Source organism: uncultured Cedecea sp. (assembly GCF_947498825.1).
Taxonomy (GTDB): Bacteria; Pseudomonadota; Gammaproteobacteria; order Enterobacterales; family Enterobacteriaceae; genus JGM124.
Map to the genome: position 1 here is coordinate 115,343 of NZ_CANMLV010000003.1, position 115,343 is coordinate 230,685.

At 45.0% G+C, this 115,343-nt stretch carries 106 protein-coding genes, 1 tRNA gene, 1 other RNA gene and 4 pseudogenes (2 of these 112 running past the window's edge); 58 read left to right on the top strand and 54 right to left on the bottom strand.

Going from position 1 to position 115,343, the window contains the following annotated elements; all coding sequences use genetic code 11:
- The 7 genes from clpP to Q1A40_RS05585 form a co-directional block, all read left to right on the top strand.
- A protein-coding gene (gene clpP, locus Q1A40_RS05555) for an ATP-dependent Clp endopeptidase proteolytic subunit ClpP (protein WP_299998447.1) crosses the window boundary here: on the top strand, positions 1–501 show its 3' portion. The gene continues 123 nt to the left of window position 1, outside the view; only the last 501 of its 624 coding nucleotides appear in the window; its start codon lies beyond the left edge, outside the window; the stop codon is at positions 499–501.
- A gap of 131 nt (positions 502–632) precedes the next feature.
- On the top strand, positions 633–1,907 hold the full coding sequence (gene clpX, locus Q1A40_RS05560) for an ATP-dependent protease ATP-binding subunit ClpX (RefSeq protein ID WP_299998448.1): 1,275 nt from the start codon (positions 633–635) through the stop codon (positions 1,905–1,907).
- 182 nt (positions 1,908–2,089) lie between these two features.
- Complete coding sequence (lon, locus tag Q1A40_RS05565; protein WP_299998449.1) at positions 2,090–4,444, top strand: endopeptidase La; 2,355 nt, start codon at positions 2,090–2,092, stop codon at positions 4,442–4,444.
- 198 nt (positions 4,445–4,642) lie between these two features.
- Positions 4,643–4,915 (top strand): nucleoid-associated protein HU-beta, encoded by a 273-nt coding sequence (hupB, locus tag Q1A40_RS05570; protein WP_299998450.1) that lies wholly within the window; start codon positions 4,643–4,645, stop codon positions 4,913–4,915.
- Between the two features lie 296 nt (positions 4,916–5,211).
- Complete coding sequence (gene ppiD, locus Q1A40_RS05575; RefSeq protein WP_299998451.1) at positions 5,212–7,080, top strand: peptidylprolyl isomerase; 1,869 nt, start codon at positions 5,212–5,214, stop codon at positions 7,078–7,080.
- A gap of 152 nt (positions 7,081–7,232) precedes the next feature.
- On the top strand, positions 7,233–7,586 hold the full coding sequence (locus Q1A40_RS05580; RefSeq protein WP_299998452.1) for a ComEA family DNA-binding protein: 354 nt from the start codon (positions 7,233–7,235) through the stop codon (positions 7,584–7,586).
- Between the two features lie 129 nt (positions 7,587–7,715).
- On the top strand, positions 7,716–8,114 hold the full coding sequence (locus Q1A40_RS05585; protein WP_299998589.1) for a YbgC/FadM family acyl-CoA thioesterase: 399 nt from the start codon (positions 7,716–7,718) through the stop codon (positions 8,112–8,114).
- Between the two features lie 37 nt (positions 8,115–8,151).
- On the opposite strand, the gene queC is transcribed toward Q1A40_RS05585, so the two are convergent.
- On the bottom strand, positions 8,152–8,847 hold the full coding sequence (gene queC, locus Q1A40_RS05590) for a 7-cyano-7-deazaguanine synthase QueC (RefSeq protein WP_299998453.1): 696 nt from the start codon (positions 8,845–8,847) through the stop codon (positions 8,152–8,154).
- A 213-nt stretch (positions 8,848–9,060) separates the two neighbouring features.
- Here queC and Q1A40_RS05595 point away from each other — a divergent pair, with 213 nt between their 5' ends.
- Entirely contained in the window at positions 9,061–9,543 is a 483-nt protein-coding gene (locus Q1A40_RS05595) for a glutathione peroxidase (protein WP_299998454.1), read from the top strand.
- Positions 9,544–9,556: 13 nt separating this feature from the next.
- On the opposite strand, the gene Q1A40_RS05600 is transcribed toward Q1A40_RS05595, so the two are convergent.
- Positions 9,557–11,260 (bottom strand): SgrR family transcriptional regulator, encoded by a 1,704-nt coding sequence (locus Q1A40_RS05600; RefSeq protein WP_299998455.1) that lies wholly within the window; start codon positions 11,258–11,260, stop codon positions 9,557–9,559.
- A gap of 94 nt (positions 11,261–11,354) precedes the next feature.
- Between Q1A40_RS05600 and cof the strand changes: the two genes are divergently transcribed.
- Positions 11,355–12,179: an HMP-PP phosphatase gene (gene cof / locus Q1A40_RS05605; RefSeq protein ID WP_299998456.1), complete on the top strand. Its 825-nt coding sequence runs from the start codon at positions 11,355–11,357 to the stop codon at positions 12,177–12,179.
- A gap of 33 nt (positions 12,180–12,212) precedes the next feature.
- Here the strand turns inward: cof and Q1A40_RS05610 are convergent, their stop codons facing one another.
- The 4 genes from Q1A40_RS05610 to Q1A40_RS05625 form a co-directional block, all read right to left on the bottom strand.
- On the bottom strand, positions 12,213–12,752 hold the full coding sequence (locus Q1A40_RS05610) for an AAA family ATPase (RefSeq protein ID WP_299998457.1): 540 nt from the start codon (positions 12,750–12,752) through the stop codon (positions 12,213–12,215).
- A 46-nt stretch (positions 12,753–12,798) separates the two neighbouring features.
- Positions 12,799–13,575 (bottom strand): DNA alkylation repair protein, encoded by a 777-nt coding sequence (locus Q1A40_RS05615; RefSeq protein WP_299998458.1) that lies wholly within the window; start codon positions 13,573–13,575, stop codon positions 12,799–12,801.
- Positions 13,572–14,078, bottom strand: coding sequence for a MarR family winged helix-turn-helix transcriptional regulator (locus Q1A40_RS05620; RefSeq protein ID WP_299998459.1), 507 nt, complete (start codon positions 14,076–14,078; stop codon positions 13,572–13,574). The genes Q1A40_RS05615 and Q1A40_RS05620 overlap by 4 nt, the downstream gene beginning before the upstream one ends.
- Positions 14,079–14,214: 136 nt before the next feature.
- Positions 14,215–15,261, bottom strand: coding sequence for a PLP-dependent cysteine synthase family protein (locus tag Q1A40_RS05625; protein ID WP_299998460.1), 1,047 nt, complete (start codon positions 15,259–15,261; stop codon positions 14,215–14,217).
- Positions 15,262–15,376: 115 nt separating this feature from the next.
- Between Q1A40_RS05625 and Q1A40_RS05630 the strand changes: the two genes are divergently transcribed.
- The 5 genes from Q1A40_RS05630 (at position 15,377) to amtB (ending at position 21,356) form a co-directional block, all read left to right on the top strand.
- Positions 15,377–15,835, top strand: a complete 459-nt coding sequence (locus tag Q1A40_RS05630; protein ID WP_299998461.1) for an Lrp/AsnC family transcriptional regulator — start codon at positions 15,377–15,379, stop codon at positions 15,833–15,835.
- Positions 15,836–15,914: 79 nt separating this feature from the next.
- Positions 15,915–17,693 carry a SmdA family multidrug ABC transporter permease/ATP-binding protein gene (locus tag Q1A40_RS05635; RefSeq protein WP_299998462.1) on the top strand — a complete coding sequence of 593 codons (1,779 nt, stop codon included), beginning with the start codon at positions 15,915–15,917 and terminating at the stop codon, positions 17,691–17,693.
- Positions 17,686–19,458, top strand: a complete 1,773-nt coding sequence (locus Q1A40_RS05640) for a SmdB family multidrug efflux ABC transporter permease/ATP-binding protein (protein WP_299998463.1) — start codon at positions 17,686–17,688, stop codon at positions 19,456–19,458. Before Q1A40_RS05635 ends, Q1A40_RS05640 begins: the two co-directional genes overlap by 8 nt.
- A gap of 236 nt (positions 19,459–19,694) precedes the next feature.
- Positions 19,695–20,033: a P-II family nitrogen regulator gene (gene glnK / locus Q1A40_RS05645; RefSeq protein WP_299998464.1), complete on the top strand. Its 339-nt coding sequence runs from the start codon at positions 19,695–19,697 to the stop codon at positions 20,031–20,033.
- A 27-nt stretch (positions 20,034–20,060) separates the two neighbouring features.
- On the top strand, positions 20,061–21,356 hold the full coding sequence (amtB, locus tag Q1A40_RS05650) for an ammonium transporter AmtB (RefSeq protein WP_299998465.1): 1,296 nt from the start codon (positions 20,061–20,063) through the stop codon (positions 21,354–21,356).
- Between the two features lie 52 nt (positions 21,357–21,408).
- Here the strand turns inward: amtB and tesB are convergent, their stop codons facing one another.
- Both tesB and Q1A40_RS05660 read right to left on the bottom strand, forming a co-directional pair.
- Complete coding sequence (tesB, locus tag Q1A40_RS05655; protein WP_299998466.1) at positions 21,409–22,269, bottom strand: acyl-CoA thioesterase II; 861 nt, start codon at positions 22,267–22,269, stop codon at positions 21,409–21,411.
- 139 nt (positions 22,270–22,408) lie between these two features.
- Positions 22,409–22,720 carry an MGMT family protein gene (locus tag Q1A40_RS05660; protein WP_299998467.1) on the bottom strand — a complete coding sequence of 104 codons (312 nt, stop codon included), beginning with the start codon at positions 22,718–22,720 and terminating at the stop codon, positions 22,409–22,411.
- Between the two features lie 166 nt (positions 22,721–22,886).
- On the opposite strand from Q1A40_RS05660, the gene ffs reads away from it, so the two are divergent.
- Positions 22,887–22,983: signal recognition particle sRNA small type (gene ffs, locus Q1A40_RS05665), an RNA gene on the top strand.
- A gap of 388 nt (positions 22,984–23,371) precedes the next feature.
- Here the strand turns inward: ffs and Q1A40_RS05670 are convergent.
- The 3 genes from Q1A40_RS05670 to Q1A40_RS05680 all read right to left on the bottom strand — a co-directional run bounded on the left by Q1A40_RS05670 (position 23,372) and on the right by Q1A40_RS05680 (position 25,903).
- Positions 23,372–23,971 (bottom strand): glutathione S-transferase family protein, encoded by a 600-nt coding sequence (locus Q1A40_RS05670; RefSeq protein ID WP_299998468.1) that lies wholly within the window; start codon positions 23,969–23,971, stop codon positions 23,372–23,374.
- A 56-nt stretch (positions 23,972–24,027) separates the two neighbouring features.
- Entirely contained in the window at positions 24,028–24,726 is a 699-nt protein-coding gene (locus Q1A40_RS05675; RefSeq protein WP_299998469.1) for a YafY family protein, read from the bottom strand.
- 253 nt (positions 24,727–24,979) lie between these two features.
- On the bottom strand, positions 24,980–25,903 hold the full coding sequence (locus Q1A40_RS05680; RefSeq protein ID WP_299998470.1) for a cation diffusion facilitator family transporter: 924 nt from the start codon (positions 25,901–25,903) through the stop codon (positions 24,980–24,982).
- 731 nt (positions 25,904–26,634) lie between these two features.
- Between Q1A40_RS05680 and Q1A40_RS05685 the strand changes: the two genes are divergently transcribed.
- The 3 genes from Q1A40_RS05685 to Q1A40_RS05695 all read left to right on the top strand — a co-directional run bounded on the left by Q1A40_RS05685 (position 26,635) and on the right by Q1A40_RS05695 (position 28,147).
- Positions 26,635–26,865: a hypothetical protein gene (locus Q1A40_RS05685; RefSeq protein ID WP_299998471.1), complete on the top strand. Its 231-nt coding sequence runs from the start codon at positions 26,635–26,637 to the stop codon at positions 26,863–26,865.
- 629 nt (positions 26,866–27,494) lie between these two features.
- A complete protein-coding gene (locus Q1A40_RS05690; RefSeq protein ID WP_299998472.1) occupies positions 27,495–27,644 on the top strand; it encodes a hypothetical protein in 150 nt (49 codons plus the stop codon).
- 233 nt (positions 27,645–27,877) lie between these two features.
- Positions 27,878–28,147, top strand: a complete 270-nt coding sequence (locus Q1A40_RS05695) for a hypothetical protein (protein WP_299998473.1) — start codon at positions 27,878–27,880, stop codon at positions 28,145–28,147.
- Between the two features lie 97 nt (positions 28,148–28,244).
- Here Q1A40_RS05695 and Q1A40_RS05700 read toward each other — a convergent pair whose 3' ends face one another.
- Complete coding sequence (locus Q1A40_RS05700; RefSeq protein WP_299998475.1) at positions 28,245–29,672, bottom strand: PLP-dependent aminotransferase family protein; 1,428 nt, start codon at positions 29,670–29,672, stop codon at positions 28,245–28,247.
- 98 nt (positions 29,673–29,770) lie between these two features.
- Here Q1A40_RS05700 and Q1A40_RS05705 point away from each other — a divergent pair, with 98 nt between their 5' ends.
- Both Q1A40_RS05705 and Q1A40_RS05710 read left to right on the top strand, forming a co-directional pair.
- A complete protein-coding gene (locus Q1A40_RS05705) occupies positions 29,771–30,388 on the top strand; it encodes a hypothetical protein (protein ID WP_299998590.1) in 618 nt (205 codons plus the stop codon).
- 87 nt (positions 30,389–30,475) lie between these two features.
- Complete coding sequence (locus Q1A40_RS05710) at positions 30,476–31,300, top strand: N-acetyltransferase (protein WP_299998477.1); 825 nt, start codon at positions 30,476–30,478, stop codon at positions 31,298–31,300.
- A 118-nt stretch (positions 31,301–31,418) separates the two neighbouring features.
- Here the strand turns inward: Q1A40_RS05710 and gdhA are convergent, their stop codons facing one another.
- Entirely contained in the window at positions 31,419–32,762 is a 1,344-nt protein-coding gene (gene gdhA, locus Q1A40_RS05715) for an NADP-specific glutamate dehydrogenase (protein WP_299998479.1), read from the bottom strand.
- A gap of 891 nt (positions 32,763–33,653) precedes the next feature.
- Here gdhA and ivbL point away from each other — a divergent pair.
- From ivbL to ilvN, 3 genes are all read left to right on the top strand, one after another.
- On the top strand, positions 33,654–33,752 hold the full coding sequence (ivbL, locus tag Q1A40_RS05720; RefSeq protein WP_299998481.1) for an ilvB operon leader peptide IvbL: 99 nt from the start codon (positions 33,654–33,656) through the stop codon (positions 33,750–33,752).
- Between the two features lie 110 nt (positions 33,753–33,862).
- Positions 33,863–35,551, top strand: coding sequence for an acetolactate synthase large subunit (gene ilvB / locus Q1A40_RS05725; protein ID WP_299998482.1), 1,689 nt, complete (start codon positions 33,863–33,865; stop codon positions 35,549–35,551).
- A gap of 2 nt (positions 35,552–35,553) precedes the next feature.
- Positions 35,554–35,835 carry an acetolactate synthase small subunit gene (gene ilvN, locus Q1A40_RS05730; protein WP_299998483.1) on the top strand — a complete coding sequence of 94 codons (282 nt, stop codon included), beginning with the start codon at positions 35,554–35,556 and terminating at the stop codon, positions 35,833–35,835.
- A 57-nt stretch (positions 35,836–35,892) separates the two neighbouring features.
- Here the strand turns inward: ilvN and lldD are convergent, their stop codons facing one another.
- The 4 genes from lldD to Q1A40_RS05750 all read right to left on the bottom strand — a co-directional run bounded on the left by lldD (position 35,893) and on the right by Q1A40_RS05750 (position 39,531).
- Complete coding sequence (lldD, locus tag Q1A40_RS05735) at positions 35,893–37,050, bottom strand: FMN-dependent L-lactate dehydrogenase LldD (protein ID WP_299998485.1); 1,158 nt, start codon at positions 37,048–37,050, stop codon at positions 35,893–35,895.
- The gene (lldR, locus tag Q1A40_RS05740; RefSeq protein WP_299998486.1) at positions 37,047–37,835 is read right to left on the bottom strand and encodes a transcriptional regulator LldR; all 789 of its coding nucleotides are present in this window, start codon (positions 37,833–37,835) and stop codon (positions 37,047–37,049) included. The genes lldD and lldR overlap by 4 nt, the downstream gene beginning before the upstream one ends.
- Positions 37,836–38,057: 222 nt before the next feature.
- The gene (locus tag Q1A40_RS05745) at positions 38,058–38,309 is read right to left on the bottom strand and encodes a DUF1158 domain-containing protein (RefSeq protein ID WP_299998487.1); all 252 of its coding nucleotides are present in this window, start codon (positions 38,307–38,309) and stop codon (positions 38,058–38,060) included.
- 853 nt (positions 38,310–39,162) lie between these two features.
- The gene (locus tag Q1A40_RS05750) at positions 39,163–39,531 is read right to left on the bottom strand and encodes a hypothetical protein (protein WP_299998489.1); all 369 of its coding nucleotides are present in this window, start codon (positions 39,529–39,531) and stop codon (positions 39,163–39,165) included.
- Between the two features lie 389 nt (positions 39,532–39,920).
- On the opposite strand from Q1A40_RS05750, the gene Q1A40_RS05755 reads away from it, so the two are divergent.
- Both Q1A40_RS05755 and Q1A40_RS05760 read left to right on the top strand, forming a co-directional pair.
- Positions 39,921–41,228 (top strand): DUF445 family protein, encoded by a 1,308-nt coding sequence (locus tag Q1A40_RS05755; protein WP_299998591.1) that lies wholly within the window; start codon positions 39,921–39,923, stop codon positions 41,226–41,228.
- Between the two features lie 217 nt (positions 41,229–41,445).
- A complete protein-coding gene (locus Q1A40_RS05760) occupies positions 41,446–42,843 on the top strand; it encodes a glutamate decarboxylase (protein WP_299998491.1) in 1,398 nt (465 codons plus the stop codon).
- A 67-nt stretch (positions 42,844–42,910) separates the two neighbouring features.
- On the opposite strand, the gene Q1A40_RS05765 is transcribed toward Q1A40_RS05760, so the two are convergent.
- The 4 genes from Q1A40_RS05765 to Q1A40_RS05780 form a co-directional block, all read right to left on the bottom strand.
- The gene (locus Q1A40_RS05765; RefSeq protein ID WP_299998493.1) at positions 42,911–43,984 is read right to left on the bottom strand and encodes a DUF1176 domain-containing protein; all 1,074 of its coding nucleotides are present in this window, start codon (positions 43,982–43,984) and stop codon (positions 42,911–42,913) included.
- A gap of 120 nt (positions 43,985–44,104) precedes the next feature.
- Positions 44,105–44,875 (bottom strand): inositol monophosphatase, encoded by a 771-nt coding sequence (locus Q1A40_RS05770; protein WP_299998495.1) that lies wholly within the window; start codon positions 44,873–44,875, stop codon positions 44,105–44,107.
- Between the two features lie 14 nt (positions 44,876–44,889).
- The gene (locus tag Q1A40_RS05775) at positions 44,890–45,906 is read right to left on the bottom strand and encodes a LacI family DNA-binding transcriptional regulator (RefSeq protein WP_299998497.1); all 1,017 of its coding nucleotides are present in this window, start codon (positions 45,904–45,906) and stop codon (positions 44,890–44,892) included.
- Positions 45,903–46,670 carry an MBL fold metallo-hydrolase gene (locus tag Q1A40_RS05780; RefSeq protein WP_299998498.1) on the bottom strand — a complete coding sequence of 256 codons (768 nt, stop codon included), beginning with the start codon at positions 46,668–46,670 and terminating at the stop codon, positions 45,903–45,905. The genes Q1A40_RS05775 and Q1A40_RS05780 overlap by 4 nt, the downstream gene beginning before the upstream one ends.
- Before the next feature lie 159 nt (positions 46,671–46,829).
- On the opposite strand from Q1A40_RS05780, the gene Q1A40_RS05785 reads away from it, so the two are divergent.
- The 5 genes from Q1A40_RS05785 (at position 46,830) to Q1A40_RS05805 (ending at position 51,471) form a co-directional block, all read left to right on the top strand.
- Positions 46,830–47,873: an ABC transporter ATP-binding protein gene (locus tag Q1A40_RS05785; protein WP_299998499.1), complete on the top strand. Its 1,044-nt coding sequence runs from the start codon at positions 46,830–46,832 to the stop codon at positions 47,871–47,873.
- A gap of 28 nt (positions 47,874–47,901) precedes the next feature.
- On the top strand, positions 47,902–49,041 hold the full coding sequence (locus Q1A40_RS05790; RefSeq protein ID WP_299998500.1) for an extracellular solute-binding protein: 1,140 nt from the start codon (positions 47,902–47,904) through the stop codon (positions 49,039–49,041).
- A gap of 69 nt (positions 49,042–49,110) precedes the next feature.
- On the top strand, positions 49,111–49,941 hold the full coding sequence (locus Q1A40_RS05795) for an ABC transporter permease (protein ID WP_299998501.1): 831 nt from the start codon (positions 49,111–49,113) through the stop codon (positions 49,939–49,941).
- A 2-nt stretch (positions 49,942–49,943) separates the two neighbouring features.
- Entirely contained in the window at positions 49,944–50,801 is an 858-nt protein-coding gene (locus tag Q1A40_RS05800) for an ABC transporter permease (RefSeq protein ID WP_299998502.1), read from the top strand.
- Between the two features lie 310 nt (positions 50,802–51,111).
- Positions 51,112–51,471: a hypothetical protein gene (locus Q1A40_RS05805; protein WP_299998503.1), complete on the top strand. Its 360-nt coding sequence runs from the start codon at positions 51,112–51,114 to the stop codon at positions 51,469–51,471.
- Positions 51,472–51,785: 314 nt separating this feature from the next.
- Here Q1A40_RS05805 and Q1A40_RS05810 read toward each other — a convergent pair whose 3' ends face one another.
- The 7 genes from Q1A40_RS05810 to Q1A40_RS05840 form a co-directional block, all read right to left on the bottom strand.
- The gene (locus Q1A40_RS05810; RefSeq protein ID WP_299998592.1) at positions 51,786–52,829 is read right to left on the bottom strand and encodes an alcohol dehydrogenase catalytic domain-containing protein; all 1,044 of its coding nucleotides are present in this window, start codon (positions 52,827–52,829) and stop codon (positions 51,786–51,788) included.
- Positions 52,830–52,901: 72 nt separating this feature from the next.
- A complete protein-coding gene (locus Q1A40_RS05815; RefSeq protein WP_299998504.1) occupies positions 52,902–54,182 on the bottom strand; it encodes a TRAP transporter large permease in 1,281 nt (426 codons plus the stop codon).
- A gap of 25 nt (positions 54,183–54,207) precedes the next feature.
- The gene (locus Q1A40_RS05820; protein WP_299998505.1) at positions 54,208–54,768 is read right to left on the bottom strand and encodes a TRAP transporter small permease; all 561 of its coding nucleotides are present in this window, start codon (positions 54,766–54,768) and stop codon (positions 54,208–54,210) included.
- A 340-nt stretch (positions 54,769–55,108) separates the two neighbouring features.
- On the bottom strand, positions 55,109–56,140 hold the full coding sequence (locus tag Q1A40_RS05825; RefSeq protein ID WP_299998506.1) for a TRAP transporter substrate-binding protein: 1,032 nt from the start codon (positions 56,138–56,140) through the stop codon (positions 55,109–55,111).
- 72 nt (positions 56,141–56,212) lie between these two features.
- The gene (gene dgoD / locus Q1A40_RS05830; RefSeq protein WP_299998507.1) at positions 56,213–57,361 is read right to left on the bottom strand and encodes a galactonate dehydratase; all 1,149 of its coding nucleotides are present in this window, start codon (positions 57,359–57,361) and stop codon (positions 56,213–56,215) included.
- A complete protein-coding gene (locus Q1A40_RS05835; RefSeq protein ID WP_299998508.1) occupies positions 57,358–57,975 on the bottom strand; it encodes a 2-dehydro-3-deoxy-6-phosphogalactonate aldolase in 618 nt (205 codons plus the stop codon). Before Q1A40_RS05835 ends, dgoD begins: the two co-directional genes overlap by 4 nt.
- Complete coding sequence (locus tag Q1A40_RS05840) at positions 57,976–58,998, bottom strand: 2-dehydro-3-deoxygalactonokinase (protein WP_299998509.1); 1,023 nt, start codon at positions 58,996–58,998, stop codon at positions 57,976–57,978.
- A gap of 313 nt (positions 58,999–59,311) precedes the next feature.
- Between Q1A40_RS05840 and Q1A40_RS05845 the strand changes: the two genes are divergently transcribed.
- Positions 59,312–60,088: an IclR family transcriptional regulator gene (locus tag Q1A40_RS05845; protein ID WP_299998510.1), complete on the top strand. Its 777-nt coding sequence runs from the start codon at positions 59,312–59,314 to the stop codon at positions 60,086–60,088.
- 145 nt (positions 60,089–60,233) lie between these two features.
- Here Q1A40_RS05845 and Q1A40_RS05850 read toward each other — a convergent pair whose 3' ends face one another.
- From Q1A40_RS05850 to evgA, 7 genes and pseudogenes are all read right to left on the bottom strand, one after another.
- Entirely contained in the window at positions 60,234–60,938 is a 705-nt protein-coding gene (locus Q1A40_RS05850) for a fimbria/pilus periplasmic chaperone (protein WP_299998511.1), read from the bottom strand.
- The gene (locus Q1A40_RS05855; protein WP_299998512.1) at positions 60,928–62,571 is read right to left on the bottom strand and encodes a hypothetical protein; all 1,644 of its coding nucleotides are present in this window, start codon (positions 62,569–62,571) and stop codon (positions 60,928–60,930) included. The genes Q1A40_RS05850 and Q1A40_RS05855 overlap by 11 nt, the downstream gene beginning before the upstream one ends.
- A pseudogene (locus Q1A40_RS05860) lies at positions 62,561–64,993 on the bottom strand (CS1-pili formation C-terminal domain-containing protein); the annotation flags it as partial. The gene Q1A40_RS05855 and the pseudogene Q1A40_RS05860, both read right to left, overlap by 11 nt.
- A gap of 122 nt (positions 64,994–65,115) precedes the next feature.
- Positions 65,116–65,784, bottom strand: coding sequence for a hypothetical protein (locus tag Q1A40_RS05865; RefSeq protein WP_299998514.1), 669 nt, complete (start codon positions 65,782–65,784; stop codon positions 65,116–65,118).
- Positions 65,785–65,838: 54 nt separating this feature from the next.
- Complete coding sequence (locus tag Q1A40_RS05870; RefSeq protein ID WP_299998515.1) at positions 65,839–66,426, bottom strand: common pilus major fimbrillin subunit EcpA; 588 nt, start codon at positions 66,424–66,426, stop codon at positions 65,839–65,841.
- A gap of 804 nt (positions 66,427–67,230) precedes the next feature.
- Positions 67,231–70,371, bottom strand: coding sequence for a transporter substrate-binding domain-containing protein (locus Q1A40_RS05875; protein ID WP_299998516.1), 3,141 nt, complete (start codon positions 70,369–70,371; stop codon positions 67,231–67,233).
- Between the two features lie 35 nt (positions 70,372–70,406).
- A complete protein-coding gene (gene evgA, locus Q1A40_RS05880; protein WP_299998517.1) occupies positions 70,407–71,042 on the bottom strand; it encodes an acid-sensing system DNA-binding response regulator EvgA in 636 nt (211 codons plus the stop codon).
- Positions 71,043–72,138: 1,096 nt separating this feature from the next.
- On the opposite strand from evgA, the gene Q1A40_RS05885 reads away from it, so the two are divergent.
- Genes Q1A40_RS05885 through Q1A40_RS05895 form a run of 3 tightly spaced genes read left to right on the top strand, consistent with a single transcriptional unit; the run spans position 72,139 to position 76,477 of the window.
- On the top strand, positions 72,139–74,007 hold the full coding sequence (locus Q1A40_RS05885; protein WP_299998518.1) for a glycoside hydrolase family 3 N-terminal domain-containing protein: 1,869 nt from the start codon (positions 72,139–72,141) through the stop codon (positions 74,005–74,007).
- Positions 74,008–74,040: 33 nt separating this feature from the next.
- Positions 74,041–75,132, top strand: coding sequence for a hypothetical protein (locus tag Q1A40_RS05890; RefSeq protein WP_367275732.1), 1,092 nt, complete (start codon positions 74,041–74,043; stop codon positions 75,130–75,132).
- Positions 75,133–75,157: 25 nt separating this feature from the next.
- Positions 75,158–76,477: a DUF1343 domain-containing protein gene (locus Q1A40_RS05895; protein ID WP_299998520.1), complete on the top strand. Its 1,320-nt coding sequence runs from the start codon at positions 75,158–75,160 to the stop codon at positions 76,475–76,477.
- 53 nt (positions 76,478–76,530) lie between these two features.
- Here Q1A40_RS05895 and norR read toward each other — a convergent pair whose 3' ends face one another.
- Positions 76,531–78,066: a nitric oxide reductase transcriptional regulator NorR gene (norR, locus tag Q1A40_RS05900; protein WP_299998593.1), complete on the bottom strand. Its 1,536-nt coding sequence runs from the start codon at positions 78,064–78,066 to the stop codon at positions 76,531–76,533.
- Between the two features lie 160 nt (positions 78,067–78,226).
- On the opposite strand from norR, the gene norV reads away from it, so the two are divergent.
- From norV to Q1A40_RS05935, 7 genes are all read left to right on the top strand, one after another.
- Positions 78,227–79,639, top strand: a complete 1,413-nt coding sequence (gene norV, locus Q1A40_RS05905) for an anaerobic nitric oxide reductase flavorubredoxin (RefSeq protein WP_299998521.1) — start codon at positions 78,227–78,229, stop codon at positions 79,637–79,639.
- A gap of 11 nt (positions 79,640–79,650) precedes the next feature.
- The gene (norW, locus tag Q1A40_RS05910) at positions 79,651–80,784 is read left to right on the top strand and encodes an NADH:flavorubredoxin reductase NorW (RefSeq protein ID WP_299998522.1); all 1,134 of its coding nucleotides are present in this window, start codon (positions 79,651–79,653) and stop codon (positions 80,782–80,784) included.
- 17 nt (positions 80,785–80,801) lie between these two features.
- Entirely contained in the window at positions 80,802–81,668 is an 867-nt protein-coding gene (gene tehB, locus Q1A40_RS05915) for an SAM-dependent methyltransferase TehB (protein WP_299998524.1), read from the top strand.
- Between the two features lie 670 nt (positions 81,669–82,338).
- Positions 82,339–83,163 carry an oligogalacturonate-specific porin KdgM family protein gene (locus tag Q1A40_RS05920; RefSeq protein ID WP_299998526.1) on the top strand — a complete coding sequence of 275 codons (825 nt, stop codon included), beginning with the start codon at positions 82,339–82,341 and terminating at the stop codon, positions 83,161–83,163.
- 23 nt (positions 83,164–83,186) lie between these two features.
- Entirely contained in the window at positions 83,187–83,942 is a 756-nt protein-coding gene (locus Q1A40_RS05925) for an oligogalacturonate-specific porin KdgM family protein (RefSeq protein WP_299998527.1), read from the top strand.
- Between the two features lie 15 nt (positions 83,943–83,957).
- Positions 83,958–85,538, top strand: coding sequence for a rhamnogalacturonan acetylesterase (locus Q1A40_RS05930; protein ID WP_299998528.1), 1,581 nt, complete (start codon positions 83,958–83,960; stop codon positions 85,536–85,538).
- A 159-nt stretch (positions 85,539–85,697) separates the two neighbouring features.
- Positions 85,698–86,042 carry a nitrous oxide-stimulated promoter family protein gene (locus Q1A40_RS05935; RefSeq protein WP_299998529.1) on the top strand — a complete coding sequence of 115 codons (345 nt, stop codon included), beginning with the start codon at positions 85,698–85,700 and terminating at the stop codon, positions 86,040–86,042.
- Between the two features lie 15 nt (positions 86,043–86,057).
- Here the strand turns inward: Q1A40_RS05935 and Q1A40_RS05940 are convergent, their stop codons facing one another.
- The 3 genes and pseudogenes from Q1A40_RS05940 to Q1A40_RS05950 all read right to left on the bottom strand — a co-directional run.
- Complete coding sequence (locus tag Q1A40_RS05940; protein WP_299998530.1) at positions 86,058–87,146, bottom strand: AAA family ATPase; 1,089 nt, start codon at positions 87,144–87,146, stop codon at positions 86,058–86,060.
- An 83-nt stretch (positions 87,147–87,229) separates the two neighbouring features.
- Positions 87,230–87,493 carry a hypothetical protein gene (locus Q1A40_RS05945; RefSeq protein ID WP_299998531.1) on the bottom strand — a complete coding sequence of 88 codons (264 nt, stop codon included), beginning with the start codon at positions 87,491–87,493 and terminating at the stop codon, positions 87,230–87,232.
- Positions 87,494–87,801: 308 nt separating this feature from the next.
- Positions 87,802–87,980 (bottom strand): annotated as a pseudogene (locus Q1A40_RS05950) (transposase); the annotation flags it as partial.
- Between the two features lie 275 nt (positions 87,981–88,255).
- Between Q1A40_RS05950 and Q1A40_RS05955 the strand changes: the two are divergent.
- Genes Q1A40_RS05955 through Q1A40_RS05980 form a run of 6 tightly spaced genes read left to right on the top strand, consistent with a single transcriptional unit; the run spans position 88,256 to position 94,018 of the window.
- Entirely contained in the window at positions 88,256–89,023 is a 768-nt protein-coding gene (locus Q1A40_RS05955) for a class I SAM-dependent methyltransferase (protein ID WP_299998594.1), read from the top strand.
- A 32-nt stretch (positions 89,024–89,055) separates the two neighbouring features.
- The gene (gene nikA, locus Q1A40_RS05960; RefSeq protein WP_299998532.1) at positions 89,056–90,627 is read left to right on the top strand and encodes a nickel ABC transporter substrate-binding protein; all 1,572 of its coding nucleotides are present in this window, start codon (positions 89,056–89,058) and stop codon (positions 90,625–90,627) included.
- Between the two features lie 45 nt (positions 90,628–90,672).
- On the top strand, positions 90,673–91,599 hold the full coding sequence (opp1B, locus tag Q1A40_RS05965) for a nickel/cobalt ABC transporter permease (RefSeq protein ID WP_299998533.1): 927 nt from the start codon (positions 90,673–90,675) through the stop codon (positions 91,597–91,599).
- A 2-nt stretch (positions 91,600–91,601) separates the two neighbouring features.
- Positions 91,602–92,471, top strand: a complete 870-nt coding sequence (opp1C, locus tag Q1A40_RS05970; RefSeq protein WP_299998534.1) for a nickel/cobalt ABC transporter permease — start codon at positions 91,602–91,604, stop codon at positions 92,469–92,471.
- Positions 92,461–93,270 (top strand): ABC transporter ATP-binding protein, encoded by an 810-nt coding sequence (locus Q1A40_RS05975; protein WP_299998535.1) that lies wholly within the window; start codon positions 92,461–92,463, stop codon positions 93,268–93,270. Before opp1C ends, Q1A40_RS05975 begins: the two co-directional genes overlap by 11 nt.
- A gap of 1 nt (position 93,271) precedes the next feature.
- Entirely contained in the window at positions 93,272–94,018 is a 747-nt protein-coding gene (locus tag Q1A40_RS05980; RefSeq protein WP_299998536.1) for an ABC transporter ATP-binding protein, read from the top strand.
- Between the two features lie 611 nt (positions 94,019–94,629).
- Here the strand turns inward: Q1A40_RS05980 and Q1A40_RS05985 are convergent.
- Together Q1A40_RS05985 and add are read right to left on the bottom strand one after the other, a co-directional pair.
- Complete coding sequence (locus Q1A40_RS05985) at positions 94,630–95,595, bottom strand: nucleoside hydrolase (RefSeq protein ID WP_299998537.1); 966 nt, start codon at positions 95,593–95,595, stop codon at positions 94,630–94,632.
- A 7-nt stretch (positions 95,596–95,602) separates the two neighbouring features.
- Positions 95,603–96,640 carry an adenosine deaminase gene (add, locus tag Q1A40_RS05990; protein ID WP_299998538.1) on the bottom strand — a complete coding sequence of 346 codons (1,038 nt, stop codon included), beginning with the start codon at positions 96,638–96,640 and terminating at the stop codon, positions 95,603–95,605.
- 212 nt (positions 96,641–96,852) lie between these two features.
- Between add and Q1A40_RS05995 the strand changes: the two genes are divergently transcribed.
- Together Q1A40_RS05995 and Q1A40_RS06000 are read left to right on the top strand one after the other, a co-directional pair.
- Positions 96,853–97,635: a GntR family transcriptional regulator gene (locus tag Q1A40_RS05995; RefSeq protein ID WP_299998539.1), complete on the top strand. Its 783-nt coding sequence runs from the start codon at positions 96,853–96,855 to the stop codon at positions 97,633–97,635.
- A gap of 157 nt (positions 97,636–97,792) precedes the next feature.
- Positions 97,793–98,116 (top strand): LemA family protein, encoded by a 324-nt coding sequence (locus Q1A40_RS06000; RefSeq protein ID WP_299998540.1) that lies wholly within the window; start codon positions 97,793–97,795, stop codon positions 98,114–98,116.
- A gap of 161 nt (positions 98,117–98,277) precedes the next feature.
- Here the strand turns inward: Q1A40_RS06000 and Q1A40_RS06005 are convergent, their stop codons facing one another.
- Complete coding sequence (locus Q1A40_RS06005) at positions 98,278–98,589, bottom strand: hypothetical protein (RefSeq protein WP_299998541.1); 312 nt, start codon at positions 98,587–98,589, stop codon at positions 98,278–98,280.
- A gap of 236 nt (positions 98,590–98,825) precedes the next feature.
- Between Q1A40_RS06005 and lgt the strand changes: the two genes are divergently transcribed.
- Positions 98,826–99,611, top strand: coding sequence for a prolipoprotein diacylglyceryl transferase (gene lgt, locus Q1A40_RS06010; protein WP_299998542.1), 786 nt, complete (start codon positions 98,826–98,828; stop codon positions 99,609–99,611).
- A gap of 96 nt (positions 99,612–99,707) precedes the next feature.
- Here the strand turns inward: lgt and Q1A40_RS06015 are convergent.
- A pseudogene (locus Q1A40_RS06015) lies at positions 99,708–100,021 on the bottom strand (integrase core domain-containing protein); the annotation flags it as partial.
- Positions 100,022–100,250: 229 nt separating this feature from the next.
- Between Q1A40_RS06015 and Q1A40_RS06020 the strand changes: the two are divergent.
- The gene (locus tag Q1A40_RS06020) at positions 100,251–100,481 is read left to right on the top strand and encodes a hypothetical protein (RefSeq protein ID WP_299998543.1); all 231 of its coding nucleotides are present in this window, start codon (positions 100,251–100,253) and stop codon (positions 100,479–100,481) included.
- A gap of 223 nt (positions 100,482–100,704) precedes the next feature.
- On the opposite strand, the pseudogene Q1A40_RS06025 reads toward Q1A40_RS06020, so the two are convergent.
- Both Q1A40_RS06025 and Q1A40_RS06030 read right to left on the bottom strand, forming a co-directional pair.
- Positions 100,705–100,866, bottom strand: a pseudogene (locus Q1A40_RS06025) (Arm DNA-binding domain-containing protein); the annotation flags it as partial.
- Between the two features lie 195 nt (positions 100,867–101,061).
- A tRNA-Arg gene (locus Q1A40_RS06030) sits at positions 101,062–101,138 on the bottom strand.
- A 205-nt stretch (positions 101,139–101,343) separates the two neighbouring features.
- Here Q1A40_RS06030 and folD point away from each other — a divergent pair.
- From folD to Q1A40_RS06045, 3 genes are all read left to right on the top strand, one after another.
- On the top strand, positions 101,344–102,213 hold the full coding sequence (folD, locus tag Q1A40_RS06035) for a bifunctional methylenetetrahydrofolate dehydrogenase/methenyltetrahydrofolate cyclohydrolase FolD (RefSeq protein WP_299998544.1): 870 nt from the start codon (positions 101,344–101,346) through the stop codon (positions 102,211–102,213).
- Positions 102,213–102,425, top strand: a complete 213-nt coding sequence (gene ybcJ / locus Q1A40_RS06040) for a ribosome-associated protein YbcJ (protein WP_259050093.1) — start codon at positions 102,213–102,215, stop codon at positions 102,423–102,425. Before folD ends, ybcJ begins: the two co-directional genes overlap by 1 nt.
- Positions 102,426–103,573: 1,148 nt before the next feature.
- Positions 103,574–104,818: an autotransporter outer membrane beta-barrel domain-containing protein gene (locus Q1A40_RS06045; protein ID WP_299998545.1), complete on the top strand. Its 1,245-nt coding sequence runs from the start codon at positions 103,574–103,576 to the stop codon at positions 104,816–104,818.
- 224 nt (positions 104,819–105,042) lie between these two features.
- On the opposite strand, the gene rnk is transcribed toward Q1A40_RS06045, so the two are convergent.
- Together rnk and Q1A40_RS06055 are read right to left on the bottom strand one after the other, a co-directional pair.
- On the bottom strand, positions 105,043–105,453 hold the full coding sequence (gene rnk, locus Q1A40_RS06050; RefSeq protein WP_299998546.1) for a nucleoside diphosphate kinase regulator: 411 nt from the start codon (positions 105,451–105,453) through the stop codon (positions 105,043–105,045).
- A 207-nt stretch (positions 105,454–105,660) separates the two neighbouring features.
- On the bottom strand, positions 105,661–106,467 hold the full coding sequence (locus tag Q1A40_RS06055; RefSeq protein ID WP_299998547.1) for a ribonuclease I: 807 nt from the start codon (positions 106,465–106,467) through the stop codon (positions 105,661–105,663).
- Positions 106,468–107,082: 615 nt separating this feature from the next.
- Here Q1A40_RS06055 and pagP point away from each other — a divergent pair.
- Positions 107,083–107,607 (top strand): lipid IV(A) palmitoyltransferase PagP, encoded by a 525-nt coding sequence (gene pagP, locus Q1A40_RS06060; protein ID WP_299998595.1) that lies wholly within the window; start codon positions 107,083–107,085, stop codon positions 107,605–107,607.
- A 200-nt stretch (positions 107,608–107,807) separates the two neighbouring features.
- The gene (cspE, locus tag Q1A40_RS06065; protein ID WP_012542460.1) at positions 107,808–108,017 is read left to right on the top strand and encodes a transcription antiterminator/RNA stability regulator CspE; all 210 of its coding nucleotides are present in this window, start codon (positions 107,808–107,810) and stop codon (positions 108,015–108,017) included.
- 71 nt (positions 108,018–108,088) lie between these two features.
- Here cspE and crcB read toward each other — a convergent pair whose 3' ends face one another.
- Positions 108,089–108,472 carry a fluoride efflux transporter CrcB gene (gene crcB, locus Q1A40_RS06070; RefSeq protein ID WP_299998549.1) on the bottom strand — a complete coding sequence of 128 codons (384 nt, stop codon included), beginning with the start codon at positions 108,470–108,472 and terminating at the stop codon, positions 108,089–108,091.
- Between the two features lie 100 nt (positions 108,473–108,572).
- On the opposite strand from crcB, the gene Q1A40_RS06075 reads away from it, so the two are divergent.
- Positions 108,573–109,385, top strand: coding sequence for a deaminated glutathione amidase (locus Q1A40_RS06075; protein WP_299998550.1), 813 nt, complete (start codon positions 108,573–108,575; stop codon positions 109,383–109,385).
- Between the two features lie 100 nt (positions 109,386–109,485).
- On the top strand, positions 109,486–109,689 hold the full coding sequence (gene tatE / locus Q1A40_RS06080; protein WP_299998551.1) for a twin-arginine translocase subunit TatE: 204 nt from the start codon (positions 109,486–109,488) through the stop codon (positions 109,687–109,689).
- A 70-nt stretch (positions 109,690–109,759) separates the two neighbouring features.
- Here the strand turns inward: tatE and lipA are convergent, their stop codons facing one another.
- From lipA to mrdB, 6 genes are all read right to left on the bottom strand, one after another.
- A complete protein-coding gene (gene lipA, locus Q1A40_RS06085; protein ID WP_299998552.1) occupies positions 109,760–110,725 on the bottom strand; it encodes a lipoyl synthase in 966 nt (321 codons plus the stop codon).
- Between the two features lie 304 nt (positions 110,726–111,029).
- Positions 111,030–111,701, bottom strand: coding sequence for a lipoyl(octanoyl) transferase LipB (gene lipB, locus Q1A40_RS06090; protein ID WP_299998553.1), 672 nt, complete (start codon positions 111,699–111,701; stop codon positions 111,030–111,032).
- Between the two features lie 104 nt (positions 111,702–111,805).
- Positions 111,806–112,069, bottom strand: a complete 264-nt coding sequence (ybeD, locus tag Q1A40_RS06095; protein ID WP_299998554.1) for a DUF493 family protein YbeD — start codon at positions 112,067–112,069, stop codon at positions 111,806–111,808.
- 101 nt (positions 112,070–112,170) lie between these two features.
- Positions 112,171–113,382, bottom strand: coding sequence for a D-alanyl-D-alanine carboxypeptidase DacA (dacA, locus tag Q1A40_RS06100; protein ID WP_299998555.1), 1,212 nt, complete (start codon positions 113,380–113,382; stop codon positions 112,171–112,173).
- Between the two features lie 142 nt (positions 113,383–113,524).
- Positions 113,525–114,625 (bottom strand): endolytic peptidoglycan transglycosylase RlpA, encoded by a 1,101-nt coding sequence (gene rlpA, locus Q1A40_RS06105; protein WP_299998556.1) that lies wholly within the window; start codon positions 114,623–114,625, stop codon positions 113,525–113,527.
- A gap of 16 nt (positions 114,626–114,641) precedes the next feature.
- On the bottom strand, positions 114,642–115,343 hold the 3' portion of the coding sequence (gene mrdB / locus Q1A40_RS06110) for a peptidoglycan glycosyltransferase MrdB (RefSeq protein WP_299998557.1). The gene runs 411 nt beyond the window's last position; 702 of the gene's 1,113 nt are visible here — the last part of the coding sequence; its start codon lies beyond the right edge, outside the window; the stop codon is at positions 114,642–114,644.

The following is a 115,343-nucleotide window of genomic DNA, read 5'->3' on the forward strand; positions in this document are numbered from 1 at the left end:
GTCATTTTTCTGACCGGACAGGTCGAAGATCACATGGCTAACCTGATTGTGGCGCAAATGCTCTTTCTGGAAGCTGAAAATCCGGAAAAAGATATTTATCTGTACATTAACTCACCGGGTGGTGTAATTACTGCCGGGATGTCGATTTATGACACCATGAAATTTATTAAACCAGATGTCAGTACCATCTGTATGGGACAGGCGGCTTCTATGGGGGCATTTCTCCTGACAGCTGGCGCTAAAGGTAAACGTTTTTGCCTGCCAAATTCACGTGTTATGATTCACCAGCCTCTGGGCGGCTATCAGGGGCAGGCAACAGACATAGAGATTCATGCGCGTGAGATTCTGAAAATTAAGGCTCGCATGAATGAATTGATGGCTGAACATACCGGCCAGCCTATCGAAAAAATAGAGAAAGATACTGAGCGCGATCGTTTCCTGTCTGCCAGCGAGGCGGTAGAGTACGGTTTGGTTGACTCAATTCTTACTGAACGTATTTAATGCTACAGATAGTGAGCAGCCTACCTTAGCGGTAGCGCCAGCTCGCGTTTAAGCCCCACCATTAGCTGGGCCCTGGAATGGCACTTGTGCTATCAGTGATAGCGCAAAGAAACAGATAAGAGGTTTTACTGATGACAGATAAACGCAAAGACAGTTCAGGCAAACTGCTGTACTGCTCTTTTTGCGGCAAAAGCCAGCACGAAGTGCGCAAGCTAATCGCCGGGCCGTCAGTGTATATCTGCGATGAGTGTGTCGATTTATGTAACGACATCATCCGCGAAGAAATTAAAGAAATCGCACCTCATCGCGAACGCAGCTCTCTGCCGACACCGCATGAGATACGTAACCACCTTAATGATTACGTGATAGGTCAGGAACAGGCTAAAAAGGTTCTGGCTGTTGCGGTATATAATCACTACAAACGTCTGCGTAACGGTGATAACACCCAAGGTATTGAACTGGGCAAAAGTAACATTCTGCTCATCGGTCCAACGGGAAGCGGCAAAACGCTGCTGGCAGAAACTCTGGCGCGCCTGTTGGATGTTCCTTTCACGATGGCCGATGCAACAACGTTGACCGAAGCGGGTTACGTTGGTGAAGACGTAGAAAACATTATCCAGAAACTATTACAGAAATGTGATTACGACGTGCAGAAAGCACAGCGCGGGATTGTCTATATCGATGAAATTGACAAAATTTCTCGTAAATCAGATAACCCTTCAATCACTCGCGATGTTTCTGGAGAAGGTGTACAGCAAGCGCTGTTGAAGCTTATCGAAGGTACCGTTGCAGCCGTACCTCCGCAAGGGGGCAGAAAACATCCACAGCAGGAATTCTTGCAGGTTGATACTTCCAAGATCCTCTTCATCTGTGGTGGTGCTTTTGCAGGCCTTGATAAAGTCATTTCTAATCGTATTGAAACCGGTTCAGGTATTGGTTTTGGTGCGACAGTGAAAGCAAAATCAGAAAAAGCCAGCGAAGGGCAGTTACTGGGACAGGTAGAGCCGGAAGACTTGATTAAATTCGGATTAATTCCTGAGTTCATCGGTCGTCTGCCTGTAGTGGCAACGCTGAGTGAATTAAGCGAAGAGGCGTTAATCCAGATCCTTAAAGAGCCGAAGAATGCACTGACTAAACAGTATCAGGCATTGTTTAATCTTGAAGGGGTTGATCTTGAGTTCCGCGATGATGCACTGAATGCTATCGCTAAAAAAGCGATGATCCGTAAAACGGGGGCTCGCGGTTTGCGTTCTATTGTTGAAGGTGCGCTGCTGGATACAATGTATGATCTTCCTTCCCTGGAGAGTGTCGAAAAAGTGGTTGTTGATGAGACGGTTATCTCCGGACAGTCAAAACCATTACTGATTTACAGTGAGCCAGAAGCACAACAGGCTTCCGGTGAGTAATTCATAAATTCGCCCGTCATTTAGCAATAAGTGGGAGATTTCATCTCCCACTTATTTTTCCTTAATACCCGCCGTTGAATGTGTAAGAATCATCCCCATATACTTATCTACTTAATTGGTGGGACGCATTATGCATATTACCACCTCATTACCTGGCGGAAATAAAACTAAGAGAGAGCTCTATGAATCCTGAGCGTTCTGAACGCATTGAAATCCCCGTCCTGCCGTTGCGCGATGTGGTGGTTTATCCGCACATGGTTATTCCACTGTTTGTCGGGCGTGAAAAATCCATTCGCTGCCTGGAATCAGCAATGGACCATGATAAAAAAATCATGCTGGTGGCGCAAAAAGAGGCTTCGACGGATGAGCCTGGCGTTAACGACCTGTTCTCTGTGGGAACCGTTGCCTCTATTCTACAAATGCTTAAATTGCCTGATGGTACGGTAAAAGTATTGGTAGAGGGGTTACAGCGTGCGCGTATTACTGCCCTCTCTGATAATGGTGAGCATTTTTCAGCTCAGGCTGAATATCTGAACTCGCCAGCGATTGAAGAGCGCGAGCAGGAAGTGCTGGTGCGTACCGCCATTAATCAGTTTGAAGGCTATATCAAACTGAACAAAAAAATTCCGCCTGAGGTTCTGACGTCGCTGAACAGCATTGACGATCCAGAACGTCTGGCTGATACCATCGCAGCACATATGCCGTTGAAACTTTCTGATAAGCAGTCGGTATTGGAAATGTCAGATATCAACGAACGTCTGGAATATTTGATGGCGATGATGGAGTCTGAAATTGACCTGTTGCAGGTTGAAAAAAGAATCCGTAATCGTGTCAAAAAGCAGATGGAAAAAAGTCAGCGTGAGTACTATCTGAATGAGCAAATGAAAGCGATTCAGAAAGAACTCGGTGAAATGGATGATGCTCCGGACGAAAACGAAGCGTTAAAACGCAAAATCGATTCGGCTAAAATGCCAAAAGAAGCGCGTGAAAAAGCCGAAGCAGAGCTGCAAAAACTTAAAATGATGTCGCCAATGTCTGCGGAAGCGACTGTAGTACGTGGCTACATTGATTGGATGGTGCAGGTTCCATGGAATGCGCGCAGCAAGGTGAAAAAAGATCTGCGTCAGGCGCAGGAAGTGCTGGATACTGACCATTATGGTCTGGAACGCGTCAAAGACCGTATTCTGGAATATCTCGCGGTGCAAACGCGTGTCAGCAAACTCAAAGGACCTATCTTATGTCTGGTGGGGCCTCCAGGTGTAGGTAAAACCTCACTGGGTCAGTCTATCGCGAAAGCAACGGGACGTAAGTATGTACGTATGGCATTAGGTGGCGTGCGTGACGAAGCGGAAATCCGTGGTCACCGCCGGACCTATATTGGTTCAATGCCAGGCAAGCTGATTCAGAAAATGGCAAAAGTTGGTGTGCGTAACCCGCTTTTTCTGTTAGATGAGATCGATAAAATGTCTTCGGACATGCGCGGCGATCCGGCATCAGCTCTTTTAGAAGTGCTTGATCCTGAACAGAACGTAGCATTCAACGATCACTATCTTGAAGTGGATTATGATTTGAGCGATGTGATGTTCGTTGCAACATCTAACTCCATGAATATTCCTGCGCCCTTGTTAGATCGCATGGAAGTTATTCGTCTGTCGGGATATACCGAAGACGAAAAACTGAATATTGCTAAACAGCATTTATTGTCAAAGCAGATAGAACGCAATGCCTTGAAAAAAGGCGAGCTGAAAGTTGAAGACAGTGCATTGATTGGCATTATTCGTTATTACACGCGTGAAGCGGGTGTTCGTAGCCTTGAGCGTGAAATATCCAAACTGTGTCGCAAAGCGGTCAAACAACTCCTGCTTGACAGCTCGCTTAAGCATATTGAAATCAATGGCGATAACCTGAAGGATTTCCTCGGGGTACAGCGCTTTGATTACGGTCGTGCTGATAGTGAAAACCGCGTGGGTCAGGTGACTGGTCTGGCATGGACCGAAGTCGGCGGTGACTTGCTGACCATCGAAACGGCCTGTGTGCCAGGTAAAGGTAAACTTACTTATACCGGTTCCTTGGGTGAAGTGATGCAGGAATCCATCCAGGCAGCGCTGACCGTGGTACGCGCTCGTGCAGAAAAGCTAGGTATTAACAGCGATTTCTATGAAAAACGTGATATTCACGTTCACGTACCGGAAGGGGCAACGCCGAAAGATGGCCCGAGTGCGGGGATCGCGATGTGTACAGCGCTGGTTTCTTGTCTGACAGGCAATCCGGTTCGTGCTGATGTGGCTATGACGGGTGAGATAACCCTGCGCGGTCAGGTTCTGCCGATTGGTGGACTGAAAGAGAAGCTATTAGCTGCTCACCGTGGTGGTATCAAAACTGTCCTGATCCCTGACGATAATAAACGCGATCTGGAAGATATTCCGGCTAATGTTATCGCCGATCTGGAGATCCATCCGGTAAAACGTATTGAAGAGGTTCTGGCCCTTGCTTTACAGAATTCTCCGTACGGTATGCAGGTCATTACTGAAAAATAGTGACTTGCAGCAAAAATAGTCAATAAAATAGGAGCTGGTAAGTCGATTGTCACTTGCCAGCTTTTTTTTGTGCCGTTAAGTTAGATAGCTGCCTTACCTTACCTTGTTGTAAGGGAATGGCATGGATGCTATAAACTGCAAAGCGGTCGCACTTTACAAGGATTGTGCGATATACATGAGAAATAGGGGAAGATTAAAGTGAACAAATCTCAACTGGTCGATCAAATTGCTGCAAGTGCTGATATCTCTAAAGCTGCGGCAGGACGTGCTTTAGATGCTGTTATTGCGGCTGTGACTGAGTCACTCCAGGCAGGAGAAGATGTAGCATTGGTTGGTTTCGGAACCTTTGCCGTAAAAGAACGTGCAGCTCGTACTGGTCGCAATCCACAAACGGGTAAAGAGATAACCATCGCAGCAGCAAAAGTCCCAAGTTTCCGTGCGGGTAAAGTGCTGAAAGACGCGGTTAACTAAATTATCCGCCTTTTCTATCTTCAATCATTCGACCAGGTAACGAAAATCACAGCTGGTTTGCTTGAAACATGATAGATAAAGTGGAAAAAGTCTCTCTAGTATTGCTCTGGCACATCAAATGATGTGCCTTTTTTGTTACCCTGGGTGGATTTTTACTTGCGATTGATGATTTGAAACGCGTTTCTTGTCACAATAGGACTTTGCGCGCAGCATCATGGCATATTTCGTCGACATTGATGCCAGTTTAGCGCCTGCGCAAGCTTACTCATCTTATTACAGCGGAGTGTTGTTACACCATGATGGACAATTTACGTGCGGCGGCCAACCACCTCGTGCTCAAGATAATTTTAGGATTAATTATCGTGTCATTCGTATTGACTGGCGTCGGTGGTTACGTTAGCGGTAACAATAACTATGCCGCAGAAGTGAACGGCCAGGAAATTGGCCGTGGTCAGTTTGAAAATGCGGTAGCCAATGAACGTAATCGTCAGCAACAGCAGATGGGAGATCGTTTCTCTGAACTGGCCGCTAATGATGGTTATATGCAAGCATTGCGTAGTCAGGTACTGAATCAGATGATTGACGAGACACTACTTGATCAGTATGCGAAAACCCTAGGGTTGAATATCAGTGACGAGCAGATCAAACTCGCTATTTTTAAACAACCTGCTTTCCAGAGTGATGGTAAGTTCGATAATGGGCGTTACACCTCGATTATTCGTAATATGGGGCTGACCCCGGAACAATATGCCCAGGCATTGCGTAATCAGCTTGTCACCGAGCAACTGGTCAATGCTATTGTCGGAACTGATTTCATGCTGAAGGGTGAAATGGATGAGCTGACTGCGCTTATTTCACAACAACGCGTTGTCCGTGAAGCGACTATCGACGTTGACGCGTTGGCGGCCACACAAACGGCAACCGAGCAGGAAGTTAGCGAATTCTACGCCCGTAATAAAAATGATTATATTGCACCTGAACAATTTAAAGTCAGCTACATCCTGCTGGATGCGGCAACATTTAAAGAAACCGCCAGTGATGCAGATATTCAGTCTTATTACGATCAGCATATCGGGTCCTTCACTCAGCCCCAGCGCGACCGCTACAGCATTATCCAGACGAAAACAGAAGCAGAGGCACAAGCTATTCTGGATGAACTGAAAGCAGGTGCGGATTTTGCTACCCTGGCAAAAGAAAAATCGGCTGATATTATCTCTGCCCGTAATGGCGGTGATATGGGATGGCTGGAGGCTTCAACCACGCCTGACGAGCTGAAAAATGCCGGCCTTCGTGAGAAGGGCCAGTTATCCGGCGTGATTAAGTCTTCTGTTGGTTTCTTGGTTGCACGTCTTGATGATATTCAGCCAGCACAAGTTAAGCCACTTTCAGAAGTCCGCAATGATATTGTTTCCAAGGTTGAGCAAGAAAAAGCCCTGGATGCTTACTATGCTCTGCAACAGCAAGTGAGTGATGCAGCAAGTAATGACAATGAGTCTCTGGGCAGCGCTGAAAAAGTTGCCGGCGCGAAGGTTGTTGAAACTGACTGGTTTGGTCGTGATAACCTGCCAGAAGCGCTAAACTTTAAGCCGGTTGCTGATATTATTTTTAACGGTGGGCTGGTGGGTCAGAACGGTTCGCCTGGCAGTAACTCGGATATCATCACTGTTGATGGTGACCGCGCATTTGTTCTGCGTATCTCGGCACATAATCCACAGAGTATCAAGCCACTGGATGAGGTTCAGGCGCAGGTTACTGAACAAGTTAAACTGCAAAAAGCAGAGCGTATTGCGAAGCAGGATGCTGATAAATTGCTGGCAGAACTGAAAAAAGGTGACGCAGATGCCGCGATGAAAGCAGCTAATCTGAGCTTTGGCGAGCCGCAAACGCTGAGCCGTGGTACCCAAGGCCCGATCGGTCAGGCTGCTTTTGCTCTGCCGCTGCCTGCGGAAGGTAAACCAAGCTATGGCGTAGCAAATGACAGTAATGGCAATGTTGTCTTACTGGCACTGGATGAAGTTAAACCAGGAGCTGTACCAGAAGCACAGAAAGAAGCGATGGAGCAGGGGATCACCCAGAATAACGCCCAGATAGCGTTTGAAGCTTTAATGGCAAGCCTTCGTCAACAAGCGAAAATTAAAATAGGTGAGTCGCTGGAGATGCAGTAATTAATTTCCATGATGCACCGCACGTTATAGTAACGTGATGCAAAAACAAAAGGCCGCTTTCGCGGCCTTTTCCACATTTAAATAACGACGTTTGTTCTTCCTCCTGGGGGCTTGTAGTGTGACCGGGCTGTCTACATACAAGGAGGAACAGCATGAATAACCGTATCACAAAAATGCTTTTTACTTTTATTCTGGCAAGCTGGATGACTACATTCACCGTACACGCAGCAGAGGTACGTAGCCCGGGAACTTCTGCTCAGACAGAAAAAATGGCTAAACCTGCTGCTGATAAACCTGTCGTTGCAGAAGAGCATGCTGTCGATATTAATACGGCTTCTGCTGAAGAATTATCTGAAGCGATGAATGGTGTCGGTATCAAAAAGGCACAGGCGATTGTAAAGTATCGACAGGAATTTGGTCCTTTTAACAGTATTGAACAATTACAGAATGTGCCTGGTATTGGTCCTTCATTGCTGGAACGTAACCGTGGTCGCATAAAATGGTGAGGTTGAACGATTTTATTTCTATCTGACAGAAAAATTTGTCAGGTTAATTATCAGGTCATACCCGTTTTAAGGTATGACCTGATTGGCCTGATGAGGCAGTGATAACAGTAAAATAAGGGTAATGGTATGATGAAGACGATTATTAAGGTCAGGGGTTATCATTTAGATGTCTACCAGCATGTTAACAATGCTCGTTATCTGGAGTTTCTGGAAGAGGCTCGCTGGGAAGGGCTGGAAAATACCGCTTTTTTTCATTGGATAACCGAAAAGAACATTGCCTTCATCGTGGTGAATATCAATATTAATTACCGCAGCGCGGCGGTATTGGGTGACGTATTGTGTATCACTAGCCAGTTACAGCAGCTGAACCGGAAAAGTGGCGTACTCCAGCAGAGCGTCATCCGGGAACCTGAGGGAACAATAGTGGCCGATGCTCTGATTACCTTTGTTTGTATCGATTTAAATACCAAACAGGTTTTGCCGATTGAGGGGGAACTTAGTACCCGACTTGAGGAGCTAAAAAGTTGATGCGCCAGACAGTCTGATCGCCTGGCGTTTTTAGTAATTAACGTAAACCTGTTTTTTCTTTCATTGAAGCCATAACGGCGGCTTTGTCAGAAAGATAACCATTAAGGCCGTTTGCCCGCAGATTGCAGGCGGCACATTCACCACAGCCTTCACCCTGAATACCGTTATAGCAGGTCAGAGTTTCATGACGAACCAGATCCAGCTGCTGCCAGTAGTCAGCCAAGGCCCAAGTCTCGGCTTTATCCAGCCACATTAACGGGGTTTCAAAACGAATATTCCGTGCCAGACCTAGATTGATCGCAAGGTTCAGGGATTTGACAAACTCATCCCGACAGTCCGGATAGCCAGAGAAATCCGTTTCACATACACCGGTAATCAACGACTCCGCTTCTACTTGCCAGGCATAAATAGCCGCCAGGGTCAGGAACAGAATATTACGTCCCGGAACAAAGGTATTAGGAATACCTTGTTCATCAGGGCGATAATTGGGTACCGGAATATTGTCACGCGTCAGGCTGCTTACTGCCAGTGAGTTAAGCATGGTGGCATCCAGTACTTTATGCGCACAGGCCCCGAGCTGCAGAGCCAGCTTCTGCGCAACTTCAATTTCTGCCCGATGTCGCTGGCCATAATCAAAGGTCACGCAGTGCACCTCATCATACTGTTGCAAGGCCTGAATAAGACAGGTCGTTGAGTCCTGCCCACCACTGAATACGACGACGGTACGTTGCATTGGCATTCCATTACTGATAATTACTGAATATGAGAGGGTATGGTAACTTCCCGGCAATATTCCTTGCAACAGATAAGCCAGCCTGGAGTTGTCAGCACAATGTCTTCTGTGTTGTTTTAACTCATTGATGATTGACAGCCTGCAAGGTGTATTTAACACTCACAGTCAGCGATGATGCTGTTGTTGAACCGTCCAGGCACTGAGGAGTTTGATATGACTTGCTTTCATCAACTGACAGCCACCAGCCTGCGAGGCCAGCCTGTCTCTATGGCTAACTATGAAGGCAAGCTAGTACTGGTGGTGAATACCGCCAGTCATTGTGGTTTTACGCCACAATACGCAGGTCTTGAAGCGCTCTACAAAAAGTATGCCGCCCAAGGGCTGGTCGTGTTGGGTTTTCCCTGTAACCAGTTCGGTAAGCAGGAACCCGGTGGTGCCGATGATATTGCTCAGACCTGCCATATTAACTATGGTGTCAGTTTCCCTGTGTTTGAAAAAGTGGAGGTCAACGGTTCGGCATCACATCCGGTATTTCGTTACCTGAAAAGCGAATTACCCGGCCTGCTGGGAGGGCGGATCATGTGGAATTTCACTAAGTTCCTGATTGGACGCGACGGCAAACCGCTTAAACGCTTTGCGCCTTTCACTACCCCGGAAAAAATGGAGGCCACGATCCGTGATGCGCTTGAAATCTAGCCGTTCCAGCTCCTTAAGTACTCTCCGGTGGTGGAAGCCAGACATCGGAAAAATCAAACCAGCCCCAAGTATTTAATTTCACGCCACGCACGCCGGGTGGAGCGCTTATCTGGTAGCGATAGTTAAACAGGGGGGTGATCACCGCATTCTCCATCAGCGTATGAAACAGAATTTTCAGGTTGTCAGTTCGCTGTAACTCACTGACAGAACATTGGATCTTATTCAGATGAGCTTGCAATCCTGCATACTTTTCAGGGGGAAGTAACGCAGGCCACAGCTTATCCACTCGCAGCCATTGTTCCAAGGTATATTCCGGTTCCTCACCAATCAGTCTGTCCCCCATAATTAAATCGGCTTCTTGTAGCCTTTGGCAGCCACTCCAGTTTTTTGCATTATGAAAAATGATATTCAGTTCGCAGCCACGTGCGGCGAGATGGTGTTTTAACTGCTGCGCCATGGCATGAAGTTCTACCGGCAGGTTATAAATAAGCGTCAGCGTTTTTGGAAGTGCAACCGTCTCAAGTTGTTCCCATTCAGGTGTTTGCCAGCCCGGTAACATACCGGTATTGGGCGTAATCAAGGTGCTGTCGAAGGGTAAAGTGGTGACCATTTCAGTTTCACGCACCATTTTCATCAGCGTTCGGGCCTGTTCCAGAGTCAGTTTCCCATGCTGTTTAATGCTCAGATAGCAAAAACCCAGACTGATTTTGGTCGTTATCGGACGTAAGTCCGTGAGCTGTTCTTGCTGGCCAATGGCGATTTGCACCGGATGCAGGCACCCGGTTCTGGCGGAATCATTAAATAGCTGTGGTGTTATCCAAAGCTCTACTGCTTGCAGCAGTGGGTGGCGCAGATGGTAGTACTCAAAGCTTTCCAGCCTGACCAGATCCTCTTTGAAACTGACAATACGAAAAGGGCCGCAGCCTACATCAGGATGCACAGGGTGAGCGATACGACTACAGTAACTGGCAAGACGATGAGCCAGCCAGTAATCCGGGTTAAAGAGTATAAAACGCAGGCAGCCAGCATGGGGAAGTTCAATCGTTTTGACACTGGCAAACAGCGGTTTTAAGTCCGGAAGTTGTAGAAGACACAGCAGTTGCTGTTGCAACTGAGTTGTATCAATCGGTTCGCCGTTATGCCAGTAAAGTGTCGGATGAATAAAAAAATCCCAGCGCAAGCCATCATCAGAGATTTGCCAGTGATGGGCTAAATCGGGTTGAGGAAGCCTGTGTTCGCGGGTAAAGCGCGTCAGCCCGGAAAATATTTGCCGACTCAGATGCTGTTCCGCGCGTCCGGCTAAAAAACCGGGTTCAATCGGTTCCAGTGGGCGATAATAGGGGATCCTCAATGTGGGGACATTATTTTGCCATTGCCCCCCGAGAAACGGCTGGAGTAGATGACGAAGCTGATCCGGGGCTATTTTCGCCAGATCCAGTGCATTCTGGTGCAAGCCTTTATTCAGCACTTGCTCCATCAACTCTGTACGTACGTTTTCAGGGGTACGCATAAAAATTAGCTGCCCACGTTTGCCTCTGCCCGATTGTGCCTGCCATTGTAACCAGCCCAGATTACTGAGCTGACCCAGCAGAGTACGTATATGGCGTTCACTGCAAAAGCTGCGCGTGGCTAATTCTGCCACGGTTACCTGCTGTGGTTCTCCGGCAGAAGGTTGCCACAGCCGCTGAAACTGATTGAGCTTATTAAGGATACGCATAAGAAACCCGGAACATTTTCTTTTAAGTATTCACTATTAGTTCCGTATATACCAGGCGATACTTTTAACGTCACTTCCCCACTTTGGAGTAAACATGGTTCGTCTGGCTGCATTTGATATGGATGGCACTCTTTTGATGCCTAATCACCATCTTGGTGATGAGACTCTCACCGCCCTGGAGCGTCTGCGTGATGAGCGCCAGGTCACGCTGGTCTTTGCCACCGGACGCCATGTACTCGAAATGCGACATGTGCTTGCTGCCTTTAATCTGGATGCTTATCTGATAACAGGAAATGGCACGCGTATTCATAGTCGTGATGGGGAATTAATGCACGGAAGCGATCTGCCGCCAGAGGTAGCAGAACGTGTTATCCATCGGGAATGGAATACTTCCGCCAGCATGCATGTTTTTAATGACAGGGGCTGGTTTACCGAGCAAGTAACGCCTGAGTTGCTGGCTGCCCATGTTTTTAGTGGTTTTAAACCCCAGGATATCGACTTACGTAGCATTCCGCTTAATGAAGTCACTAAAGTTGTGTTCTGTGGCTCTTATGAGAGCCTGTGCTCTCTCTCCGTTGAACTGGCGGCGGTAGTGGGCGATAGTGCGACTCTTTGCTTCTCAGCGGCAGAATGTCTGGAAGTGTTGCCGTTAGGGGCGAACAAAGGCGCAGCTCTGGATATGCTCAGCAACCATTTAGACATCAGCATGCAGGAATGTATGGCCTTTGGTGATGCCATGAATGACCGGGAAATGCTTTCCTCTGTGGGGCGGGGACTGGTAATGGGTAATGCTATGCCGCAGTTGAAAATCGATTTACCTCACCTGCCTGTTATCGGTCATTGTGCTGACCAGGCGGTGGCGCAGTATTTAACCTCTTGGCTGGACACATCACATCTCACCGATTCCCCAGAATATTGAGATCTTCCGGCACCGGGCAGTATGCCCGGTTTTTTACTCTGATGTTTTCAGGGTTTTCAGTACAAAGTCAGCGCGTTCTTTCACTCCGCATTTTGGTAGCAGCGATATCTCATAGCCGAGTGCTGGATAAGTCCGCTCTAATCGTTCAAATTCAATTCTTGCCGCCGCGATATCATGACGACGATCCGAGTCCTGGACATAGATTTCAGGCCAGGGGGGGGTCAGAAATACTGTTGGATGATAACGATAGTGTTCCCTGAGCATTGCCAATAGTGGCTCCCCGGTTAAGGCTTCAAAAGCTGCGGTAACATCAATTAATCCGCGATCGAAAAATATCCATTTCTTACTGTCAGGCAAAGCGTTCAGATAGTCGTTCTGTGACATTTCAATCGCGCGACACAGGAAAGATGCCATATCAATCCAGGGGACAGCCTGACCATTGGTGAGCAGCTCTTCCTGAATAATTCGCCGTCCGGGTTCAGCGAAGACGGTATAGCCGCGTCTTTCCAGCTCTGCGAGTAGGGTACTTTTCCCGCCGCCTGAACAGCCGGAAATAATAACGAATGGATTCATCAGGTTTACCCTTGTCTTGTGAATATGTAAATCGTCGCCGTTCTCTCTATTTCACATTCCGCAACGCGCGCTGACAAATGCGCCGGGTGGCATCAGTGGGACTATCCAACAACCATTGCTCACAAAGCTGGCTTACCCAGACCGGCTGGTCTTTGGCGGCATCGTTGAGCCAGTTGGCGACGGAGTCCTGGACGTAGACAGAAGGATCAGCGCGTAAGGGGGAAAGAATTGGCAGGGCCTGTTCAGGATGCTGCTTAAACTCGGCAATATGACTGCACCAGACTCCACGCGGACGTATGGATTCACTGGCAAAACGACGCACTCTTTCTGACGGTGAGCGTGTCCATTCGCTCAGACAAGTGACCGTTATCGTTAAATTTGACACCAGATGCGGGCGTACCGCCATCCAGGCCCATTCACGTACGCCAAAATGTTCGTCATCTGCCAGAGGCTGAATAAGGGCTAATCTTGTCTGAAGCGCCAGCCCGGTCTGTGCTCCAATCATAAAACAAGCCCAGCCACGTACGGTATCTGAACCATGTGTCTGGCAGCGGTTAATTCCCTCTGTCCCTGTTTCCTTAAGTAGCAGAGCACTGATGGTTTGCATACGCTTGAGAATACCCAACTGGCAAGCAGCGTTGGCAGCGGCCAGCGTGGATTTTGATAATGCAGGAAAAACAGCCTGTAACAGTTGGGCTTGATTGAGGGCCAGTCCTTCGGTAAGGGTAGCGCTGGGGATCGTGCCTTGTGACAGAGCTTGCAGGATATCAGATGGAATATCAGCAGTGCGGCTAAAGCCCTTACGTGGGAGTGTCTGACTCATTGAGATATCTCCTTTTCTGATTGGTTAAGGCCAGTTGATACCTTGTTCAACAGTATTGCCAGTTGCTCACGTTCTGTCGTAGACAAGCTGCCAAACAGACTGGCAATCCAGCGGCTGTGACTATCAAAAACCTGTTTCGCTGTTTGCCTGCCCTTATCAGTTAGCTGGATGCGCAGGGCGCGACGATCCTGTTTTGCTGCCTGACGTTCGATAAGCGCTTCACGTTCAAGACTGTCAAGGAGCCCTGTTACGGTGGCCCGGGTTACGCCTGCTCGTTCAGCCAGTTCATTAGGAGCCAGCCCTTCTCCGGCAGCGTCGAGTAAAAATAACATCACGAAACGGCCTTCTGACAAGCCATATGGCGCCAGCAATCTGGCGCAGTCATTATCAATCTGTGAAGCCAGAGAAAGAGTTTGAAAGCAGAGTTGAATGCCCTCTGGATCATTAAGCTGACGCTGCCTGGCTTCTTGCAGCAGCGCCTGGTATTTTTGTTCAAGGATCATTTTTGATGTCGCCATATAATATGGTGACTAACTATATCCTGGTGATGAGACTTAACGCTATTTGAGATTTTCAGAATGTGAGCTATCCCACATCATTGGCGAATGATGTGGGAAGGAAGGATAAAACTGACCGTGTCTACTTTACCAGCTCGCTGAGCTGATGTTGCCAGGGTTGTAAGCTACCGATATTCTCTTCAACCCACTGTGGGTTGTAGTAAGTATCCAGATAACGTTCACCGCTATCACAAAGCAGAGTGACGATAGATCCCGCTTGTCCGTTCGCGTGCATTTTCGCGGCAAGCTGAAGTACGCCCCACATATTGGTTCCGGTAGAGGCCCCTACTTTGCGTCCCAACAGGGTCTCCAGCCATTGCATGGTCGCGACACTGGCCCCATCGGGAACACGCATCATGTCGTCAATCACATCGGGAATAAAAGAAGGTTCACAACGCGGGCGACCAATACCTTCTATCTTGCTGCCTGTTGGGCCGGTGAGTCTGCAGTCACGTTGTTGCCAGTAGTCCATAAAAACTGAATGCTGCGGATCAACCACCAGTAACTTCGTTTTATATCCCTGATAACGGATATAGCGTCCGAGTGTGGCAGAGCTGCCGCCCGTACCGGCGCTCATTACAATATAGTCCGGAATAGGATGGGGCTCATGCGTCATCTGGCGGAAAATGCTGTCCGCAATATTGTTATTACCGCGCCAGTCCGTTGCCCGTTCGGCATAGGTAAACTGATCCATATAGTGGCCGTTCAGGTCGCGTGCGAGCTTTTCTGAGGCGGCATAGATTTCAGAGGAGTGATCGACAAAATGGCACTGGCCGCCATAGAAGGCGATTTGTTCTATTTTTCGTCTGGCCGTACAGGCAGGCATCACGGCAATAAAGGGCAGCCCCAACAGGCGGGCAAAATAGGCTTCTGATACGGCAGTGGATCCCGAAGAAGCCTCAATAATGGTCGTCCCTTGTTTTATCCAGCCGTTACACAGGCCATAAAGAAACAAAGAACGGGCCAGACGGTGCTTCAGGCTACCGGTTGGATGGGTACTTTCGTCTTTTAAATAGAGTTGAATTCCCGGAAAAGCGGGTAAAGCAAAACGAATTAAATGGGTATCTGCCGAACGTTGATAATCGGCATTGATTTCGCTGATAGCGTTGTTAACCCAGGCATTGCTCATAGCACATTCTCTTTTATCAATTTGTGCGTAGAATAACGTATAATGAAGATAAAAAAGTTGCTAATTTTCCTTCAAGTGGCTTCTTTTGTAGAAAATTATTCTCTATGGGTAGGGTATGATAGATAAAATAGATCGTCAGCTGCTCACGATGCTACAAGATGACTGTACGCTTTCTTTGCAGACCTTGGCTGATGCCGTTAATCTGACCACCACGCCTTGTTGGAAACGTTTAAAACGCCTGGAAGATGAAGGTTTTATTCGCGGTAAAGTCGCCTTACTGGACCCGGAAAAACTGGGACTAGCGCTGACTGCTTTTGTGCTGATTAAAACCCAGCAACACAGCCGTGAATGGTACAGCCAATTTGTTTCTGTGGTTGAAGTGATGCCAGAAGTTTTAGGGTTTTGGCGTATGGCTGGTGAGTACGACTACCTGATACAAGTGCAGGTGGCTGATATGAAGCAGTATGATGAGTTCTATAAACGGCTTGTTAACGGTATGCCGGGACTTAGCGATGTGACGTCGAGTTTTGCTATGGAACAGATAAAATATACCACTGTATTACCCCTTGTGTAATGCACTCACACTTAATGAATGCTAAACGACCTTTAAGCAGCGTCAGGGCCCGGTAGCTGCAACTCAGGATGTAAATTTCGTGCGATTATTTGCTCAATTAAGCTGGTATTTTACTCGCGAGTGGCGACGCTATCTCGGCGCGGTATCATTATTGATAATCATTGCAGTGCTACAACTGTTCCCGCCTAAACTGGTCGGGGTGATTGTTGACGGTGTTCATCAACAAACGCTGACATCGTCAGAAATTCTGCTGTGGATTGGCACTATTCTGGCGATTGCCATTACTGTCTATCTGTTGCGCTATGTCTGGCGCGTTCTGCTGTTTGGGGCATCCTACCAGTTAGCGATTGAACTGCGCGAAGATTATTACCAGAAGCTGAGCCACCATCACCCTGAGTTCTATCAGCGTTACCGTACCGGAGACTTAATTGCCCGTGCCACTAACGATGTGGACAGAGTGGTATTTGCTGCGGGAGAGGGGGTACTGACGCTGGTCGACTCCTTGGTCATGGGACTTGCTGTCTTGATTGTTATGTCTACCCAGATAAGCTTTCCTCTGACGCTACTGGCACTGTTGCCCATGCCGATTATGGCACTGGTGATTAAGCGTGATGGCGAACGATTACATGAGCGCTTTAAAGTGGCCCAGGCAGCGTTTTCGGTACTTAATAACCGAACTCAGGAAAGTATGACCAGTATCCGGATGATCAAGGCATTCGGACTTGAAAACCGTCAGTCAACACTATTTTCAGATGAAGCCCAGGATGCGGGCGAGAAAAATATGCGCGTGGCGCGTGTTGATGCCCGCTTTAATCCGACTATTTATGTCGCAATTGGGGTGGCTAATTTCCTGGCCATTGGCGGCGGTAGCTGGATGGTGGTTGAAGGTCAGTTAACGCTTGGGCAGTTAACCAGTTTTATGATGTACCTCGGGTTAATGATTTGGCCAATGCTGGCGCTGGCGTGGATGTTTAATATCGTTGAGCGAGGCAGTGCCGCCTACAGTCGTATTCGTTCCCTGCTTGACGAAAAACCTCAGGTGATTGATGGTTCTCTGCCTGTTCCTGCTGGGCGCGCCAGTCTTGATGTTACTGTGAATCGCTTTTGCTATCCGCAAACCGAACAAGCGGTGCTGGAGAACGTCTCTTTGATTCTGAAACCAGGTGAAATGCTTGGACTATGCGGACCTACCGGAAGCGGAAAAAGTACCTTACTGGCATTAATTCAGCGTCACTTTGATGTGAATGAAGGGGAGATCCGCTATCACGATATTCCCCTGAAACAGTTGACCCTTGATAGTTGGCGAAACCGACTTGCCGTGGTGAACCAGACGCCTTTCCTCTTTTCGGACACTGTCGCCAGTAACATTGCTTTAGGTCATCCGGGCGCGAATCAGCAACAAATAGAAGAGGCTGCGCGTCTGGCCTGTGTTCATGAAGATATTCTGCGTCTGCCTCAAGGCTATGAAACTGAAGTCGGGGAGCGTGGCGTTATGCTTTCAGGAGGACAGAAACAACGGATCTCTATTGCACGCGCTTTGTTGCTGGATACTGAGATTTTGATCCTCGACGATGCGCTTTCTGCTGTTGACGGGCGTACTGAACACGACATTCTGGCTAATTTACGCCAATGGGGTGAACAACGCACCGTAATCATCAGCGCTCATCGGCTCTCTGCCCTGACCGAGGCCAGTGAAGTCCTGGTATTACAGCATGGTAATGTCAGCCAGCGCGGAACCCATGATGAATTAGCCGCAGAAACGGGCTGGTATCGGGATATGTACCGCTATCAGCAACTGGAAGCCGCGCTGGATGATTATCAGCAGCCAGAAAGAAGCCAGGGAGAGAGCAATGCGTAAGCAACAATGGCCAACGATAAAACGTCTACTAGCTTATGGCATGCCTTGGCGTAAACCCTTATCCGCGGCAATGATTATTATGTGGATTGCTGCCGGGGCAGAAGTCACCGGTCCGGTTATCGTCAGCTATTTTATTGATAATCTTGTTGCTCAGAACCGTCTGCCATTGGGGCTGGTGGCTGGGCTGGCAACAGCCTACTTAATGCTGGTCTGCCTGGCGGCATTACTCAACTACTACCAGGCCCTCTTGTTTAATACCGCAGCGGTTGGTGTAGTACAAAAATTACGTAGTGATGTGATGGATGCCGCACTTCGTCAGCCGTTGAGCGCTTTTGATACCCAGCCTGTCGGGCAAATCATTTCGCGTATTACCAATGACACGGAAGTGATTCGTGACCTGTATATCACCGTCGTTGCCACGGTTTTGCGCAGTGCTGCACTGATAAGCGCCATGCTGGTGGCGATGTTCAGCCTTGACTGGCGTATGGCTCTGGTGGCTATCACGATGTTTCCGGCAGTATTTACGGTCATGTTTATTTATCAGCGTTACAGTACGCCGATTGTACGCAGAGTCCGTGGATATCTGGCGGATATCAACAATGGTTTTAATGAAGTCATCAATGGTATGGCGATTATTCAGCAGTTTCGCCAGCAAGCGCGTTTTGGTGAGCGTATGGGGCGGGCAAGCCGATCGCATTATCTGGCGCGTATGCAAACCTTACGGCTGGATGGATGGTTGCTCCGTCCATTATTGAGCCTGTTTGCCGCCATGATCCTCTGTGGGCTATTGCTGTTATTTGGTTTTAGCGAACCGGGTATGATTGAGGTCGGAGTGTTGTATGCCTTTATCAACTATCTGAGCCGATTAAACGAACCCTTAATTGAACTGACGACTCAGCAGTCCATTCTGCAACAGGCAGTAGTCGCCGGAGAGCGTGTATTCGAGCTGATGGACGGTAAACGTCAGGATTATGGAAACGATAATCGCCCGCTGGAAAGCGGTAATATCGCGATCAAAAATCTCTCTTTTGCCTACCGCGACGATAATAAAGTGCTGGACGATATCAGTATCGAGATCCCCTCAGGGAATTTTGTTGCGCTGGTGGGACATACCGGGAGCGGAAAAAGTACTTTGGCGAACTTACTGATGGGCTATTACCCGTTAACCGCCGGGGAAATTTTTCTTGACGGGCGAGAACTCAGTACTCTCAGCCACCAGGCGCTTCGCAGCGGTATCGCGATGGTGCAACAAGATCCGGTCGTCACGGCAGACTCGCTCTTTGTCAATGTCACACTGGGGCGGGAGGTAGGCGAAAGTCAGGTCTGGCAGGCACTGGAAACTGTAAAAATGGCCGATTTCGCGCGTGCACTACCTGAGGGCATTCATACCCGGCTCGGTGAGCAAGGTAATAATCTTTCTGTCGGGCAAAAGCAATTGCTGGCCCTGGCGCGTGTGCTGGTGGATGTTCCACGCATTCTTATTCTGGATGAAGCCACCGCGAATATCGATTCGGGAACTGAGCAGGCTATCCAACAGGCGCTGGCAGTGGTGCGGAAAAAAACCACGCTTATCGTTATTGCTCATCGGCTTTCGACTATCACCGATGCAGATACTATTTTGGTGCTTCATCGTGGCCAGGCCGTTGAACGAGGTAAACACAGCGAGCTACTGGCACAGCAGGGACGTTACTGGCAAATGTATCAGCTTCAGTTGGCCGGTGAGGCTTTAGTGGCGACGATTCAGGAAGAAACTGCCCTCGCGTAACATAAAACAGGCCGACTCTTAACATTTTGCACCGAGCTGGCTATCAGATAACGCACCATTGCACTGCAATGGTGCGTTTTTTTTAACCTGTAGTCTGCGGGTTATCCATAACCAGCCTTCCGTGCTTCGCTATTCCCATTTTTGTTACAAAAAAAACGGCTGCTGAATTTTTGGCACGGGACTTGCTTTTAATAACTCCATACAGGTAATGACCTGATCTCAAGAGGAGAGGAACAATGAAGCTGGTTACTGTGGTTATTAAACCATTCAAACTCGAAGACGTACGTGAAGCGCTCTCTTTAATCGGCATTCAAGGGCTAACCGTAACTGAAGTCAAAGGCTTTGGGCGCCAGAAGGGGCATGCCGAGCTGTATCGTGGCGCTGAATATAATGTCAATTTTCTGCCTAAAGTGAAGATTGAAGTGGCTATTACCGATGAGCAACTCGATGAAGTGATTGAGGTAATGAGTAAATCAGCCTGGACTGGAAAAATTGGTGACGGCAAGATTTTTGTGACTGAGTTACAACGCGTAATCCGGATTCGTACCGGTGAAACAGATGAAGACGCCCTGTAATTAATTGACCGCAAACGGACGGAAAACATGAAAAGACTCACTTCATACTTGGTTTTTGGCGGTCTGGCTATGATGCCTGCGCTTGCAATGGCAGCACCTGCTGCTGTGGTGGTGGCTGATAAAGCGGACAACGCTTTTCTGATGATTTGTACTGCGCTGGTCTTATTTATGACCATTCCGGGACTTGCATTATTTTACGGCGGTCTGATCCGCGCGAAAAACGTCCTCTCTATGATGTCACAAATCATTGTCAGTTTTGCGCTGGTTTGTGTCTTGTGGGTAGTCTACGGTTATTCGCTGGCATTCGGCCCCGGTAACAATTTCTTCGGTGATTTTGACTGGGCGATGTTAAGCAATATGGAAATCACCACGGTCACCGGAACGATATATCAATATATCCACGTGGCATTCCAGGGATCCTTTGCTTGTATTACCGTTGCGCTGATTGTCGGGGCTTTGGCTGAGCGTGTTCGCTTCTCTGCGGTGCTTATTTTTGTGGTTGTCTGGTTTACCTTCTCTTACCTGCCAATCGCACATATGGTCTGGGGCGGTGGTTTACTGGCAGCCCATGGTGCGCTGGACTTTGCGGGCGGAACTGTCGTGCATATTAACGCCGCGGTTGCAGGCCTGGTGGGGGCTTACTTCCTTGGGAAACGTACTGGTTTTGGCAAAGAAGCGATTAAACCTCATAACCTGCCAATGGTCTTTACCGGTACTGCGATTCTGTATATCGGCTGGTTTGGCTTCAACGCCGGTTCTGCTGGTGCAGCCGATGAAATTGCCGGACTGGCATTTGTCAACACCGTGGTAGCAACAGCAGCAGGTATTCTGGGTTGGGTATTGGGTGAGTGGATAGTTCGTGGTAAGCCTTCGTTACTGGGTGCCTGTTCGGGGGCGATTGCCGGTCTGGTTGGTATCACCCCAGCTTGTGGTTTCGTCGGTGTTGGTGGTGCAATGATTATTGGTGTGGTTACGGGTGTCGCCGGACTGTGGGGCGTAACGATGCTGAAAAAATGGCTGCGTGTCGATGACCCTTGTGATGTGTTCGGTGTTCATGGGGTATGCGGAATTGTCGGTTGTATCCTGACCGGTGTCTTTGCGGCAACCTCACTGGGCGGTGTTGGATACGCGGATGATATGACAATGGGAGCGCAAGTGCTGGTACAGCTGGAAAGTATCGCTATCACTTTGGTCTGGTCTGGTGTGGTCGCTTATATCGGCTTTAAACTGGCAGACCTCACTGTAGGTGTGCGTGTCAGCGAGGAGCAAGAGCGTGAAGGCCTGGATGTGAACAGCCACGGCGAAAGTGCTTATAACAACTAAGTTGACCTGATAATTCTTCCCCCTCGCCTGAAATTGCGAGGGGGACGTTTTTTTAACTACGCTTTCTGATAACACCTTCCTGTACCGTCGATGCGACCAGCAGACCTTCCTGATTATAAAACTCACCACGCACAAAACCACGAGCCCCTGAAGCAGAGGTACTTTCCACGCTGTATAACAACCAGTCATTCAGATTGAATGGGCGGTGGAACCACATAGAGTGGTCAATGGTGGCTACCTGCATACCCGGCTCGAGAAAGCCCAGCCCTTGTGGCTGCAGCGCCGTCGGCAGAAAGTTAAAGTCTGAAGCATACCCCAGTAACGACTGATGGGTACGGAAGTCATCAGGCATTGTGCCATTTGCCCGCATCCAGGTTTGACGAGCCGGGACATCAACATGGCCTTTCAGTGGGTTATGAAACACCACAGGGCGCATTTCGATGGGGCGTTCACAGAGAAATTTTTCTTTAAACACCGGGGGTAAAAACTTTTCCAGAGAACGGGCAATTTCAGTTTCTGATGGCAACTTTGCAGGGCCGGGAACCTCTGGCATCTGTTTTTGATGCTCAAAACCTGATTCCGGAGCCTGAAAAGAGGCGGTCATATAAAAAATAGGTTTACCATTTTGAATCGCTGATATTCGGCGTGCGCTAAAACTGTTACCGTCACGTAAGATTTCTACATCATAAACAATGGGTTTCTGGCTATCGCCGGGGCGTAAGAAATAACTATGGAATGAATGCACCAGTCTGTCTGCTGATACGGTTTCTTTTGCCGCATACAGTGCCTGCCCGACAACTTGTCCGCCAAATACCTGACGTAGCCCTAAGTCTTCGCTTTGACCGCGGAACAGTCCTTCTTCAATCTTTTCCAGATTAAGTAATGCTAATAAATTGCTAAGCGCTTGACTCATAACGTGTCCTCAAAAAAGGTAAAGCGATACAGAAGTGATTATATCATGCTCCCTCTTTTATCAGGGGCTGATGCTGAATCAGGTGATACCAGGCTATCTGAAAGGGTTAAGGTTAAAGCCTCTGCCACGGTTAAAACGATTAGATACGCCAGCGATAACGTGCCATATCTATCTGACCGTTACTGGATACCTGAATACCTTCGGCGACCAATGCTTCGCGTTGACGTAAAAAGTCTGGCCCGGTTAAAGACAAAAGCCCCAGGCGATTAACGACCCTGTGCCATGGCAGACGACTTCCTTCAGGCAGACGTTTTAATACCCCCCCAACTTGCCGTGCTGCACGGGGTGAACCCGCCAGAGCCGCAATATCACCATAGGTCGTCACACAGCCTTCAGGAATCGCTGCCAGAATGTGATAGACCCGTTGTGGGAAGGAATCATTGTTATCCATATCTGTCTCCTGAATCAAAGCTTGCTAAGAATAGTCGGGCTCTGCCTGTACGCCAAGTAATAAATGCACAATAAAACAACATCTAATCTGTGGTGCCTTGCAATTACCTTGGTCAATGTGGATAATGCGGCTGCGCGTTGGATAACAACGCCCTCAATGGGGGCCCTATTGGTTCTCCCGCAACACTAACTTGTGAACTCGGTCAGGTCCGGAAGGAAGCAGCCGCAGCAAGCGCCGTGTGTGCCGGGATGTAGCTGGTAGGGCCCCCACCCAATTCTGGGTAAGCCCATCATATTCCCCTAAGACCTCTTTCATCTGTACATTGAAAGGCAGTGATACCGCGTTTGTGTATCGCTTGAAGAGCTAATCAGTGTCGCACAGATAAGCTCAAGTCAGTGGTGTTTTTAAATCTTGTGAAACAACAAGGCGGGGTTACAGGTGTTCAGGAGCCAATAATATCGAAGATAGTTCATCGGGTATTCACCAGCCCAATCTCGCTATATTATTTAACGAGTGTGAGCCAGTGAATGAGTATTATTTTTTTAAATTTCCGAATTCATTTATGTCATTGAAAATTATTTGTTTTCATAGAGCAGGATGGTTTCGGATATACGCAGAGAATATTGCGTCACTGGCTTCTGGAAGCCAGTATTAGTTTTCCATTCCCGCCTTAAATTCAGGTAGCTGCTTCAAAGTATTAAGATAACGGGTAATGATCGGGTAACCCTGCAGCATATTTATCTTTTCGAGAAAAATTAAAAAATAACCCATATAAATATCCACCGCGGTTAATGAGGAACCACAAATATAGGGTGAGAGTTTACTGAACTCACTTTCTATACACGCCATCACTCGTTGCCAGGATCCAAAACCTGACATATGCTGCTGTTCTTCCGTTAATTCGATTCCCATTTGTTGGGCAGTGAAAGCCGCTTCTAAAGGACCTGCTGCAAACGCAAACCAGCGGTAGTAATGAGCTCTTTCAGGCGAGTTTAATGCTGGTGAAAGACCTTTTTCTGGGAATTTATCTGCAAGATACAGACAAATAGCCGCGCTTTCAGTCACGACAATATCACCATCAGTGAGAGTAGGGACTTTTCCCATCGGGTTAAGAGCGAGATATTCGTGAGTATGCATCTCCTCCCCATAAGCTAATTCAATGCGTCGATAGGGAATATCTAAGAATTTGAATAGCAAATCGATAGTATTACCCCTGGACATCGCATTGGTATACAACGTTAATGTGGTCATATTGCTCTCCTTGAAAAATGTAATATTCAACCAGGAGAGTATAAGGAGGGGCTGTGTCAGTTCTTGTCAGGAGTCTCGGTCAAAATACTTTTTCTCCACTGTGTCAGCAGATAACCTTTCGGATAGGGAAGTTTATCCGGCAGGGGAAAAAGTTCATTGATTCTGTCCAGTCGAAAATGGCGATAGTCACCTCGCAATTCACACCAGGCTGCAACTACTTGAACCTCATGCATATAACCCAATGCCACAGGCCAGATCACTCTCTGCGTTAACTGCTGAGCCTGATCCTGATACTTAATGCGAATTTTACACTCATCTCTCAAACTGCGGCGTAAGGCAATGGCAATAGGATCCTTGACTTGTGAAGGACGACTGCTGGGAGCAAAAAGTGAATTTTGCAGAAAAACAGACTGTGATTCCTGGTTAACGACTCCACTTATCTTATTTGCGGCACGTTTAGCTGAAGCGGCAAGTTCGTTATCACCATGGCTTTCAACCCAACGTAAACCCAGTATCAGAGCTTCCAGTTCGGCAGTATCAAAGAGTAAAGGAGGAAGCAGTAAGCCTGATTTATACAGAAAGCCGATACCTGCTTCACCGACAATTTCAGCCCCCTGCTGGCGCAGAGTTTCAATATCCCGGTAGATAGATCGAACACTGACATTACACTGAGCTGCAAGTCGTTCAGCGGTCATGGGGTAGCGATTTTCTTTTAGCAGTTGCAGTAATGTCAGTAAGCGCTGGGTACGAGTCATAAGTTTTCTGTAAGTAAAATAGTGGCGTTAAGTATATAGAAAACAGTCGGAATTAAGACTATCAATCCAGTTTGCTTATGCAGGTAATTGTTACCGTACCATCCTGGATATTTTATCGATGCCAAAATCGCCTACTACATCACCTACTACAGTATTTTTCAGATTCTCTGCTTGCGGCTTCTGATAACTTACATTCGATACGCCCTTGACAGTCCCGGTTTAAAAGGAAGCAGATAACGTCGCCACACAATAGTTAAACTTGCTGCGGTTCATGCTGAGAAATGATTGGATCGATATGCAGCATAATATTCAGCACATCGTGATTTTTCATGACCTGTTCTCTGACAGCAACGGCGATATCATGGCCTTGTTTTACTGACAACCAGGCATTCACTTCCAGGTGGGCATCAACCAGAATAAGATCGCCTGCTTTACGGGTTTTTACATCATGTAATCCATCAACCCCTGGAACGGCAAGGATCGTATTTTTAATCTCTTGTTCGGTAGTGCTATCGACAGAGCGGTCCATTAAGTCATTCAGTGCTTCGGCAGTGAAGCGGTAGCCCATAAGGGCAATCATCACGCCGACTATCATAGCGGCAACGGGATCAAACCAGGTCAATCCTGCCAGGTTACCGATGATACCCGCAGCGACCACGACTGAGGAGGCGGCATCTGAGCGAGCGTGCCAGGCATTGGCTATCAGCATCGAAGACTGTACGCGTTTTGCGACTTTTAACATGTAGCGAAACAGAAGCTCTTTAATGGCAATAGCCCCTAAGGCAACCCACAGTGCAACCATATGGACTTCGGGTATGGTTTCGTGGTGCCATAATTTGCCCATTGCTGACCACAGCATACCGGCTCCGACCAGACACAATATTGCGCCAATAATCAGCGACGCCCCATTTTCATAGCGCCAGTGGCCATAATGATGATCGCTGTCAGAGGGCTTACGGCTTTTTTTATTGGCAACCAGCACAACAAAGTCGGCGATTAAATCTGAAAAAGAGTGCATTCCATCAGCAATAAGTCCTTGAGAACCAGAGAATATACCAATGATAATCTGGAAACAGGATAAAAAAAGATTTAAAACTACGCTTACTAAAGTACTGTTACGGGCAGCACGAGAACGCTCATGATATTTATTATCATTTTCTGTATTTATATTTTTCATCGCTGATACTCTTAGTATTAAAATATTGCAACCCATGAATAATAACTGATGAAAATCTATTAGGCTAACTTTTTATCGTTCGTTGTTTAATATGCATTATGGTATTTTATGTGAATAATAATGATTCTTGATATCTTTAATTGCCAGTTTTTAATTGTTATATATTTATTTCTTTCTTACCATGATAGTAAATCGTAGTTGCGTTGTTTTATTATTTTCTTGGTGACTTATTTTTTTTGATGCTGATGGTTATGAAGATAAATATTCAATTAAGTAAACTCTCTCTCACTATGGTTATTCTTTATTAATGACGTTGTTGATATTACATTAATATTGACGCATATAATAAATCACGCATCTATGCCATGATAGAGCATGACCCCAGCAATTTTTTCTAAGATTTTTCCTGGTAGTAACAACACTATTTATAATGGATCTTTTAATGAATAATCTGAGTCGTGTTATAATCGTTAAAATAAATAGATTGCACTGAGATAATAAACTAAGAAATGAGTGTTTCATTTGTAAAAATATCGTGAACATTTTAAGCCATGAGCTTTTTATTCTGAAAGTAATTGACAATTGATAAAAAAAAAGCAGAATGTATAAGATTAGATATTATTTTATCTTACATTATCATTAGTTATTAAGAGCAGCTCAATGAGACATGGAAAAATATTAATACTTACAGTCTATAAGCTTCATGCTAAAAATTCATAAGGAAAAAACTAATGTTACATTTAACCACTATCTCTAACGAAGATGTAATGTTGCAGGTCAGTGATATACTATTGATAAAGTCATGTGGTAGTGCAAAAACCATCATCCAGTTACGAGGTGTATCAGAGCAGTTAACAATTGATGCGAGCTTCGATCAAATCAAGAGTGCAATCAATAATGAACAGTCACATTTGACTGACGTATTGAGCCCTTTGAAAATAGTGACAAGAAATAAGATTTAATACTCCTGTATTGTGGTGTTATCGGTATTATCAATATGCCATACTCCAGTGAATGGCATAATAAGTACAGCCATTAGTCCAGTTAATTTCATTTCTTGGTAACAGCCCTTATAACGAAACAGTTAAACGTATCCATTTAATCAATGGGTTGCCGTTGTCGTTTTCGCGTGTTGCAGGGGTTGCTTTACGGTGACTTAATATCCCACATCAAAGAGTTCAGGGAAAATATCTTGATAGTAAATTATAGGGAGAATATAAAAAACCTTAAGACTTTATTTCAGTCTCGCAGTAACGTTAATGGGCATCTCTTTTATAACGTTCCCTTTGCCAAGATAACGAAAAATCATATTGGGGTGGGATTACTATTCTCTGTCACTGTAACTAACTTTTTTTTGCTATAAATATATACCGGATATCCGTATGGGGATTTATTTTTACCGGGCGGTATAGATAAAATTAGCATTTTCTTTAGCAATTTAAAGTATCTTAGATTAAAAAATAGCCGCTAATACTTTCTTTAATGGGCTATCCTAAGGGCCAGCATGGCGTGATCCTGCTACTTCTCCTGAAGTCATACGCCGTGTTGATGAAGGACTCATGGATTTGAAGCATTAACCCTGACAACGTTTGTGGCCAACTCAACAGAACGAATCGGAATAGTGGGCTTAAATATCGCTAGCTCATCCCTTTCCAGTGAAGCCATGCACTCTGATACCATCGAGTTTCGTCATGAGATTGGTGCGCATGGGTTAGGGGAGGAAGTCCTGGCCGCTTTGTAATATGCGGCTTAAGGAAAGAGAATTCTGGCCGGGTTTGCTCTTCTGATCTGCGCGATTATTATTGACCGGATTATTCAGTCTCAGTGTTTTCAGTAATAGAGTAAAAATAACAATGAGAAAGGCAGCATGACTCCGTCAATTATGACAGAAATATTAAATTTAACGCACTGGCTGGATTTTTATTCTTCCTTATAGTATTAAAAATACTACTTTTTTCGTCTCAGAGGCAGATTATGACCAACGTTACACTAAATGTGAAAATAAGCAGTGAATTGAAAGAAAAAATTCGTCTTTATGCCGAAGAGAGACAAGAAACGTTGGGGGCTGTCACAGAAGCACTATTAACCAGGGCGCTGGCCCTGAGCCTCGAAGAAGGCGAAGCCGTAGAGGATAGCGTTGAAGAAAGTGAAGTTGATAATCTGCATACAGAAGAGAAACGTGTACCACCTTTGAGCGATCATGAAATAAAAGCATTGCGCAAACTGTTGAAGAAGAAAAAGTAAAAAATAGGACACATTGTGTCACCTGATAAATAAAAGCGGCCACGCTATGAGCAGGCCCCATTATGTTGAGTCGCTTTTATATTTTTGTTACCTGTATTCAGACAATAATGCCACGAGTCCTTTCTGATGGTTCTTCCATCAGCAACTGCCAGATAGGTTGTAACCGTTCCAGAGCCTGGTACATCGCTTGCGTTTCGAGCGTAAAAGGCAGACGTAAATAACGCTCAAATGCGCCATCCACCCCAAATCTTGGTCCGGCTCCAATCCGAATTCCGGCACTTTCCGCATGAGCAGCAAAGACGGTTGCCTGAGCTTTAGGCAGCGCTATCCACCAGGACAGTCCGCCTTCCGGCTGTTCGGTTTTCCAGTCCGGGAACAGTTTTCCCAGGGCCGCAAAACTGGCGTCACGTCTTTGACGTAGCAGATCACGTCGTTGTGGTAAAAAACTATTTGCCTCGTTAAGCAAAGCAATAGTTGCCAATTGTTCCAGAATCGGTGTGCCAAGATCAAACGTATTACGTACTTGGATAAGCGCATTAATGGTTTTACGCGAGGCTCTAATCCAGCCAACGCGTAGTCCGCCCCAGAAACTCTTACTGGCCGAGCCCAGCGTAATGACATTATCTGCGTGATCAAAAGCCGCCACAGGGGGAGGTGGCGGTTGATCGAACCATAAATCGACCATGGTTTCGTCAATCACCAGCGCAGTACGGCTGGCAGCAGCAACATCGCAGATCCGTTGCCGGGTCTCCTTATCCATACAACGACCAGTCGGATTATGAAAATCGGGTAGCAAATATGCTAGGCGAGGCGAAGTCTGAGCTATTGTGGCGGCCAGGCCTTCTACATCCCAGCCGTTGCTCGGTAAACTGACCGCCACCGGGCGACATGAGGTGCCACGGATCGTCGCCAGGGCAACCGAGTAAGTGGGATTTTCAATCACCACCCGATCGCCCGGTCCGGTTAACAGACGCAGTACCAGACCCAGTCCACTTAAAGCACCATTGACGACCATTATTTGATCCGGATCGGTTGGCAAGCCACGAGAACAGTAGCGTTCTGCGATCGCTTCACGTAACGGCAATATTCCCTGGCTGTTATAACCCGTTGAACCCAAATATTCTGGTAGCGCAGTCAGCGCTGTCGCATAGGCCTGATGAATTTCAGGACCAGCACTCAGTGAGGCACCTGATAAATCCAGTACCGGAGCTATCCCTGGCAATGGTGAAACGGCTGGGTTGCTTTCAGGGAGTAATGTGACTGATCCGGAACCCTGGCGGCTTGCCAGATAACCCTGTTCTCTCAGTAGCGCCAGGGCAGAAGTCAAGGTGGTACGGCTGACATTCAGTAAGGTGGAAAGATCTCGCTCTCCAGGCAGGCGGCTGTCGAGTGGCAGTCGACCATCGAGGATCAACAACCTCAGTCCACCAGCAAGTTGCTGATAAACAGGTATGCGAGAGTTTTCTTGATGCCACTCTCCCAGGAGTCGGGATAATGATGTTGCTCCAATTCTGCGCTGGCTCATAGCAGTCCACTTTTTTATAACTGGATATTAATAATAAGTCCATTTTGATTCAGAGTATATATCCAGTGTAAGACATAAAGAAAAGGGGATTGAAAATGATGGCTCGTCGACTGATACAACTTTATACAGGGCTTATTTTATACGGCGTCTCAGTGGCGATGTATGTACGGGCTGATTTAGGCGCTGACCCTTGGAATGTGTTCCACTTAGGCGTCGCGCGAATTTTTTCGCTGAATCTTGGCGTTGTAATGATAGGTGTTGGGGCTCTGATACTGTTGTTGTGGATCCCACTGCGTACCCGTCCGGGGATCGGGACTATCAGTAATGTGATTGTTCTTGGCCTTGCCGCTGATGCCGCACTAACGATTATGCCGCCAATAGAATCGTTAGCGCTCAGAACAGGGCTGCTTATTGCCGCTCTGATTGTGAATGGCATGGCAACAGGTATGTACATTGGTGCGGGATTAGGGGCCGGACCACGTGATGGGTTGATGACCGGGATCCATGCCAGGACCGGTTGGTCGATACGGAGCATCCGTACCGCAATAGAAGTGACTGTATTAATCGCTGGATGGTTAATGGGCGGAGCCTTTGGAGTCGGAACGGTATTATATGCGTTGGCGATAGGGCCATTAATTCAGTTCTTTTTACCTTGGTTCCAGACTGCCCAGAGGAAAAAACCGCTTCCAACTGTAGCAGAAACAGCTGTCGAATAAGTTTGTTTGTTCCTTCAGAATATAGCCATATCTTAAGATATTAAACAGCTGATACATTCGTATCAGTTGGCTATTCTGGGAGACATCATGCTCGACACTATCACTTGCACGACGGCTGCATATTGGAACAGCTATCAACTGGCAGCGATTCTGACTTCCTGTTTTGAAGGGTATATGACCCCTTTCACCATCCAGGGAGATGCGTTTGTCGCTCGTTTTGCTGCTGAAGATATTAGCCTGAATGACAGTCTGGTCTGGCTTCAAGAGGGACAAACCGTTGCTCTTGCTTTAATTGCCCGCCGTGGGAGAACCTGTCGTCTCGCTGCTTTTGCTATTCGTCCAGCACTACGTGGCCAAGGATTGGGCAAACATTGTATTCAACAATTGATTGATGCTGCGCATGAGCGAAATGATAAGACCTTTTTTCTTGAAGTCATTACTGACAATCAGAGTGGTGTTGCTCTCTACCAGCGGATGGGATTTACCATACAGCAAACACTTATAGGTTTTCATGCTCCGTCACTTCCAGCGACTCAATCCGCTGGACAATTAATTGAAATAGCTCCTCTGTATATGGCCCGTAAAATGATGGCCGACCCTCATCACCATTTGCCTTGGCTAAGTGCGGCTGAAACGCTGTATAAATTACCGGGTAAAGCATTCACGCTCGATGACGTTGCTTATGGAATGGTTATTCCTGGCGATCCCGCAAAATTACGTATGCTGTATGTTGAGCCTCATGCTCGCGGACGGGGAGAGGCAAAAACCTTACTGATGTTGTTGCGTGAAAAATTTGGCTATTTATCTACAGCCGTCGCGATACCTGAATCGTTATCCCCCTTGTTCTTATCTTGCGGTTTTATTGAAGAGCCGATTAAACAATATGAGATGAGCCAGCAGTTATCATCTTAAGATCCTCTTCACCCTCCTGAACTGACCTGATAAATAGCAGGCAAAAAAATACCTGCTATAAATCAGCAGGTATTTTTGCGGTTAGCCGGGGTTCAGAACGACCCCGGCAGACCAGAAATCAGAGTACGCCCTGAGCCAGCATGGCATCAGCAACTTTAACGAAACCAGCGATATTTGCGCCACGTACGTATTGGGTTTGCTTGCCTTCGCCGCCGTATTCAACACATGAGTGGTGAATATCCAGCATGATGTGCTGCAGACGAGAATCAACTTCTTCAGCTTTCCAGCTAAAGCGCGCCGCATTCTGAGCCATTTCCAGACCGGAAGTCGCAACGCCACCCGCGTTAGCGGCTTTACCTGGTGCAAACAATACGCCGGCTTCAATAAACAGGTCGGTTGCTGCGATAGTCGTTGGCATGTTGGCACCTTCTGCCACCGCTTTAACGCCGTTAGCAATCAGTACGCGGGCTGCTTCAACGTCCAGCTCATTCTGTGTTGCACATGGCAGAGCGATATCCGCCGGAACACCCCATGGCTGCTGACCTTCAAGATAAGTCAGACCAAACTCACGAGCATAATCAGACAGACGGCCATCACGGCTGGCTTTAATTTCGCACAGACGCGCTAATTTCTCGGTGGTAAAGCCAGCTTCATCAACCACAGTACCGTTGGAATCAGACGCAGTAATAACACGAGCACCCAGCTCCATTGCTTTTTCGATAGCATACTGAGCAACGTTACCTGAACCCGATACCGAAACACGCATATCTTCGAAACCAAGACCGTGGCGTTTCAGCATGGCGTCAGTAAAGTAAACCAGACCATAACCGGTTGCTTCCGGACGAATCAGACTGCCACCAAATGACAATCCCTTACCGGTGAATACGCAAGCGGTATTATTGGACAGTTTTTTCATCATACCAGCCATATAACCGACTTCACGACCACCTACACCGATATCACCCGCAGGAACGTCAGTATCCGGACCCAAGTGACGGTATAATTCCAGCATCAGTGACTGGCAGAAACGCATGATTTCGCCTTCGCTTTTGCCTTTCGGATTGAAATCACTGCCACCTTTACCGCCACCCATAGGCAGGGTTGTCAGAGCATTTTTGAACGTTTGCTCGAAGCCCAGGAACTTCAGGATTGACAGGTTAACAGAAGGATGGAAACGCATACCGCCTTTGAATGGACCGATCGCTGAGTTGAACTGTACACGGAAGGCACGGTTAACTTGGACCTGATTTTTGTCATCAACCCACGGCACCCGGAACTGAATAACACGCTCAGGTTCCACCAGACGCTCAAGCAGGCTCTGCTGGCGATACTGTGGATTGTTTTCCAGGAAAGGCCACAGTGTGGTCATTACCTCTCGAACGGCTTGAGCAAACTCAACTTGATGCGGGTCACGTGATTGAACGGAGGATAAGAAATCTTCGAGAGTTAACAACTGCGGCATACTAATTAATTCCTCTGATAAACGGTTGTTGGTGTGCAATCAATTTCTGTATTCGTGATTTGACTATAACATTTTCTGATAAATGGACATCAAGCAGTTTTTTTCAGCAAAGAAAAAAAATGAACTGGCGGGGAGAAATTATCCTTTTCAAACACCAATAACAGCCCGTAATGACGGCAATATCATCAAAAATTAAAGTAGTATTTCCAGAACGCTACCGCTGCGATTAAATCAAATAGTGGATAGGTTATCAATGCAAAGTCTTATGTTATCTGAGAAGGGGAAACGAATTTATTGATAAATTATCCTGTTATATTTCTATTTTGTGGTTTTTAATGCCACCCAGGCGCCTTTTGTTCATTATTTATCTGGCTTTGCATTGTTATAGATCCGTTTTCATGTTTTTTATTACCTATCAGCCGGATGCGACGAACAACCTTTTTTTATTGCCACTCATTATTATGTTTAACGGGTGATAGTAGGGATATCATCTCGCATTTTGCCTTTAATACCTTTTATATATTCTGATATTTTTAATCTATGGTGAGATATTATATGGTCTGATATGGTTTTAGTGTGTTGATTAACAATATTACTTTCTCAATAGTAGATATAAGTGTTTATTATGAGTATTGTTAACGGATTGTTATCCTTGGGATGTGATGTATAAAGTCATATGAAAAACTTATGTTATCTTTGCGTCATTCATATGAAAAACTTATGTTGATTGCCCTTTATGATAATCTGTAGTGTAAAAAGCACTTCACTTCTGCCAATACATCAAAGTGTTATACCGATCACATTTATAACTATAAGGTTAAATTCCAGTTGTATGATGTGAATGAGTGTGATTGTATCAATAACGACTTTTAATAAGGATTCAGGTACCCCATGACCACTCAACATTATACCTCTCGACTACTAGTTACCGCGCTACCAGCCGCGGTAGTCGTCGTGCGTGTGGTGGTGGTCGTCGGCAACGCGCCGTAGGGACTGAATCAACGCATCGATTCCAAACCCCGCCGGCGCAAACCGGGCGGGGTTTCTTGTTTAGTGCCTGCCCAGTAAGTCAGCCGACGAATAATAAGAAGGACTGGAGCATGGCAATTTCGGACACACCCACACAACGTATAACTGGTGCGCAGCTGATCGTAAAAATGCTGGAGCATCATGGTATTTCTACCGTCACCGGTATTCCGGGGGGGACCGTTCTTCCGCTTTATAACGCTCTCAGCCAAAGTGGTTCTATTCGTCATATTCTGGCGCGTCATGAACAAGGTGCAGGTTTTATGGCTCAGGGAATGGCTCGCACCAGTGGCAAGGCTGCTGTTTGTCTGGCTTGTAGCGGACCCGGTGCGACCAATCTGGTGACGGCTATCGCTGATGCTCGTCTCGATTCTATCCCCTTAATTTGTATTACCGGTCAGGTGCCTACCGCGATGATTGGCACGGATGCATTCCAGGAAGTGGATACCTACGGCATTTCTATTCCTGTCACCAAACACAACTATCTGGTGCGTGATATCAGTGAACTGCCACAAGTGTTTACTGATGCCTTCCGTATTGCTCAGTCCGGGCGTCCGGGACCAGTATGGATTGATATTCCTAAAGATGTTCAAACGGCTGAAATTGATATCAGTGAACTTCCCGCGATAGCCGACATCCTGAAGCCAGTTGCCGTTGAACGTCAGATCATTGCCGATGCGGCTGCCATGATTAATCAGGCTAAACGCCCGGTATTGTATCTGGGGGGCGGTATCATCAGTGCCGGTGCTGCAGAGCAGGCTCGTGCTCTGGCAGAACAGGCAAACTTACCGACCACTATGACCCTGATGGCATTGGGGACCTTGCCTGCGAATCATCCGTTATCCTTAGGGATGCTGGGAATGCACGGGGCGCGCAGCACAAACTTTATTCTTCAGGAAGCTGACTTACTGATTGTTCTCGGCGCGCGCTTTGATGACCGGGCAATTGGCAAAACAGAAGCTTTCTGTCCGAATGCGAAGATAATCCATGTCGATATTGACCGCGCTGAATTAGGCAAGATTAAACAGGCCAATATTGCTATTCAGGGTGATGTCAGCGAAGTATTAAGCCAGCTCACACCACATATCGAGGCTCAATCTCGCACAGAATGGCGCCAGACAGTCAGTGATTTACAGCGTGAGTTTCCGTTTGCGATGCCGGGGGCTGATAATCCTTTAATGCCTTATGGTTTGATCCGTGCGACAGCAGCCTGCGTTGATGACCAGGCAATTATCACAACAGACGTTGGACAGCATCAGATGTGGGTGGCTCAGGCTTATCCACTCAATCGTCCTCGTCAGTGGCTGACTTCGGGCGGACTGGGAACGATGGGCTTTGGCTTACCGGCCGCGGTAGGTGCTGCATTGGCGAATCCATCCCAGAAAGTCTTGTGCTTCACCGGCGATGGTAGCCTGATGATGAATATCCAGGAGATGGCGACAGCGGCAGAAAACCAACTGGATGTGAAAATTATTCTGATGAACAACCAGGCATTAGGTTTGGTGCACCAACAGCAAACGTTGTTTTATCAGCAAAATGTTTTCGCGGCCACATATCCGGGAACGATTGATTTTCTGACTATTGCACGTGGATTCGGTCTGGCAACCTGTGACTTAAATGCAGTAGCCGATCCTTTTGCTGCTTTGCAGGAGGCTATTTCACGTCCGGGACCTTGTTTGATTCATGTACGTATTGATACTGATGAGAAAGTTTATCCGATGGTGCCACCAGGCGCTGCTAATATTGAGATGATTGGAGAGTAATTATGCAGCAATCAACCGTTGTTCTGGAACTTACGGTGCGTAACCATCCCGGTGTGATGTCTCATATTTGTGGTCTGTTTGCGCGTCGGGCATTCAACGTCGAAGGCATTCTGTGTCTGCCACTTAATGATGAGCTACACAGTCGAATCTGGCTACAGGTTGCGGATGATAAGCGACTTGAGCAGATGATAAGTCAGGTCGAAAAACTCGAAGATGTGGTTCAACTGATTCGTCATACCAGCGATCCGGGAATATTTACGCGTTTGAATACGCTGATTCAGTAGTTATTGCTTTTGGCCTTACGCTTCCCCGGTTTAAAGGGAAGCGTGGGTCCGACAATATTAATTCTGACGAAGATTAATACCTTCACGAACCAGTAAATCAGCTGTGATATCAGCAACCGACTTTGCTCCGGTCAGCGTCATAGCGACACGCATCTCTTTCTCAATAAGATTCAGCAAGTTTGTCACACCTGCACCACCATGAGTCGCCAAAGCATAGATAAAAGCACGTCCCAGTAATACGCTGTCTGCGCCGAGGGCAATCATTCTCACCACATCCAATCCATTACGAATGCCGCTATCAGCCAGAATAGCAATTTCACCTTTAACTGCATCGGCAATAGCGGGTAATGCTCGGGCAGAAGAGAGCACGCCGTCTAACTGACGGCCACCATGGTTAGAAACCACAATGCCATCGGCACCGAAGCGGACCGCATCGCGGGCATCATCAGCATCGAGAATACCTTTAATCACCATTGGTCCATCCCAGAACTCACGGATCCACTCTAAGTCACTCCAGGAAATTGAGGGATCAAAGTTATTGGCCAGCCAGCCTATATAATCTTCAAGGCCGGTTGGTTTACCAAGATAGGTCGAGATATTACCTAAATCATGGGGACGACCATGAAGGCCAACATCCCAGGCCCACTGTGGATGAGTGACGGCTTGCAGATAACGACGCATTGCAGCATTAGGCCCACTCATACCCGAGTGCGCATCGCGATAGCGTGCGCCAGGTGTTGGCATATCAACGGTAAAAACCAGCGTTGAACAACCCGCCGCTTTCGCCCGTTCCAGGGCATTACGCATAAAACCCCGGTCTTTCAACACATAAAGCTGGAACCACATAGGCCTGCTGATAGCAGGTGCAACTTCCTCGATAGGGCAGACCGATACCGTCGACAGAGTAAAAGGAATCCCTTTTTCTGCAGCAGCCTGAGCGGCTTGAACTTCTCCTCGTCTGGCATACATGCCACATAGCCCAACCGGGGCCAGGGCAACGGGCATCGCCAGTTTTTCATTAAACAGGGTTGTTTCAAGGCTTAGTTCAGACATGTTTTTCAGCACGCGTTGCTTCAGTGCCACATCTGCCAGGTCATCAACATTATGACGCAGGGTATGCTCGGCATAAGCACCACCATCAAGATAGTGAAATAAAAAGGGGGGCAGAATGTGTTTAGCGGCGGCTCGGTAGTCGGTTGCGGCAGAAATAATCATGACTTCTTTTCCCTTGTGACTGCATTATTGTCATCCGGCAGGCGGGTTACACGTGACTGCCGGGCACTATCTTCTTGTTGAGTTTTGTGAGTGGCATGCACAAAACCTAAATGTAATTGGGCCGCTTGCTTTGCGCGCTCAGGATCTGCGGCAAGAATAGCCTGGAGTAATTCATCATGTTGTTCAGTAAGCCGGGTGAAAATTGCCGGAGTGGTATACATATGTTGCCTGCTATGCTGCACCGAGGATTGCAGTAAATCGAAGAAGCCACGCATCGTCTGGAGCAAAACCAAGTTATGCGAGGCTTCAGCAATGGCCAGGTGAAACCGGACGTCAGCCTGGGCGGCGAGCGCGGGATCATCACTTTCTTTAAACTTCAGCGTGGCATCAAAGCAGGCCATCAGCTTCTCTTTATCTTCTGGCGTCGCCCGTAATGCAGCATACCAGGCGGTACTGGCTTCGATGGTATGGCGGGCTTCAATAATATCCAGTCGGTAACTGGGATCCTCTTCTACCAGTGTTTTCAGGGGTTGTACCAGGCTCTGTTCTGACCAGGACTGTTTTTCATAACACAGAAAAGTTCCCCCACCGGCGCGACTGACCAGTACACCTTCTCCCACCAGTTTTTGAATTGCTTCACGCAAGATTGATCGCGAACAAACCAGTTCACGGGCTAGCTGACGTTCGGCAGGTAAGCGCATACCGGCTTCCAGTCCCTGCTCCTGTATCCGTGATTTTATAAGCTGTACGACTTTGTCAGTCAGACGGGGTTCACGATTGTTCATCAAATCATCCAGACAGGTTTTCTGTGAATAGGTGATAATTGGTAGGACCGAAATGCTCTGCTGCTAAAAAGATAACCGATGGTTACCTTTGTGTTAATCAATGGCAATGATACAGGAAGAGTTTTTCAGCGATCTGGCGCAGGGAACACAGTTTTAAAATGATTGGTAGGACCATAGAGGCATTATCCCGGGTGTACCCGGGAGTCGTCAGTAACAAATCGGCTACAAACGCTGAATTGAAAACCAGCGGCGCCAGATAAAGCGAATAACAAAATACTCAATAGTGCCAAGCATCAGGAACCAGACGCAAAAAATGAGTATATACAGCTGATTCATATCAAGCAGGTGTAAGGTTTCAACCAGTTGTTGAGCTAACGTCACGCTTAATGCCGGGACTGGGAGCAGTAAACAAGAGAGGAAAGCCAGCAATAAAATACCGCCTGCGCTTACCAGCGCCTGATAAGAGTTATCCATGTGGTGTTGGCCCGAAAATAAAAAATCTATTGTCGAGGAAAGCTCATGATTGTGCAAACCCGCTGACGATGTTTCTAATATCTGCTGTAATCAATGACGATATTTTTTCTTCCTGGAGATATATCATAACCAGGGAGGGGAACGCATCTCTCTAAAGTACACTTGATAAAAATAATCTAACGTGACGGGGTTAGCTTACTTAGGGTGAGAGAGGTGATAACAGATCAACAGAGTAGTTAACATTTATGTCAGTTTTTTCGGTATCAGAGGAAATATTTGGGATCTTTTTATCAAAGGATAAACCATTTTTTCTGTGTGTCATTTCCAGCGAGAAACATCGCTCATGATTAATTATCTTGCCTCTTTTTTCTATTTCATTATGTATCATTAGAACATATGAACCAATATCATTGTAAGTACCAAGCAACTGACAGAGTTCATCGTTAGAGCGTTCGGATAATGGCGGGTTAACGCTGGAGTACAGCATGCTGCAGCCTGTTAATCCGAAAGAAATAAATACCAAAAGAATTAATTTCATATCAATATTGATCTCTGAATGCGTTATGGCTGAGTGTATTTTTATTTTTTGATAACATTAATATGTTATCGACTGTAATGTGATTTATACCCGTCATACTTCAAGTTGCTTGGGTGTTGCGTGCATGAGTCACGCCGAATCACATAGTTTATCTATGCTCATCGCCAGGATTGACTCTGCGCCTACAAGCAACTCGAATTATTTAGGGTATATATGTTTACTTAAGAAGGCTTTATAAAATAAACGGGTTTCTTTATTTACATAAGATACTTACCCTGCGTATTATTATGCAGGGATTAATTATAGAATGTCTGGCTATGAGCCATTCACATCATCTATTAATATATTGTGTGTTGGGAGTTTTTTTAACCCGGTTGCGTTTTTTTTGTTTTTTAAATCGATTGTATTTTTTTTGTTTTTTATTTTCTGATAACGCTGATTAATTATACTGGATAGTGTTTCATCTTGGTGCATAAGACGTGGTGGATTATAATATGCTTCTGACCGTATGGATTTATTAGGATCATATTCTTGTATTAATGATACAGGGTCCTCTTTGCCCGATGATATAGATAATTTACCTGGAGATACTTCACAACCGGTCAACGGCAGAATAAATAATATAATAGCCATGTGCTTCATAATAATCGTTCCATTAGTTAAGTAAGTAGATTTAATCCACATATTATCTATTCATGGTTCCATTAATGAAAGGTTAAGTCAATGGATGTATTGTGCATTTTCTTGAAATGAACGGTTTTCTGTAATTTTTTCGCCTACAATCAACTCGAATTATTTTAGGTATATTTAAATTGATTTAATAAATAATTTGATTTGTTTGCAGGCGTCACGTAATTATAACAATAGCTAAAGATATCCCATCTGCGATTCGACAACATTTTGTAAGCAACGCCGGCAACTTGAAGTATGGCGAGGATGTTTATAATATTATTAATTAACAGATTAATGCTCAAACATATCTGCTGTCATCGATGAGTGTGAAAGTAATCGAAAAATATAAATGCCAACACGGATTGCTCGAGGTTTCTCATCATCAGGACTAAAATGAAATGATGGAATACAAAACTGAACGTCAAAAAATTGAACTGAAAAAGGCGAAGCGACTCGCACTGTCACTGCTATTACTGGCAACCGCTACCTTTTTTACTACGTTATTCCTGCCGGCTAATTTCTGGGTCTTGGCGGGGAAGGCTGTCTCTGAGGCAGCCATGATTGGTGCGATGGCAGATTGGTTTGCCGTGCATGCTTTGTTTCGCCCAGTACGATTGCCGTTCATTGGCAGGCATACCGCTATTATTCCACGTAATAAGGAAAAAATAGCCGTTAACCTTGGCGTTTTTATTCAGGAAAAGTTTCTTGATACGCAGTCGCTCATCTCGCTGATCCGTCGTCATCAGCCAGTGCAGTTGCTGGCCGTGTGGCTAAATAAGTCTGAAAACGCATACCTGCTGGGAAAATACTTGCTGAATATCATGGGAACTTTTCTGGATCTTACTGATGATGCGCAGATCCAAAAACTGTTGCGCCGTGGTGTCCATAAAGCGATTGATAATCTCGATCTCAGCCACTCGGGCGCTATTCTGCTGGAGAGTATGACGAAACATCATCGCCACCAGGTATTGCTTGATGCACTGATTGGGCAGGTACTGGGGTTATTAAAAAAACCGAGTAGCCGTGCGTTTATTGCCGGTCAGATAACCGCCTGGCTTAATAGCGAACATCCACGTAAAGCGAAATTATTACCGACAGAATGGCTGGGAGAGCAGAGTGCCGAGTGGGTTTCTGATGCAGTGAATCGTTTACTTGATGATATTACCCATGACAAGCAACACCAGATCCGTCAAGGGTTTGACAGAGCGGTACAGCGCTTTATTACTGAATTAAAATCCTCTCCGGATATGATGGCGAAAGCAGAGAGCATCAAACGTTATCTTAAAGATGACGAAGCCTTTAATCGTTATATCGGTGAATTATGGAACGATTTACGTCGCTGGTTAAAAACGGACAGTGCAAGTGGCGATTCTCAAGTACAGCAGCGTATCGCTTTGGCCGGACAATGGTTTGGTGAAACGCTGTTAAGCGACAAAGCATTACAAGTTTCACTGAATGAACATCTGGAACTGGCGGTGCGGCGTATGACGCCCGATTTTGCCGCTTTTATTACACGTCATATTAGCGACACCGTTAATAGCTGGGACAGTAAAGAGCTCGCGGATCACATTGAGTTTAATATTGGCAAAGATCTTCAGTTTATCCGTATCAACGGTACTCTGGTGGGGGGCATGATAGGCTTGGTGCTTTATTTGTTGTCACAATTACCGGGGCTGATGGAGAGCTGGGGGCTGTCTTTATCCTGGTAACGAATAGCCGTTACATCGTGAGTATGAGTCATTTTAGCGGCAAGAGATGCCGAGCTTATCTCTGGAGGGAGGGTATAATCAGGCAGTCCGTTGAAGCCGGAACCTACAGAGATGATTCAGGTTCCGCTCTGAACGCATTAGAAACTCCCGCTCTTTAGGACGGGGAGGATATCAATTAATCAGGCAGTGAACACTTAGCGGGCGGAGGATTATGAACATGAATAAGAAATCAGCATCTTCAAAGTACAGTGAACTGGATGATGTCTATGGATCGCTTGACCTGTCCAAGAGATTACCCAAAAGTCAGTTTCCGGCGGAAGAACAAGATCCGCGTAACGTCTTCAACGCCGTACGCGATGAACTGATGCTTGATGGTAATTCGCGCCAAAATTTAGCGACATTCTGCCAGACATGGGTGGATGACGAAATTCGGGAGCTGATGGACTTATCTATTGATAAAAATATGATAGATAAAGATGAATACCCGCAAACCGCAGAACTGGAAAGCCGCTGTGTACGGATGCTCGCAGATTTATGGCACTCTCCGGATCCGGAAAATACCCTGGGTTGTTCCACGATTGGTTCATCAGAAGCTGCCATGTTGGGCGGGCTGGCACTAAAATGGCAGTGGCGTAAAAAACGTATCGCTCAAGGTTTGTCGACCGATAAACCCAATTTAATTTGCGGTCCAGTACAAATCTGCTGGCATAAATTTGCACGTTATTTTGATGTTGAACTGCGTGAAGTGCCTCTGGAAGGAGATCGTCTGATACTGAACGCAGAAGAAGTCCTGAAGCGTGCGGATGAAAATACCATTGGCGTGGTACCCACTTTAGGAGTGACCTTCACCTGTCAGTATGAGCCGGTTAAAGAGATAAATGATGCTCTGGACAAATTACAGCTTGAGACTGGTTTAGATATTCCTGTTCATGTCGATGGCGCGAGCGGTGGTTTCCTGGCACCATTCTGTGCCCCCGAACTTGAGTGGGATTTTCGCTTACCGCGTGTAAAGTCGGTGAATTCCTCTGGCCATAAATTTGGTTTGGCACCTTTAGGCGCAGGTTGGATTGTCTGGCGAGAAGCGACAGATTTGCCTGAGGAGCTGATTTTTAACGTCAACTATTTGGGTGGCAATATGCCAACCTTCGCGCTTAATTTCTCTCGCCCCGGCGGGCAGATTGTTGCTCAGTACTACAATTTCCTGCGCCTGGGCCGTGATGGTTACGCTAAAATTCATAATGCGTGTTATACCACCGCTCAATATCTGGCGCGTGAAATTGAAAAACTGGGGCCATTTGAAATGCTTTTCGATGGCAACAGTAAAGAGGGTATTCCTGCTCTGGCCTGGAAAATCAAAGACGGGGCGAAAGTGAGTTACTCTCTATATGATATTGCTGACAAGTTACGCAGTCGTGGCTGGCAGGTTCCGGCTTATTCAATGCCCGCTAATCGTGAGGACTTGATCATTCAACGCATTCTGGTCCGCCACGGGGTCAGTTTAGATCTTGCTTCTTTGTTGGTCGACGACTTCAAACGCACCCTGGAATACTTTGAAAAACATCCTGTCAGTATTCCGCTGTCAGACGAGGATGGCGTTAGTTTCAACCATAACTAATTTCGTTGCCGTAGCGACGGCTCAAACAGAGGGTCAGCTGGTTGAGCCGTTTTTTCTGGTAAGAAAATTACTCCTGAGGCACAGTATGTGTCACCCGCTGGGGAAGATCCCAGGCGCCACCTGCCCGAATCAAACGGCAACGTCCGGTATTACCTGATGAGCTGGCAACAAATTGCTGACCATCCCAGACCCATTGCTGGTAACTCCAGCAGTCGCCCAGTCCACGACCCTTGATAGCAAAGGAGAGTAAGCCATCTTCATAGTCAGTGGCACTGTCAGTCACGACTAGCGGTGGAATGCTCATATCGTTACGAATAACATAATAGACATCCCCGCTGTTATAGGCTGCTCGCCAGCAAGGTACAGTGACGAGTGATTTTTCACTATTCAGGCTGGCTATCTGCCAGGTTTCAGCAAGCAACTCTTCATCGCAATCGGCGGTCGAACCTTTCAGTGCAAGGATCTGCGGTTTAATCAATGCAACTTCCTCAGCAGTCATATCCCGACTGTCAGTATCAACCACAGGGGCTTTTACAATAACAGGCACTGCAACAGCAGGTTTGATGTTTGCTTCGCTGGCGTTCCCTTTTTTTATCAAGGCATCGGGGGTATCAAGACGCCCTTGAACATCGTCCATTTTCAGAAATACGGCACTGGAGCCTGCCCCGGAAAACAGATATTCATTGATATTATCTTTAAAGCTAATGGTGTTATCACGCAGAAGGGCTTGTTTAAAAGCGCTGAACTGAGTGTCGTTCATTTTCCAGCTGTCACCATCTACAGTTGATAAGGGACCCTGAGAGATTTTATCGATCAGTAATAGCGGTGTTCCGGGATTATTCTGGGCAGTTTCACCATCATAGTCTGCCAGCATGACTCGGTTGGCGATGGGCGTCGCAACGCCTGCTTCACGGGTAATTAACACCGTTGCCGCCGGATCGGTATCATCAGATGAATAGCCCGCCGCACGGCAGGTAAGGGTATTATCGCAAACCAGATCCCAGTCTTTATGAGTAAAATTGACCGCCTCTGGTATCTGAGTGGCTTGTACATTCCCTGAGATAGCTAACGCCAGTCCAGACAACACTAATGGCATACTGAGCTTGCTTAACAGGGCGGTAAAGCGCTTCTGTTGGAGCATAAATTATCCCTTTTAAAACGATATCTTGCTGACGTATATTCGGTTGATGATTGATTATATCAGGTATGTTTTTTGACGGTGACAGAGAAAATTTGCTGCCTTATCAGGCAGCAAATAGCGCTATTGTTTTAGGGATGGCAAGAGCAGAGAAAGTCGGGATACAACTCCTGTACAACCCGCCAATACGACATTACCTTCCAGTAATCCGTCATTTTCTAAGAAGGCGTTACTGCTCCCGCCTGCTTCAGTGATAAGCAGCAGTCCTGCCAGAACATCCCAGCTATTAATATATTCTTCGTAATAAGCATGAACCAGACCTGAGGCAACATGTGCCAGCATGAGCGCACCGGCACCAAAACGGCGGTATTCGATACCGTCATTAAGTACCGATTCAAGCGTTTGAGTATAACGTGCCACCGTGGTGCGACTGGAACGTCCCATTCCCACCACTACCGCATCAGCGGCGGGTTCCTGTAAGACCAGGCGCTTGCCATTGAGAAAAGCACCGGCGCCGCGACGAGCAAAGAAAAATTCATGGCGGTCAGGGGCATAAATGATACCCAACTCAATACTGTCTTGCTGGACATAGGCGAGCGAAATACACCAATAGTCCATTCCGCGGATAAAGTTGGTGGTACCGTCTATCGGATCAAGAACCCAGACGCCTGACTTTCCGGCAACCAGACCACTCTCTTCGCCGAGAAAACCATCTTCGGGGAATTGCTCAGCTAACCATTGCTTCAGCACTCTTTCAACATAGACATCTGCCTCAGAGACGAAATCCTGGCGACCTTTGCTTTCAATTTGTAGTCCGGCATCCCGTAATGCTTGCGCTTTGGTTCCTAACTGGCGAATTAAATCACATAACCCTTGTTGTTGTTGCTCTGTCATAGTTCTCGCTCTTATCAAACGGATGGCGATGTGCGCCGATAAATTAATGACACCTTAACCCAGGAGGTTTGTGAGGGCCGGGTCGGGTTGCGGGTACGAGCCAGCAAATGGGCAAGTGCCTGCCGGGATAACTCCGTAATATCCTGATGTAGTGTTGTTAGCGGATAACTATACTGCTCGGTTTGCGGTGTATTATCAAAGCCGATCAGTTGAAAATCTTCCGGGGCATGTTTACCTCGTTTGCGCATTCCGTCGAGGAAACCACAGGCTAATTGAGCGTTGGCGCAAAATATTCCCTGAATATCCAGCCCGACTTTTTCTGCCGCCAGAAATCCCCCCTGGTATCCTTCCTGCTTCGCCACTAAAGAGACTAAATGATGTTTGATATTCACACCCGATTGTTTTAAGGCTTGAGCAAAAGCCTCACCGCGCATTCGCCCGGCCCAGGTTGAATTTTGGGTATTCAACCAGCCAAAACGATGAAAGCCTGCGCGTATGAGGTGCAAAGCCGCAAGGGTTGCGCCAGCCTCGTTATCAGAACAGACATAATCGACACCGGGAATATCAGGCTGACGATTAATCCCGACCACCGGAATGTGCAGCTGTACGCATTGATTGACCAGCGCTTCTGGAGGTTTACCTGAAGTGACTATCACGCCGGAAACGCGGAACTGGGTGAAATTGCGTAAGGTCTCTGCCAGTTCTTGTTCATTATGAATTTCAGATACCAGTGCCTGAAAACCGTGGCGCTGTATTTCACTGAGTAATCCATCCAGCAGTGAACTACGAAAAGGATCGCTGATACGAGAGACAATAACGCCGATTAAATGGCTGCGCTGACGGTTAAGGCCTTGTGCTAAAAAGTTGACCTGGTAGCCCAGCTCTTCTGCAACCTGTAACACTCGGGCGCGGGTTGCGGGAGAAATACTGCCGTTATTACTCAGGGCCCTGGAAACTACGGCCCGGGAAACGCCAGCTTTACGAGCGACATCCTGGGCGGTGACATGCTGCCTGTCAGGTAGCGAACTCACAACGGATACTCGATATGAAAGAACTGCTGTTGAGAGATGTCATATTGTAAACCGTCCTCGCTGACAAACAGACCCGGATAGGGGAGGCAGGCTTGTTTCAGCGCTGGCAAGATAGCATCATTACAGTGATACAGCCCCAGTCTGGGTAAGGCCTGCTGCTGAAACAGGGCAAGACAGCCAGGAAAGTCACCATGGGAAGCATCATGCGCCAATGCAGTCAGTGATGCGCACTCCTGAAAAGCCAGTTGAGAGCCCGCCATTAACGCCACCGACTCAGATGTCGGACGCCCGTCACCACTGTAAAACAGACTTTCCTGACCGATATCGATACGGATCGCCAGGTTAGCCATTTCATGCTGTGTCGCCGCCGTCTGAATACGCCAGTGATGCCAGTCCCAGCAAGCTGTACTATCACGCCATTCAATCACAAAGCTCAGTGATGTCGCAGGCCAGTTAGCCAGCCCGGCTAATTGCATTAACACGGAGCGCTGCTCTGGCTGGCTGTAGATGAGAAGCGGTTTATGGCGTGAAAAACTTTTCCAGTAATTGAGTAACGCCGTTAACCCGGAGCAATGATCCGGGTGGACGTGCGTAAAAAATATCGCATCAATATCATTGATATCTCCCCCGCGCTGCCACAGTGCTCTGGGGATAGTCGGGCCGCAATCGATAAGCCATTGATGATGACCTTCTGTCACGCTTAACGCAGAAGTATTTTGCCAGCGGGAGAAGGCACTACCACAGCCGAGAACATCGATTTTCATTTTTCCTCGCTAAAAAATTTTTCGCGCTTAATTAAAGTGTCACAAAGACACGCCAGAGTAGGTTTACATAGTGTCGGATTTGCGTTTCATTTTTTTTACAAATAAATGAACACGTGTTCATCGACACAAAAAAGTTAAACAGACTATCTGGACACTGTAATGAGCTACCTGGATATTGCCCAACTGAAAATAAGTTATGGCGACAAAGTTGTACTGCAGGATATTAATCTGGCAGTCAATAAAGGCGAAATGATCGCCTTACTTGGCCCTTCTGGCTGTGGGAAAACCACATTATTAAATGCACTCTGTGGTTTTATTCCGGTTCAGCAGGGAAGCATTGTTGTTGCCGGACGAAATATTACGATGAGTGAGCCGGAACAGCGTAATATTACGATGGTTTTTCAAAGTTATGCCTTATGGCCACATTTATCTGTAGCGCGTAATATTGGTTATGGACTGAAGCTACGTAAATGGAAAAACCATGATATTAAACAGCGGGTTGATGAGTTATTACAGGTAGTCAATCTGAGTGGTTTAGCCGAGGCCAGAATAAGCGAACTTTCTGGTGGTCAGCGTCAGCGAGTGGCGCTGGCGCGCGCACTGGCTATCGAGCCGGATGTACTGGTTCTCGATGAACCGCTCTCTAACCTTGATGCCAAAGTGCGTTTAAGCGTACGTCAAGAAATTAAATTACTGCAAAAAAAACTCGGGTTTACCTCAGTCATCGTCACCCATGACCAGCAGGAGGCCCTGGTCATGGCGGACCGTATTGTGGTGCTGAATAATGGTCATATCGAACAGATTGGTACCCCGGAAGATATTTATCAGCGTCCGGAAACGCCATTTGTGGCTGATTTCATGGGGGCTGATAATCGTATTTCATTAAATGAAATAGCAAAAAAAATGAACGGGAAATACCATCTTAATCTGAACGGTAAATATCAGGAAGAAAGCTTGGTCTATTTTCGTAGCACCGATGTTGCGCTTTCAGAATTAAATCAGGATGAACCGCAGAAGGGACTAACGCTTGAGGGCGTTGTCGAGCAGAATGCTTTTCTCGGACATCATTATCGTCACGGAATTCGCTGTCAAGACCGTCTGTTTCTTGCTGATTCTCCACAATGCTGGCCGATTAATTCTCCGGTCAGATTACAGGTTCCAGCAGCCGCTCTGCATATTTTTAATACCAATCATACGCATTAAAACTATTTTATTACTCTGAGGGCAATTCATGTTTACTAAAACAAAACTCACGCTGATTACGGCATTATTTCTGAGCGGCGCTGCGCAAGCTGAAACGGTATTAAATGTCGCCACAGCAGGCGATCAAAATATGGTGGATTACGTTAAAACCTGGTTGGGACCAAAATTTGAAGCAACGCATCCCGGCGTAAAAGTCAGAGTGGTAGGCACAGGACCCGGTGATGCGGGTTCGAACAAAGTGATTGAAAAGTTAACGGCTCAAAAAGAGAGCGGGGCTAAAACCTGGGATATCGATGTTGCTGTGGTACATCAGAAAGCGGGCGGCGAACTGGTAGAAAAAGGACTGTTAGAAAAATATCGCCAGCAGATTAAAACCGGTTCAATGGTCAGTGCTGATAACGCTAAAAATGCCCTTGGCGTGAATGTTGAGGGGTATGTGATGCCAATGTTCTTAAGCCAGACGGCGATTGCCTGGAACAGCGAAGCGATGAAAACGCCACCTGCTTCTTATGATGAGTTGGTCACATGGGCGGAAAAGAATCCGCAAGCTTTTGGCTATAACGGCATTAAAAACGGCATGTCCGGCGTGAGTTTTGTTGTGGGCTGGATTTATGCCTATGGTACCGATGCTAAGCGTTTATCAGCCCTGCCTTATGATAAAAGTGTGGAAAATAACTGGCCTCAGGCATTCGAAAAGCTAAAAAATTTTAATAAGTATGTGACCTTTACCCCGGGCAATGCCGGAACACTCGATATGCTGTCGCGCGGTGAGATAACGATGGGACCGGTATGGGTCGATATGTTCTACAGCTGGAAAGATCAGGGCAAATTGCCGCCATCGCTGAAACTGACTTTGCTGGCCCCTGGTATGCCAGGACAACCAATGTACTACGTAACACCTGCTAAGGCCGCTCAGCCGCAATTGGCTCGCGAATTTATTGAACTGGCCACCAGTCCGGAAGTACAGGCTGAAGGAATTGTTAAACAGTTCAACTGGTATCCGGGTATTGATGCTGAAAATGTGAAATCAAAACTGGATGAGAAAACATGGCAGAAACTGTTTGCTGAAATATCGCCAGAAGCGCTGGCTGAATATGGCAAAAGCTTCCCGATAGCGCCTTATTTTGACGATATAAAAGAAGGATATGAAAGCCAGGTCAGTAACTAATGATTTCCTGATGTCCGGAAGCGATAAGGTATCGCTCCGGGCATTTTTCTTATCGCTATAAGGTTTATCATGCGCTTATCGCTAAAATATCTGTTGCTGGTGAGCCCGGCGGCTCTGATGATTGTGGTGTTATTCCTCTACCCTCTGGGTTTCTCTCTGATCTCGGCCTTTACCTCAAAAACGCAACTGTTTACCCTGGAACATTTCAGTAAAGTTTTTACCCTTTACTCCAATGATATTTTGTTCACTGTACTTATCGTGTTGATTTCCGTTGCGCTACTTGCCGTTATCTCGATTACACTTTCGGCGGTCATTACGTTGTCGCCCTGTAAGCCCGTTGTACAAGCCCTGGCCTTTTTATACCGGTTACCGCTGTTTATTCCTTTTATTGTCGCCGCCCAGATGATGCGCACTTTTCTGGCGAAAAATGGCCTGATGAATAATATGCTGGTGGCAACTGACTGGGTTACTCCCATGGATACGGTTTCCTGGCTAGGCTGGAAGGGCATTATTATTACTTTCGTATGGAAACAGTTGGCTTTTGCAACGCTGTTAATTTGTGGGGCGATGGCCTCTCTTGAACAGGCGCAAATTCTGGCTGCGAGAAATTTGGGGGCCTCTCGACTTCGTATTTTATTTGGCATTATTCTGCCTCAGGTGATGCCTGCTATTGGCGTGGCATTAGTCCTGTCAACGGTGGTGATGATGTCAGTCCTCTCTGTTCCACTGATGATAGGAACCGGGTCTCCGACCATGTTGACCGTTGATATGGCTTTTCGCGTGAATTCGTACGGTGATTATGCTGTGGCGAATGCTTTAGGTGTTATTTCACTGCTGATTTGTGGGGCTCTTTCCTGGTTTTATCTGCGCCACAGCCTGCGGCAGAAGGGGGGAGAATAATAATGAAAACATTAGCAATGACATTACCGGCAAGATTACTGGTAAAAGGACGCCAAAGATTATCTGGCAATTTGCTGCTGCAAAGCATTTTGGTTGTTTTTATTACCTTTGTGATGGTTGGTCCTTTGCTCAATCTACTGATTTGGACTGTTGCGGAAAGTTGGTATTTTCCTCATACCCTGCCGAATCAGTGGGGGATGAAATACTGGTATCAAGTATTCAGCCCTTATAGCGATGTTTCCGGTTCGCTATTCACCAGTATTTTTATTGCCATACTTTCTGTAATAGTCTGTCTGCTGATTGCTATTCCGGCAGGTTATGCGTTATCCCGGCGAGGTATGCCGTTCAGGGTATTTTTTATGCTGTTATTTCTTATCCCGCAGGCATTTCCGAACCTGACGGTGTATATGAATATTGCGCGTATTTTTTATCAGTGGGGATTAAATGGAACTATTGCTGGTGTCATACTGGTGCACAGCGTTCATGGCTTGATGTATGCGGTCTGGATCTGTGTCGCGGCATTTTCCTCAGTAGATCCACTCTCTGCAAGGGCTTCGCGGAACCTGGGGGCGGGACCGGTATTTACCTTCTGGCATATTATTCTGCCCCAGGCTTCACCGGGTATTATTGCCGCAGGTATTTTTGTCTTCCTTGAATCGCTGGATGAATTTACCGGCACCTTTTTTGTTGGTGCACCGGAGATAACCACCTTACCGCTGCTGCTGTATAATGCCAGCATGTCCGGTAATTACCAGATATCATCGATTACGGCACTGATTCTGCTGGTGCCGTCGATCTTCTTTATACTGGTGATTAATAAATTTATGCGCCCGGAAATGTTGTCGAAGATGGGAAGATAAAACGGACTCTCTTCATATCCGATAAAGAATTGCTGAGTAAAAATGATACAAATATTTTTTTGAATGGGTAACAAGGATGTTACTCACAGAACCTCTATCTGTCATCGCCATTATTTTAATTCTCCGTCTTTTGGCTGTTATATATTTTCACAAGAAAGGTTAGTTGAAAGTAAGACTGAGATATTAAAATTATTATTTTAATTCGGGCAGGCTGCTGAGTTTGGTATTCCTGCCGACCCCCGATTTACAACGGATTTTTTTATCATTTAACTCTCTCAGAAGTTCAAGTAAGATAATCCAAGGAGGATATATGGTTCATGGCAATTCATATGTGGGATTGAATAAAATTAATCTTGGTAATACAGGTAAACCTGGTAATGATATAATCAAAAATAATTATAATGAACAATCAGGAATAAGAGGGGGAATGACTGGAATAAAAAATACGGTTGAAAACAAGAACGATCGCACTATTTATTCTCCTGATCCTGAAGCGACAGGTATTTCCACGAAAAAAAAGTTTGCTGAGGTCTGTACTTATTGGCTGCACTATTCTGGCTACTGCAGGAGTACTTACTATGGGCCATCATATAGCAAGAAGATAAAATGCTGGCAATCGTTCAGAAAATACGCTTCTTCCTCACCCTTCAGCCATCCTTGCTTCAATTGATGGGCGTTAATTAACTACAGTGGGCTTATGCTTTAAGGCAAGAAGTGAATTCGCCGGTAACTCCAGAAACATCGTTTTCCCCTTCTTATTGTGGAAAAATTTATGGCAGTCGCTCGGCGAAAATCCAAACCAGCAAGCCGACATTTGCCAGCATAACAGACAAGTTTAACGCTGTATCAAAGAGGGCTAATACAATCTACTGACGTAGAGCATTGATTAATACAATACGATAATAAAAAGAAGGAAAATATGTTTTCCTTCTTTTCAGTTCTCAGGTGACTTTAAACATGAGGGATATATCGGGTTAACTTTACTCAGTCGAATGTCAGCTGCACTTTCGCTGACTGCGTTTTATCCGCTGCCAGCAGAATGGCGGCTTCCGCATTATCAATGTTCATTTCGGCACTGAGCAAAGGAAGGGGATCGATACGTCCATTTTCCAGCCAATTGACTGCGGAAAGAAATTCTTTGCCAAAGCGGAATGAGCCTTTGAGCGACAGTTCTTTGGCAACAATATCCATCAATGGGATCTCGGTAAAACCGCGACTATTTCCAACCTGAATTAATGTTCCGGTGGGGCGGGTTATTTGAATCATAAGCTGAATAGCTGCGGGGACACCTGAAGCATCAAAAGACACGTCAAAATAGCCCTTATTTGCTTTAAAATGGGCAACATTGCTGGCATCAGAAGAGTTTATGGCAACATCTGCGCCCATACTTAATGCTAACTGACAGCTTTTATCGCTGATATCAAGTGCGGTTACTGACTCAGCCCCGCAGGCTTTCGCCACGGCAATAATCAGGCAGCCTATCGGGCCTGCTCCGGAAACAAGGACATGTTTACCGATAAGCCCGCCAGCAAGATTGACGCTATGAATGGCAACGGCCAGGGGTTCTGCAAACACCATGATTTTATCGTCAATTTCGGGATTATAGGGAATACAGCGCTTAACATCGACGGAGAGATAGTCTGAAAAACCACCGTGGATATGCGGGTTGCGCATGGCACTGCCCCAGAAGCGCATATCGCTACAATGATTTTCATGTCCTTCAAGACAGTAACGGCATTTTTCACAAGGCAGTGAAGGGTTAATCACGATTTTTTGCCCGGGGGTGAGTGTTGAACTTGCGGGGGCATTAACGACCCGACCAGCAACTTCATGTCCGAGGATCATCGGATGTTGTAGCGGTAAATCGCCTACTCCTCCGTGATAATAGTAGTGAATATCCGACCCACAGATGCCACCACGGGTCATTTTTACCAGTACTTTGTCATCTGCTACCGGGACGGTAAGAGGCTCTACACTGAGTTGTTGTGTGCCGCTGATATAGCAGGCTCTGCCAGTATATTCTTGCATCATTATTTTTCCTGAACTGAGTCATTCAGTTGCCTGAGCAGTTCTCAGGCAACCTTAACTATGACGGATAAGCTACATAAACCAATTTAACGGCACCATAACGATGTCCGGGAACAGAACCAGCAGGAACAAGACGATAGTTTCTGCCAGAATAAAGGGCAGTACACCGACAATCAGTTTTTCGATTGATATCTTTCCGATACTACTGACGACGTTTAATATCGCGCCTACCGGAGGGGTTAATAATCCGATAGAAACACACATGATAAACAGCACGCCAAAGTAAACCGGATCGATACCGGCGGTTTTTAAGATAGGGATCAGAATCGGTGTCAGAACCAGTACAGTAGGTGTCAGATCCATTGCGGTACTGATAATCATGATTAATACCATCAAGGTTATCAGCAACAAGGTCTTGTTGTGCATTATCGGTTCTAAAATATCAATTAACTGACTTGGAATATTCGCTGCGGTAATCAGCCAGGCAGACAGGGACGCTGCGCACACCAAAAACATCACGATAGAGGTGGTTTTAGCTGAGTTAAGCATTAACTGGAACAGATCTTTAATTTTAATCTTTTTATAGACGAACATCCCGACCAGCAGGGAATACACTGCGGCAACCACGGCAGCTTCGGTGGGTGAAAACACGCCGAATCTTAAACCGCCAATGATAATAACCGGTAAAATCAGTGCCCAGACGCCTTCGGCAATAATCTTAAAACGATCTTTCATGGGTACACGTGGTGAAGTCGAGACATTTTCTGATTTAACACCAAAAAATCTCCATGCCAGAATCAATGACAGCGCCATCAGCATACCGGGAACAATACCTGCCATAAACAGCTTGGTAATGGAAACCTGACCACTTACACCGTAGAGAATCATAGGAATAGAAGGTGGCAGAATGGTTGCGATGATACCGCTGGAACCAATCAACCCACCCGCACGATAAGGGTTATAACCTGCTTCGCGCATCAGGGGGAGTAGCATTGCGGTTAAGGCTGCGGTATCGGCAACAGCGGATCCAGACAAGGCACCCAGTACCACGCCGGTAATAATGACAACGTAGCCTAAACCACCTTTAATATGACCGACACAAACCTGCGCAATATTAATGATTTTTTGCGTTATACCACCGTGATTCATCAGTTCACCGGCGAGCATAAAGAAAGGTACGGCCAGCAGTGGGAAGCTGTTTGCGCCATCCCACATATTTTGAATAACAATTTCAGGATCGGTAAAGCCTAACCAGAACATTAACGAAATACCGCTTACCATCAAGGCGAAGGCAATCGGAATACCGAGCATGATGCAGGTTAAAAGGATCCCTACGAAAATTAATAGTGTCATATGCTTATTCTCTTAATCTGCTGAATTATTGATTTTGTCGGGAAGCACTTTTAATCACATCTTCTTCTAAATTTTCGTGCATCGATTGCTCAAGTTCACTATTGCGGACTTTACCGTTACAGAAACGAATTATATTGATGAGAGAATGCAGCATAAACATGAAACCAGAGACGTAACTGACACCATAAACCAGTACCATACTGATCATCATGACAGGTGACAGGTTATATAATAAAATTTCATGCTGTAGATAGGTGCCATAAAGAATATAACCACCACAGACAAAAACTAACGCTTGTCTTAAAAACCAGCATAATTTTTTACCATTCTTTGATAGCCGAACAATTAAAATATTAACGTTAATATGAGTATTTTCTTTTAGTGCAATTATTGCACCAATAAACGTAATCCAGACAAATAAGAAACGCGGCAGCTCTTCTGCTATATCAATTGAATCATTAAAGACAAAGCGTAATAAAATATTGGCAGATAACAGCACGAACATTATCGACATGCAGGCAACAAGAATGTTATCCAGTAATTTATAAAAGAGGCGTTCGAGTATCTTTAGAAATCGTAGCATCATAGACTCCCTACATAAAACCTGTATACCCGTCATACTTCAAGTTGCTTGGGTGTTACCTGCGTCCAGCCCGCCGAATCACATAGTTTATCTATGCTCATCGACGAGCTGAACTGGGTGCCTACAAGCAACTCGAATTATTTTGGGTATAGTACATATATCTTTTATGGTTCAATCAACCAGGATGATATTGGCTGAATATACCCGTCATACTTTAAGTTGCTTGGGTGTTGCCTGCGTCCAGCCCGCCGAATCACAGAGTTTATCTGTGCTCATCGACGGGCTGAACTGGGAGCCTACAAGCAACTCGAATTACTTTGGATATAACGCCTTATTGCTGGTTTCAAGATTTCTGATCGGCGTTGGCGCGGGCTTTCTCTACTTCACCGTAGAAGTCAGCGACAAATTGCTCACCGATAACAGGAACATATTTATCAACCGCGGGTTTAACCGCAGCACGTAATTTTTCAACTTCTGCAGGGGGTAAGGTTTCCACGATAACGCCCGCATCAGTCAGCTGCTGTACTACATTTTTGTCTGCTGCGGTCATAACCTCGCGGTGGAACAGCTGGGCTTCTTTTGCAGCTTTATGTACTGCTTCGCGATCTTCAGGCGTCATTTTGTCCATAAAGCGTTTGGAAACCATGATGATACTAGGCGTATATACATGATTAGTAATGGTGATATATTTTTGAACTTCCTGCATTTTATTGGCATACATATGGATCAACGGGTTTTCCTGACCGTCAATAACACCGGTTTCCAGTGCCGTGAAGACTTCTGAGAAATCCATAGGTAATGCGTTGGCACCCATGCTTTTAAAGGTTTCCAGTGCAATAGGGTTCTGCATCACGCGCAGTTTCAGGCCTTTAAAATCATCAGCAGAATGAATCGGATGTTTATTGTTTGATACGTTACGGAATCCGGTTTCAACCCATACCAGTCCCTCCAGATTCAGTGGCTCTAACAGCTTGATGATACGTTCCCCCATGGGACCGCGGAAAACCGCATCAACCTCTTCCATATTGTTAAACACAAATGGAATATCGAAAGCCTGTAACTCTTTTACGCGACCCGAAATCGGTGCCAGTGAACCATAGTACATTTCCTGAGTACCGGCTTGGGTTGCTCGCAGCATTTTCTCATCACCACCCAAGGTGCCGCCGGAGAAGACCTGGATTTTTACACGACCGTCGGTGTAATCGTTGACCAGACTGGCGAATTTTTCTACCGTTTGGGTTTGGGGATGTTCAGTGGGCATTGAGTGGCCAATTTTTCCTACCAGAGGTGCTGCCAGGGCACTGGTACTCAATATTAGTGTGGCCGCCATGCTGAGCATCAGCTTTTTACCATTTTTCAAAAATGTAGAATGCATAGGGTATTCCTCATAGTCGGATAAAAAATAATTAAATCAATGAACTACTTTATGTTTCTGTTTTTGTACATCTTACCATTCCGCCACCGCGCCATCAGAACCACGCCATACCGGGTTACGCCAGTCAGGCGCATTTTTACTTTTCTCAATCACTAACTCTTCATTGATCTCCACACCTAATCCTGGCTTGTTATTTGGATAGAAGTGGCCATCGCTCATGGCGAAGTCTTCTTTATTAATCACGTAGTCCAGTAATTCAGCCCCTTTGTTGTAGTGAATACCCATGCTTTGCTCCTGAAGCACAGCATTGCGTGAAATAAAATCAACATGCAGACAAGATGCCAGGGCGATTGGCCCCAGCGGGCAGTGAGGTGCGAGGCCAATATCATAAGATTCGGCCATCGCGGCAATTTTATAGCACTCGGTAATACCGCCTGCGTGTGACAGGTCAGGTTGTACTATGGCTAAACCACCGTCAGCAAAAACACGTTTAAATTCAAAGCGTGAATACATACGTTCACCGGCAGCAATTGGAATATGGGTCATATCTGCCAGTACACGATAGTATTCAGCCTGCTCTGCCAGAACCGGTTCTTCAATAAACAGTGGGCGATAAGGCTCAAGTTCTTTAATCAATACTTTTGCCATTGGCGCAGAAACGCGACCGTGGAAATCAAGACCAAATTCAATATCGTTGCCAAAGGCTTCACGAATTTCGGCAACGATAGCCACGGCGCTATCCACTTTCTTCGAGTTATCAATAAGCGCCATCTCTTCGCAACCATTTAACTTAAAGGTATCGAAGCCAATTTCACGCAGTTTATTGATGCTACTGATGACGTCGGACGGACGGTCTCCACCCACCCAACTATAGGCTTTAATACGATCCCGGACTAAACCGCCCAGTAACTGATAAACCGGTACGCCTAATGCTTTTCCTTTAATATCCCAGAGTGCCTGATCGATACCGGAAATAGCGCTCATCAGAATCGGACCGCCGCGGTAAAAAGCGCCGCGGTAGAGCGTCTGCCATATATCATTAATTCGCGCAGGATCCTGGCCAATAATATAGTGGCTTAACTCATGGACTGCGGTTTCAACGGTTCTGGCTTTGCCTTCAATAACGGGCTCGCCCCAACCGACAATACCCTCATCGGTTTCAATTTTTAAAAACATCCAGCGTGGCGGCAAACGATAAGTCGTTATCTTGGTAATTTTCATTTTTGTGTATCTCGATAGGCTTTGATAAAGGCTTCAGCTTGTTGTTGCGTTTTCTCTGGGCTCTGTCCGGCACGATAGAGGTCTCCACCTAAACCTGCACCGATGCATCCGGCAGCGATATATTGATGCAGGTTATCAGGCGTAATTCCGCCGACAGCGAATACTGGAACGTCTTTCGGAAGAACGGCTTTTAATCCCCGCACGTAGTCAGGGCCGAAACAGTGAGAAGGAAACAGTTTTAAATTTTGTGCCCCGGCCGCAATTGCACTGAAGGCTTCGGTTGCGGTAGCAAATCCGGGACAAACCACCATGCCGTAACTGACCGCTCGTTTGATGACTTCAGGATTAATATTTGGCGTGACAATAAGCTGGCAGCCTAGCTCAGCTAACGTGTCGACTTGGCTTAATTCCAGCACCGTCCCTGCACCAATTAATGCTTTACTGGAGTAATGCTGCACCGCGTCGCGAATACTGATTTGCCAGTCAGGTGAATTCAGTGGAATTTCGATTGCCTCAAAACCAGCTTCAATTAACAAAGGCAGATGCTGATGTATTTCTGTTGGTTTGATGCCGCGTAAAATGGCAATTAATGGCAGACGCTGGCTCCAGCTCATTTACATTCCTCCTACACGGATAGATTGATTTAATTGCGACATTTGGCGGGCAATCGTTATTGCCCCGATACCGGAAAGAGGCTGACTCTCTTCTTCATCCTGGGAAATCACCTGGCCCTGAAAGAAATCGTCATGTTGAATAAGCAGTGCTAATGACTGGCGAAGGATCTTTTTACCGCAGATCACGACATTGACATTCGGGCTGATATTGAGCGCCTGGCTATTTTTAATCGTCAAAATATCGGAGTAGAGCACAGCGCCAAGCAGATAATTAGCCACCTGGTTTTCTGAGGATTGGCTAAACATCGACAGAATGCGTACTAAGAAACAGCTACGTGCAAGACCGACGTTTTTACAGGACTCTGCCCCACGGAGTAAGTATTCTTCATCAAGCTGATGGGCAAATTGATTACCTAATGATTGCGTTAAAATCGTGTTATTCGTCAGTACAGCCAGTAATTCTCCTGCCATCGTACTGGCGCAGCCCATTACTTGTTGGTTTTCGTTAACGACAATAAATTTACTGTGTGTACCCGGCAGGATAATCAAGGTCTCTTGCTTAAGCTTGAAGTAGTGCATAGCACCGATAACTTCTGTTTCTTCTCCACGCATCATATCCATGGCATCGCAATTACTGATATCAATGTGCGAAACCAGGTTTTTGACGCCAGGAATAAACCAGATAGGGAAGGGGCATATTTCAGGAATGATTTTTTGCACCATTCCCTTCGCTAAATCACCTGAATCAACCGGCGTGGCTAAATGCGGTATTTCACATAAGCCAAAATTAGAGGTGATCATTCCGGAAGCAATGATAAAAACTGAGTTATCAAGTGTAATGCCTGCCTGTGATAACGCCTGATCAAGCACATTTTTAACACCACGTATTAATGTCTCAGTACTGCCTGTCAATGCCGTGTCTCTGACACCAATCGCTTCTGACGCTTGGGCAATAACCACATCATTTTGCCATACACGGGCTCTGGTATTGGTGGTGCCAGAATCAATGGTCACAATAGACATACAACTTCCTTACATGTGGATACGGGCTTAAACCTGAAAAAATGAGCTTTTACTCACGCTATAAATCGGAATGACATTCCATAATCAATATATAGAATTTGAAAACGAACCATAGTTCCATAATTTGTTATTGTGATGTTAATCAAAATAATTTTTACGGTTTCAATATAATTCCTTTATTATCAACATGTTAAAATTTGTCATTGTAATGACAGGATATTTTAGGTGTCAGAAAGCGGAAAAACGCGCTATCACGCTGAATATCTTGAATGCTATAATGGTACGATATTCCATTTTTCAAGGTGTTTGCGAGATGCAAGATAAAGAGAACTCATCCAATATAGATAAAACGCTGACCATCCTTGAAGCGATCAGTGATTCGCAAAAAGGTATTTCTCTGGCTGAGCTGGCAAAACTGACAAAAATACCGAAGACCACCACCTTCCGTATTCTTGAAGCTTTGAAGAATCGTGAGTACGTTACCTACGAAGAGATGAGCGAGCGTTATTTGCTGGACATAAAGGCGCTTGAACTGGGCATTAAGGGGTTACTGAACATTAATCTTGTCGATGTCTCTATTCCCTACTTGAAAAATCTCTCCGGGGTAACAAACGAAACCTGTTTCCTGGGGGTGTACAACCACGGGTATGTTATCTATCTGTATAAAAGTGAAGGAAATATGTCGATTCAGACGAATGCACGTCTGGGGAGTCGTATGCCTGCTTATTGTACGGGGATTGGGAAAGCATTATTGGCACATCAGCCACTTGACGAAATTGACAGAGTATTAAGCCAGCCGCTAGAAAAAATAACTGAGAACTCGATTGTTGACCGAATTGAACTCTATAACACGCTGGCTAAAATTCGTGTTGATGGCTATTCATTTGATAATGAAGAGAACGAAGAGGGGCTGACCTGTGTGGCGCGTCCGGTTTTCAATTATACCGGAAAAATTGTCGGTGCAATCAGTGTGGCAGGGCCAACCTATCGGATGAAAAATAAGTTAGAGATGGTTATCGCGAATTTGCAAAGTATCTGTACCACTATCTCTCGACAAATGGGCTATATCGATCAGAATAAAAAATACTGACAGCGTGTAAGCCACAGTTGTCTTGTCAGAAAATATTGCTGATAAAAAACCAGGTGCTGAAGATGGTTTATACACCTGGTTTTTTATAACCAATTGAAATTATAAATTTTTATGTTGCGCAGTTATTCAACATCATGATGCCGCTTTATTCTGCATCCTTAAATTTATCCTGAGGCAGCGGGCAGGAGTCAGAGATCTTGATAAATTTATTGTTATAAACAATAAAGTGATTCCCTTTCTCACGTAACGCAGGAACGCGCACCGTTTTTCCGGGTTTAACGTAATAGGCATCACCTTCCTCTTCAGTCGTCTGACAACCGGGTTTAATCAGCAGTTTAAACCACGTATTACCGGTATTTGCTACCGTTCCACTGGCGGCATCATAGTGCCACTTAAAATTCACTTCTCGTGGACGAACAACCATAATGCTATCAACCGTTATAATCGGCTCAAGGCTTATTTTCCCGTTATTATTCGTTATTTCTCCATGCTGAGTGGGGATTTCACGGAATGTTACCCGGTAGTAACGTTCTTTATTATCCTTAGGGCCGTGATAATAAAATTTATAATATTCACTTTGTCCGGCCTGGAGAACTAACTGGCGAGGGGCAAAAAGTAACTCGCCATCTGCAGGTCTGGTACTGACTTCTTGCTGACTCGGGCTGTCAATACCGATAATTGATACCTGATAGAGGCGGGCTGATTTATTGTTATTCACAATGCGCTTGGCGACAAACTCCTGGTCTGATGGCAGCGAGAATGTAAGATCCCCGATATAAATTGCCTGGACTGCTACAGGCAGACAAAGCGCTATCAGACATAGTCCATTAGTGAGTAGTTTAGTTAACATTACGCCACGTTGCCTTTACATGAATTTCGCCAGATGCACTCACTTCACCGTACCAGTTATTGTCATTAACTGTACGTAATGAACGCGCATTATTCATTAAAACAGAGAACATTAAGTTAGTTTTTTCCATGGTCCCGATATCACCTGAAGCATCATTCCATGGCGTACTGCTCCAGAGTGCATTGGTCATATCATGCCACTGGTCATCACAACTGGTGTCATAAGTTTGTTTCGCACCGTTTCGCGTTGTAAAAGTCAGTTGTGCCGGGAAGGGGACCTGAGTTTCATTGTCTGATGAACTAAAAATACAGTAACTCTGCCCATTGATAACCCGGGAAGGGCCTTTCACTTTAACCAGAACCTCATCAGCGGCGGTTTTTCCACTGGTCGTCACGATATAACCGAAATCGAGTGAGGGTTCACTTTTTCCGACATCGCCTGTGCGGGTTGGTTTGGTGGTGTATTCATCGGAAATAATACTGACACCAAAATCACGAGGTTTTATTATCAGTGAGTTTGATGTTGAGAACTCATACCAGCCAGATTCTGGAGAGGTTGTATTTCTGAATCTGAAGTTAAAAAGATCCCGTGTATTGATATCACTTATCCCCTGAGCAACCATCTGTCTAAAGAAATTACTCGAGAAGAATATGTAAATAGAGTTTGCACTTTTCATCTGGTTAAAAGTGTAATAATAAGTTGTTCCACTGACGCGTTGCCAGCTATTACCGTCAAGGCTGAACTGCATATCTTGGTTATTAATTGCTGACGCTAAAGCTTCGTTAGTAATGGAAGGAAAAATACGAATGGAAGTATTTGATATTCCATTATTCTGCAAAGTATAGTTAACCATTTTACAGCTAATGCCATTACGGTTACCGATGGTTTGCATTCTACAATCGCTATTACCTTCACCTAACGTCGGTATACCATCTGTATTAATAAATACTTCTGTTAACGCATTGGAGTTCACCAGGCGCAAATGAGCCGCTTTAACATGCGTCAGATTACGGGCATACCAGGTTCCTGATGCTTGATCTATGCAACGTTCGCCTTTCGTTGCATCATATCGAGCAGTGGTATAGCAGCTGTTCATCTCGAACTTCATACTTGATCCGACCGGCATCTGTTGCAGGGCCTGATAAAACATATCCGACATCATGCCATGGAGCCATTTTGCACCACCAGGAGTCACGGTTACGCCATAAAATCCCTTGGCATCTGTTGTCTGGGGAGGCAGCAAACTTGTAGCCATATCGCAGCCGGAATACCAGTTGATACATCTTAAACCGGTCAGAGGATGAGTGATACTGGTGTTTTCGAGCCACATATCAAGCATTCGACCGGAAGGTGCCCCAGTATTATAACCATTATCAATATAGCCTAAACTTTGCTGGTAGATAGTACCTGAACCGTTATATTTCAGACCAGTCCATCTGTTTGAACCGGTTATTCGTGGATCCAATCCACCACCAGGGGTGACGAAATAGTTATCATCGGAGTTGTTTTCGATAAATACAAACTCTCTGGAAGCTGCATCAGGACGTTGTGTTTTGCTCACGGCGGCCAAGCCTGCGTGTTGCCACAATAAAAGAGCCAGACAGCCTGCTGTTCTTACAAGATTAGCTTTCATTTTCTGTTCCTTCTCTTTTATTGCTGGCATACGATTTCAAACCGGTACATACGACATCTCCAACCCAGATAGCGCCACGCGCCTGACTGAGTTCTAATTCAACTTCGCAAGTTTTATTTGCGCCATAGTTGAAGTCAATCGTTGGATATTTTTTGTCGATATCCATGACAAATTCACCATTGTTATCCGTCTGGGTACGACCGATATGGTTATTAATTTTTGCATTAGATAATACAGTGCCATTTTCCGCACGAATTCTTCCAGAAACGGTTACCATTTGCTTAATTCCTGGTTCAATAACAGCAACGTTACCAGGATAAAGTGTCAGGTTGGTTTTACGGTTGCTGACAATGTCATAGCTATCCTGTGAATTTTTGTTGTTCTGAATCTCAATTTCGTTACGGCTATAAGGTGACAGTGGTAAATAACTGTACTTTCCTTTGACGGGATAATAGCGACCGTTAACTTTCGCACTGATCAAAGTATTATCATCCAGCCCGGTATTAATAATTATCCCTGAGTTGCCCTCACTGCGTCCGCTGGCAGCAAAATGTTTACCTTGCCAGCCAGCAGAACCACTCGCAGTTAAGTTAGTATTGATGTAACCATCAGTACCAGTATTGACGTTTAATGTACCTGCAGAATATCGGGTATTAAATTGGGCATAGGCTCCACCACTGAGAGTTTTATCATCACGAGTGTCGCCTGAGATTGCACGGGAAATATTCGCACCTACCGACCTGATGGTACTGTCTTCGTCAAAGTTTTTACGTGCGGCAATGTTTGCCAGAGTATAGCCATTCTGGTGAGTCATACCGGCACTGATCCAGTTGCCTAATGGTAATGAGAAGTCCAGAGCAATATATTTGTCTAAATTAGAAGAGCTGTTACCAAGACTATTATAACGTTGTACACCCGCGCGCACCGCAACAGAACCGTAAGTACCAGAATAGACATTCTGAGAGTAGTCTGCAGTGTAGTAGCGTGATTTGTAACGATGATCATCGTTATAACTTACCGTCAGTGTTCCTAATTTATTTGTTAATGCATTGAGATTTAACGTACCACCAATCGCCTGGTTATTGGCGGTGCTACGACGTAATCGATCGCCAATCTTTGTGCGTTCCTGGTTTATCCAGATAGAGCTGAACCCACCAGGCAACGCCGCAGTCACACTGCTGATAAGGCTTGCTGATTTATCACTTGCCAGCATGTTTTGGATACTGACTTGAAGTGTATTCAGAACAGGCAGAGAGAGCCGGGTTTCTGCAATACCCAGATTATCATAGCCATAACCACTGGCGGCCCAGCTTAACGTCTTTAATGAGCCCGCCGCGGAAACGCCAGCAAGCATACTGTCTTTTGCCGGCAAGATTTTGTTTTCTTCTGACCAGCGTTCCATATGGAAACTTCCGCCCCATACTTGCCATCTCAGCGGTGTACCTGCACCACGCGGACCACTATAAATTTTATTCACGCGTTGCATGCGTTTACTGACAACTGCACCATTGACGATAACTTCAACCTCAACGTCATAGATCCCGAAAGGCAATTTACTGGTATCGACTTCATGGTTACCCATATTAAAGTTTTGCACGCTCATCAGACGATCATCACGTAACACGTGAACTTCGCCCGCAGCAGGCAGAAAGGCCACAATCGGAGTAATGGATTGAGTATCATCGAAAACGGTTGAGCTGGACTCGTTTCCCCAGGAAGCGCCATAGATTTTACCGGCTGAAATAGCATTCATTGGGCCCAGGGATTGTAAATTCCAGGTATCCAGCATACCTGCGGCAAATCGTTTACCCGCAAAATCACGTTCATACATGACTTTATAAAGCTGAAAGTCTCGGTTATTGCTTCCGATACCATACAGTGAGCCGTCAAGTGCAACATGGTGTTCACGTAATGCGGTCACGCTGTTAAGCGATAAGTAGCTGGAAGTGTTGCTCCCCCCGGTACGCATCTGGTTGTTATAAACACCAAGGCTGTAATCCAGGGTGGAACTTATGGCATTGACGCTAGACTCACCAATATCTTCGCTACGGGAACGTAGAATTGTCCCCAGAGCTTGCTGGTCTACCACAAGCTGTAGCAACAATTGCTTTAAATTCAGCGATAACTGAGCACCTTGAGTAACATCAATAATCAGTTGTTGATTAAATGCTTCATCTGAAATGCTGTCTAGTTTCTGGCGAGTGAGTTCATTGACTGTTGCATTATCGCTATTATTTTCTAGTTCTATTTTTTTAATAAGAATCTTACCCTTCTCTAAAAATATTTGGGCATTACCGATTCGTTGATCGCTTTCTGTACCTGAACTTCCTTTAAAATGGATAAATAATGGAATACTCATACCATTTTGCAATACTTGGCTAAATGTCTGAGGGATAATTATGCCGTCAATCTCTTGAATATTTTTAGTATTTGCAGAAACAGCAGGTGCTGATATAGAAAGTGCTATAGATATAGCAATCAGCGTTTTGTAAAAAATAGGGGAGGTATTCGCAGGCATGATTATCATCCATTAACATTGAAATGCTATTTCACAGAAACAAAATGCTCTCCTTGCCAGAGTGCAACACGACTATTTTTATTATTTACATCTACACGAGAAAATTTACGATCACGACCAGGCATCAGAAAATAGTTTTCTTTGCACTCTTTACCTTCGACTGACTTAAGGCAAGGACCATATGCAATAATTCTTAATGTTGCATTACCGGTATTAGTCATCTTTCCGTTATCATAGGTATGGCTGTATTTAGCTTTGCGTGGTGCAACAACTAATATCGTCCCTATTCTTGCAGAGGCTGTCGCCATAGCACTTCTTGTGGTATTTCCTTGCTGAACATCACTTAATGCCTGATCAAACCAAACAATACGATAATAACGTTCTTTATCGTCCTCTGATCCTTTATAAAAAAAACGGACGTTTTCATTGGCTTTCGCAGGAAGTAACATACTTGCCGGTGTCATTAGTACCTCACCCGCTTTTTCCATTGGAATAACTTTGCCATCTTCTAAAGGTGAGGAAATACGTTCGATACTGATATTAACTAAACGTCCTGTATCTGTTGGATTCTTAATTTCCTTATTCAGTACGTTATTATCACTGTTCATAAATGAAGATATGTCTCCAACATCTAAAGCATATGCCGGAAACATAGTACTAACCAACAGACTGATAGCCAGAATACTTTTTTTCATTATGGTCAATTCCTAATATAAGCAGGGGAGAACCCCTGCTTATTCAAATATAAATCAGCTGGTCCAGGTTGCATCAAACTGAACACTAACATCACCACTCCAGATACCTTCTGGCAGAGAGCTGAACTCAGTCGCCGCTGTAGTACCGTCAGTTGTGCCGCTGATGATTTTGAAAGTGAATCCGTCTTGAGCAGAAGTACGACCTGCTTGGTTGTAAGAGTTGCTTAATGAACTTAAGTTGCCGCCCATAATGTTATTAGCAGTATCGATCATGACTAATGGGCTTGCAGCTGTTACTGCTTCGCCATTGTATTCAACACCGACTTTCAGAGTAGAACCAGACTGATCAAGCTGAGTCAGGGTATCAGTCAGTACACGTGAAGTCAGTTTAAAGTCAGTTGCTGTTTCGTCACCTTCAACAGTCACATCGAACAGACCGTTGGCTGAGTTAAAGCCTTTAATGCCTTCAGCGTATTGGAATGACAGGCTACCCAATGGAGTGACAACCAGTTTACTGGCGGTGTCTTTTTTCGCGGTAGCAGACCAGGTTGCAACTGCCTGAGCGCTAATGTCAGCAGCTTGAGCAATGCCCATACCAGAGAAAGCAGTAACCAGTGCGATTGCAATAATATTTTTTTTCATAGCTTTATCATCCTAATTAGATTTTTGGCTTTTGCCGTTGGTCCGTAAAATGTAATAATGTTTCACGTGAGTAATGCATTTATTTCTGAAACTTCAATTCATTTCTATTTAATATTCTTAAAATAAGTCATTAGTGCGTAATTGACGTATTTATTGAAAATGTTTAAGTAGAAAGAAATTTTTCCAAAGGTTCAGTAAAACAGTACGGCTTAATTAACATTTTGAGTTGTTAATTTAATCTTCCATGATTTTGGGATTTCATGCCTTTGTGTTTTTAATCTACCCTGTGAAGGTATGGGGGAAGTATATTGATGGGCGGGGGAGAGTAATATCAGCGAAACCTTATATTACTGTAGGTTGATTCCTACAAGTGTAGGAATGTTCTTGTGGTGTGTTTTTAATGCTTGTAACTCATTGTATTTAAATGGGTTATTTTGTCATGATTATATTCATAACAAACACCAGGTAATTATTTAAAGTAAATAAACATTAAATTATCACTTTGTTAACATTTTAAAAGTGAAAAAAAGCAATGAAATTGATCCAGGTCAATTTTTTGCTGCTTATTATTTCCTGTTATTCTACGAAATTAAAAATAGCTGCGTGAATTTGAATGGTCTGATAAGTATCTGACTGTCAGGGGACGATATTCCTGAAAAATTAGCGGTGGTGCTGGCACTTTTTTCTGTAGCACAGGCAATGAATACCATCATGGAAACGCTTAAAGCGCATCTCTGGGTAAATATGAACGCTTCTCTTATCTCCCCGCCCGATTTTAGCTGGGCGAGGGGGAGAGGATTTTTACTAGGGGGTAAAATCTTGTATTGCGATGTCTAGCTCATCCAGTAAATCTTGAGTATGTTCCAGCATTGCTAATAGCCCGTCATCCGAGTCAGCTTGCATCAGTTTATCTTCCAGCAACTGTGTCTGATCGGCGAGTGCTGTGGAACCCAGTAACAGAGCAGTCCCTCTGATGCGATGAATATGATACTTCATGGCTTGATAGTCAGAGTGCATGAGCGCGACATGCGCCTTAGAAAAGTCGTTACGGTTTTCTTGTTGGGCATCTTTTAAAGCATTTAACATCAATAGCCTGTTTCCCTGAGCTAAAACCGTCAGGCGTTTCATATCAAAGAAGGAGCTAACTTCAGGCTTTATATCAAACAACAGCAGGGCGAGCTGCGAAATGTTTATTGGTTTAAACAGGCAAAAATTCATGCCGGCAGCCAGACAACGTTCACGTTCATGTATTTGGGCGGTTGCCGTCAATCCACAGATAATGATGTTGCTGTTATGTTCGCGTACTGTTTTCGCCAGGGTGACACCATCCATAACGGGCATATTGACGTCCGTTATTAATATATCGTAATGGGCCTGCTGCAACAAAGAAAGTGCTTCCTGGCCATCGGCAGCTTCGTCTGACTTGATACCCAGTGTGCTGAGCTGACGCTGTAACAGCAAACGCCCTGCAGGCAGATCGTCAGCGATTAATACACGTAAATTCGGATCAACACTCACAGGAACGGGAGTGATGACAGGGGATTCAACGATAACATCATTTTTTGTTTCAACAGGAAGGACTATTGTTAGTGTTGTACCTTTGCCTTCTTCGCTTTGCAGAAAGATAGTTCCCCTCATTTTGCTCATGAGTACTTTACTGATAGTGAGCCCCAGCCCGGATCCTTGCTCTGTCGACTGATGTCCTGCCTGGATAAATGCTTCAAACAGACGCGATTGAACATGTTGCGCGATACCAGGCCCTGTATCAGTCACAATAATAATGAGGTTTTTTTGATTCTCTAATGAGACAGATATGTTGATGCTGCCTTGCTGGGTAAACTTTACCGCATTGTCAATCACATTGTTTAGCACTTGTCCCAGCCGCTGAAAATCGAGAAGCATAACTTGATCGCTGGCAACACATGATGTGTAGTCGATTGAAATTCCTTTTTTATTGGCAATGTCTTGAAATAATACAATTTTAGACATAATCAGAGTATCGATTTTCCCCCACTCAGGTGAGACCTCAATCATTCCTGATTCGACCTTTTCAATATCCAGTATTTCGCCGATCAACTTAAGTAATAAATGTGAAGCCTTGGCTGCCTGATCTATCGAGACTTTATCTTCATTTTTGAAATATGCTGATGCGTGTTGTAATAGTTCAAGATAACCAACAATAGCACTGACTGGCGTTCTGAGCTCATGACTCATTCTGGAGAGAAACTCCTGTTTCTCTTTGCCGGCTTGTTGTACCTTATTTTTCTCTTGTTCTAGCAAGCGTTGTAAACGTTTTCTTTTACGTACTGCTAACGTCAGATAGATTATCCATATGACACAACTGAGAACCAGTAAAGTCGCCAGTACCGTGACGATATAAAAAGGCTTGTTATATAACTCCCAAGTTTCAGTTTTAACATTAGGCAGGCGTAACCATTTACTGACTATTTGAAACATTTCCCGCTGCGGAACGTTATCCCATGCTTTATCCAGAATGGATTTTAACTCTGGTTCGTGCGGTGATACGCTGAAAGTAAAGGCTGCTGGCATGGTATTCGGTAGGGGCTGCCAGAGAAGCCGATCGTGATAATAATGTTCACTGAAGTAACGTACTGTTAAACGGTTGGCAATAGCAGCATCAACTTTACCACTGGCAAGCAAATTCAGCGCAGTATTGACATTTTTGACTGGCCTCCATTTGATATCAGTATATTGTCTTTGTAACGTCGTCAGTAAGGGATGTTCATCAGATAATGCGACACTCATTCCGGGGCGCAATTCGGCGCTGGAAAAGTTGTCTTTTCTGACAACACTGACAAACTGTGTATTAATAAATGGTTGGGTATATAACAAGGAATGATTCTTTTTAGTGTCATAAATGGCAGGTACGACCATATGCCAGCCACCTTTATTTATTTCACTTATCATCTCGTCATAAGATCTGACCATTATTGGCTCGAAAGTAAGCCCTGTCTGTAAATTGATTAAATTTAAAACGTCACCGGTAATACCACGAATATCTTGTTCACTGTCTATCAATGTGTAAGGCATGTACCAGGGATTAACAATCACCTTGATTTTTTTGTTCTGACTTAGCCACTGTTGTTCGTGGGGAGTATAGGCAAGAGGGTCAATGAGAAATGAGAGATCCCCTTTATCAATCGTTGAGTACGCAATCTGGCCATGCATATTTTCATCAATATGGCTCAGTACATTATTAAAAATTCTTTGTAATTCAGATTGTTCGGTGCGAAATAAAAACACACTGTTTTTTTGCGGTTCTGACCAGTACTTCAGCGTGACGATGGTATTCTGGAACTCCTGGGAAAGCCAGATACTGGTGGTGAGTGAATCACCAATAAAATAATTATCCTCTCCTGTGGAGAGCTTCTTGAGCGCCTCTTCATAATTGCTGTAACGGATGATATCGGCATTGGGAAATGACTGATAAATAAATTGATCATCAGGGTAGTTTCCATAAGCAGAAACACGGACGTTTTCCTGACTGGCTACAGGCGACATCGTATTTGATATGCTGGTAACCAGGTTAGGCCAGGAGCGTGTCACCGCCATGGATGCAATGAGTGATTGATCAGTTCCAGGCAGATATTCCAGTCCGGTTAACACGGCGTCCAGTTTATCCTCTTTAAGGGCTTCTATCGCTTGTTGCTTGTTATCTAACCGAATGACTTTTATATGAGTACCAAGCGAACTCTGAATAATCGCCAGATAATCGGCATTTATTCCTCGATAGCGGTCAGTGAATATATTTTGTACCACGGGTGAATGGGTTTGAGGGTATATGCCGACACGCAGCGCTTTATGATTATTTAGCCAGTGCTTATCCTCTTCAGATAGTGAGATTGCAACCGGAAATACTTGCCGCTGTGAGGTAAGTTCTAGCTCGTCAGGCATCGATGCTTGAACGCGACTAAATGCCATCATGAGTAGCACTATAAAGATAAACAAGGCTTGTCTAATCATCGTTTACTGAGTTTATTTTGATGGGCAAATGAAATGAGCGCGATAAGAGAGTTACAGCCCAGTTTCTCCATAAGCCGGGTTTTATAGGTACTGACTGTTTTACTGCTGATATTCATTGTTTCGCTGATTTTTTGGTTATCAAGCCCACTGAGCATATAGCTCATCACCTTCATTTCTTGGGATGACAAGGACTCAAGACGCTGCATATCGGTTATCATTTCGTTTTTTTCTTTCAAAAAGAAAGGGAAAAAACTGTATCCTTTTTGTGCGGACTCAATGGCTGTAATAATATTGCCCATTTCTTGGGTTTTACTAATAAAAGCATTTGCCCCGGCCTCGGCCGATTTTTTACTGTAGTAACGTTCATTTTTAGCTGATACGACGATAAGCAGGCCTTCGAAGCCGGAACTGCGTAATTTTTCAACCAGCTCTATACCATTCAACACCGGGATTTCAACGTCAATAATGACAATATCTGTAGGTGAATCTTTCAGAAAGTGAAAGGCTGAAAGACCATCCTCAAATTCATTTTCGATTTTCAGCTGTTGCTTTTCAAGAACGCTACGAATAGCCATTCTTGCCAGAGGATGATCATCGACTATTGTTACGTTGCTTAAAATTTCTTTAGTCATACTTATACTGTGCCTTGTGTTACAGAGTCATCCTGCTTTCAGTTTATTAGGTCATCATTGTCGCTCTGACAATCGAGTCGCGGAGTTTATCTTGACTGGCCTGTTGATGAAAAACTTTGCGTATAAGCAACTAAAATTATCGGAATAATCGTGATTATAGTCTGTTTTTGTAAGCTTTATGTTTTTTTAATCTGTCCTTTTGTCAGTTTATATATTTTTAAAATAAAAAGACTATGTTGCATTTTATTAAATTGGCATCTTAATAAAAAATGCTGCTATATGTTTTTATATAATTGTTTTTTAACTTTCGTCAGATGCGTTTTTTATTACTAATGAGTGTGGTTGTTTTTTAGGTTTGGACTCTTTGGCTGACTCTTAAGAGCTGTTTCTGCCAGCGTTTTCTTATCTTATTTAGTTGATTAAAATGATGTTTTTTTTACATTTTGTCTCTGTGTTTTTCGTTTCTTTATTTACAGTTTGTTATTTTATTTACCCATGAAGTAGAATATTTAACAAATTATTTTACTGTTCAGTTAAAGTGATTTTTATTAATATTTTTCACAAGAATGAAATGTTTTATTATCTCCAGAGTGTGTTTAGTTAACCCGGTTGAAATTTTATTTCACTTATTAAATGATTTAATTTTTTGTATTTATTGGTTTATTTCCTTCATAACCCGATCTTGATGCTTTTTCAGATGGTCTCTGGTGCTTGATTTGTTAGCGAAAAACAGGGCCTTAACATCCCTCTAAGAATAAAAAATTCCACAAGACCATGCCACCATTAAAATTAAAATGCCTAAATAACATGTAGTTATGATGTTATTTTGATGGTTGTTTACTATTTAAATTAATTTTTGTTAGTTAGTGTGACTTGTTTCACATAGGTAGGAATATTTTATTCCTTGCCGGGATAAGTATGGTAAATAAGCAGTTATAAAGATGACTTCAGGTGCCGGTTATGGGGAATTGCCAGGAGAGGCATGATACAGGCCATCAGTATTCTGAACTGAAATCGTCAAGTATCAGGGATTATTAACTATAAGTAATTTATTGTTTTTTTTTATAATTTTAGTGCGATACCAGGAGCCAGACCAATGAAAAAATTACTACTTGCGACTCTTCTTTTTAGTGCAATAAGCAATGCCGAAGTTATTTCAGATTCTCAGTTACACCAAATGTGGAAGGCGCCTCAGACTGCGGCGGAGAAACTGGTGGCTGAAATGAGCCTTGAAGAGAAAATAGGTCAGATAGTGATGATGGATTTTCGCTCCTGGCAAGGTGAAGGACAGGAGCAAAAGCAGCCTGTTACCGAACTGGACGCAGCCCTTGCTGAAATTATTACTAAGTATCATCTGGGCTCGGTGATTCTGTTTCGTGAAAACCTGATCGACACGCCTCAAACGGTAAAATTAATTAATGCGCTTCAGGATGCGAGAAGTAATCTACCGTTAATGATTAGTACAGACCAGGAAGGGGGCTATGTCACTCGTTTACGCGTCGGTACAGAAATGCCTGGAAATATGGCGCTTGGTGCGACCCGTTCACAGGAGCTTACCGAAACGGCCGGGGATATTCATGGTCAGGAACTCTCTGCTCTGGGCTTTAATTTTAACTTTGGTCCAGTGGTGGATGTTAATAACAACCAGAATAACCCTGTTATCGGCGTTCGTTCTTATTCCGACTCCCCGGAATGGGTCAGCGACTTAGCCAAAAGTTATATCCGCGGTATTCACCAGCACGGTGTTATGACCTCGCTGAAGCATTTCCCTGGGCACGGTAATGTCGTGTCAGATACGCATTTTGCACTCCCCGTTATTAAGATAGACAAAGCTGCATGGCAAGCTACTGAATTACCTCCTTTTGTTGAGGCTATGCCTTATACCGATGCGATTATGACGGCCCACGTAGTCGTACCCGCTCTGGATGATACGCAATTAACGAATATTAAAGGCGAGGAAATTGGTACGCCTGCCACTCTGTCGCATCCTATTTTGACTGAAACCTTGCGTAATCAACTGGGATTCAAAGGATTGATTATTACCGATGCAATGGAAATGGGCGCGATTAGCAGTAATTTTGATACTGAATGGGTTATTACCGAAGCGATCAAAGCCGGTAATGACATTATTTTGATGCCTCTGGCTATCACTAATCCTCAGGAGGTGACAAAGCTTGATTCTCTCTATTCCACACTTAAACAGCAGGCAGAAAAAGATCCTCAGTTGATGCAACGCATTAATGAGTCAGCGACACGAGTGGTTGAAACTAAACTTGCAAAACAGATTTCTGCCGAACATAAGTCTGCCGAGAAAGCTTCAACAATTGTGGCTTCTGCAGAACATAAAGCGACAGAGAATGATATTTCTGCGAAAGCGATTACTGTCATTAAAAATGAAGATATGCTTCCCTGGAAACTGAAAAGTAACAACACGTTTTTTATCTATTCTGACGAACAGCCCCGCAATGAACTGATTGCCAAGCACCTCAACAGTATTGCTAAAGAGACCAGTGTTGAAATGACTCTCGATAGCCGGGTGGCCAAACTTGGGCAGGATGGTTTAGACAATCAGACTATTGATAGTGATATTGAAGGCAAAGATCTGATTATTCTTGCGACCTATAATTTGAAAGAAAATCCGGCGAATGCCCAAAGGATCATTGACCGTGCGAAACTAAAAAATATCCCCTTAGTGGTTATTTCGACTCGAAACCCTTATGACATTGCTTATTTACATGATGTTAAGTCGAATATTGCTATTTATGGTATAACCGGATTTGATGTCACTAATAATGTGCGCAACGCACTTGAGACTAATATTTTAAGTGGACTACGGACACTCTTTGTGGGTGATAAATCTGATGCTGTACCTTTAAATATCCCACAAGGTAAATTGCCGGTTAATATTAAATCTCCTGATGGCAAAACCATTCTTTATGCACGTGGTCATGGATTATCCTGGTAAATAACAATCGCAAGGAATTGTTCGGTGAAAATAATAAAAAGTATCATCAATATAAATCTCGCAGTGATTTTATCTCTGACTACGCATGTGGTAAATGCCGATGCCTTTGAGACAGACTATGATCAGGAGATTTTTAAGTTAACTGAAAAAGTAAAAAAACTTGAAAAAGAGCGCGATGCTGCGCAAAAAACAATTAAAGATCAAAAATGGAATTTTGAGACTTATTTCGGCATGGAACAGGAAATTGACAGTGATGCTAACTGGAAATTTCTTGACGGAAGTATGGCTACGTCCCCTTATTTTGGTGCCTTCATCTATCAGAATAACTCTCTGTGGATGTATGACGTACAGATACTGAAAACCTATCTGGATCATAATTCAGAGTATGACAGAACTCGCTGGCAGGTCGGTGCAACACGCAGTTTTCCTTTCACACTGGCAGATCGTAAAGGTAATGCAAGGTTCCGTCTCGGATATCGTAATGATAACTGGCATTATCCTTCGATCAGCAGCCCTGCGCTGGCTGCGCCCTCTTATATGGGCGATATCAGAAAAGGCGAAGAGCGTCATGAAATCTGGCTTCGCCCACAAATCAACTATACGCTGAATCCTAATGTCAGTTTAAATGCCAGTTTGTCTTTCAGGCTGATTGACAGAAAACTGGATTATGCCAGAGCGAAAGGCGCGTACGGTGTCTATAAACGTGACTGGAGCCAAATCAATGAGCACTTTGCGGGCGCGAACCTGACCTTTAATAAGCATAACTCTCTTTGGCTGAACTATCTTTATATTGATGAGCAGTTGGTAAATACTTTATATAATAAAGAGCATTTCCTCTGGGCTATCTATCGTTATAAATTTGATAACGGTATTAATTTGATGCCTTATACTCGCTACTCTTTAGTTCGTGGTCAGCAAAGCTTCCGTGACTCCAATAATAGAGAGTTCTTGCATAAAGAAAAAGATCGTAGCCGTTACGGTGTGCAAATGATTTATCCATTTACTAAACAAACATCGTTGTTTGCTGATGTATACTACCGCCCTGAACAAACATGGGATAGCGAGAATAATAGAACACAGAACCATTTCTGGTTCTGGGCATTAGAATTACGCCATAATTTCTAATATTTAAACAGAGAGATACATTAACATGCGTTTTCTGAAGATGCTTTTTTTCGCCCTTATTCTCTCAGCGGGTAATAGTTATGCTGAGCAGAAAATAGTTCTGGGTCTCGACCAACCTGAGGTTTATGGACCTCTGTTAAAAGGTAAACGAGTCGGGTTGATGGTCAATCAAAGTTCTATTGACTCACAAGGCCAGCATGCAATTGAAAAATTGCGTGCACTTGAAAAACAGTATGGATTTACCGTAACGACATTATTTTCCGTAGAACATGGGTTACGTGGAAAAGAGGATGCCGGCTTCGGTGATGATGACCATCTGGATAAACAAACCGGCCTGCCGATTGTCTCGTTATATGGACGTGATAAAGATAACCGTAGCCGTGCTCATCCCACAGCAGAGCAGTTAGAAAATGTGGATGTGGTTATCTATGATTTGCAGGATGTAGGGGTACGTTATTTTACTTATACCGTCTCTATGCATCATATGATGGAAAGCCTGCAGCAGGAAAAGAAAGAACTAATGGTATTAGACCGGCCTAACCCTCTGGGTGGAGCTGTCTACGGACCTTTACTGGATGAGAAGTATATCTCAGGGATTGGTATTCATCCGGTCCCGATGGTACACGGTCTGACCTCCGGTGAATTTGCTAAAATGATTGTTGGAGAAGGCTGGCTGACTCATTTTGATGATAAAAGCTGGAGCGGTCACGGCGATAAACGCTGGCAGATGCCAGAGTCAGATTTATACGTGGTGAAGATGGGAAATTATACTCATCAGACTCCTTATTCACTGCCAGTATATCCATCGCCTAATTTACGCAGTGATTTAGCAATTGCTCTTTATCCTTCCCTTGGCGTATTTGAGGCAACCAGCGTAAATAGCGGTCGTGGATCGGATCATCCTTTTGAACAACTGGGTTTTCCTGATAAGCGTTTCTATGTCAATACTTGTTATACCGTTGACCCTAATCAGGCTAAAGCTGGCTGGCCTCAGGCGGGTAAAGAAGTCTGTGGGGAACGTCTCACCAGTGATTCTATCCCTGGTTTGAAACCGAGTATCGCGTTGTTTGTTGACTGGTGGTATAAAATGGTTGATGCTGGTTGTGCCCCCGTCCTCGCTGATGACAAAGAGACTCAGTACCTTAAGCATCAGGATGAGGCATTCTTAATTCGCCCGACCTGGCTTGCTAAAGTGACCGGCGATCGTTCTCTGGAAACTATCTTGCTGGAGGCGACCAGGCAGAATATACCGAAAGAACAGGCGATCAAACAGGTCGAAGCGAGCTGGGCAAAGGATTCAGAAGCTTACCGTAAGATGCGTGAAAACTACCTGCTCTACCCATAAGCAGGATCTTGATGCCGCATGGCAGCGTTCTGGCTGTGCGGCATATCGGTGGTTTACTTAATGCCCAGTCGTTTTGCCAGTCTGTGAAGATTCCCCGCATCAAGATCAAGCGCTCGCGCGCAGGCAGACCAATTCATCTTATTCTTCTGTAACGTTTTACTGATCAACTCCCGTTGAAATGCTGTAGTTGCCTGCTGGAGGCTTTGCTGAGGCCCGGCATCATGAGCAGTTATACTCACCGGACTCTCACAGGATGAGTCCGCTATCGCCAGATTAAACAGCTCATGAGATAACCTCACTTCGGCAGAATTCTGCGATGCCCGGCCGAGTACCGCAGCGCGTTCAATAGCATGTTTCATTTCTCGCACATTACCCGGCCAGGCATAGTTTTGTAACATCGCCAAGGTATCCGCCGGAATACTCAATTGCTGTAAGCCCAGCTTATTTCTCATCTGTTCAACAAAGAATCCTGCCAATAGTACAATATCTTCACGGCGCTCTCTTAAGGGGGGAACCGAGAGCGGAAAAACACTTAAACGATGGAATAAATCCATACGGAAGGTTCCGTCCAGTACGGCTTTCTTTAAGTCACAATTGGTTGCTGCCAGAATACGGACATTCACACGTCGGGTGCTATCATCGCCGACACGTTGTAAATCACCATACTGAATCACGCGTAATAATTTCGCTTGCAGCACTAAGGATAATTCACCAATTTCATCAAGGAATAATGTGCCGTTATCGGCCATTTCAAATTTACCCATCCGATGGTGTATCGCGCCGGTAAATGCCCCTTTTATATGACCAAAAAGCTCACTTTCAGCAACACTTTCTGGCAGTGCTGCGCAGTTTAAATAGATTAATGGCTGAGATGCCCGTGCAGATAAGTGATGTACCGCATTCGCAACCAGTTCTTTTCCCACACCGGTTTCACCGGTTATCAGTACATTGAGTTCTGAGCCTGCGACGACGCTGATTTCGTGTTTTAGTTGTTGCATCGGAGCTGAAAGGCCGATCATCTCTTCATCAGTACTGGTGATATGCTGTTTACTCCCCTGAGTACGACCAGGGCCGGGTAATGCCTGTTTTTCTAATGCATCGAGCAGCAAGGCATTACTGAGAGCCGATGATGCCAGGGCACCAATTAAACGTAATTCTTCATCACTAAAATCATCAAATTGCTCAGGATTCAGGCTATCAAAGGTCAGCGCGCCGATCAGTTGTTGATCGGTAAAGAGTGGCAGGCCGATACAGGCATGCACCTTTAGCTCAGTATGCCCCGGAATTAAACCATCATAAGGATCGGGCAGTTGGCTGTCGGCGGGGAAACGCACCACATCCCCGGCACGGGCTATTGCTTCAAGTCGAGGATGCGCATTGAGCGAAAAGCGGCGACCTAAAACATCGGCAGATAAACCATCAATTGCCAGCGGTCTGAATAACTGATTTTCGTAGCGTAGCAGGGCTGAGGCATCACAGGCCAGGAGTTTCCGGACGCTACCGATCAGTGTCTGAAAACGATCCTTGCCGGATAAACCATGCTGTAATTCGAGGGCAATGTTTGCCAGTGATTGAATAGATAAACGCATATTTGTCATTCCGACACGGGTTTTGTCATTATGACTATACTTTAATAATGTCAAAAAGACACCATTAATTTAAAAAGCAATTAAAATCAACAGGATAAAACATGGCACGCCAATTGCTTATAGTTAATAAAGACAAAACACTTTATTGGGGTAAACAGATATGGCGATTAAAGTAAAAAATAATGTTCAATGGGTAGGGCAGCGTGACTGGGAAGTACGTGAGTTTCATGGTACTGAATACAAAACCCTGAAAGGCAGTAGCTATAACAGTTATCTAATCAAAGAGGGGAAAAACGTTCTGATCGATACTGTTGATCAAAAATTCAGCCTTGAATTTGTGCGCAACTTGCAACAGGAAATCGATCTGAATGCTCTCGACTACATTGTGATTAACCATGCAGAAGAAGATCATGCTGGCGCATTAACTGAACTAATGGCGCTTATCCCGAATACACCTATTTACTGCACCACTAACGCTATCGATTCGATTAACGGTCATCACCATCATCCAGAGTGGAATTTCCATACGGTAAAAACTGGCGACAGTTTAGATATCGGTAATGGAAAAAAACTCATTTTCGTCGAAACACCGATGTTGCATTGGCCTGATAGTATGATGACCTATATGACAGGTGATGCGATATTGTTCAGTAACGATGCCTTCGGTCAGCACTACTGCGATGAGCATTTATTTAATGATGAAGTGGATCAAATTGAGCTTTATGAACAGTGCACTCGCTACTATGCCAATATTCTGACGCCATTCAGCCGTCTTGTAGCTCCGAAAATTAATGAAATACTCGGTTTTAATTTACCGGTCGATATGATTGCCACTTCACACGGTGTGGTATGGCGCGATGACCCTACGCAGATCATTCATAAATATCTGGAGTGGGCGAATGATTATCAAGAAGACCGTATCACCCTGCTTTACGATACTATGTCAGCAAATACCCGAATGATGGCAGACGCCATCGCTCAAGGGATCCATGAGACTGACCCCTCTGTGGCAGTGAAAATTTATAATGTGGCACGGCATGACAAAAACGAGATTCTGACCCAGGTGTTCCGTTCTAAAGGGGTACTGGTGGGATCTTCAACCATGAATAATGTCATGATGCCGAAAATTGCCGGCATGCTGGAGGAGCTGGCAGGCCTGCGTTTTCGGAATAAAAAAGCGGCCGCATTCGGTAGTTTTGGCTGGACAGGTGGGGCGGTTGACCGTATTCAAACCCGACTGATGGACGCGGGTTTTGATATTTCTTTGGCGCTGAAAATGAAATGGCGTCCGGACGGTAAAGCGCTGGAAGAGTGCCGTGAACATGGTCGCAAGATTGCCCGTGAATGGGCGCTACATCCACTTGAGGAAGTGAGTGTCGCAGAAGCCCCGGAACCTGTCACTGAGGAAAAATCCGCTGGATCGATGATTTGTACGGTCTGCCAGTGGGTTTATGATCCCGCTGTGGGGGAGCCAATGCAAGGTGTTGAGCCAGGAACCACCTGGTCCGATGTTCCTGAGTCATTTTTATGCCCAGGCTGCGCTTTGGGTAAATCTGTTTTTGAACCCCTGTAATCGGAGCAAATATGACGGAACAAATTATCATTATTGGCTCTGGTTTTGCTGCTCGCCAGTTAGTGACGAATCTTCGTCGCCAGGATAAACAGATCCCCATTATGTTGATTGCCGCAGATAGCGGCGATCAGTACAACAAACCCGATCTCAGTCATGTGTTTAGCCTTAAGCAATCGGCGGATGATTTAACACAGATGTCCGCTGAGCAATTTGCGCAAGAAAATAATCTTAAGTTACAGATAAATACTCAGGTCACGGCAATTGACAGTCAGATGAAGCATATTATTTGTGGCGACCAGAAATTGAGTTATCACAAACTGGTACTGGCGACAGGGGCGCAGGCGATAGTACCATCGATTCCCGGACGGGAATCGATGGTGACCTTTAACAGTCAGGGAGAGTATCGTAAACATCAGAGCCTGTTGCAAACAGCATCGCGTATTTTGGTATTAGGAGGTGGGCTTGTTGGCACCGAACTGGCAATGGATTTACATCGCGCAGGTAAGCAGGTGACCGTGATTGATAGAGCTCATAGCTTACTGGCTTCACTGATGCCGGCTGAACTCAGCTGTCGTTTACAGCATAAATTGAGCCAAATGGGGATCCGTATCCTGCTCAATAATGAGTTAGTCAGCATTGATAAAACGGATACAGAATTAGCGGTAAATTTGCTTGATGGTCATATCGTTAAGGCTGATGCGGTGATCGCAGCTATTGGAATACAACCTGATCTCACTTTGGCGACAACGGCAGGGTTAAAAACAGGCCGTGGAGTTTGCGTTAACCGTCAGTTGCAAACCTCTGATGAGCATATTTATGCCCTGGGCGACTGTGCGGAAATCGAAGGAAAGATCATGCCATTTCTGCAACCTATTCAGATGAGTTCGCTAACGCTGGCGAAAAATCTTCTCGGCGCGACAGAATCCGTTATTTTTCCACCTATGCTGCTAAAAGTTAAAACGCCCGATCTGCCGTTATTTCTCGCGGGCGACACGCAGCGCGACGATCTGAATTGGGAGCTAAGCTTAAGTACTGAAGGTATCGCCGCTCGAGGTTTTGATGCGATGAAGCAACTGCGTGCTTTTGTCGTCAGCGAGCAGCATACTTCAAAAGCATTTATGATGCTGCGCGAACTAAATAATTGAAAAAAAGGAATAATTATATGAATGATTTGATGCTTTATAAAGCAATGCCCCAATGGAATAGTCAGACATTGCCAGAAAGTTTCACCCAGAAACACAATACCAAAGCGGGAACTTGGGCAAAATTGACGATTCTTCAAGGTTCTCTGACTTTCGCCCTGATGACTGAAGAGGGTGAAATAACGCAATCATTCGTTTTTACCCCTGAAAGTCATCCCCCTTTTGTCGAACCTCAACAATGGCATCGCATTGTTTCATTCTCTGACGATCTGCAATGTCAGTTGGCGTTCTACTGCACCAAAGAAGACTACTTTGCTAAAAAATACCAGTTAACTTCAACGCATCCTGATGTTATCGATGCAGCAAAAATTATCCCGCCGGGAAAAGTGTTAGATTTAGGCTGTGGTGGTGGGCGGAATGCTTTATACCTTGGCCTGAAAGACTTTGATGTGACAGCCTGGGACGTGAATAAAGACTCTATTGAGAAATTAAAGCATCTGTCAGCCTTAGAAAATCTGGCGAATATTCATGCCGAGATTAAAGACCTTAATGGTGTAGAAATTAAAGAGAATTATGATTTTATTCTCTCGACGGTCGTTTTTATGTTCCTGAATAGAAAGGATATTCCTTCTCTTATTAGCACTATGCAGCAGCACACTTTGATTAATGGCTATAACTTAATTATCGCAGCCATGGATACTGATGATTATCCTTGTACGTTACCTTTCTTCTCATTTGCTTTTAAGCCTGGTGAGCTTCGTAAGTATTATGAAGGCTGGGAATTTATTGAATATAATGAAGATGTTGGCGCTCTTCATAAAACTGATGAACATGGCAACCCGATTAAATTACGCTTTGCTACAATGCTTGCCAAAAAAATCAGTTAAGGAATAAGTTACCCTGTTACCAGGCAGTGCCAACCCCATCGCGTCTTCTGAACGCGTGAAACCTGTTCACGGAACTGAAATAGTGGATCTGTGAACAGGTTTTTTTGTCTTAGCCCCACCAAATTATCGTTCGGTTAATCCCATTTAAACTCTCAATTCAGAAAATAAAAACACAGATGAATATTTCAATTCATGGCTTTTCCATGCTCATCTCCAGGATATAAAACCACTATCGTCTTTCAGGTGTCCTAAAAATACTTTCTCAATATCACTTTTTATCTTGCATGGTGGTGATGGAATATCTGATAGATGCAATAGTAATTATTCAAATAACGATGTTTTTTTGATAAGGAAAGAAAACTATATGAGTTGCTGTTTTTTTTCATTTAATCTCTTTTTTTTGATAACGATCTCAAAACAATGTTTCAAAAAAATATAAACTGCTTTTCATTCATTTGTTTTTCTTATGGGGTGCGCGCCTGATTATATTCATATATCAGTAATGTTAAGAGGTAGCTGAAATGAAATATCAACCCTTAACAATCCACGATCTTTTTTGTTTATTTTTAACCTCTGTTTTTAGAGTGATATTCTGTGTCTGAATATAGCTTAAATTAAATTATTTATCTCAGCAGTTTTTGATATGTCATTATTTTATGATGAGGAAACCATGAGCGGTAATACAATCAAAAAAATAGTTATCGGTTTGTCAGTTATCGGTTTTTCACAGGGAATTTATGCCGCAGAAGGCAAAACGACCATACAGGTTGAACATAATTTCAAAACCCAGGACAGGCGCCATAATGACTCATTTAAGTTAATTCATAAAACTCCCTCCCTCTGGCAATATGAAGTCAAATTTGGCACTTCTTCCGGTGGTGGCAAAAATTATGATGTGGCATGGGATGATATGAAAGGCGGTTCGGGAGGGCTGGTTATTCAGAAAGATTTCAAAATGCCGATAAAGGGGAATACGCTAACCCCTTCATTTGAAGTCTCTTTTGGTAGTACTTCAGTAAATTACCAGTCAGGAATTAAATACAGCTACAGTATCAATAAAGAGTGGTCTGTCTATGGCCGCTATCGCTATGAAATTAAAAAACTGGCAAGAAGCGAGCGCTATAAAACCATCAGCAGTACTGATAAATTTGGTTATGCCGGGGAGCAGTACCGTGCTAAATCGGATACCGCGCGTAATCGTTTTGATACCGGCGTCACATGGAATGGTATTCCTAATATATCCTTAGGGTATGTGTTTAACTATTATGTCGGTGATAATTTAAATGAGTCATCTTCATACAGTAAGGGTATCTTCACGCCAAACCAATATGCTGTTTATAATGGTAAGAAAACTGACTATGAACATCAGTTTAAAATTCAATATCGTTATCAACAGTGGCGACCTTATCTGGAAGTCGATGACGTTTCTGTTTCCAGCTCGTCTAAATCCCGCCAGGGAAAAGTCAAAATCGGTGTTAATTACCAGTTCAATTAATTTTAAACAATTAAGTGATGATCATGATAAAAAAAATATATCTGGGAAATATACTCGCCGGCTTATTGCTGATGAGTGGCAGCGTAGTGGCATCGGAAACCTATTTCCATTATCAGCATAGCTATGGAACACAAAATAAATATCATGGCGATGAGTTTGGAATATTACATCAAACTGATGAACAGGCGTGGGTTGATATTACTATTCATCTGTATAACAAAGGCAAAAACGTCGCCCTGGATGACGTGGTATCCAACTCTTATTCCATGACTGTAGGTTATGATTATGCACTGACCAGTGCGCTGACCTTAACACCGAATATGGAAGCTCGCTTTTATTCCGGTGGTAAGAGTGGTGAAGCCACCACCGGTGATGTGGGCGATACGCAAAAAGCGGGGGCCCGTTATACACCCGGACTTAAGCTAAGCTGGCAGGTTATTTCCCCAGTAACTCTGTATACCCAGTATCGTTACGATTACCGCAAGATTACCCGTTCTGCAGCAGGAGAAGGTGAGCAGAACAGGCATCGTCATCGTCTGGAAGGCGGGATTGCCTATGCACTGCTGGACGGGCTTATCCTGACTTATCAGGCTAATTACTATAACGCTGATTATATTCTTGCCAATAACAAGAAGAATGATTACCAGCAAGATCTCAAAGCAGACTGGATATTTCTTCCCGACTGGCAGCTTAACCTGGCCGCTGAAGATGTGGCTAAAAGTAAAACCAGCAGTAGTCGCGAAGCATTGATCAAAGCGGGTTTTACTTACCGCTTCTAATACAAGGAGTTTGTTATGCGTCATAAAATAACGATGGTCGCGTTAATGTGCTCGTTACCCTCTTTGGTCCAGGCATCGGCTATCCTGGAAGGTATCGTTCTTGCAGATACGCCTTTTAAAGAGGCCAGGGTACAGATAACGGATAGCCGGGGAGAGCGTTTGAGTACCGATACCAACAGTGAAGGGCGCTATAGATTGCCGGTCGACGGATTGGTGCCCCCCTTGGTATTGAGTGCTATAGCGGCTAACGAAGGTGATAACTGTCTGTACAATAATATTCCGCGTGCGCGTTGTATGGCTTCGTTAGTGCTGACCTTAAATAGCAATCAGGTCAATACCGGAAATATCACCCCTTTCAGTGACCGCATGGTTTCGGAAGCCGCAGGACAATTGGGGTACATCGGTCCGCAGCAGTTTGTTGAGAATGTGACACCCGCTGAACTGAGCCAAGTTTCGCTGACGCACCCACTGGCGAATTTTCGCCAGGGCATGGCTGATGCTTTTGCGCTGGCAGGGGAAGATATCTCCGTTATTGATCCTGTGAGTACGCCAGTTCAAAGCCATGATGCGATGACTCGGGTACTGGCGGTTATCAATACTAACCGTGGGTATCATAATAATACGGGGCAGGCGGGACATGTCACTCTGACGGACAGCGCTTTTCGTCCGATAACAGGACTTAATAACAGTGGTGCCTGGGAGCCGTTCTTGCTTGAACGGGCAGAACAGGATAAACAAGCGATAACGAAAGCGCAGACCCGGGTGTTGATTGTTAGTGATTCAACCGCAGCCAGCTATGAAGTTAGCCGCTTGCCACGTATGGGATGGGGGCAAGTTTTTCAGGAGTCCTTTCGTCCTGATTCTGGTGTGGTAGTCCTGAACGGAGCCAGAGCCGGGCGCGCGAGCCGTGATTTCTATAACGGAGGATGGTATCAGCAGATGGGACGCTATTTACAACCGGGCGATTATGTTTTTATCGCTCACGGTCATAATGATCAGAACTGCAATAGCAAGAAACCGGTTCGTGGTGCGGCAGATGTGGCGAACCTGTGCTCTTATCCGAACGATAGCCAGGGGCGACCTCAGTATCCGGAAGGCCAGCCCGAGCTTTCTTTCCAGCACTCACTGGAAAGGTATATTAAGATTGCTCGTGATAAAGGCGCTATCCCGATCCTCTTTACTCCTACAACCAGGGTAAAAAATAGTGAAGGTAAAACGGCATTCCAGCAGGGACCACAGGATAAGGTAGTCAGTAGTCATTATACCTCGGCAAAACCGGGATATTTGTTCAGCGGCGACTATATCGCTACCATCAAACAAACTGCCGTGGCGAATCAGGTTCCACTTATCGACCTTGAACAGGCGACCATTGAGTTTGCTAATGCGCATGCGGATGACTGGATGGACTACTGGCTGGCCGTTGATGCGAATGATCCCCGCTATCCCTGGTATAAAACACAAAAAGCGGGTATCCGAACGGCACCGGATACTACGCATTTTCAGGAAAAAGGGGCCCGGGCCGTAGCCGATCTGGTGGTTGAGGGGATAAAAAACACGCCAGAACTGCAGGCGCTAAGTCAGCAGCTTAATCCCTGATATTTTGTCAGTCTCAGGGGAAACCGGATGAACAGCATCGGGTTTCCCTCTTTGATCAAAATACTGTCGGTGAAAATACGATAAGCTGTATGTCTGAATTGATCTCTGAACAAAATTTGCCGATCAGAGCGCGACGAACAGGCAGGAGTGAACGATATTATGGCTGGAAAGAGGATACTCAGAGAAAAACTGACTATTTATAAAATGATTGCACTCTATGAGCGCAACAACCCGGATGCCGTTTCCTGTCCGGAACACTATCAGGCACTGTATGAATATGCGGTAAAACGGCTGGATAAATGTGTCTTCGGGGAGGAAAAGCCCGCCTGTAAGCAATGCCCGGTGCATTGCTATCAACCCGCTAAACGCGAAGAGATGAAAAAAATCATGCGCTGGGCGGGTCCCAGAATGTTATGGCATCATCCAATCTTAGCGATACGCCATTTGATTGATGATAAACGTCCGGTCCCACCATTGCCTGAAAAGTATCAGCGTAAAAAATGACGCATAACTGTTGACTTACACGCGATTGATACAGGTTTGTCCGTTACTTATCGATAATTCATATAATTGAAATTCGGCATATTGACCGATAAGCGTAGCCAGCTCTTGAGAATGGCTTGTCAGCCAAATCTGAGAGTATCTGCTGGCTTGTGAAATCAGTTTAGCCAAGGCAGGTAACATTTGAGGATGTAAACTATTCTCTGGCTCATTAAGAACGATGAAATTGGGTGGACGAGGGCTGAGTAATGCGACCGCCAGACATAAAAAACGTAGGGTGCCATCTGACATTTCACTGAGTTCCAGAGGGCGATTCAGTCCTTTTCTGTTCATGAATAACATAAAACGCGCATTATCGTTTTTACAAAAAAAAGAGCATTCAGGAAACGCGGTGAGCAGTATCTCTGTTAGCAGTTCAATATCACCAATTTCAACAATCGTCTGGAAAGCAGAGGCAAGGTTCGAACCATCACTTGCAAGGACGGGCGATCTGAAGCCGATTTGCGGTTGTCTTATCGGTGATTTTCTTGAAACATCAAATTCATGATAAAACCGCCAGCTCTTTATGGTCTCTTTTAGCTGAGAAACCTCCGGATAAAGGTGAGGTTCACCCAGTTGCCCGAAGAAAGACTCATTTTCATAGATAGCATCACTGTGAGTGATTTTTTCACCATGAATATTTGACAAAAAAACCACCTGATTTTTTCTTTTAAGCACCTGCGATGAAGGCCGTCGCTTATAACCGGCTGTCCAGATATGTTCTTCTTTAACGATGGCATCTAACTTAAATAGTGTCTTATCGTCAGGAGCTGTCTCTGGAAAACCTATCTGTATCTCATAGTCAAAATCATCTGTTTCACAGGATAAGCAAATTCTTCGCGCTTTTGAGTCCGAATACTTACCAGACCACAGGGTATTTTGTATTCCGCCCTCATTACTGAACATCCCTGAAAGTTGGCCTGAAGCGGCCCCTGACAGAAGCTGAATCGCTTTATAGATATTCGATTTACCACAGCCATTCGGGCCAAATATAATATTGAGCCTGTCCAATTCAAGAAAAACATTTTTAACAGACCGATAATTATCGATATAAATATTGCGGATCATCTAACTGTTTCCCTTACCTGAACGCTATGCCGAACGGTATTCGGCACTTGGAAATACTTTTTCTGGCTTTCACCTTGGCCGATTTAACAGGTGAGTGATTTATTTTTCGCCAGTAAGAAAGAACATAAATAAGCTACGGTATTAGAGAGTGGCAGTACATTTTTGCTCAAGTTTATTTTCAATGTGTTGATAATAGACTCCCGGCGCACCGTAATATGTTGCCATAATTCAGAATAAGTGGGCTGGATTTCTTTCTGTCGTGAAGCATCAGCCAGCGCAATACACTCTTCTGCACTGCTACCAGTATATCCTGGAATAGCAGGAATAATATCAATCTGGAGCATCATATCGCGGGTTAATCTTTCTGTAGCATCTTTATAGATTGTTAAGGCTTTTTTGAATAAATCAGATTTCGGTCGAGTCTCTCTATAGTTAGTTGTTTTTCATGAAATTTCTATACTTTCTGGCACGTCTGCTTTCGTCATTTTGTTCAGGGCAAGCATCATAACCAGTACCTCTGCAATCTGCCCCTTTCGTTGAGGGATAAGGCCACGGATTTTCTTACGGCGTCATTCATCGTGATATAGCTGGGTATCCTAAGTGCTGTCCGCGGCGACAACCCCGTGTAAATGATTTCATGTGTGCTGCTGGCACCGCTGTAATCCTGGCTGCATAGCGAAACGTTCATCAGGGAAAAGTTGAATTAATAAAGCCCTGTGCGGCCTGCAGGGTAAGCCGAAATACGCGTTTAATCATCAGAACGGTAGCCATGGCAAAGTCAGAGATCTTCTGCGTTGCTGACTTATACCAGGCCTGAACAGTCTCATCATCCAGCCCGAGAAGTGGGAAGCCTCGCCGCTTGCGGCGGGGAGCAGACACCTGTTGTCTTGTTTGCATGAATACTATCGAGTCACTCCGGAATCTCTGATGTTGCAGAGCGCATTTTGAGCCACAGAGCGGGTGATAAACAACTCACGCTAAGAAATAATAAAGTACGGGGGACTATTGAGCTCGACAGAAAAGAGAACTCTTTTCTTTTTTTATTAATAATTTGCTTCTATATTAATTATATACATAGGTATCACCAATCTTTGGATCCTCTCATGTTAATGTCATTAAAGACTCCAGATCAGCTATTACATAGCGTCACGAACTACTGGACCGATCGCGCTCCCAGCTATAGTGAAGCGAACCAGGAAGAACTTGCCAGCATAAAAAGGGCTATCTGGCAGAATTTGTTGCTTTCCCATGTCCCGGACAAACAGTCGCTTCGGGTATTAGACATTGGAACCGGGCCGGGTTTTTTCGCCATTATTATGGCCCAGGCCGGTCATAAAGTGACTGCCGTGGATGCTACTGTTGGTATGCTGGAACAGGCTGAAAGTAATGCCCGGCACTATAATGTTGATATTGATTTTGTTGAATCTGATGTCCATAGTTTACCTTTTGATGAGCATTCATTTGATGTCATTGTCACCCGGAATGTGACGTGGAATTTAAAGAAACCACATGATGCCTATCAAGAATGGTATCGTGTATTAAAGACTGGTGGACGTTTAATTAATTTTGATGCGAATTGGTATCTGCATTTATTTGATGATGTCTATAAAGCGGGATTTGAACGCGATCGGAATAATACTACTCAATTAGGAATACCCGATCATTATATAAATACGGATACTGTGGCAATGACAAAAATTGCCGAGTTACTGCCGCTGAGTCGAACATTGCGACCGCAATGGGATGCTAAAACACTACTGGATATCGGTTTCACACAGTGTCTGATTAATACCCGGATTGGTGAAAAGGTGTGGGATCAGGAAGAGAAAATCAATTATGGATCAACACCGATGTTTATGATTGTGGCAGAAAAATAGCTTTTTTGATTCATAAAGGGAAGTGCTGGTTAATGAATAATACACTGATATCGTTTGTTATAATGTCTGTCTTTACATTTAATACCCCCGTTTTTGCTGATGCGAAAAATAACGAACTGGATTACGCCAGTACCAAAGATATTCGTGATATTAATCCTCATCTCTATTCTGGCGAAATGGCTGCGCAAAATATGGTTTTTGAATCGTTGGTATTAAATACCAATGACGGCGTAAAACCCTTTTTAGCAAAGCGTTGGGATATCTCTCCTGATGGTAAAATCTATACATTTTACCTGCGGGATGATGTAAAATTTACTGATGGGGAACCCTTCAACGCCCGTGCGGTTAAACTCAATATTGATGCAGTGACAGAGAATTTTTCACGTCATGCCTGGCTGGAGCTGGTGCGTCAGATTGACAAAGTCAATGTCATTGATGAGTACACAGTAGAGTTAGTATTAAAAAATCCTTATTACCCAACCCTGACAGAATTAGGACTGACGCGTCCATTCCGGTTTATTTCCCCGAAAGCCTTTATCGAAGGTAAAACGTTAAATGGTGTCAGCAGTTATGCAGGTACAGGGCCATGGATACTGACTGAACATAAAAAAAATCAATTTGCACGTTTTGCTGCTAACCCCCATTACTGGGGAGAAAAACCGGCATTAAATGCCGTTATCTGGAAAGTTATTCCCGATCGTCAGACATTGCTACTGTCATTACAGAAAGGGGATATTCAGCTGATCTTCGGTGCCGATGGCGATATGCTAGATATGGACTCATTTGAAGCGCTACAAGCATCCGGGAAGTTAAAAACACTGATGAGTCCTCCCGTCGCCTCACGTGCGATTGTGCTTAACAGTAGCCGGCCCATTACCCGCGATAAAAATGTTCGCCAGGCGCTACAGTACGCGGTAGATAAACAGGGTATTGCCAGCGGTATTCTTGATGACAGTGAGACGGTGGCGGATACTTTAATGGCAAAAACCGTACCTTATAGCAATATCGATTTACCTGTGTATTCTTTTAATCAGGATAAAGCACGAAAATTACTGGATGCATCTGGCTGGGTTTTAACGGGTGATAAAAAAATTCGTGAAAAAGACGGTAAACAGATGGAGTTAATACTGTCTTATAATATTAACAACGCGGCCGAAAAAGATATTGCAGAATTAATGCAGGACGATTTTAAAAAAGTTGGCGTAAAACTGAGCATTCTTGGTGAGGAGAAACAAGCTTTTCTCGATCGTCAGAAAAACGGTGATTTTGATCTGCAATATTCGTTATCCTGGGGTACGCCCTATGATCCTGCCTCCTTTGTTTCCTCTTTCCGTATCCCCGCCCATGCCGATTATCAGGGACAAAAGGGGCTGAAGAACAAAGCTGAAATCGATAATATTATTGGTGAATTATTGATTACGCCGGATGACGACAGACGCCAGCAACTCTATACCCAGTTGTTTACAATATTAGCCGATGAGGCTGTTTATATTCCTTTGACCTATTCGCGAACCAAGGCCATTTATAGTGATAATCTTAATCATGTAGAATTCAATCCTTCACAGTACGAGATCCCATTTGAAAAAATGTCATTTACTCGTTAATGATTAGGGAAGACACTATCTTCCCGCGAGCACAGAGGTTATATAATGCGCAGGTATTTTGTTCTACGTTTATTCATTATGTTTCCTCTGATGCTGGTTATCTCTTTTATTGCCTTTTCCCTGTTGAACCTGGCTCCGTCCGACCCTGCTGAAGTGGCTTTACGTATTAATGAAATCGTGCCAACCGATCAGGCTATTGCCTTGATGAGGCAGGAACTGGGATTAGATAAACCCTTTCTGCTTCGGTATGTTGACTGGTTATGGAATGTGCTAAATCTTAATTTTGGCCAGTCATTTCTTACCCGCACCCCAGTTTTAAATGAAATTCTGACTGCGCTACCTGCAACACTCTGGTTAGCAACAGTCAGTTTATTTTTTATTGTTATCATTTCTTTGCTGCTTTCATTGTTATGTGTCTTCACCCAGGGAACCTGGGTGGATAAAGCAATACGCGGTGTAGTCTTTATTTTTACTGCAATACCTAATTACTGGCTGGGATTATTGCTGATCTGGGCGCTGGCAGTAAAACTCAGTCTGTTTCCTGTCAGTGGGATGATGACGTATGACTCCGTTGTCTTACCGGCACTAGCCCTGTCACTGGCCTATATCGGCACTTATATTCGTTTGATTCGTGGCACTATGTTGAATCAGTTACAGCAACCTTATGTCTTTTATGCCAGGGCAAGAGGGCTGCCAGAACATCTCATTTTGCGAAAACATGTTCTGCCTAATTCATTACATACGTCACTGGTTGCGATAGGTATGAGTATTCCTAAACTGATAGCCGGAACCGTGGTAATCGAAAATATTTTTGCCTGGCCTGGAATAGGTCGGCTGTGCGTCAATGCGATATTCGGTCGTGATTATCCAGTTATTCAAGCCTATATCCTGCTGATGGCTTTATTATTTCTGATCTTTAATTTTATTGCTGATGCATTACAGCAGTACCTCGATCCCCGTTTAACGAGGTAAACATGAGCGTTTTTTTTATTCAGCAACTGCGACGAGATGGTTTTGCTCAGATTTGCCTGGCTATCGTTATCCTGGTGATGGCTGCCGGCATTCTGGCACCGTGGCTGGCGCCCCATGATCCCATAGAAACGGCTATCCGGATGAAGTATCAGGGCAGCAGTTTTTCCTATCCGCTGGGTACCGATAATCTGGGTCGTTGTATTTTATCCCGCCTGTTGTTTGGTATCAGAACCACCGTATTTTATGCCTTACTGGCGATGTTCCTGACGTTATCACTTGGCTGTCTTATTGGCATGATTGCGGGAATTTTTGGCGGAAAAATTGATGAGTTTTTTATGCGGCTGTGTGATGTCATGCTGTCATTTCCTGGTGAAGTGATGATCCTTGCACTGGTGGGTGTACTGGGGCCGGGTATCGAAAATATATTACTGGCGGTGGTGCTGGTAAAATGGTCCTGGTATGCCCGTATGGTTCGGGGAACGGTGATTCAATATACCCACCGCAATTATGTGCGTTACGCACAAGTGATTGGCGCATCGCCGCGACATATATTAAAAAAGCACATTATCCCAATGACCATGGCTGAGATAATTATTCTGGCCACTTCTGATATCGGTAGTGTTATTTTGATGATCTCTGCGCTGTCGTTTCTTGGCCTTGGCGTACAAGCCCCCACTCCGGAATGGGGAAATATGCTCAGCGAAGCCAAAAATGTCATGATATTACACCCTGAATTAATGTTACCGGCCGGGCTGTCTATTATTATTGTCGTTGCCGCATTTAATGGCTTAGGTGATTTTTTACGTGATGTTGCCGATCCTGCAAATCGCTACAGTCATATCGAAAGACAGGAGAAAATCAGTGATAACTGATGTACTCACGATTGAAAATTTAACGGTCACGGATAACGCGGGGAACAGATTACTTCAGCCTGTATCATTAATCCTTCCACCTTACCGAACCTTGGGGATCGTGGGAGAAAGTGGCAGTGGTAAGAGTTTAATGACGAAAGCGATACTGGGACTGCTACCCGATACTCTTCAGGCGCACGGGCGTGTTTTATTTCAAGGGAAAGACTTACTAATTAATAATAAACGGCAATGGCAGCAAACACGTGGTAAAGAAATCAGCCTTATTATTCAGAACGCAATGGGTGCATTTGACCCTTTAATGACACTGAAAGATCAGTTTATTGAAACGCTGAAATATCATACCTGTATGAGTCGTGCGGATTGTTTTCAGTTAGCCTGTCAGTGTCTGGAACGTGTCAGTATTAAGCAGCCTGAACAGAAACTGGGCTGCCTGCCTCACCAGCTCAGTGGTGGTCAGTTGCAACGCATGATGATTGCTATGACGCTCGCCCTGAAACCGGCATTAGTGATTGCAGATGAACCGACCACGGCTTTAGATTCCATTACTCAGGCGGATATTTTACATCAGTTCAAATTACTGGCAGAAGAGCAAAAAAGTACTCTGATCTTTATCAGTCATGATCTGGGAATGGTACAACATATTGCTGATGATATTGCGGTAATGTACCAGGGGCAGATGGTCGAACATCAAACAACAGAATTATTATGGGCTGCACCACAACATCGCTATACCCGTTTTCTTCTTGAGACCCGGGCACGCTTGTCTTCAAAATTTAACGCTATTATGGCAGGAGAATAGGGTGTTGCTTCAGGTTGAAGGCGTTTGTAAAACCTATACACAGTCAAAAGGATGGCGGCGCCAAAAACAGACTGTACTGAATAATGTCAGTTTTAACCTCGCTAAAGGGGAAAGTCTGGGTTTGGTTGGGGAAAGCGGAAGCGGCAAGAGTACCCTGGCCAGAATCATTAGCGGTATTGAAAAACCTGACAGTGGAAGTGTATTACTGAACGGAAAATCACTTTATCAACGACAGCATCGCTATCAGAAATTAAGCATCGTATTTCAGGACTATACTACCTCGGTTAATCCCACGATGACCGTCTTTGCGACGATCTCTGAGCCGTTGTCTCAACATAATTATTTACCCCCGCTGCTGATGCGTGATCAGGTCGCTGGTCTGTTACAAAAAGTGGGACTATCACCTGATCTTATGGGCCGGTATCCGCATGAGTTATCCGGTGGACAGGCGCAGCGTGTTTGCATTGCCAGGGCGTTAGCAACGCATCCCGCACTGATTATTCTGGATGAAGCAGTGAGTTCACTGGATATCCCTACTCAGGTACAAGTTCTTGATTTATTAGAAGAGTTAAAACAGGAATTCGATCTTAGCTATTTTTTTATTACGCATAACATACAGACACTTTGCTATTTCTGTCAGCGCGTTTTATTTTTTAAGCAGAACGCTATTGTTGCCCAAAGCACGGTGAAGGATTTACATTCAGTCAAGCACCCTTATGCTCAGGCGCTACTCAATTCTGTGTTTTGACTTGAAGTGAACAGCGGCTCCGAGGAAACATTCTGGAGCAGCTTAATAAGATTATCTTATTGATTTTTAATTATATTAATATCATTTCTTAATTTTCGGCTGAGCGAAAAGAGTGATTCTGATGAACATGAATGAAAAGGTGTTTCATTTTTATGTGACAAACTTCACAAAAATATTTTTTGTGATATGATTCTCAATATTGAAATTTAAGAGTTGTGGTTACACACTTCCTTAGACGAAGTAACGGGGGATTGTCATGTTTATGTTAGATATCTTTTTTGTGGTTATCAGTACTTATTTACTTTGTGGCTGGTTCTTTGTAGAAAAATATTTAACTGAGGGTAAAGAAACCTCAAACAAAAATTTCTTCTTTAATTATTATCTCTGGCCCATTGCCGTCCTGGGGCGAAAGTAAATATTTTTGCCTTTGTTCTGGGTGATAAAACACAGAAAATCTGTGTTCGGAGTATTGTCGATTCTGTTGTTTGGCAGGCAATGGGCACGTTTTCGTCTGTCGCTATTTTTGAATCAGGTTAGCACTGTTAATTATCTTTCTGCACTAACCTGGTGTCATTATTCCAGCGTGTTAAATACCCTGTGACAGAGAGCAATTAGACGGATAAAAGTCGGCGCATCAGATGCTCAGACATATTCATCTCGGTGCTCAGTACCACATAACAATTGGCATTTTCCTGTTGAGGGTACCCTTTATATTGACCCCGTAAGTCGCAAATTGTCTGACCGCGACCAGGTCCGGTTGTTTTATCAATGACGACGCTGACTTTTGGCACAAAACAGGCGTCAAGTCCCTCGACAGCCAGTACCGCAGCGACCGGATCGTGTAAGGCACAGGCTTCTCTGCCGTAGACATTGATATAAAATCCTGAATATAATTCAAGCATTTGGCCAATTTTCTGCGCAAATTTACTGTCAGCGTTAAGTAATTTTTGTTTATCTGATTCTTCAAAGGTATGGCGCATCGTCACATCAAGAGGGACCATGACGATATTGTTCATGTTCTTGAATACAATATCAGCGGCTTCAGGATCGCAGGCGATATTGGCTTCCGCAACTGGCGTTCGGTTACCCGGCGCATTCGCGGCCCCTCCCATAATGGTCAATGTAGAAATCATTTCAGGAAGATGAGGTTCAAGCTCAATAGCCCGGGCAATATTGGTTAATGGTCCTGTTGCCAGAATACTCAGCGATCCTGGATTTTCACGAGCCAGTCTTACCAGCATTTCAGGCGCTGATTCTTGAGACAATGCTGACGGTGAAGCGCTGAGCTGGACATTACCAATCCCATTCTCACCATGAATATGCTGAACATCGCAGAGATATTTCTTATTAAGGTAGTCAATCTCGCCGACTGCCACAGGAATAGAGTCAATCCCGGCCAGGTGCAACAGGTTGAGTGTGTTATGAGCGCCAGAGGGGGCATCAATATTACCGCAAACAGATCCTATGCCGAGTATTTCTACTTTTTCTGCTTCTGATATGAGGTAGCCCAGAGCCATTGCATCATCAACGCCGGTATCACAGTCAAAGTACATTTTTATTTTATTCGTTTTCATCATTTTCCTCTTATCGAATACAATGTTGACTTTCCCAGCTGTTCAATGCTTTCAGGAATTTAATTTTTTCTTCAGGAGCGGCAAAACTGGCATCAATTGAGTTTTTTGCCACTTGATAAAGCACATCATTTGACCAACCAAAAGTATCCTGACAAATTAAATACTCATCCACCAAGGTAGTGTTTAAAAGAACAGGATCGTCGGTATTGATGGTCACTTTGACCCCGCTTTCCAGAAGTCTGTTTAACGGGTGTTTTTCGAAGCTCTCATAGACACCAAGTTTAATATTTGAAGTCGGGCATACGCCAATAGGAATATTTCTCTCTGTCAGCAGATCGACAACGGCGGGATCTTCGATAGCACGCACCCCATGATCAATACGATCGGCGCCTAATAACAGAATTGCGTCACTGACGCCCTGAGGGCCGCTTGACTCGCCTGCATGTACCGTTCTTTTTAATCCGGCATTTCCGGCTCGGGAAAAGGCTTCAGCGAAGCGTTTACCCGTTCTGCCTGCCGCGGCTTCATTACCATCGACTGAAAGGGCGACAACACGCGGATGTTTCAGAGCTGTCAAATAGTCGACGAGTCCAACTGCTTCTGATGCGCTTTGCTGTCTTAACAGGCTCACACATAAACCGACAGAGGCTAATCCATCCTGTTCCGCTGCACGTAGTCCTGAATCAATGGCATCTAACATGTTGTCGAGTTTTCCATGCCAGGCTTTCCAGTGTGTAGGATTAAAAATTAAATCAGCATAAATTCCCCCATTGCTGCTCAGACGCCGGGCATAGGAATAACTTAGCTGCGCAAGACGCTCGTGCGTGCTGACAAGGCTGCTTGACCAGTCAAGAAACTCAAGAAAATCGGCAAGTCCTTTAAAATTAAGAAGTTCTTCTTTTGGTCTGGGAAGCGATATGGCGGATTCTTTCGCCCATAGCGCTAACTGTTCAGGATCAAAACAGCCTTCCAGGTGGACATGGACTTCCGCTTTAGGGAGTTGTGTTGCCAGGTTTTTTTTCTCGATCAGATTACTGGTCAGTGTCATGACTTTCTCATCAGTTAAATAAACTTGATAAAACGTTATAGTTAGCCGGTTTCAGAAGCCACTCCCGGCCTCTTTGGTTATAATATAGATATACGATGCCATACCTGTAAGTATGATGTTATACCTCTTGGTATGATATCAAACAAGGATCTTTACTTATGAGTGTGATCAACCTGATATATTTTGAATATCTACATGTGGAGTGTTAATAATTGACTGATTTAAATGATTTTTTGTCAAATCCATTACAAATTGCTATTGGACAACCTCTGCGTGTAGCGGTGTACTCAAAACTGGCTGAAGCAATACGCACAGGTATTATTCCTTTAGGCATAATGCTCCCTCGTGAGAGTGAACTTTGTCTGAAAATGGGGGTGAGTCGCACGGTTATCAGGGAAGCACTGATGCTGCTTGAAGAAGATGGCTTGCTGGTGACCAGAAGGGGCATCGGTCGGTTTGTCTCAGTAAGACTGCCTTCTCCTGGCCTGGAAAATATTACTTCTCCTGAGCTATTGCTCAGTGGCAGTTCTGATTCATTATCTATTAAACGTATTGAATCATACCTTCAGAAACCTTCTGATTTAACGATTGAGGTGCTTAATCTGGACCGTGAAAGTGACTCATGGTTCTGTGAAAGCCTGATCTATCGTGATGGAAAATGTATCGCACTTATACAAGAGCACCTGCCGGCAGGGGAACGTCTTAAAGAGATTCACCCTCAACTGAGCCAATTTATAGAAACGAATAAACAGGCATCAAAATCTATTCTTGCTGTTTTGACTGAGCTTTTAGGGAAATCTTTTGTTCCGGGTTTATGCCAGATTCAGGCAGGTATACCGGGGCACGATCGTAGCGCTAAAATGGATCTGCAGAAAAATTCACCTGTACTGATTATTACTCAATCCCTTTCTTACAAAGATAAGCCCATTTACCTGGCAAAATATATTATCAATTCATCGGAGAAAATTATTATCAATCAGGCCGCTCAGTCTTAGAAAATAAGTGCAGAGAGCAGACTTTCTGCATTGCCAGAAATAGGGGAGAACGATATTAATACATCAGGGAAAGGAAATCAGGCAGGATCGAAAAGAGTCTGAGATATGAATTTAAATGGTATCCAGGCGGCCCGTTATAAGGGATCTAAGGCACAACATGTCGACATCAGAACAGACGAAAACCAGTGACCTCCTGAGCACGGCTCACGATCAGAAATTGCCAGCGTTACTCCAGCGATGGCAGCTACTCTCTGAGCAACAGCAGAATATCAGCGCAGCCATTCGTATTTTTAACCGCAACGTTGAAGATTTTAACAACGGTATTGAGGTGTTCCCCAACTCTCTGGTTAACGGTTTGCTCAATAAAAAACATAAGCTGGACACTTTCAATGATAGCCAGGCGGATAGCGGATTTGAATACCGTCCTGATATTCACCGATCATTACCGCTATACAGCGAGCGTTTTTTTGCCCTGATATAACCTGCGTCATCCCAGAGGACACTGGTTATATCAGTTGTCTGTATTGTTTTTCATCGACGTTCATACTGAAGGCAGAAAAACCTTCAATCTGTACGTTATTTCTCGATGAAGTGAAGTTTACGGGGAGCCCGTGCCCCACTCATGGCTCCCGGAAGATTAAATTAAAGTGGTGAAATTGCCTCAACAACATGCTGGAAAACGTAAGGATCAGAAAGTAGTTTAAATTCTTCGTCATCCGGATAAGTGACTGCAACATGATAGTTTTCTCCGGCAAATGCCTTCACCGACTGCAGATCCTGCCAATAGGTTGCCAGAAAGAAATGCTCCCAATGCCCCTGTGTTTCTCTGCGAACGAACGCGCCTTTGTTCCCCACTATGCTTCTGGAATGCTCTACCCCGGTTTTTTCAAGATGTCTTGCAAAACCTTCCGCATGTTCAAGCGGAACGCATCCGTGCCAAGTTCTTACAATCATTAGCGTTATTTCTCCAAATCTGATGAAAATATAACCATAACATCAGAAAGCATTTCATGGTGTGGTTAACGAAGAAAAATTATTTCGTACATCGGTTCAACCGATGGGGAGTTATTAAAAATTTGGGAGGAGGGCAGCAGGGAGTCCCGGAGAGAGGCGTGAGCTTTTTCAAAGGGAATGTTGTAAAGTGATCGCGTAATGGTGCCCTGAACCAACTAAACTATGGAGGCAGGTATATGGATCATCTGGTTTGGGACATTAATCCCATATTCTGGGATGCAGGTATTTTCCAGATTCACTGGTATGGCTTGTTTTTTGCTGCCGCTTTTGTCACCGGTTTTGTCATAGCCCGGTTTATTTTTTCCAGAGAAAATATCAGTCTTCATTATCTGGACTCGCTCCTCGTGTATATGATAATTGGTGCTGTTGTCGGTGCCAGACTGGCTCATGTTATTTTCTACGACCCGGTTTATTATCTTCACCATCCTCTTCAGATCCCGGCCGTCTGGAATGGTGGCCTGGCGAGCCACGGCGGCGCTATCGGTATCGCTCTCGCGTTGTATCTTTTCTGCAAAAAGAATCCGTCAATTAAATATCTGTGGCTACTGGACAGAATGGTTATTCCGGCGGTACTGGGTGGATTCTTCATCCGTATAGGTAACTTCTTTAACTCTGAAATCTTAGGAGTGCCCTCCGATAAACCATGGGCAATTATATTTTCGAGAGTTGACAGTCTCAGTCGTCATCCAACCCAGCTCTATGAAGCGCTGACTTACCTGGTGATATTTTTAATTCTCTTCACACTCTACATAAAGATAAAACCAAGACGTGACGGCCTGTTTCTGGGAATGTTCCTTTCAATGGTCTTCTTTTCCCGCTTTCTGCTTGAGTTTACAAAGGTTCGCCAGGAGAGTTTCAGTGATGGTGTGTTGCTGAATGTCGGCCAGTTACTCAGCATTCCTGCAATATTGGTGGGGCTGGTATTGATCTACTATTACTTCAGGAAAAAGCAGACGATATAATCTTCTCTCAGAGCATCTGTAAGTATTCCAGCCTTAGTTCCACGCACTTTTTGAGGGCCCCGGTAAGTGTCAAGGTAGTTGGTACCCCTGGTTAATTTAAGCAGCCTGTTTTCCCCGTTCCGGATTTAACATAACAGCACCTTTCGGCTGCCAGTTTCTTGTCTTCCCTGACCAGCGTTCGGGTGTGCTTTCTGAGCCTGACGGTACAGGTCATCACGTTTTTTCAGCAGTTCTCTGTCTTCACCGCGATACCTTTCTACTGGCGTAACATAGCCTATTCCGCTATGCCGGTGTTCCTCGTTATACCAGCGAGTGAATTTATCCACCCAGATGCGTGCCTCTTTTGACGTTTTAAAGCCGGAGGACGGCCACAGCGGGACATATTTCAGCGTGCGGAACAGCGACTCTGCTGAACCTTTACCACTTCCCGCAAGTAAACTTCGATAAATAATGCCTTCAAACAAATTTCATGATGAGTGCTGTCTCGCCTGTTATTGAAAGTTTAAAATGCCACGCAATTCCGCAAAATAGAAATGTCATTTTTGCAGGGAATGGCTTAAATTCTACTTGAAGGAAGAGCTTCCTTCTGGCTATTATTTTTAATAATTCATCACTTCAAACTCTGCTATGAGGTATGTCATGAACGTTAGTAAATCATCAGCAACTCAGCATACTGCTGCCGATGGGCGCATCTATAATGATTCAAAAGGGAGGCCTGTCGGCCTTGCAGGTAAAGTAAACAGAGTTACAAATACCGTTGATGTACCGAAACAGTATCCATCACAGACGCCAGAGGATAAAAGACATATGGATATGCTTTTTAACAAGTGCTTCAGTCATGCAGAAAAATACCTACAATCGAAAAAATAGTTAATTGATTACCATCAATGGCTAATTAATTTTATATTCAGTTTGGAGCATATCAGCCAACGCTATATTTTAAGACTTGCTCTGAACTCTTCTGGATTGGCCAGAACAGGGTTGATTGCTTTGAGTTGTTCCTGGACACGGGCCTGTGCACGGCGTTTCGGCAACGTCCCGAGGCGTTTGTTGTCGACTATTTTTCCCTGGCCAATGTAGTCAAGTTTGTCGAACCCAATGCCAGCATTTTTTGCTTACCGTCAAAGCGGTACTGTAAGCGCCAGTATTTAGAACCATTGGGATGAACCATTAAATGCATCCCTTCACCATCGGTAAGTTTATAAGGCTTATCGGTGGGTTTTGCACTTCTTACCTTTACATCGGTTAATGCCATTTGAGGCTCTCCGTCGCTGGCTGTTGCTACAAGATTATATTGAACGGGGATGTACCATCACATATACCAACAGATACTACTTGATGCAGGTAGATGTCGGTAGAGCTAGGGAGAACTTCGATGCGCTAAAATCAGTCAACTTACTGAATTTTAGGTATAAAAAAAGACATCGGTTGATGTCTGTTTACTTCGAAATGGTACGCCCTACAGGGTTCGAACCTGTGACCTACGGCTTAGAAGGCCGTTGCTCTATCCAGCTGAGCTAAGGGCGCATAGGAGATATGCGGTGAGCTGACGGGCTTCAGCCTGTCAGTGCGAGGGGAATTATACGGTCAACGCCTCTGGAGTCAATTACTTTTCAATTACCTGCGCAACAATTGAGCATAAAATCAGATCAGAACCTGACAGCGGCGCGTGAGTCTGACAAAATAGCAGGTATCCCCCTTTCTTGTAGATTACAGACGGAATTTTCTCTCGATGGTAGCGAAGATTATTGATGGTAAAACGATTGCGCAGCAGGTACGGCAAGAAGTTGCTGAAAAGGTAAAAGTGCGTGTTGCGGCAGGAAAACGTGCTCCGGGCCTGGCCGTGATTTTAGTGGGGGCGAATCCGGCTTCACAGATTTATGTCGCCAGTAAACGTAAAGCCTGCGAAGAGGTAGGTTTTATTTCACGTTCATACGATCTGCCTGCTACGACGACTGAGGCTGAATTACTGGCATTAATTGATACCTTGAATGCGGATCACGCGATTGACGGTATCCTCGTGCAGCTGCCGTTGCCAGCGGGTATTGATAATGTGAAGGTCCTTGAACGTATCAATCCGGATAAAGACGTTGATGGTTTCCATCCTTACAACGTGGGGCGTTTATGTCAGCGTGCACCCCGCCTGCGGCCTTGTACTCCGCGTGGTATTGTGACCTTACTTGAGCGTTATAATATCGATACCCGTGGTCTGAATGCTGTGGTGATTGGCGCCTCTAATATTGTTGGTCGTCCAATGAGTATGGAACTGCTTCTGGCGGGTTGCACCACGACAGTCACTCATCGCTTTACCAAAAACCTGCGTCATCATGTCGAGAACGCCGATCTGTTGATTGTTGCAGTGGGTAAACCCGGTTTTATTCCCGGTGAGTGGATAAAAGAAGGCGCTATTGTGATGGATGTCGGAATCAACCGTCTGGAAAATGGCAAAGTCGTGGGTGATGTGAATTATGCTGAGGCTGAAGCCAGAGCATCATTTATTACCCCGGTTCCAGGTGGCGTGGGGCCGATGACGGTTGCGACGCTAATAGAAAATACCTTGCAGGCCTGTGAGGAATATCATGATGTTGATGGAGAGCTTTGATGGCTATCTTCGAGTTAGGTAAACACCCCCATGTAGAATTATGCGACTTACTTAAGCTTGAAGGCTGGAGCGAAAGCGGCGCACAGGCAAAGGCAATGATTGCTGAAGGTCTGGTAAAGGTAGATGGTGTAGTAGAAACCCGTAAACGCTGTAAAATCGTTGCGGGCCAGACAGTCACTTTTGCCAGCCTGAGTATTACTGTCCAGGCTTGAGGTGTATTCGATCCAGAGCCTGTTTACGATTCAACGTCAGTGTTTTTTCAATACAGGCTGTTAAGGCGATCGGCGGGCTCAACAAGAAGTCCTTCGTCAGTCCTGGAGTCGTATCGTCCATTTCTATGAGGCTGGCCGGATGGTCAGCCATATCACTTTTCACGCTTCTTTAAATGTATCCTGTATCTGAAGCGTTGCCTCTTCTGCCGCCGCTTTATCTATAAAATTAAAAGTATTTATATTCTTGTGTGTTCTGGTTTATCCCGGTTGTTTAAAAGATCAAGAAGATTAAAAGTCAGCTATTGTTTTTTTTATATACATATGTAGTATGTATTATGAGCGTGTTTTTCGAAAGTATCACTGATACCTGAAAAATCTAGTCAATATTATCGTTATTTACGAAGGCAAAGTTTAGCTGTCCTCAAGCGGTTGGTAAGTGATGAATACCGGGTTCCATTAAGTTCCAGAACGCAGAGTCTCTCATATGCTGACTATATGGAGTAAATAACCTTTAATAATTTTGCTGCAATGAATATCATTTTGGGCTTAGGACGAGTCAGAGGCGAAATACTTCTGCTACCACAGGTTTTTTATTGCATTCTTCTCAATGCTGTTTTCCTGAATGGCATGACACAAATGTTTTCAGGCTGGACCTGATTGCTGGTCTGCGGGTTTTGGTTATCGACCTGTATCTGTATATCCTAATTGAAGTGTTGTTTTAATACTTTGATTTTAATATAAAAATAATCATCATCTTCTCTGGCTATAATGCTGGATCAAAAAATCGGACCTAATCTCATGGATAGAGATAAACAGGAGGTAACGGATGACCTAGTCAAGGAAGCATGAGTCCGATGTCATCATCGCCACGAATATCAAAGCACACTATGGATAAACTACGTCCATTGCATATCAATGTTCCAATTATTTAAATGAATAATTTCATTAAAATTTCGGATGACGGATTTATTCAGTTTATTAAAAAAGATGGAGTAAACAACGATGAAAGATAATCTCATTGTTCTATTATCTCGCGCCCATAAAATACAAAATCATAGCGTTAGTTTAATCTCCAGAACTAAAAGACGAGTAAAAAATACAAATACACTACGAGTACTAAAACAGCGGACCTTATTAATCGCTTTATTATGTGTAAAATTACGATTAATTCGTTGCTCAATGGTGATGATTCCCTCACCGATCGCCTGATTATTGATGGCGGCAAGGCCTCAGGCAGTACCTCGTTGCTCGTTAAGACAGGCAGTAGCAGAGGTGGGCTTACCCACCAAGGTATCGCTCTGGTACAGACAAAAAATGGTGGTACGACCCACGCTGATGCTTTTCAGCTGGATCCGAGCTCTGACGGATATAACAGTGCAGGGATACTGAACGTTGGTGCCTATAATTACCGCTTAAAACGCGGTGGTGACGGGGGCGAGGAGCAAGACTGGTATCTGATATCGTCACTTTCTCCCGTGGTCAGTTCATATTTGCAAGGGCGTCAATCAGCGGTGGCGATGCACAGACATACGTTGCATGACAGACAATGGCAGGTACCTGACCAAGAGGATTCACCTACCTGGTTACGTATGGAGGGCGCAATTGTTCATCATGACGGTGCTGATGAGCAGAAAACGGAAGACCGGCGTTGGGTACTGCACGGCGGGAGGGACATTGTTCGTTTCAACGACATATATGGTGGCGGCAGCCGTATTGGGCTGATGGCACAATATGGCACCAGTTCTGGCAGTAGTGATGATGATGTATCATCTTCATCACACAGTGTAAGAGGGTACAGCGCAGGAATTTACGCTAGCTGGTTTGGTCATAACGATCTGAGAAGCGGGCCATATATTGATACGTGGTTGATGCATGGTCTGTTTTACAACGATGTGACTGGGCAAAGGCAGCGTACCGAAAACTATCGCGCACAGAATACGACGGTATCTCTCGAAAGCGGATACAAATTCAAAATGGCAGAATCATCCTCTGCCGGATATTACATAGAACCACAGGCTCAGATCCTGCATGACCGCTATCGTGCAAAAAATCACCAGATGCTTGGGGGAGGGCTGGTATCGGATATGTCTGGTAATAATGTCACCACCCGCTTGGGAGCCCGGTTTTATGAAGACCGGTTTGACAAGTATGGCCAAACGGTAATGCAAGGATTTATCGAAGCAAACTGGTGGCATGGACCCTCCTCACAAACAATACGTATCGATAATGCTATAGGGCGGGAACCGATGCCTGCCGATCGAGCTGAGTTCAAATTTGGTGTACAGGGAAATGTGATGGAAAACCTGAGTGTAACCGGCACCGTCGGTGTGGATACCAATATGTCGTCTTATAAGGCTGGGCGGTTTTCCCTCAGAGTAAATTACGCGTATTAGTCTGATGAGTAAGGGAAGCGACGGTCTTTCAGCGGCATCGTTCATTTCTGTGATGCCGCTTGAATGGCTAGCCTGTGTACAATAGACAGTAGGATACGTACTTCTGGAAAAATCGTACTAATGGTTTCAAGAAAACGAACTATTAATACAAGTGATGAAAATGCCGCTCAATCCAAGCTGTTCTCATTCCGTTTTCCCCTCCCTGTTTGAAGGGGAAGCGAGGCTTAGCGATGAAATTCGCCAGCTGATTCCGGCTGATACTGCAGTTCCAGTACTTCCAGATGGGTTTTATTACCATTAGGTAAGTCCCAGTTAATAGTATCCCCCACCCGCAGTCCCAGTAGGGCTGCACCTACTGGTGCCATAACGGATAACTGCTCATCGCTATCGGTGAGGTTCGCCGGATAGACCAGAGTACGCACAAACTCTTCTTGAGATATGAGATCGCGGAATTTTACGCGACTGTTCATCGATACAACATTGGCAGGCATATCTTCCGGGCTGCACATCTCAGCGCGATCCAATTCGGCATTCAGCATGTCTGCCACAGGCGTTTTTGCATACTGTGGTTTTTCGAGCAGACTATCGAGACGTTCGGCATCGAGTTCGTTAATAATGATGGCAGGTCTGGACATAATTTTCCCCGTGTAAAAAACGCTCACTTATCTAATGAAAAACGTTATAAAGAAAAACCCTCACCGGAATCGATGAGGGTCAGCTCTGTTAAGATGATACTGAGCTTAGCGCACAGTTGGAAGTCCGGTTAGTCACATTTTCTTGTTGACTAATTCACTTACTGGATAAAAATGGCTTAAAACGTCAATTTAAGGTGACATTATGCTTTAATAGCCGAAAGCATCAAGACGAAAAGAGTTTCCGCAGTTGCCCAGATATTTCTGTTCGGCAAAAGAAGCACTATGTAAGGGCAGATTTATCTTATCTGCACGTAGTGTTATATGAATATCCGTCAGATATGCAGGATTGCCGTGGCAGTTTAATTTTATGGCTTTAATGGCATTGTCGCCCCAGCTTTCTTTCACTGCTTGATTAAAAGCTTCCCGTGTTATGACTTCGCCGTAATGCTTTTGGATAAACTCTCCCAGCTGTTGCTGTTTGACCTCATAGCTTAATCTTACCATCGTGTCGAAATAATCGTTTGAGTTAAAACCAAAACAGGCACCGTGTTTGGCATATTCATAACGCTCAAGGCAGGAATCCCCCCCAGCAGCGGGCATCAGGTCAGCGAGCTTTGAAGCCACTTCAAGTGATATTCCGGTTATCGGTGCATTACATTTATTCGATGTATTCACTTCTGGTAAATCGGGTAACGGACGTGTAGCGCAACCATAATGCATCCAGCGTTTTTCATCGACCCCCAGGGCCGCAATTGATGTTGGCAGGCTAGGCCATAGCCCGTGGACAGTGAGATATGCATGCTTATCATGAGATTTTTTTTGTTTTTTGCATATTTTAGCGTCTTTTTTATAGCGCTTATACTGACTCTGACAGGCGTCGGTTTGCCAGGATAAAGCCAGAGTATAATGACTGAAATCTGCGTATCTTTTGGCTTCTAGCGGCTCAGCCAGAGCAGTTTTACTGAGAAAAAAGAGAAAAATCAGTGCTGGTATGCTGCGTCCGGAATTGTTCATTTTTTTATCTTTATCCATAAAAATAATGTTGTTATTTAAACATGAAACAAGCAATTTATGCCAGCAATTCAGTGGTTTATTTAGATGATGTTTATTTTTTTCTTCTTTAGAGCTGACTTTTTTATGCGCTCATATTTAACTGAGAGAAAACATAACAGACCAAAAGATAAATACGATGTCAGTAAGTATAGTGAATAAATTGGGTTGTATTGCCGTTGCTCTTTATTTTGTTACTAAATATTTCATTTTCGGGAACCTGCTTACTTTGCCAGGTGATTGACGGCGTAACGGAGCGCACGCTGAAAATTGAGCTTTATAATGTATAAAATATTATATCCGTCAGTGGTTTTTTGATGGTCAACTATTCTGCCGGAGGAATAATATCTTGCTGTAAATGTGGCCGATCTTTCTGAAGTACGTTATTATGTTACCCGTTTTGAGTGTACCCTTTCAGATAAAAGCATTATTTTTCAGAACGTTTTTTTACATCAGACTGCATTGTAGGTTTTTATTACTATATAATTTACCCAAGATTAAGTTTGCTATTTATACGGTAATAACGACGTGAAACATATGTATCGATTTCCCTTGGCGCTGACTTTGGCCTCCTCGCTGATGATGGTAACCCCTGTAAGTCAGGCTGCAAAGAAGGGCTTGTTTACGGGTGTCTGGGATACATTTTCCGGTAATGTCTCCAAGACATGGAAAACACCACAGCACTATGATCTTTATGTGCCAGCGATAACATGGCATGCGCGTTTCGCCTATAGCAAAGAGAAAACAGACGCCTACAATGAGCGCCCATGGGGCGTTGGGTTCGGGCAGTCTCGCTGGGATGAAAAAGGTAACTGGCATAGCCTTTATCTGATGGCATTCAAAGACTCATTTAACAAATGGGAGCCTATCGGAGGTTATGGCTGGGAGAAAACTTGGCGTCCGCTGAAAGACGACAATTTTCATCTTGGGCTTGGGTATACGGCGGGTTTTACTGCACGTGACAACTGGAAGTATATACCTGTTCCGCTGATATTACCTCTGGCTTCTATTGGTTATGGTCCGGCAACATTCCAGATGACTTATATTCCAGGAACTTACAACAACGGTAATGTTTACTTTGCCTGGATGCGTTTTCAGTTCTGAATGTGATTCAGGTTCTATTTTTCAGTTGATAAGTGGATTTTTCATAACCCTTAAAATACAATGGTTAATGCTAAATGTGGCAAAAAGTTAGAGATTTTTATCACTTTTTAGTAATTATTGGCTGGACAAAGCTTACTACAATTGTTGTACTTAAGCGGGACACAGCATTTGTGTCGTTTTTTAATGTAAAGGTAATTTTGATGTCTAAGATTAAAGGTAACGTTAAGTGGTTCAATGAATCCAAAGGCTTTGGTTTCATTACTCCGGAAGATGGCAGCAAAGACGTATTCGTACACTTCTCTGCAATCCAGAGCAATGGTTTCAAAACCCTGGCTGAAGGCCAGCGCGTTGAGTTTGAAATCACTAACGGTGCCAAAGGCCCTTCTGCTGCAAACGTAATGGCTATCTAAGTCACTACCAGTAGAATATAAAAACCCGCCAAGGCGGGTTTTTTTTCGCGGTTAATTCCGGCACCCCCTGGTTATTGCACTGTTGCCGTATTCACCAGCCAAATGGCGAAGGCTGTCATAAGAAATGAGCCTGCAAGATTGATAGCCACATTGAGCCCGGCCCAGGCCAGACGCCCTTCCTGCATTAACAGGATGACTTCATAGGAGAAAGTAGAAAAAGTTGTCAGCCCACCACAGAAACCGGTAGTAATCAGCATCTTCCACATGGGATCAAGATGAGTGACGCGTGTAAATAGCGCAAACGCGAGACCAATAATGAAGGCCCCCGTCAGGTTGGCAATCATGGTTCCCATAGGAATAGCCAGACTTGCCGAATTAAATTTGGCACTGAGTAGCCAGCGAGCCACACTGCCGATCCCCCCGCCGATAAATACTGCACAAGCCATCTGTATCACAAGCTGTCCTTTCTGATAACATTTTTAAAGAGTGTAAACGTCGAATTTTCTTTTGCCAATTAATCGATTCAAATCCTCTCTGTTGGATTCTGGAGCATATATGAAAGTTGCAGTAGGCCAGTTTGTTGTTGGGCCTCGCTGGCAGGATAATGCCAACGTTTGTGTTGAACTGATGGCTCAGGCGACTGAAGCAGGCGCGTCACTGCTGGTATTGCCCGAAGCCGTGCTGGCGCGTCAGGATGATATGCCTGATTTATCTGTTCAATCAGCACAGCCGCTGGATGGTGCTTATGTGACTCAACTGTGTGAGGCCAGTCGCCATACTAACCTGACGACAGTGCTGACATTACATACACCCACAATCCCGGGAAGGGCGGCCAACACGCTGATTGCTGTGCGGGCGGGTGAGGTGATTGCCCGGTATCAGAAAATACACCTGTATGATGCGTTTAGTGTTCAGGAATCTCGCCTGGTTGATGCAGGGGATGAGCTTGCTCCGATTATCACGGTGGATGGGATGCTCATCGGACTGATGACTTGCTACGATCTGCGCTTTCCTGATCATGCCTTGGCGTTAGCCCTCCAAGGTGCTGAAGTGCTGGTTCTGCCCGCGGCCTGGCTAAGAGGCCCACATAAAGAAAAGCACTGGGAAACCTTACTGACTGCACGGGCTCTGGATACGACCTGCTATATTGTGGCGTCAGGTGAGTGTGGAAATAAGAACATTGGCCAGAGTCGAGTCATTGACCCATTAGGAATAACGATTTCCGCCGCTGCAGAGACACCGGCATTGATTTTTGCCACGCTGGACAAGCAACGATTAGTGAAAGTCCGGGAGATGCTACCGGTGTTGAAAAACCGCCGTTTTACGCCACCTCAACTGACGTGCTATACGCCGGATAAAGTTGATTAATTTTGTTACAGATTAAAATTGTGTCGTGCTACAGGATGACGGTAATAAAGACAGTTCCTGTTAGCCGTTATTGCGGCGTGTTTCTTAAAAGAAGGTAAGTATGGGTGAGATTAGTATTACCAAATTGTTGGTGGTCGGTGTGCTGATTGTGTTGTTGTTTGGAACTAAAAAACTACGAACACTGGGAAGCGATCTCGGCTCGGCTCTGAAAGGCTTTAAAAAAGCAATGGCCGAAGATGAATCCGCAAAACCTTCTGACACTCGTGCAGACACGCCCGCCGGACAGATTGATACCAAACATTGATTTTGTCAGATAAAAAACGGCTCAACATATATTGAGCCGTATTTGCCAGAAGCAGCAATCAGTAATCTGATTATTTGACTTCCATCCCCTTGGCCTGCAGATCTGCATGATAAGAAGAGCGTACAAACGGACCACAGGCTGCATGTGTAAAACCCATTGCCATTGCTTCTTCTTTCATCTCGTCAAACTCATCGGGGCTAACATAACGCTGTACCGGTAAGTGGTGACGGCTGGGTTGCAGATACTGCCCTAACGTTAGCATGGTGACGCCATGACGACGTAAGTCGCGCATAACTTCAACGATCTCTGCGTTGGTTTCGCCTAAACCAACCATTAAACCGGATTTCGTTGGAATATGAGGATGTGCCTCTTTAAAACGTTCCAGCAACTTCAGTGACCAGTTATAATCAGCGCCCGGTCGAACCTGGCGATAGACACGTGGAACGTTTTCCAGGTTGTGGTTAAAGACATCGGGTGGGGTTGCGGTCAGAATATCCAACGCTTTATCCATACGCCCCCGGAAATCGGGTACCAGAGTCTCGATTTTTATTGTCGGATTTTTAGCACGAATTTCGCGGATACAATCAGCAAAGTGCTGTGCTCCACCATCGCGCAGGTCGTCACGGTCAACGGATGTAATCACCACATAACGCAGACCCATGTCAGAGATAGTCTGTGCCAGTTTTACGGGTTCATTGGCATCAGGCATCATTGGACGGCCATGTGCGACATCACAGAACGGGCAGCGACGGGTACAAATAGCCCCAAGGATCATAAAGGTTGCCGTTCCGTGGTTAAAGCATTCTGAAAGGTTCGGACAGGATGCTTCTTCACACACCGAATGCAGGCCATTTTTACGCATGGCGGCTTTGATGCCCTGAATTCGGGTTGAGTCAGTGGGGAGCTTGATTCTCATCCACTCTGGCTTTCTTAATATCTCCTGGCGCTCTGTCACCACGTTTTTAATCGGGATCAAAGCCATTTTATCGGCGTCGCGGTACTTAACGCCGCGTTCCATCACAATAGGTTTGCTCATACGGTACGGGTTCCCGTTGCGGATACTTAAGTGAGGCTAATTGATTTTCTAGCTTATGTTGCAAATATCAATTATTTTTTAACGTATGCCGCGGAGTATATCATCAGCGCAAGGCAGAATCAGTAAGCCGTGACAGTAAATAGCGAAAGAATTGTAAATGAATTGTTGTGGGATGTCTGTGCTATATCGCAGTTTAGGGCACCAATGATGCAGATTTTCTCATCAAAAAAAACAATCTGAGTAACTACGTCCCATTCTCATTTGTTCAGCGGGAAGAGACGTAGCTTAAGACTGAAAAACCTGACTAGATCTGGGATATGCCAGCCGAAGGCTCGTCGTTTTCTGAGTAGATATAAGGTGGATGATTCAATAACGCGATAAGGTTAGCAATCAGGCGCGGTTGTACTTCTGCAGGTGTAATGTTTTCCACAAAGTGACTGACTTGCGTCATCTCCATTCCGGCGTAACCACAAGGATTAATCCGCAAAAAGGGGGAGAGGTCCATATTGATATTCAGGGCCAGACCATGAAAAGAGCAACCCTGACGAATACGCAAACCCAGTGAGCAAATCTTGCGTCCATCGACATATACTCCAGGCGCCTCTGCACGAGGATAAGCAGTGATAGAAAACTCTGCCAGGGTATTTACGACGGTTTGTTCCAGCAAGGTAACTAATTCTCGTACTCCGAGTTTACGGCGTTTGAGATTGATCAACAGGTAGACGATTTGCTGACCCGGACCATGATAAGTTACCTGCCCCCCGCGATCGCTCTGTATGACCGGAATATCGCCCGATAACAGAATATGTTCAGCTTTTCCTGCCTGCCCTTGAGTAAAAACTGCCGGATGTTCTACCAGCCAGATTTCATCAGGTGTATTTTCCCCGCGATGATGCGTGAAGTCATGCATAGCCGTGGATACAGGTTCATAAGGCTGTAAGCCGAGATTACGGATAAGAAGGGTATCTTGAGACAAAACAGCGTCTCCGGAAAACAAAAGGTGGCAGGGAGTATATCAAAGCATCAGTAAAGCAGAAATAGCGGTGTAATCTATCCCGGCGGGGAACCGGGATAGCAAAATTACAGAACCATGCGGACAATATCTATTTTACCCAGCTCTTCGTACAGTGTTTCGACCTGTTCAATATGGGTGGCATTGATGGTCACAGAAACTGAGTGGTAGTTTCCTTTGCTGCTGGGTTTCACATCAGGTGTATAGTCACCTGGTGCATGGCGCTGAACAACTTCAACCACCAAGTCAACCAGCTCTGGTTGTGCAAGGCCCATCACTTTGTAGGTAAAAGGCGTTGGAAATTCCAGTAATTCGTTCAGTTTGGTTTTCATGGTCGCTCCCGCTACCTTAAAATAATAACTCCTGACGAAGCAGGAGTTTCTCTATTACAGAATATATGGGGATCAATGCCGATTTTTCAAGTCGGCTATTATCAACCGAACCAGTGATGCAATGTCAGTTTGATGTAGTCTATCATTCTGCTGAAGAAACCACCTTCTGGCATTTCTTGCAGGACCACCAGCGGACGTTGTTCAATCGTTTTACCGTCTAGCTGGAAGTTGATAGTACCGACCACTTGGTTTTTCTGTAGCGGGGCATGCAGCTCTGGAGAGTTCAGCACATAGCTTGCTTTCAAATCTTTCAAGCGACCACGTGGGATAGTCAGATAAATATCTTTATCTACTCCCAAGGCTGCACGATCGCTTTCGCCAAACCAGACAGGCTCAGAGGCAAACTCTTTACCTACTTTTAATGGCGATACGGTTTCAAAGAAACGGAAGCCCCAGGTAAGCAGTTTCTTGCTTTCAGCCTCACGGCCTTTAAATGTTCTGCCACCAAGCACGGCGGAAATCAGACGCATGTCACCTTCGGTCGCAGAAGCGACCAGGTTATAGCCCGCTGCATTGGTGTGCCCGGTTTTGATACCGTCAACATTAAGGCTGGTATCCCAGAGTAAACCATTACGGTTAGTCTGACGAATATTGTTGAAAGTAAACTCTTTTTCTTTATAGACAGCGTACTCGTTTGGCACGTCACGAATTAATGCCTGGCCAATTAATGCCATATCGCGTGCTGAACTGTACTGGCCTTCTGCATCTAAACCGTGCACGGTTTTGAAATGGGTATTCTTCAGCCCTAATGCACCCACATAGCTGTTCATCAGACCGACAAAGGCGTCCTGGCTGCCGGCAACAAAATCGGCCATGGCAACGCAGGCGTCATTGCCAGACTGTAAATTAATACCACGGATAAGCTTATTGACCGGGACCTGCATGCCTGGCTGAAGAAACATCAGCGAGGAACCTTTAAAGACCGGGTTTCCGGTTGCCCAGGCATCTTTATTTATGGTGACTATGGCATTTTCATCAAACTTACCGGCTTTCATTGCCTGACCAATGACATAACTGGTCATCATTTTGGTCAGACTGGCAGGATCACGACGGGCATCAGCATTCGACTCTGCAAGGACTTTACCGGAGTTTGCATCGATCAAAATATACGCTTCTGCATCAATCTGCGGGACGCCGGGGATCATTGTTTTAAGGTTGATCTCTTCAGCCTGAACAATGGCGACAGACGAAAAAGCCAGCACAGTGGTGAGCGCGATGCGCTTCACAAAACGAATAGGGAAATCTGTAATCATGGTTAAAACAACGGCATCCGTGATGGGATTAAAAAGAGTGCCTCACTATAGCAAAAGCGTTTTTTGCTGGCATCTGACTTTGCTTACGAGTTTGTTAATGAAGCTTACAAAACTTTACACAGTGTCAGATGCCCGTTAACGTTTAGCGTGCAGGGGCGTTGGTAATGAAAGATTGCTGCTGCGCTTCTGATAATAAACGCTGCTGCAATGCAGTAGCATCACTGCGTTGGCTGAATGGACCTAACTGTATGCGGTAGATAGCTCCATTCTGTGATATTGCGCCGCGCGTTGAAAATTGCTGGCTCAGTTTATTGAGCAGTTGCTGAGCACGTGTACTGTCACTGACGGCACCGACTTGTACCACATACTGGCCGCTTGTTTGAGTTGGCGTCGCAGGCTGAGCCGTGGGAGAACTCACGACCGCAGCGGGTTGCGATACGGCGGTTTCTGTCGGTGCGTCAGGCTGTTCGATAATGCCAGCAGGCATGGGGGAGGGTGCCCCTAAAAAACCGCCACTTTTAATCGGAGCGCCCATAGTATCGTCACTTTGTAAGGTACTATTGCTGATAGCGCGTACGTTATCTTGTGCCCCCGGTTGCGGCGTAAAAGATGACGTACTTCCCAGACCACTGTTTAAGTCGGGGAGAACGGGTAAAGCATAAGTTTGTTTTGCCATGGTCGTACAAGCCATGCCTGGACCTGAAACTGTACCATCCGGAGCGACAATAATCGGGTCGATACGCACCTTTGTGTTATTGGAGGTATTCAGTCTGTCTGCGGTTGCCCGTGACAGCGCGACGACACGATCGTGGGTACCATAAGGACCTCTGTCATTAACCCGGACGACCACCATACGACCATTGGCCAGATTGGTGACACGCGCATAGCTTGGAATTGGCAGTGTCGGATGAGCAATCGTCAGGGCTGTAGGGTTGAACTCTTCGCCTGATGCTGTCAGATTTCCATCTACCGGGCCATCATAGATAGCCGCAAACCCAGCTTCACTGTAGTTAGCCGGATTATTGACGATGTTATATTGCTTACCATCGCGTCGATAATCCTGGTTTAGCGACGGGTTCAGAGTTTCATACCGTGGCTCCTGCCCGGTAATTTCCACCACAGGCCCGTTACAGACTACCTGCGGTGGCACCTGAGTGGTAGTGGGCTGCTGGCCATTATCATTTAACGTACATGCTGTCAGTAAGGCTGTCGCGATAAAAATTCCAAGCCAGTGCTTAACCATTGCGCCCCTCATCCAATTAAACGCTTTTTGATAACATTTTTCTGTGGGTATGTATCGACATGACGATACCAAACCCGGCCATAAGTACGATAAGTGCCGATCCTCCGTAGCTGACTAAGGGTAAAGGCACTCCAACTACAGGTAGGATACCACTAACCATACCTATATTAACAAATACATAGACGAATAAGATAAGCATCAGACCGCCCACCATGACACGACCAAATGTGGTTTGTGCGTGAGCAGCAATAAACAGTCCACGGGCTATCAGTAAGATATAAAGAGTCAGTAGCACCAGAACACCCAGCAGACCTAACTCTTCTGCCAGAACGGCAAAAATAAAGTCAGTATGCCGTTCGGGTAGGAATTCTAGCTGTGACTGGGTTCCGTGTAACCAGCCTTTACCGCGCAGGCCCCCGGAACCGATAGCAATTTTAGACTGAATAATATGATAGCCAGCACCTAACGGGTCACTTTCCGGATCCAGTAACATCATCACGCGTGAACGCTGATAGTCATGCATCAGGAAGAACCACAGTAACGGAATAAATGCCGCAAGTAACAGAGCCGCGATAGCAATCAGCCTCCAGCTAAGCCCGGAAAGAAACAGAACAAACAGCCCTGAACAAGCTACCAGAATAGAGGTTCCTAAATCGGGTTGGGCGGCAACCAGCAGTGTCGGAATAAAAATAAGAACCAGTGCAATTCCGGTATTTTT

Coding starts and splice junctions, on each gene's coding strand:
- clpX (WP_299998448.1), top strand. CDS start 633: ATGACAGATAAACGCAAAGACAGTTCAGGCAAACTGCTGTACTGCTCT.
- lon (WP_299998449.1), top strand. CDS start 2,090: ATGAATCCTGAGCGTTCTGAACGCATTGAAATCCCCGTCCTGCCGTTG.
- ppiD (WP_299998451.1), top strand. CDS start 5,212: ATGATGGACAATTTACGTGCGGCGGCCAACCACCTCGTGCTCAAGATA.
- Q1A40_RS05580 (WP_299998452.1), top strand. CDS start 7,233: ATGAATAACCGTATCACAAAAATGCTTTTTACTTTTATTCTGGCAAGC.
- Q1A40_RS05585 (WP_299998589.1), top strand. CDS start 7,716: ATGAAGACGATTATTAAGGTCAGGGGTTATCATTTAGATGTCTACCAG.
- queC (WP_299998453.1), bottom strand. CDS start 8,847: ATGCAACGTACCGTCGTCGTATTCAGTGGTGGGCAGGACTCAACGACC.
- Q1A40_RS05595 (WP_299998454.1), top strand. CDS start 9,061: ATGACTTGCTTTCATCAACTGACAGCCACCAGCCTGCGAGGCCAGCCT.
- Q1A40_RS05600 (WP_299998455.1), bottom strand. CDS start 11,260: ATGCGTATCCTTAATAAGCTCAATCAGTTTCAGCGGCTGTGGCAACCT.
- cof (WP_299998456.1), top strand. CDS start 11,355: ATGGTTCGTCTGGCTGCATTTGATATGGATGGCACTCTTTTGATGCCT.
- Q1A40_RS05610 (WP_299998457.1), bottom strand. CDS start 12,752: ATGAATCCATTCGTTATTATTTCCGGCTGTTCAGGCGGCGGGAAAAGT.
- Q1A40_RS05615 (WP_299998458.1), bottom strand. CDS start 13,575: ATGAGTCAGACACTCCCACGTAAGGGCTTTAGCCGCACTGCTGATATT.
- Q1A40_RS05620 (WP_299998459.1), bottom strand. CDS start 14,078: ATGATCCTTGAACAAAAATACCAGGCGCTGCTGCAAGAAGCCAGGCAG.
- Q1A40_RS05625 (WP_299998460.1), bottom strand. CDS start 15,261: ATGAGCAATGCCTGGGTTAACAACGCTATCAGCGAAATCAATGCCGAT.
- Q1A40_RS05630 (WP_299998461.1), top strand. CDS start 15,377: ATGATAGATAAAATAGATCGTCAGCTGCTCACGATGCTACAAGATGAC.
- Q1A40_RS05640 (WP_299998463.1), top strand. CDS start 17,686: ATGCGTAAGCAACAATGGCCAACGATAAAACGTCTACTAGCTTATGGC.
- glnK (WP_299998464.1), top strand. CDS start 19,695: ATGAAGCTGGTTACTGTGGTTATTAAACCATTCAAACTCGAAGACGTA.
- amtB (WP_299998465.1), top strand. CDS start 20,061: ATGAAAAGACTCACTTCATACTTGGTTTTTGGCGGTCTGGCTATGATG.
- tesB (WP_299998466.1), bottom strand. CDS start 22,269: ATGAGTCAAGCGCTTAGCAATTTATTAGCATTACTTAATCTGGAAAAG.
- Q1A40_RS05660 (WP_299998467.1), bottom strand. CDS start 22,720: ATGGATAACAATGATTCCTTCCCACAACGGGTCTATCACATTCTGGCA.
- Q1A40_RS05670 (WP_299998468.1), bottom strand. CDS start 23,971: ATGACCACATTAACGTTGTATACCAATGCGATGTCCAGGGGTAATACT.
- Q1A40_RS05675 (WP_299998469.1), bottom strand. CDS start 24,726: ATGACTCGTACCCAGCGCTTACTGACATTACTGCAACTGCTAAAAGAA.
- Q1A40_RS05680 (WP_299998470.1), bottom strand. CDS start 25,903: ATGAAAAATATAAATACAGAAAATGATAATAAATATCATGAGCGTTCT.
- Q1A40_RS05685 (WP_299998471.1), top strand. CDS start 26,635: ATGTTACATTTAACCACTATCTCTAACGAAGATGTAATGTTGCAGGTC.
- Q1A40_RS05695 (WP_299998473.1), top strand. CDS start 27,878: ATGACCAACGTTACACTAAATGTGAAAATAAGCAGTGAATTGAAAGAA.
- Q1A40_RS05700 (WP_299998475.1), bottom strand. CDS start 29,672: ATGAGCCAGCGCAGAATTGGAGCAACATCATTATCCCGACTCCTGGGA.
- Q1A40_RS05705 (WP_299998590.1), top strand. CDS start 29,771: ATGGCTCGTCGACTGATACAACTTTATACAGGGCTTATTTTATACGGC.
- Q1A40_RS05710 (WP_299998477.1), top strand. CDS start 30,476: ATGCTCGACACTATCACTTGCACGACGGCTGCATATTGGAACAGCTAT.
- gdhA (WP_299998479.1), bottom strand. CDS start 32,762: ATGCCGCAGTTGTTAACTCTCGAAGATTTCTTATCCTCCGTTCAATCA.
- ivbL (WP_299998481.1), top strand. CDS start 33,654: ATGACCACTCAACATTATACCTCTCGACTACTAGTTACCGCGCTACCA.
- ilvB (WP_299998482.1), top strand. CDS start 33,863: ATGGCAATTTCGGACACACCCACACAACGTATAACTGGTGCGCAGCTG.
- ilvN (WP_299998483.1), top strand. CDS start 35,554: ATGCAGCAATCAACCGTTGTTCTGGAACTTACGGTGCGTAACCATCCC.
- lldD (WP_299998485.1), bottom strand. CDS start 37,050: ATGATTATTTCTGCCGCAACCGACTACCGAGCCGCCGCTAAACACATT.
- lldR (WP_299998486.1), bottom strand. CDS start 37,835: ATGAACAATCGTGAACCCCGTCTGACTGACAAAGTCGTACAGCTTATA.
- Q1A40_RS05745 (WP_299998487.1), bottom strand. CDS start 38,309: ATGGATAACTCTTATCAGGCGCTGGTAAGCGCAGGCGGTATTTTATTG.
- Q1A40_RS05750 (WP_299998489.1), bottom strand. CDS start 39,531: ATGTGGATTAAATCTACTTACTTAACTAATGGAACGATTATTATGAAG.
- Q1A40_RS05755 (WP_299998591.1), top strand. CDS start 39,921: ATGGAATACAAAACTGAACGTCAAAAAATTGAACTGAAAAAGGCGAAG.
- Q1A40_RS05760 (WP_299998491.1), top strand. CDS start 41,446: ATGAATAAGAAATCAGCATCTTCAAAGTACAGTGAACTGGATGATGTC.
- Q1A40_RS05765 (WP_299998493.1), bottom strand. CDS start 43,984: ATGCTCCAACAGAAGCGCTTTACCGCCCTGTTAAGCAAGCTCAGTATG.
- Q1A40_RS05770 (WP_299998495.1), bottom strand. CDS start 44,875: ATGACAGAGCAACAACAACAAGGGTTATGTGATTTAATTCGCCAGTTA.
- Q1A40_RS05780 (WP_299998498.1), bottom strand. CDS start 46,670: ATGAAAATCGATGTTCTCGGCTGTGGTAGTGCCTTCTCCCGCTGGCAA.
- Q1A40_RS05785 (WP_299998499.1), top strand. CDS start 46,830: ATGAGCTACCTGGATATTGCCCAACTGAAAATAAGTTATGGCGACAAA.
- Q1A40_RS05790 (WP_299998500.1), top strand. CDS start 47,902: ATGTTTACTAAAACAAAACTCACGCTGATTACGGCATTATTTCTGAGC.
- Q1A40_RS05795 (WP_299998501.1), top strand. CDS start 49,111: ATGCGCTTATCGCTAAAATATCTGTTGCTGGTGAGCCCGGCGGCTCTG.
- Q1A40_RS05800 (WP_299998502.1), top strand. CDS start 49,944: ATGAAAACATTAGCAATGACATTACCGGCAAGATTACTGGTAAAAGGA.
- Q1A40_RS05805 (WP_299998503.1), top strand. CDS start 51,112: ATGGTTCATGGCAATTCATATGTGGGATTGAATAAAATTAATCTTGGT.
- Q1A40_RS05810 (WP_299998592.1), bottom strand. CDS start 52,829: ATGCAAGAATATACTGGCAGAGCCTGCTATATCAGCGGCACACAACAA.
- Q1A40_RS05815 (WP_299998504.1), bottom strand. CDS start 54,182: ATGACACTATTAATTTTCGTAGGGATCCTTTTAACCTGCATCATGCTC.
- Q1A40_RS05820 (WP_299998505.1), bottom strand. CDS start 54,768: ATGATGCTACGATTTCTAAAGATACTCGAACGCCTCTTTTATAAATTA.
- Q1A40_RS05825 (WP_299998506.1), bottom strand. CDS start 56,140: ATGCATTCTACATTTTTGAAAAATGGTAAAAAGCTGATGCTCAGCATG.
- dgoD (WP_299998507.1), bottom strand. CDS start 57,361: ATGAAAATTACCAAGATAACGACTTATCGTTTGCCGCCACGCTGGATG.
- Q1A40_RS05835 (WP_299998508.1), bottom strand. CDS start 57,975: ATGAGCTGGAGCCAGCGTCTGCCATTAATTGCCATTTTACGCGGCATC.
- Q1A40_RS05840 (WP_299998509.1), bottom strand. CDS start 58,998: ATGTCTATTGTGACCATTGATTCTGGCACCACCAATACCAGAGCCCGT.
- Q1A40_RS05845 (WP_299998510.1), top strand. CDS start 59,312: ATGCAAGATAAAGAGAACTCATCCAATATAGATAAAACGCTGACCATC.
- Q1A40_RS05850 (WP_299998511.1), bottom strand. CDS start 60,938: ATGTTAACTAAACTACTCACTAATGGACTATGTCTGATAGCGCTTTGT.
- Q1A40_RS05855 (WP_299998512.1), bottom strand. CDS start 62,571: ATGAAAGCTAATCTTGTAAGAACAGCAGGCTGTCTGGCTCTTTTATTG.
- Q1A40_RS05865 (WP_299998514.1), bottom strand. CDS start 65,784: ATGAAAAAAAGTATTCTGGCTATCAGTCTGTTGGTTAGTACTATGTTT.
- Q1A40_RS05870 (WP_299998515.1), bottom strand. CDS start 66,426: ATGAAAAAAAATATTATTGCAATCGCACTGGTTACTGCTTTCTCTGGT.
- Q1A40_RS05875 (WP_299998516.1), bottom strand. CDS start 70,371: ATGATGGCATTTAGTCGCGTTCAAGCATCGATGCCTGACGAGCTAGAA.
- evgA (WP_299998517.1), bottom strand. CDS start 71,042: ATGACTAAAGAAATTTTAAGCAACGTAACAATAGTCGATGATCATCCT.
- Q1A40_RS05885 (WP_299998518.1), top strand. CDS start 72,139: ATGAAAAAATTACTACTTGCGACTCTTCTTTTTAGTGCAATAAGCAAT.
- Q1A40_RS05895 (WP_299998520.1), top strand. CDS start 75,158: ATGCGTTTTCTGAAGATGCTTTTTTTCGCCCTTATTCTCTCAGCGGGT.
- norR (WP_299998593.1), bottom strand. CDS start 78,066: ATGCGTTTATCTATTCAATCACTGGCAAACATTGCCCTCGAATTACAG.
- norV (WP_299998521.1), top strand. CDS start 78,227: ATGGCGATTAAAGTAAAAAATAATGTTCAATGGGTAGGGCAGCGTGAC.
- norW (WP_299998522.1), top strand. CDS start 79,651: ATGACGGAACAAATTATCATTATTGGCTCTGGTTTTGCTGCTCGCCAG.
- tehB (WP_299998524.1), top strand. CDS start 80,802: ATGAATGATTTGATGCTTTATAAAGCAATGCCCCAATGGAATAGTCAG.
- Q1A40_RS05920 (WP_299998526.1), top strand. CDS start 82,339: ATGAGCGGTAATACAATCAAAAAAATAGTTATCGGTTTGTCAGTTATC.
- Q1A40_RS05925 (WP_299998527.1), top strand. CDS start 83,187: ATGATAAAAAAAATATATCTGGGAAATATACTCGCCGGCTTATTGCTG.
- Q1A40_RS05930 (WP_299998528.1), top strand. CDS start 83,958: ATGCGTCATAAAATAACGATGGTCGCGTTAATGTGCTCGTTACCCTCT.
- Q1A40_RS05935 (WP_299998529.1), top strand. CDS start 85,698: ATGGCTGGAAAGAGGATACTCAGAGAAAAACTGACTATTTATAAAATG.
- Q1A40_RS05940 (WP_299998530.1), bottom strand. CDS start 87,146: ATGATCCGCAATATTTATATCGATAATTATCGGTCTGTTAAAAATGTT.
- Q1A40_RS05945 (WP_299998531.1), bottom strand. CDS start 87,493: ATGATGCTCCAGATTGATATTATTCCTGCTATTCCAGGATATACTGGT.
- Q1A40_RS05955 (WP_299998594.1), top strand. CDS start 88,256: ATGTCATTAAAGACTCCAGATCAGCTATTACATAGCGTCACGAACTAC.
- nikA (WP_299998532.1), top strand. CDS start 89,056: ATGAATAATACACTGATATCGTTTGTTATAATGTCTGTCTTTACATTT.
- opp1B (WP_299998533.1), top strand. CDS start 90,673: ATGCGCAGGTATTTTGTTCTACGTTTATTCATTATGTTTCCTCTGATG.
- opp1C (WP_299998534.1), top strand. CDS start 91,602: ATGAGCGTTTTTTTTATTCAGCAACTGCGACGAGATGGTTTTGCTCAG.
- Q1A40_RS05985 (WP_299998537.1), bottom strand. CDS start 95,595: ATGATGAAAACGAATAAAATAAAAATGTACTTTGACTGTGATACCGGC.
- add (WP_299998538.1), bottom strand. CDS start 96,640: ATGACACTGACCAGTAATCTGATCGAGAAAAAAAACCTGGCAACACAA.
- Q1A40_RS06000 (WP_299998540.1), top strand. CDS start 97,793: ATGTCGACATCAGAACAGACGAAAACCAGTGACCTCCTGAGCACGGCT.
- Q1A40_RS06005 (WP_299998541.1), bottom strand. CDS start 98,589: ATGATTGTAAGAACTTGGCACGGATGCGTTCCGCTTGAACATGCGGAA.
- lgt (WP_299998542.1), top strand. CDS start 98,826: ATGGATCATCTGGTTTGGGACATTAATCCCATATTCTGGGATGCAGGT.
- Q1A40_RS06020 (WP_299998543.1), top strand. CDS start 100,251: ATGAACGTTAGTAAATCATCAGCAACTCAGCATACTGCTGCCGATGGG.
- folD (WP_299998544.1), top strand. CDS start 101,344: ATGGTAGCGAAGATTATTGATGGTAAAACGATTGCGCAGCAGGTACGG.
- ybcJ (WP_259050093.1), top strand. CDS start 102,213: ATGGCTATCTTCGAGTTAGGTAAACACCCCCATGTAGAATTATGCGAC.
- Q1A40_RS06045 (WP_299998545.1), top strand. CDS start 103,574: ATGTGTAAAATTACGATTAATTCGTTGCTCAATGGTGATGATTCCCTC.
- rnk (WP_299998546.1), bottom strand. CDS start 105,453: ATGTCCAGACCTGCCATCATTATTAACGAACTCGATGCCGAACGTCTC.
- Q1A40_RS06055 (WP_299998547.1), bottom strand. CDS start 106,467: ATGAACAATTCCGGACGCAGCATACCAGCACTGATTTTTCTCTTTTTT.
- pagP (WP_299998595.1), top strand. CDS start 107,083: ATGATGGTAACCCCTGTAAGTCAGGCTGCAAAGAAGGGCTTGTTTACG.
- cspE (WP_012542460.1), top strand. CDS start 107,808: ATGTCTAAGATTAAAGGTAACGTTAAGTGGTTCAATGAATCCAAAGGC.
- Q1A40_RS06075 (WP_299998550.1), top strand. CDS start 108,573: ATGAAAGTTGCAGTAGGCCAGTTTGTTGTTGGGCCTCGCTGGCAGGAT.
- tatE (WP_299998551.1), top strand. CDS start 109,486: ATGGGTGAGATTAGTATTACCAAATTGTTGGTGGTCGGTGTGCTGATT.
- lipA (WP_299998552.1), bottom strand. CDS start 110,725: ATGAGCAAACCTATTGTGATGGAACGCGGCGTTAAGTACCGCGACGCC.
- ybeD (WP_299998554.1), bottom strand. CDS start 112,069: ATGAAAACCAAACTGAACGAATTACTGGAATTTCCAACGCCTTTTACC.
- dacA (WP_299998555.1), bottom strand. CDS start 113,382: ATGATTACAGATTTCCCTATTCGTTTTGTGAAGCGCATCGCGCTCACC.
- rlpA (WP_299998556.1), bottom strand. CDS start 114,625: ATGGTTAAGCACTGGCTTGGAATTTTTATCGCGACAGCCTTACTGACA.